Annotated in this window: 128 protein-coding genes, 3 other RNA genes, 4 pseudogenes and 3 riboswitches (2 of these 138 running past the window's edge); of the genes and pseudogenes, 112 read left to right on the forward strand and 23 right to left on the reverse strand. The window is 35.9% G+C overall.

From position 1 onward, the window contains the following. Positions 1 to 1,001, forward strand: partial view of a 30S ribosomal protein S1 gene (gene rpsA, locus KFD70_RS01495; RefSeq protein ID WP_336451764.1) — the 3' portion only. The gene continues 148 nt to the left of window position 1, outside the view; only the last 1,001 of its 1,149 coding nucleotides appear in the window; the start codon falls outside the window, past its left edge; it ends in the stop codon at positions 999 to 1,001. Between the two features lie 12 nt (positions 1,002 to 1,013). Continuing rightward, the gene (gene fni, locus KFD70_RS01500; protein WP_336451765.1) at positions 1,014 to 2,063 is read left to right on the forward strand and encodes a type 2 isopentenyl-diphosphate Delta-isomerase; all 1,050 of its coding nucleotides are present in this window, start codon (positions 1,014 to 1,016) and stop codon (positions 2,061 to 2,063) included. Positions 2,064 to 2,388: 325 nt separating this feature from the next. Here fni and KFD70_RS01505 read toward each other — a convergent pair whose 3' ends face one another. Next, entirely contained in the window at positions 2,389 to 2,523 is a 135-nt protein-coding gene (locus tag KFD70_RS01505; protein WP_003206535.1) for a YpzI family protein, read from the reverse strand. Between the two features lie 119 nt (positions 2,524 to 2,642). Between KFD70_RS01505 and KFD70_RS01510 the strand changes: the two are divergent. The 30 genes and pseudogenes from KFD70_RS01510 to KFD70_RS01655 all read left to right on the forward strand — a co-directional run bounded on the left by KFD70_RS01510 (position 2,643) and on the right by KFD70_RS01655 (position 28,318). Further along, a pseudogene (locus KFD70_RS01510) lies at positions 2,643 to 3,253 on the forward strand (YphA family membrane protein). Beyond that, positions 3,246 to 4,136, forward strand: a complete 891-nt coding sequence (locus KFD70_RS01515) for a YIEGIA family protein (RefSeq protein WP_336451766.1) — start codon at positions 3,246 to 3,248, stop codon at positions 4,134 to 4,136. Before KFD70_RS01510 ends, KFD70_RS01515 begins: the two are co-directional and overlap by 8 nt. Beyond that, a complete protein-coding gene (locus KFD70_RS01520; RefSeq protein ID WP_336451767.1) occupies positions 4,136 to 4,321 on the forward strand; it encodes a capping complex subunit for YIEGIA in 186 nt (61 codons plus the stop codon). Before KFD70_RS01515 ends, KFD70_RS01520 begins: the two co-directional genes overlap by 1 nt. Before the next feature lie 124 nt (positions 4,322 to 4,445). Then, positions 4,446 to 5,756, forward strand: a complete 1,311-nt coding sequence (der, locus tag KFD70_RS01525) for a ribosome biogenesis GTPase Der (protein WP_336451768.1) — start codon at positions 4,446 to 4,448, stop codon at positions 5,754 to 5,756. A gap of 18 nt (positions 5,757 to 5,774) precedes the next feature. Continuing rightward, entirely contained in the window at positions 5,775 to 6,797 is a 1,023-nt protein-coding gene (locus KFD70_RS01530) for an NAD(P)H-dependent glycerol-3-phosphate dehydrogenase (protein ID WP_336451769.1), read from the forward strand. A gap of 118 nt (positions 6,798 to 6,915) precedes the next feature. Continuing rightward, complete coding sequence (locus KFD70_RS01535) at positions 6,916 to 7,167, forward strand: stage VI sporulation protein F (RefSeq protein ID WP_336451770.1); 252 nt, start codon at positions 6,916 to 6,918, stop codon at positions 7,165 to 7,167. Positions 7,168 to 7,840: 673 nt separating this feature from the next. Beyond that, the gene (locus KFD70_RS01540) at positions 7,841 to 8,044 is read left to right on the forward strand and encodes a DUF2768 domain-containing protein (protein ID WP_026591204.1); all 204 of its coding nucleotides are present in this window, start codon (positions 7,841 to 7,843) and stop codon (positions 8,042 to 8,044) included. Positions 8,045 to 8,159: 115 nt separating this feature from the next. Continuing rightward, positions 8,160 to 8,870, forward strand: coding sequence for a hypothetical protein (locus KFD70_RS01545; protein WP_336451979.1), 711 nt, complete (start codon positions 8,160 to 8,162; stop codon positions 8,868 to 8,870). Between the two features lie 238 nt (positions 8,871 to 9,108). Further along, the gene (spoIVA, locus tag KFD70_RS01550; RefSeq protein ID WP_336451771.1) at positions 9,109 to 10,587 is read left to right on the forward strand and encodes a stage IV sporulation protein A; all 1,479 of its coding nucleotides are present in this window, start codon (positions 9,109 to 9,111) and stop codon (positions 10,585 to 10,587) included. A gap of 383 nt (positions 10,588 to 10,970) precedes the next feature. Continuing rightward, the gene (locus KFD70_RS01555) at positions 10,971 to 11,243 is read left to right on the forward strand and encodes an HU family DNA-binding protein (protein ID WP_001043860.1); all 273 of its coding nucleotides are present in this window, start codon (positions 10,971 to 10,973) and stop codon (positions 11,241 to 11,243) included. A gap of 124 nt (positions 11,244 to 11,367) precedes the next feature. Continuing rightward, positions 11,368 to 11,937, forward strand: a complete 570-nt coding sequence (gene folE, locus KFD70_RS01560) for a GTP cyclohydrolase I FolE (protein ID WP_336451772.1) — start codon at positions 11,368 to 11,370, stop codon at positions 11,935 to 11,937. Between the two features lie 253 nt (positions 11,938 to 12,190). Continuing rightward, a complete protein-coding gene (locus KFD70_RS01565) occupies positions 12,191 to 12,946 on the forward strand; it encodes a heptaprenyl diphosphate synthase component 1 (protein WP_336451773.1) in 756 nt (251 codons plus the stop codon). 30 nt (positions 12,947 to 12,976) lie between these two features. Further along, positions 12,977 to 13,690, forward strand: coding sequence for a demethylmenaquinone methyltransferase (locus KFD70_RS01570; protein WP_336451774.1), 714 nt, complete (start codon positions 12,977 to 12,979; stop codon positions 13,688 to 13,690). A gap of 31 nt (positions 13,691 to 13,721) precedes the next feature. Then, positions 13,722 to 14,684: a heptaprenyl diphosphate synthase component II gene (gene hepT / locus KFD70_RS01575; RefSeq protein ID WP_336451775.1), complete on the forward strand. Its 963-nt coding sequence runs from the start codon at positions 13,722 to 13,724 to the stop codon at positions 14,682 to 14,684. 125 nt (positions 14,685 to 14,809) lie between these two features. Next, a complete protein-coding gene (ndk, locus tag KFD70_RS01580) occupies positions 14,810 to 15,256 on the forward strand; it encodes a nucleoside-diphosphate kinase (RefSeq protein WP_174099628.1) in 447 nt (148 codons plus the stop codon). Between the two features lie 301 nt (positions 15,257 to 15,557). Next, positions 15,558 to 16,730 (forward strand): chorismate synthase, encoded by a 1,173-nt coding sequence (gene aroC, locus KFD70_RS01585; protein WP_336451776.1) that lies wholly within the window; start codon positions 15,558 to 15,560, stop codon positions 16,728 to 16,730. Continuing rightward, complete coding sequence (gene aroB / locus KFD70_RS01590; RefSeq protein WP_336451777.1) at positions 16,730 to 17,821, forward strand: 3-dehydroquinate synthase; 1,092 nt, start codon at positions 16,730 to 16,732, stop codon at positions 17,819 to 17,821. The genes aroC and aroB overlap by 1 nt, the downstream gene beginning before the upstream one ends. A gap of 86 nt (positions 17,822 to 17,907) precedes the next feature. Beyond that, the gene (locus KFD70_RS01595; RefSeq protein WP_336451980.1) at positions 17,908 to 18,072 is read left to right on the forward strand and encodes a chorismate mutase; all 165 of its coding nucleotides are present in this window, start codon (positions 17,908 to 17,910) and stop codon (positions 18,070 to 18,072) included. 121 nt (positions 18,073 to 18,193) lie between these two features. Then, a complete protein-coding gene (gene hisC, locus KFD70_RS01600; RefSeq protein ID WP_336451778.1) occupies positions 18,194 to 19,294 on the forward strand; it encodes a histidinol-phosphate transaminase in 1,101 nt (366 codons plus the stop codon). A 288-nt stretch (positions 19,295 to 19,582) separates the two neighbouring features. After that, entirely contained in the window at positions 19,583 to 20,845 is a 1,263-nt protein-coding gene (locus KFD70_RS01605) for a tetratricopeptide repeat protein (protein ID WP_336451779.1), read from the forward strand. Positions 20,846 to 20,921: 76 nt separating this feature from the next. Continuing rightward, positions 20,922 to 21,458, forward strand: coding sequence for a ReoY family proteolytic degradation factor (locus tag KFD70_RS01610; protein WP_003206504.1), 537 nt, complete (start codon positions 20,922 to 20,924; stop codon positions 21,456 to 21,458). 161 nt (positions 21,459 to 21,619) lie between these two features. Continuing rightward, positions 21,620 to 22,084 carry a YpiF family protein gene (locus KFD70_RS01615; RefSeq protein ID WP_336451780.1) on the forward strand — a complete coding sequence of 155 codons (465 nt, stop codon included), beginning with the start codon at positions 21,620 to 21,622 and terminating at the stop codon, positions 22,082 to 22,084. A 137-nt stretch (positions 22,085 to 22,221) separates the two neighbouring features. Then, positions 22,222 to 22,734, forward strand: a complete 513-nt coding sequence (locus KFD70_RS01620; protein ID WP_098339214.1) for a QcrA and Rieske domain-containing protein — start codon at positions 22,222 to 22,224, stop codon at positions 22,732 to 22,734. After that, positions 22,735 to 23,409, forward strand: coding sequence for a menaquinol-cytochrome c reductase cytochrome b subunit (gene qcrB, locus KFD70_RS01625; RefSeq protein WP_000932700.1), 675 nt, complete (start codon positions 22,735 to 22,737; stop codon positions 23,407 to 23,409). It abuts the gene before it with no gap. Between the two features lie 53 nt (positions 23,410 to 23,462). Beyond that, a complete protein-coding gene (qcrC, locus tag KFD70_RS01630) occupies positions 23,463 to 24,230 on the forward strand; it encodes a menaquinol-cytochrome c reductase cytochrome b/c subunit (protein ID WP_098339215.1) in 768 nt (255 codons plus the stop codon). A gap of 217 nt (positions 24,231 to 24,447) precedes the next feature. After that, positions 24,448 to 25,038 carry a lipoprotein heptaprenylglyceryl N-acetyltransferase LhaT gene (gene lhaT, locus KFD70_RS01635; RefSeq protein WP_336451781.1) on the forward strand — a complete coding sequence of 197 codons (591 nt, stop codon included), beginning with the start codon at positions 24,448 to 24,450 and terminating at the stop codon, positions 25,036 to 25,038. 118 nt (positions 25,039 to 25,156) lie between these two features. Further along, positions 25,157 to 25,843 (forward strand): lipoprotein intramolecular transacylase Lit, encoded by a 687-nt coding sequence (gene lit, locus KFD70_RS01640; protein ID WP_336451782.1) that lies wholly within the window; start codon positions 25,157 to 25,159, stop codon positions 25,841 to 25,843. A gap of 127 nt (positions 25,844 to 25,970) precedes the next feature. After that, positions 25,971 to 26,759, forward strand: a complete 789-nt coding sequence (gene ypjB, locus KFD70_RS01645; protein ID WP_336451783.1) for a sporulation protein YpjB — start codon at positions 25,971 to 25,973, stop codon at positions 26,757 to 26,759. A gap of 104 nt (positions 26,760 to 26,863) precedes the next feature. Beyond that, on the forward strand, positions 26,864 to 27,547 hold the full coding sequence (locus KFD70_RS01650; protein WP_336451784.1) for a zinc metallopeptidase: 684 nt from the start codon (positions 26,864 to 26,866) through the stop codon (positions 27,545 to 27,547). A 132-nt stretch (positions 27,548 to 27,679) separates the two neighbouring features. After that, positions 27,680 to 28,318: a uracil-DNA glycosylase gene (locus KFD70_RS01655; protein WP_420792340.1), complete on the forward strand. Its 639-nt coding sequence runs from the start codon at positions 27,680 to 27,682 to the stop codon at positions 28,316 to 28,318. Positions 28,319 to 28,534: 216 nt separating this feature from the next. Here the strand turns inward: KFD70_RS01655 and KFD70_RS01660 are convergent, their stop codons facing one another. Continuing rightward, positions 28,535 to 29,416 carry a YitT family protein gene (locus tag KFD70_RS01660; RefSeq protein ID WP_336451785.1) on the reverse strand — a complete coding sequence of 294 codons (882 nt, stop codon included), beginning with the start codon at positions 29,414 to 29,416 and terminating at the stop codon, positions 28,535 to 28,537. Between the two features lie 382 nt (positions 29,417 to 29,798). Here KFD70_RS01660 and KFD70_RS01665 point away from each other — a divergent pair, with 382 nt between their 5' ends. The 17 genes from KFD70_RS01665 to KFD70_RS01745 all read left to right on the forward strand — a co-directional run bounded on the left by KFD70_RS01665 (position 29,799) and on the right by KFD70_RS01745 (position 45,334). Next, the gene (locus KFD70_RS01665; RefSeq protein ID WP_336451982.1) at positions 29,799 to 30,140 is read left to right on the forward strand and encodes a nucleotide pyrophosphohydrolase; all 342 of its coding nucleotides are present in this window, start codon (positions 29,799 to 29,801) and stop codon (positions 30,138 to 30,140) included. Next, on the forward strand, positions 30,140 to 30,940 hold the full coding sequence (gene dapB, locus KFD70_RS01670) for a 4-hydroxy-tetrahydrodipicolinate reductase (RefSeq protein ID WP_336451786.1): 801 nt from the start codon (positions 30,140 to 30,142) through the stop codon (positions 30,938 to 30,940). The genes KFD70_RS01665 and dapB overlap by 1 nt, the downstream gene beginning before the upstream one ends. Positions 30,941 to 30,955: 15 nt before the next feature. Then, positions 30,956 to 31,351 (forward strand): methylglyoxal synthase, encoded by a 396-nt coding sequence (gene mgsA, locus KFD70_RS01675; RefSeq protein ID WP_017152496.1) that lies wholly within the window; start codon positions 30,956 to 30,958, stop codon positions 31,349 to 31,351. Positions 31,352 to 31,362: 11 nt separating this feature from the next. Beyond that, positions 31,363 to 32,067, forward strand: coding sequence for a bacillithiol biosynthesis deacetylase BshB1 (gene bshB1, locus KFD70_RS01680; protein WP_336451787.1), 705 nt, complete (start codon positions 31,363 to 31,365; stop codon positions 32,065 to 32,067). After that, a complete protein-coding gene (gene bshA, locus KFD70_RS01685; RefSeq protein WP_336451788.1) occupies positions 32,064 to 33,209 on the forward strand; it encodes an N-acetyl-alpha-D-glucosaminyl L-malate synthase BshA in 1,146 nt (381 codons plus the stop codon). Before bshB1 ends, bshA begins: the two co-directional genes overlap by 4 nt. Then, on the forward strand, positions 33,196 to 34,389 hold the full coding sequence (locus tag KFD70_RS01690) for a CCA tRNA nucleotidyltransferase (protein WP_336451789.1): 1,194 nt from the start codon (positions 33,196 to 33,198) through the stop codon (positions 34,387 to 34,389). Before bshA ends, KFD70_RS01690 begins: the two co-directional genes overlap by 14 nt. Continuing rightward, positions 34,374 to 35,354, forward strand: a complete 981-nt coding sequence (locus tag KFD70_RS01695) for a biotin--[acetyl-CoA-carboxylase] ligase (RefSeq protein WP_336451790.1) — start codon at positions 34,374 to 34,376, stop codon at positions 35,352 to 35,354. Before KFD70_RS01690 ends, KFD70_RS01695 begins: the two co-directional genes overlap by 16 nt. Before the next feature lie 381 nt (positions 35,355 to 35,735). Then, positions 35,736 to 36,572: a 3-methyl-2-oxobutanoate hydroxymethyltransferase gene (gene panB, locus KFD70_RS01700; RefSeq protein ID WP_336451791.1), complete on the forward strand. Its 837-nt coding sequence runs from the start codon at positions 35,736 to 35,738 to the stop codon at positions 36,570 to 36,572. Next, positions 36,572 to 37,420 carry a pantoate--beta-alanine ligase gene (gene panC, locus KFD70_RS01705; RefSeq protein WP_336451792.1) on the forward strand — a complete coding sequence of 283 codons (849 nt, stop codon included), beginning with the start codon at positions 36,572 to 36,574 and terminating at the stop codon, positions 37,418 to 37,420. Before panB ends, panC begins: the two co-directional genes overlap by 1 nt. Positions 37,421 to 37,433: 13 nt before the next feature. Continuing rightward, positions 37,434 to 37,817: an aspartate 1-decarboxylase gene (gene panD / locus KFD70_RS01710; protein WP_336451793.1), complete on the forward strand. Its 384-nt coding sequence runs from the start codon at positions 37,434 to 37,436 to the stop codon at positions 37,815 to 37,817. 492 nt (positions 37,818 to 38,309) lie between these two features. Next, positions 38,310 to 41,102: an ATP-dependent DNA helicase DinG gene (dinG, locus tag KFD70_RS01715; protein WP_336451794.1), complete on the forward strand. Its 2,793-nt coding sequence runs from the start codon at positions 38,310 to 38,312 to the stop codon at positions 41,100 to 41,102. A 349-nt stretch (positions 41,103 to 41,451) separates the two neighbouring features. Next, complete coding sequence (locus KFD70_RS01720; protein ID WP_000412180.1) at positions 41,452 to 41,622, forward strand: YpmA family protein; 171 nt, start codon at positions 41,452 to 41,454, stop codon at positions 41,620 to 41,622. Between the two features lie 7 nt (positions 41,623 to 41,629). Continuing rightward, positions 41,630 to 42,106 carry a cell wall elongation regulator TseB-like domain-containing protein gene (locus KFD70_RS01725; RefSeq protein ID WP_336451795.1) on the forward strand — a complete coding sequence of 159 codons (477 nt, stop codon included), beginning with the start codon at positions 41,630 to 41,632 and terminating at the stop codon, positions 42,104 to 42,106. Positions 42,107 to 42,124: 18 nt separating this feature from the next. Beyond that, positions 42,125 to 43,312, forward strand: coding sequence for an aspartate transaminase AspB (aspB, locus tag KFD70_RS01730; RefSeq protein WP_336451796.1), 1,188 nt, complete (start codon positions 42,125 to 42,127; stop codon positions 43,310 to 43,312). A gap of 129 nt (positions 43,313 to 43,441) precedes the next feature. Next, entirely contained in the window at positions 43,442 to 44,149 is a 708-nt protein-coding gene (gene dnaD, locus KFD70_RS01735) for a DNA replication protein DnaD (protein ID WP_336451797.1), read from the forward strand. A gap of 15 nt (positions 44,150 to 44,164) precedes the next feature. Then, on the forward strand, positions 44,165 to 44,812 hold the full coding sequence (nth, locus tag KFD70_RS01740) for an endonuclease III (RefSeq protein ID WP_336451798.1): 648 nt from the start codon (positions 44,165 to 44,167) through the stop codon (positions 44,810 to 44,812). Between the two features lie 3 nt (positions 44,813 to 44,815). Further along, the gene (locus tag KFD70_RS01745; protein WP_336451799.1) at positions 44,816 to 45,334 is read left to right on the forward strand and encodes a YpoC family protein; all 519 of its coding nucleotides are present in this window, start codon (positions 44,816 to 44,818) and stop codon (positions 45,332 to 45,334) included. A gap of 22 nt (positions 45,335 to 45,356) precedes the next feature. Here KFD70_RS01745 and KFD70_RS01750 read toward each other — a convergent pair whose 3' ends face one another. Together KFD70_RS01750 and recU are read right to left on the reverse strand one after the other, a co-directional pair. Beyond that, positions 45,357 to 48,035, reverse strand: a complete 2,679-nt coding sequence (locus KFD70_RS01750; RefSeq protein ID WP_336451800.1) for a PBP1A family penicillin-binding protein — start codon at positions 48,033 to 48,035, stop codon at positions 45,357 to 45,359. A 65-nt stretch (positions 48,036 to 48,100) separates the two neighbouring features. Further along, a complete protein-coding gene (gene recU, locus KFD70_RS01755) occupies positions 48,101 to 48,703 on the reverse strand; it encodes a Holliday junction resolvase RecU (RefSeq protein ID WP_336451801.1) in 603 nt (200 codons plus the stop codon). A gap of 103 nt (positions 48,704 to 48,806) precedes the next feature. On the opposite strand from recU, the gene KFD70_RS01760 reads away from it, so the two are divergent. From KFD70_RS01760 to KFD70_RS01770, 3 genes are all read left to right on the forward strand, one after another. Beyond that, the gene (locus tag KFD70_RS01760; RefSeq protein WP_336451802.1) at positions 48,807 to 49,832 is read left to right on the forward strand and encodes a DUF2515 domain-containing protein; all 1,026 of its coding nucleotides are present in this window, start codon (positions 48,807 to 48,809) and stop codon (positions 49,830 to 49,832) included. 419 nt (positions 49,833 to 50,251) lie between these two features. Beyond that, positions 50,252 to 50,494 (forward strand): hypothetical protein, encoded by a 243-nt coding sequence (locus KFD70_RS01765; protein WP_208016839.1) that lies wholly within the window; start codon positions 50,252 to 50,254, stop codon positions 50,492 to 50,494. Between the two features lie 33 nt (positions 50,495 to 50,527). Beyond that, a complete protein-coding gene (locus tag KFD70_RS01770; RefSeq protein WP_420792342.1) occupies positions 50,528 to 50,854 on the forward strand; it encodes a YppE family protein in 327 nt (108 codons plus the stop codon). A gap of 23 nt (positions 50,855 to 50,877) precedes the next feature. On the opposite strand, the gene KFD70_RS01775 is transcribed toward KFD70_RS01770, so the two are convergent. Then, entirely contained in the window at positions 50,878 to 51,069 is a 192-nt protein-coding gene (locus KFD70_RS01775) for a YppF family protein (RefSeq protein ID WP_207992742.1), read from the reverse strand. A gap of 176 nt (positions 51,070 to 51,245) precedes the next feature. Here KFD70_RS01775 and KFD70_RS01780 point away from each other — a divergent pair, with 176 nt between their 5' ends. The 10 genes from KFD70_RS01780 to KFD70_RS01825 all read left to right on the forward strand — a co-directional run bounded on the left by KFD70_RS01780 (position 51,246) and on the right by KFD70_RS01825 (position 59,997). After that, on the forward strand, positions 51,246 to 51,836 hold the full coding sequence (locus KFD70_RS01780; RefSeq protein WP_420792341.1) for a YppG family protein: 591 nt from the start codon (positions 51,246 to 51,248) through the stop codon (positions 51,834 to 51,836). A gap of 150 nt (positions 51,837 to 51,986) precedes the next feature. Beyond that, complete coding sequence (locus tag KFD70_RS01785; protein ID WP_336451804.1) at positions 51,987 to 52,490, forward strand: CotD family spore coat protein; 504 nt, start codon at positions 51,987 to 51,989, stop codon at positions 52,488 to 52,490. Between the two features lie 56 nt (positions 52,491 to 52,546). After that, entirely contained in the window at positions 52,547 to 53,101 is a 555-nt protein-coding gene (locus KFD70_RS01790) for an SLOG family protein (protein ID WP_336451805.1), read from the forward strand. Between the two features lie 97 nt (positions 53,102 to 53,198). Continuing rightward, a complete protein-coding gene (gene gpsB / locus KFD70_RS01795) occupies positions 53,199 to 53,534 on the forward strand; it encodes a cell division regulator GpsB (RefSeq protein WP_174099665.1) in 336 nt (111 codons plus the stop codon). A gap of 87 nt (positions 53,535 to 53,621) precedes the next feature. Then, an RNA gene (gene rnpB / locus KFD70_RS01800) (RNase P RNA component class B) lies at positions 53,622 to 54,012 on the forward strand. A 180-nt stretch (positions 54,013 to 54,192) separates the two neighbouring features. After that, positions 54,193 to 55,332, forward strand: a complete 1,140-nt coding sequence (locus KFD70_RS01805; protein WP_336451806.1) for a THUMP domain-containing class I SAM-dependent RNA methyltransferase — start codon at positions 54,193 to 54,195, stop codon at positions 55,330 to 55,332. Between the two features lie 62 nt (positions 55,333 to 55,394). Continuing rightward, entirely contained in the window at positions 55,395 to 55,580 is a 186-nt protein-coding gene (locus KFD70_RS01810; RefSeq protein WP_336451807.1) for a DUF3921 domain-containing protein, read from the forward strand. Positions 55,581 to 55,715: 135 nt separating this feature from the next. Next, on the forward strand, positions 55,716 to 57,653 hold the full coding sequence (locus KFD70_RS01815; RefSeq protein WP_336451808.1) for an ATP-dependent DNA helicase: 1,938 nt from the start codon (positions 55,716 to 55,718) through the stop codon (positions 57,651 to 57,653). A gap of 251 nt (positions 57,654 to 57,904) precedes the next feature. Further along, positions 57,905 to 59,422 (forward strand): carboxypeptidase M32, encoded by a 1,518-nt coding sequence (locus KFD70_RS01820; RefSeq protein WP_336451809.1) that lies wholly within the window; start codon positions 57,905 to 57,907, stop codon positions 59,420 to 59,422. A gap of 83 nt (positions 59,423 to 59,505) precedes the next feature. After that, positions 59,506 to 59,997, forward strand: a complete 492-nt coding sequence (locus KFD70_RS01825; protein WP_336451810.1) for a GNAT family N-acetyltransferase — start codon at positions 59,506 to 59,508, stop codon at positions 59,995 to 59,997. A 41-nt stretch (positions 59,998 to 60,038) separates the two neighbouring features. Here the strand turns inward: KFD70_RS01825 and KFD70_RS01830 are convergent, their stop codons facing one another. The 3 genes from KFD70_RS01830 to KFD70_RS01840 are packed head-to-tail and all read right to left on the reverse strand — an operon-like array spanning position 60,039 to position 62,334. Next, positions 60,039 to 61,688: a b(o/a)3-type cytochrome-c oxidase subunit 1 gene (locus KFD70_RS01830; RefSeq protein WP_336451811.1), complete on the reverse strand. Its 1,650-nt coding sequence runs from the start codon at positions 61,686 to 61,688 to the stop codon at positions 60,039 to 60,041. Continuing rightward, a complete protein-coding gene (locus KFD70_RS01835) occupies positions 61,685 to 62,158 on the reverse strand; it encodes a cytochrome c oxidase subunit II (RefSeq protein ID WP_336451812.1) in 474 nt (157 codons plus the stop codon). The genes KFD70_RS01830 and KFD70_RS01835 overlap by 4 nt, the downstream gene beginning before the upstream one ends. A 29-nt stretch (positions 62,159 to 62,187) precedes the next feature. Then, complete coding sequence (locus tag KFD70_RS01840) at positions 62,188 to 62,334, reverse strand: cytochrome c oxidase subunit 2A (protein ID WP_336451813.1); 147 nt, start codon at positions 62,332 to 62,334, stop codon at positions 62,188 to 62,190. A 298-nt stretch (positions 62,335 to 62,632) separates the two neighbouring features. Between KFD70_RS01840 and KFD70_RS01845 the strand changes: the two genes are divergently transcribed. The 3 genes from KFD70_RS01845 (at position 62,633) to pbuX (ending at position 65,631) form a co-directional block, all read left to right on the forward strand. Continuing rightward, on the forward strand, positions 62,633 to 63,379 hold the full coding sequence (locus KFD70_RS01845; RefSeq protein ID WP_336451814.1) for a type I methionyl aminopeptidase: 747 nt from the start codon (positions 62,633 to 62,635) through the stop codon (positions 63,377 to 63,379). A 126-nt stretch (positions 63,380 to 63,505) separates the two neighbouring features. After that, positions 63,506 to 63,607: riboswitch (purine riboswitch) on the forward strand. A 105-nt stretch (positions 63,608 to 63,712) separates the two neighbouring features. Further along, positions 63,713 to 64,306 (forward strand): xanthine phosphoribosyltransferase, encoded by a 594-nt coding sequence (locus KFD70_RS01850; RefSeq protein WP_336451815.1) that lies wholly within the window; start codon positions 63,713 to 63,715, stop codon positions 64,304 to 64,306. A gap of 2 nt (positions 64,307 to 64,308) precedes the next feature. Continuing rightward, on the forward strand, positions 64,309 to 65,631 hold the full coding sequence (gene pbuX / locus KFD70_RS01855) for a xanthine permease PbuX (protein WP_336451816.1): 1,323 nt from the start codon (positions 64,309 to 64,311) through the stop codon (positions 65,629 to 65,631). Positions 65,632 to 65,648: 17 nt separating this feature from the next. On the opposite strand, the gene KFD70_RS01860 is transcribed toward pbuX, so the two are convergent. Then, on the reverse strand, positions 65,649 to 66,812 hold the full coding sequence (locus KFD70_RS01860; protein ID WP_336451817.1) for a DUF418 domain-containing protein: 1,164 nt from the start codon (positions 66,810 to 66,812) through the stop codon (positions 65,649 to 65,651). A gap of 490 nt (positions 66,813 to 67,302) precedes the next feature. On the opposite strand from KFD70_RS01860, the gene KFD70_RS01865 reads away from it, so the two are divergent. Beyond that, the gene (locus KFD70_RS01865) at positions 67,303 to 70,959 is read left to right on the forward strand and encodes a dynamin family protein (RefSeq protein WP_336451818.1); all 3,657 of its coding nucleotides are present in this window, start codon (positions 67,303 to 67,305) and stop codon (positions 70,957 to 70,959) included. A 6-nt stretch (positions 70,960 to 70,965) separates the two neighbouring features. Here the strand turns inward: KFD70_RS01865 and KFD70_RS01870 are convergent, their stop codons facing one another. Beyond that, a complete protein-coding gene (locus tag KFD70_RS01870; RefSeq protein WP_000369734.1) occupies positions 70,966 to 71,220 on the reverse strand; it encodes a DUF3931 domain-containing protein in 255 nt (84 codons plus the stop codon). 71 nt (positions 71,221 to 71,291) lie between these two features. Between KFD70_RS01870 and KFD70_RS01875 the strand changes: the two genes are divergently transcribed. The 5 genes from KFD70_RS01875 to ssrS (KFD70_RS01895) all read left to right on the forward strand — a co-directional run bounded on the left by KFD70_RS01875 (position 71,292) and on the right by ssrS (KFD70_RS01895) (position 73,416). Continuing rightward, positions 71,292 to 71,747 carry a GNAT family N-acetyltransferase gene (locus KFD70_RS01875; protein ID WP_336451819.1) on the forward strand — a complete coding sequence of 152 codons (456 nt, stop codon included), beginning with the start codon at positions 71,292 to 71,294 and terminating at the stop codon, positions 71,745 to 71,747. Positions 71,748 to 71,804: 57 nt separating this feature from the next. Then, complete coding sequence (locus tag KFD70_RS01880) at positions 71,805 to 72,077, forward strand: DUF2533 family protein (RefSeq protein ID WP_336451820.1); 273 nt, start codon at positions 71,805 to 71,807, stop codon at positions 72,075 to 72,077. Positions 72,078 to 72,079: 2 nt separating this feature from the next. Then, entirely contained in the window at positions 72,080 to 72,913 is an 834-nt protein-coding gene (locus KFD70_RS01885) for a sulfurtransferase (protein ID WP_336451821.1), read from the forward strand. A gap of 115 nt (positions 72,914 to 73,028) precedes the next feature. Beyond that, a non-coding RNA gene (gene ssrS / locus KFD70_RS01890) (6S RNA) lies at positions 73,029 to 73,211 on the forward strand. 21 nt (positions 73,212 to 73,232) lie between these two features. Further along, positions 73,233 to 73,416: non-coding RNA, 6S RNA (ssrS, locus tag KFD70_RS01895), on the forward strand. Between the two features lie 417 nt (positions 73,417 to 73,833). On the opposite strand, the gene KFD70_RS01900 is transcribed toward ssrS (KFD70_RS01895), so the two are convergent. Further along, on the reverse strand, positions 73,834 to 74,283 hold the full coding sequence (locus tag KFD70_RS01900; RefSeq protein WP_336451822.1) for a hypothetical protein: 450 nt from the start codon (positions 74,281 to 74,283) through the stop codon (positions 73,834 to 73,836). A gap of 82 nt (positions 74,284 to 74,365) precedes the next feature. Here KFD70_RS01900 and KFD70_RS01905 point away from each other — a divergent pair, with 82 nt between their 5' ends. The 9 genes from KFD70_RS01905 to KFD70_RS01945 all read left to right on the forward strand — a co-directional run bounded on the left by KFD70_RS01905 (position 74,366) and on the right by KFD70_RS01945 (position 82,804). Further along, the gene (locus KFD70_RS01905) at positions 74,366 to 74,677 is read left to right on the forward strand and encodes a hypothetical protein (protein ID WP_336451823.1); all 312 of its coding nucleotides are present in this window, start codon (positions 74,366 to 74,368) and stop codon (positions 74,675 to 74,677) included. 3 nt (positions 74,678 to 74,680) lie between these two features. Then, positions 74,681 to 75,913 (forward strand): glutathionylspermidine synthase family protein, encoded by a 1,233-nt coding sequence (locus tag KFD70_RS01910; protein ID WP_336451824.1) that lies wholly within the window; start codon positions 74,681 to 74,683, stop codon positions 75,911 to 75,913. After that, positions 75,910 to 76,296 carry a DUF350 domain-containing protein gene (locus tag KFD70_RS01915; protein WP_336451825.1) on the forward strand — a complete coding sequence of 129 codons (387 nt, stop codon included), beginning with the start codon at positions 75,910 to 75,912 and terminating at the stop codon, positions 76,294 to 76,296. The genes KFD70_RS01910 and KFD70_RS01915 overlap by 4 nt, the downstream gene beginning before the upstream one ends. A 155-nt stretch (positions 76,297 to 76,451) precedes the next feature. Further along, positions 76,452 to 76,615: riboswitch (M-box (ykoK) riboswitch) on the forward strand. A gap of 380 nt (positions 76,616 to 76,995) precedes the next feature. After that, on the forward strand, positions 76,996 to 77,727 hold the full coding sequence (locus KFD70_RS01920; protein WP_336451826.1) for a P-type ATPase actuator domain-containing protein: 732 nt from the start codon (positions 76,996 to 76,998) through the stop codon (positions 77,725 to 77,727). A gap of 134 nt (positions 77,728 to 77,861) precedes the next feature. Then, positions 77,862 to 78,728: a 5'-3' exonuclease gene (locus KFD70_RS01925; RefSeq protein WP_336451827.1), complete on the forward strand. Its 867-nt coding sequence runs from the start codon at positions 77,862 to 77,864 to the stop codon at positions 78,726 to 78,728. A gap of 237 nt (positions 78,729 to 78,965) precedes the next feature. After that, entirely contained in the window at positions 78,966 to 79,109 is a 144-nt protein-coding gene (locus KFD70_RS01930) for an FbpB family small basic protein (RefSeq protein ID WP_174103054.1), read from the forward strand. A 51-nt stretch (positions 79,110 to 79,160) separates the two neighbouring features. Further along, positions 79,161 to 79,412, forward strand: a complete 252-nt coding sequence (locus KFD70_RS01935) for a hypothetical protein (protein WP_336451828.1) — start codon at positions 79,161 to 79,163, stop codon at positions 79,410 to 79,412. Between the two features lie 335 nt (positions 79,413 to 79,747). After that, positions 79,748 to 81,730, forward strand: a complete 1,983-nt coding sequence (locus KFD70_RS01940; protein ID WP_336451829.1) for an acetoacetate--CoA ligase — start codon at positions 79,748 to 79,750, stop codon at positions 81,728 to 81,730. 222 nt (positions 81,731 to 81,952) lie between these two features. After that, positions 81,953 to 82,804 carry a GNAT family N-acetyltransferase gene (locus KFD70_RS01945; protein ID WP_336451830.1) on the forward strand — a complete coding sequence of 284 codons (852 nt, stop codon included), beginning with the start codon at positions 81,953 to 81,955 and terminating at the stop codon, positions 82,802 to 82,804. A 53-nt stretch (positions 82,805 to 82,857) separates the two neighbouring features. Here the strand turns inward: KFD70_RS01945 and KFD70_RS01950 are convergent, their stop codons facing one another. Beyond that, positions 82,858 to 83,418 (reverse strand): isochorismatase family protein, encoded by a 561-nt coding sequence (locus KFD70_RS01950; RefSeq protein WP_336451831.1) that lies wholly within the window; start codon positions 83,416 to 83,418, stop codon positions 82,858 to 82,860. A 382-nt stretch (positions 83,419 to 83,800) separates the two neighbouring features. Between KFD70_RS01950 and KFD70_RS01955 the strand changes: the two genes are divergently transcribed. Further along, entirely contained in the window at positions 83,801 to 84,061 is a 261-nt protein-coding gene (locus KFD70_RS01955; protein WP_174103059.1) for a DUF6123 family protein, read from the forward strand. A 2-nt stretch (positions 84,062 to 84,063) separates the two neighbouring features. Here KFD70_RS01955 and KFD70_RS01960 read toward each other — a convergent pair. The 3 genes and pseudogenes from KFD70_RS01960 to KFD70_RS01970 form a co-directional block, all read right to left on the reverse strand. Continuing rightward, positions 84,064 to 84,947 (reverse strand): annotated as a pseudogene (locus KFD70_RS01960) (DMT family transporter). Between the two features lie 13 nt (positions 84,948 to 84,960). Next, positions 84,961 to 85,347 (reverse strand): reverse transcriptase-like protein, encoded by a 387-nt coding sequence (locus KFD70_RS01965; protein ID WP_336451832.1) that lies wholly within the window; start codon positions 85,345 to 85,347, stop codon positions 84,961 to 84,963. A 239-nt stretch (positions 85,348 to 85,586) separates the two neighbouring features. Then, positions 85,587 to 86,459 (reverse strand): aldose 1-epimerase family protein, encoded by an 873-nt coding sequence (locus KFD70_RS01970; protein WP_336451833.1) that lies wholly within the window; start codon positions 86,457 to 86,459, stop codon positions 85,587 to 85,589. A gap of 131 nt (positions 86,460 to 86,590) precedes the next feature. Then, positions 86,591 to 86,635: riboswitch (PreQ1 riboswitch) on the forward strand. A gap of 6 nt (positions 86,636 to 86,641) precedes the next feature. On the opposite strand from KFD70_RS01970, the gene KFD70_RS01975 reads away from it, so the two are divergent. The 3 genes from KFD70_RS01975 to KFD70_RS01985 all read left to right on the forward strand — a co-directional run bounded on the left by KFD70_RS01975 (position 86,642) and on the right by KFD70_RS01985 (position 88,469). Beyond that, positions 86,642 to 87,127, forward strand: coding sequence for a QueT transporter family protein (locus tag KFD70_RS01975; protein ID WP_336451834.1), 486 nt, complete (start codon positions 86,642 to 86,644; stop codon positions 87,125 to 87,127). Positions 87,128 to 87,620: 493 nt separating this feature from the next. Further along, positions 87,621 to 88,280 (forward strand): ribonuclease H family protein, encoded by a 660-nt coding sequence (locus tag KFD70_RS01980; protein ID WP_336451835.1) that lies wholly within the window; start codon positions 87,621 to 87,623, stop codon positions 88,278 to 88,280. A gap of 12 nt (positions 88,281 to 88,292) precedes the next feature. Further along, a complete protein-coding gene (locus KFD70_RS01985) occupies positions 88,293 to 88,469 on the forward strand; it encodes a zinc-finger domain-containing protein (protein WP_174103065.1) in 177 nt (58 codons plus the stop codon). Positions 88,470 to 88,499: 30 nt separating this feature from the next. Here the strand turns inward: KFD70_RS01985 and KFD70_RS01990 are convergent, their stop codons facing one another. Together KFD70_RS01990 and cspB are read right to left on the reverse strand one after the other, a co-directional pair. Then, positions 88,500 to 88,748, reverse strand: a complete 249-nt coding sequence (locus KFD70_RS01990; protein ID WP_003206638.1) for a DUF2564 family protein — start codon at positions 88,746 to 88,748, stop codon at positions 88,500 to 88,502. Between the two features lie 120 nt (positions 88,749 to 88,868). After that, positions 88,869 to 89,066 carry a cold shock-like protein CspB gene (cspB, locus tag KFD70_RS01995; RefSeq protein WP_003196492.1) on the reverse strand — a complete coding sequence of 66 codons (198 nt, stop codon included), beginning with the start codon at positions 89,064 to 89,066 and terminating at the stop codon, positions 88,869 to 88,871. Positions 89,067 to 89,362: 296 nt separating this feature from the next. On the opposite strand from cspB, the gene KFD70_RS02000 reads away from it, so the two are divergent. The 7 genes from KFD70_RS02000 to KFD70_RS02030 all read left to right on the forward strand — a co-directional run bounded on the left by KFD70_RS02000 (position 89,363) and on the right by KFD70_RS02030 (position 95,490). Then, positions 89,363 to 90,058: a YqcI/YcgG family protein gene (locus tag KFD70_RS02000; RefSeq protein WP_336451836.1), complete on the forward strand. Its 696-nt coding sequence runs from the start codon at positions 89,363 to 89,365 to the stop codon at positions 90,056 to 90,058. A gap of 143 nt (positions 90,059 to 90,201) precedes the next feature. Then, complete coding sequence (locus KFD70_RS02005) at positions 90,202 to 90,834, forward strand: LysE family transporter (RefSeq protein ID WP_336451837.1); 633 nt, start codon at positions 90,202 to 90,204, stop codon at positions 90,832 to 90,834. 19 nt (positions 90,835 to 90,853) lie between these two features. Continuing rightward, complete coding sequence (locus tag KFD70_RS02010; RefSeq protein WP_336451838.1) at positions 90,854 to 91,147, forward strand: cytoplasmic protein; 294 nt, start codon at positions 90,854 to 90,856, stop codon at positions 91,145 to 91,147. A gap of 88 nt (positions 91,148 to 91,235) precedes the next feature. Beyond that, positions 91,236 to 91,865, forward strand: coding sequence for a sterol desaturase family protein (locus KFD70_RS02015; protein WP_336451839.1), 630 nt, complete (start codon positions 91,236 to 91,238; stop codon positions 91,863 to 91,865). Positions 91,866 to 92,056: 191 nt separating this feature from the next. Further along, positions 92,057 to 92,395 (forward strand): DUF485 domain-containing protein, encoded by a 339-nt coding sequence (locus tag KFD70_RS02020; protein ID WP_336451840.1) that lies wholly within the window; start codon positions 92,057 to 92,059, stop codon positions 92,393 to 92,395. Positions 92,396 to 92,397: 2 nt separating this feature from the next. Then, positions 92,398 to 93,948 carry a solute symporter family protein gene (locus tag KFD70_RS02025; RefSeq protein WP_336451841.1) on the forward strand — a complete coding sequence of 517 codons (1,551 nt, stop codon included), beginning with the start codon at positions 92,398 to 92,400 and terminating at the stop codon, positions 93,946 to 93,948. A gap of 186 nt (positions 93,949 to 94,134) precedes the next feature. After that, positions 94,135 to 95,490 carry an aspartate aminotransferase family protein gene (locus KFD70_RS02030; RefSeq protein ID WP_336451842.1) on the forward strand — a complete coding sequence of 452 codons (1,356 nt, stop codon included), beginning with the start codon at positions 94,135 to 94,137 and terminating at the stop codon, positions 95,488 to 95,490. 173 nt (positions 95,491 to 95,663) lie between these two features. Here KFD70_RS02030 and KFD70_RS02035 read toward each other — a convergent pair whose 3' ends face one another. After that, positions 95,664 to 96,821, reverse strand: a complete 1,158-nt coding sequence (locus KFD70_RS02035) for a cation:proton antiporter (RefSeq protein ID WP_336451843.1) — start codon at positions 96,819 to 96,821, stop codon at positions 95,664 to 95,666. A gap of 293 nt (positions 96,822 to 97,114) precedes the next feature. Between KFD70_RS02035 and KFD70_RS02040 the strand changes: the two genes are divergently transcribed. After that, positions 97,115 to 97,948, forward strand: coding sequence for a MerR family transcriptional regulator (locus tag KFD70_RS02040; RefSeq protein WP_336451844.1), 834 nt, complete (start codon positions 97,115 to 97,117; stop codon positions 97,946 to 97,948). A 99-nt stretch (positions 97,949 to 98,047) separates the two neighbouring features. Then, positions 98,048 to 99,403, forward strand: a complete 1,356-nt coding sequence (locus tag KFD70_RS02045; protein WP_336451845.1) for an MATE family efflux transporter — start codon at positions 98,048 to 98,050, stop codon at positions 99,401 to 99,403. Between the two features lie 19 nt (positions 99,404 to 99,422). Here KFD70_RS02045 and KFD70_RS02050 read toward each other — a convergent pair whose 3' ends face one another. Further along, a complete protein-coding gene (locus tag KFD70_RS02050; protein WP_336451846.1) occupies positions 99,423 to 100,100 on the reverse strand; it encodes a DUF421 domain-containing protein in 678 nt (225 codons plus the stop codon). A 180-nt stretch (positions 100,101 to 100,280) separates the two neighbouring features. Here KFD70_RS02050 and KFD70_RS02055 point away from each other — a divergent pair, with 180 nt between their 5' ends. The 10 genes and pseudogenes from KFD70_RS02055 to KFD70_RS02100 all read left to right on the forward strand — a co-directional run. After that, complete coding sequence (locus KFD70_RS02055) at positions 100,281 to 100,862, forward strand: YdcF family protein (protein ID WP_336451847.1); 582 nt, start codon at positions 100,281 to 100,283, stop codon at positions 100,860 to 100,862. A gap of 264 nt (positions 100,863 to 101,126) precedes the next feature. Beyond that, complete coding sequence (locus KFD70_RS02060) at positions 101,127 to 101,444, forward strand: magnetosome magnetite crystal formation protein family (RefSeq protein ID WP_336451848.1); 318 nt, start codon at positions 101,127 to 101,129, stop codon at positions 101,442 to 101,444. A gap of 129 nt (positions 101,445 to 101,573) precedes the next feature. Further along, on the forward strand, positions 101,574 to 102,308 hold the full coding sequence (gene nfsA, locus KFD70_RS02065) for an oxygen-insensitive NADPH nitroreductase (protein WP_336451849.1): 735 nt from the start codon (positions 101,574 to 101,576) through the stop codon (positions 102,306 to 102,308). A 162-nt stretch (positions 102,309 to 102,470) separates the two neighbouring features. Beyond that, complete coding sequence (locus KFD70_RS02070; RefSeq protein WP_336451850.1) at positions 102,471 to 103,439, forward strand: ArsR/SmtB family transcription factor; 969 nt, start codon at positions 102,471 to 102,473, stop codon at positions 103,437 to 103,439. After that, positions 103,430 to 103,924 (forward strand): hypothetical protein, encoded by a 495-nt coding sequence (locus KFD70_RS02075; protein WP_336451851.1) that lies wholly within the window; start codon positions 103,430 to 103,432, stop codon positions 103,922 to 103,924. Before KFD70_RS02070 ends, KFD70_RS02075 begins: the two co-directional genes overlap by 10 nt. After that, on the forward strand, positions 103,876 to 104,238 hold the full coding sequence (locus KFD70_RS02080; RefSeq protein WP_336451983.1) for an ABC transporter permease: 363 nt from the start codon (positions 103,876 to 103,878) through the stop codon (positions 104,236 to 104,238). The genes KFD70_RS02075 and KFD70_RS02080 overlap by 49 nt, the downstream gene beginning before the upstream one ends. Positions 104,239 to 104,249: 11 nt before the next feature. Then, a complete protein-coding gene (locus tag KFD70_RS02085) occupies positions 104,250 to 105,233 on the forward strand; it encodes an ABC transporter ATP-binding protein (protein ID WP_336451852.1) in 984 nt (327 codons plus the stop codon). Continuing rightward, positions 105,230 to 106,033, forward strand: coding sequence for an ABC transporter permease (locus KFD70_RS02090; RefSeq protein WP_336451853.1), 804 nt, complete (start codon positions 105,230 to 105,232; stop codon positions 106,031 to 106,033). Before KFD70_RS02085 ends, KFD70_RS02090 begins: the two co-directional genes overlap by 4 nt. A gap of 17 nt (positions 106,034 to 106,050) precedes the next feature. Continuing rightward, the gene (locus KFD70_RS02095) at positions 106,051 to 106,464 is read left to right on the forward strand and encodes an NUDIX hydrolase (protein WP_336451854.1); all 414 of its coding nucleotides are present in this window, start codon (positions 106,051 to 106,053) and stop codon (positions 106,462 to 106,464) included. A gap of 60 nt (positions 106,465 to 106,524) precedes the next feature. After that, positions 106,525 to 106,938, forward strand: a pseudogene (locus KFD70_RS02100) (GNAT family N-acetyltransferase); the annotation flags it as partial. On the opposite strand, the pseudogene KFD70_RS02105 reads toward KFD70_RS02100, so the two are convergent. After that, a pseudogene (locus KFD70_RS02105) lies at positions 106,936 to 107,247 on the reverse strand (VOC family protein); the annotation flags it as partial. The pseudogenes KFD70_RS02100 and KFD70_RS02105 overlap by 3 nt on opposite strands. 134 nt (positions 107,248 to 107,381) lie before the next feature. Further along, a complete protein-coding gene (locus tag KFD70_RS02110; protein ID WP_336451855.1) occupies positions 107,382 to 107,984 on the reverse strand; it encodes an HD domain-containing protein in 603 nt (200 codons plus the stop codon). A 181-nt stretch (positions 107,985 to 108,165) separates the two neighbouring features. Here KFD70_RS02110 and KFD70_RS02115 point away from each other — a divergent pair, with 181 nt between their 5' ends. The 9 genes from KFD70_RS02115 to KFD70_RS02155 all read left to right on the forward strand — a co-directional run bounded on the left by KFD70_RS02115 (position 108,166) and on the right by KFD70_RS02155 (position 113,708). Then, positions 108,166 to 109,068 (forward strand): DNA-binding domain-containing protein, encoded by a 903-nt coding sequence (locus tag KFD70_RS02115; RefSeq protein ID WP_336451856.1) that lies wholly within the window; start codon positions 108,166 to 108,168, stop codon positions 109,066 to 109,068. A gap of 100 nt (positions 109,069 to 109,168) precedes the next feature. Then, entirely contained in the window at positions 109,169 to 109,582 is a 414-nt protein-coding gene (locus tag KFD70_RS02120; protein ID WP_336451857.1) for an NUDIX hydrolase, read from the forward strand. Positions 109,583 to 109,802: 220 nt separating this feature from the next. Beyond that, on the forward strand, positions 109,803 to 110,516 hold the full coding sequence (locus KFD70_RS02125; protein ID WP_336451858.1) for an alanyl-tRNA editing protein: 714 nt from the start codon (positions 109,803 to 109,805) through the stop codon (positions 110,514 to 110,516). 35 nt (positions 110,517 to 110,551) lie between these two features. Further along, entirely contained in the window at positions 110,552 to 111,382 is an 831-nt protein-coding gene (locus KFD70_RS02130) for a TrmB family transcriptional regulator (RefSeq protein WP_336451859.1), read from the forward strand. Continuing rightward, a complete protein-coding gene (locus KFD70_RS02135) occupies positions 111,382 to 112,107 on the forward strand; it encodes an AzlC family ABC transporter permease (protein ID WP_336451860.1) in 726 nt (241 codons plus the stop codon). Before KFD70_RS02130 ends, KFD70_RS02135 begins: the two co-directional genes overlap by 1 nt. Further along, a complete protein-coding gene (locus KFD70_RS02140) occupies positions 112,098 to 112,409 on the forward strand; it encodes an AzlD domain-containing protein (protein ID WP_336451861.1) in 312 nt (103 codons plus the stop codon). Before KFD70_RS02135 ends, KFD70_RS02140 begins: the two co-directional genes overlap by 10 nt. 62 nt (positions 112,410 to 112,471) lie before the next feature. Further along, positions 112,472 to 112,642 carry a DUF3951 domain-containing protein gene (locus KFD70_RS02145; protein WP_336451862.1) on the forward strand — a complete coding sequence of 57 codons (171 nt, stop codon included), beginning with the start codon at positions 112,472 to 112,474 and terminating at the stop codon, positions 112,640 to 112,642. 90 nt (positions 112,643 to 112,732) lie between these two features. Beyond that, the gene (locus KFD70_RS02150; protein WP_336451863.1) at positions 112,733 to 113,323 is read left to right on the forward strand and encodes a TetR/AcrR family transcriptional regulator; all 591 of its coding nucleotides are present in this window, start codon (positions 112,733 to 112,735) and stop codon (positions 113,321 to 113,323) included. Then, complete coding sequence (locus tag KFD70_RS02155) at positions 113,313 to 113,708, forward strand: hypothetical protein (protein ID WP_336451864.1); 396 nt, start codon at positions 113,313 to 113,315, stop codon at positions 113,706 to 113,708. Before KFD70_RS02150 ends, KFD70_RS02155 begins: the two co-directional genes overlap by 11 nt. A gap of 67 nt (positions 113,709 to 113,775) precedes the next feature. On the opposite strand, the gene KFD70_RS02160 is transcribed toward KFD70_RS02155, so the two are convergent. Beyond that, entirely contained in the window at positions 113,776 to 114,135 is a 360-nt protein-coding gene (locus tag KFD70_RS02160) for a hypothetical protein (RefSeq protein WP_336451865.1), read from the reverse strand. A 12-nt stretch (positions 114,136 to 114,147) separates the two neighbouring features. Further along, positions 114,148 to 114,483 carry the 3' portion of a dienelactone hydrolase family protein gene (locus KFD70_RS02165; RefSeq protein ID WP_336451866.1) on the reverse strand. Its footprint extends 267 nt past the window's final position, so only the last 336 of its 603 coding nucleotides appear in the window; the start codon falls outside the window, past its right edge — the gene reads right to left on this strand; it ends in the stop codon at positions 114,148 to 114,150.

Here is a 114,483-nt window from a genome sequence, read left to right on the forward strand (position 1 = left end):
TAGCTAACGTTCATATTGAAAAAGCCAGTGATGTTGTAGAATTAGACCAGACTCTTGAATTAAAAGTTATTAAATTAGAAGATGATGATCTTGTATTATCGAAACGTGCTGTTGATGCAGAAAAAGCATGGGTAGAATTGCAAGAGAAGTTCACTTCAGGTGAAGTGTTTGATGTTACTGTAAAAGATATTGTGAATGGTGGTTTAGTTGTAGACCTTGGTGTTCGCGGATTTATTCCAGCTTCACTTGTAGAAATGCACTATGTAGAAGACTTTACTGAGTATAAAGGAAAAACATTAGCGGTGAAAATCGTTGAATTAGATCGTGAAAAGAATCGTGTTATTCTTTCGCATAAAGCAGTTGTAGAACAAGAATTAGAATCGAAGAAAAAAGAAGCGATCTCTTCTTTAAAAGAAGGAGATGTTGTGGAAGGTACAGTTCAACGTTTAACTGACTTCGGAGCTTTTGTGAATGTTGGTGGCGTAGATGGTTTAGTACACATTTCTCAAATCTCTCATGATCGCGTTGAACAGCCGTCTGATGTGTTAACACAAGGGCAAAGTGTAAAAGTCAAAGTGTTATCGGTTGATGCTGATACGCAGCGCATTTCTTTATCGATTAAAGCTGCAGAGCCAGGACCTTGGGAAAATGTTGCTGCTGAAGTTAAAGCGGGTGATGTTCGAGAGGGTATAGTAAAACGTATTGTTACATTCGGTGCTTTCGTTGAAATTTTACCAGGTGTAGAAGGACTTGTGCACGTATCACAAATTGCAAATCGCCACGTGAAAAATCCAAATGAAGTATTAGAAATGGGACAAGAAGTGAAAGTGAAAGTACTTGAAGTACATGCAGCAGAAAAACGCATTTCTTTAAGTATAAAAGAAGCTGTTGAAGAAAATAATGAAACAGAAGATTACAGCCAATATGAGCCGACTTCTGAGTCTGCAACTTTCCAATTTAGTGATATTATTGGTGAACAACTGAAAAAATTAAAGAAATAAAGAGGGGTACAAGTGGTAAGGGCAAAACGGAAATTAGAACATATTGAATACGCTCTTTCCACCGGACAGTCTCGTATACATGGCTTTCATGACATTGCTTTTGTCCATCAAAGCTTGCCAAATTCAAGTTATGAAAGTATTACATTTGAAACGGAAATCGGCGAACTTTCATTAAGTTCGCCGATTTTTATCAATGCGATGACCGGTGGTGGTGGAGAGCACACATTACATATTAATGAACAGTTGGCACATGTAGCCAAGCATCATAACCTTGCGATGGCTGTTGGTTCTCAAATGGCTGCTTTAAAAGATGAGAGAGAAGCGTCCTCTTATCGAATCGTTCGAAAGGTAAACCCAAATGGCATCGTTTTTGCAAATTTGGGTAGTGAAGCGAGTGTTGATCAAGCAAAGCGAGCAGTTGATATGATCGAAGCAAATGCTTTGCAAATTCATTTGAATGTCATTCAAGAACTAACGATGCCAGAAGGTGACCGGGATTTTACAGGTGTATTAAAGCGGATTGAGCAAATTGTTATAAGTTCTCAAGTTCCTGTTATCGTGAAAGAAGTAGGATTTGGTATGAGTAAAGAAGCAGTACAGCAACTTACTAATGTTGGCGTTTCAGCTGTAGATATTGGTGGTTATGGTGGCACAAACTTTGCTGCAGTTGAAAATGAGCGAAGGCAGCGAATGCTTTCTTATTTTAACGATTGGGGCATTCAGACTACAGCCTCTATAATAGAAGCATCCTCTACAAACAATAACCTCTCTCTTATTGCATCTGGTGGTATACAAACGGCACTTGATGTAGCAAAAGCGATTGCACTTGGGGCACAGGCAACGGCCTTTGCTGGCTATTTTTTACGTATATTGATGAATGATGGTACCCAGAAATTAATCGAAGAAATAGAACTTTTACACACGGACTTGCAATTTATTATGACGGCTCTTGGAGCGAGTACGCTTTCTGAGCTTCAGCGAGTGCCGCTTATTGTGAAAGGTGATACGTACCATTGGCTATCACAGCGCGGGATTGATACTAAAAATTACAGTATGAGATAGGATTTAATAGGAGATGTAAGGGGGAAAATCAACCATTTGGTTGGTTTTTTCTTTTATATGTACGGGAAATTGATCTGTATAAATTATTTTATACTATCATTAATCTATAAATTTGGAAAAGCATTTGAGATAAAGTGAAATATAGAGGTTATTTATTTTAAAATCAAGTAGTTTAAAATGCAACGCATTAAAAAAATGAGAAGTTTTCTAATATTTTTAAGTAATAAAAAGATGGTTTTGGTGTTATACCGAAACCATCTTTTTTTGCGTTCATTGAGAATGTAATCTTACACTAGATTTTCGTAAAGTAAGAACTATTTTACTTTTAATGCTGATTTTGTTTACGTGCTTGCTCCGGTGTATCAAGCCCTGTTGCACCAGGATATTGCAATGATTGATCACGATCTGATTCAACGCGGCGTGATTGTTTTAATTTTTTTTCTTGGCGGTCTTTTCCCATTGTTGTTTGCACCCCCTCAATAGAAAGTGTTGCTGTTATAAGAAAAAACTATGCAAAAAGAAGAAAAGGATTAGTTTTCATAAAAAGTTCCCATAATGGAAATGATAGGAGGGCGAAATATGGAGGGAAGTTATTTTTATTTCGTAGCATGGATGGGTTGGATTGTTACAACATTTTTTTTGGGAAAAGATGAAATTCGTTGGAAAGTCAGTGCTGTTATATTGGTATTTATTATTTGTTCACAAATAACGGTATCTATTGCTTCGGTCACTGTATCAGTAAATGCTCTTATAGTTGGAGTTATTTCTTTTTTAGGGATTGCTCTATATTCTATATGGAAAAAAATATATGCTTTATTGTCAGCACTTATTATTGCTATGTTATACACAAGCTTTCATTTATTAGAGGTGTATGACCCGATTTGGATTGTCATTAATCGAACTTGGATGTTGAGTGGTGCTCTTGTATATGCATCAATTTTATTACATCGAGATCGTTTATTACGCCTATGTTCTTTATACGCGGGAGCATTACAAGGAGAAATATTAGTAACATTTATTTTTGGCAGGCTTCATTTTCCGTACGAATTTGGTAGTTTGACATTTCTTGATATCATTGCTGTTTCTACGCTATTGATTACGGTGATGTTTTACATCGTAAAAGCATCTTCGTATAGAGGGCAATTTAGGAAAAAACATGTAAAAGAAAGGCAAGGATAATACATGACTGAATATACATCAGCCATTTTATGTGGCGTCATTGCTGGAACAATAACGCGAATTTTGATGCTTCGTACAGATACGAGGCAGTATCCGACACGTTTGCATGGGAAAATCATTCATATTGCTATGGGGCTGATTGCAGCAGCTTTAGGGGCGATTGCTATTCCGTCTATTTTGAAGAAGGATTTTTCAGCAATTACTTTCTTAACATTGGCTGCATCTCAATTCCGAGATGTTCGAAATATGGAGAGGAATACACTGCAGCAATTAGATGGGTATGAGCTTGTACCACGCGGAAACACATATATTGAGGGGATAGCCCTTGTGTTTGAAAGTCGTAACTATTTAGCGATGCTAACAGCATTTGTGACGACATTTACATATATAGGGTTTCATTCATGGATTGCTGGTGTAGTGGCTGGTATAGTGGGATTTTTTATTGCGAAAACATTGATGTCTGGTAAAAGGTTACGTGATCTGGTAGATATTGAGCATGTTCCTCTCCGGTTTGAAGAGGCAGGATTATATATTGATAATATTTATATTATGAATATTGGATTGCCAGCAAGGCAAGAAGAAATTATGAAGTATGGAATGGGTTTTATTTTAAAGCCTAAATCTATTGACGCAAGAGTAACGATCTCGAACCTTGGACAACGACAAGCAATATTGCATGATGTTTCTGTTGCATTAGGCATATTTAGAGATTCTGGAACTCCGGCGTTAGTTCCGTTAGCTAAGCGTGATTTAGAAGATGGAAGAGTAGGGGTATTTGTACTCCCGCAAGATCAAGATGTAAAAAAAGCGATTGCTGTAATAGGAAATGTACCAACATTAGAAAGTGCAGTTCATATGTCATCAGAGGCTCCAAAAGGAAGGGGAGATTTGTGATGATGTTAGAAAGCTTTATTCTTGCTGTAATTACAACAACACCAGAAAAGTTTGGTGGTGGAGCACCTTTGTTTATATGTGAATCGAAAGAAGAAATGGAATTTGTAGCAAATAATTTAGAAGCGATTCTAGACGGCATTGCCCACCGCTTACAAGAGAATGTATATATTATTGTGAAACATTAGTAACGTGTGATATAATATGAGATGTTTTGATATGATGAGAAATATTCTGGAATGCAAATCCCTTCTTGCACAAAGAAGGGTTTTTTACATAATAAACAGAAGCAAGTTGAAAGGATGAAATGATATGCCGAAACCAGTAGTGGCAATAGTAGGGCGCCCGAACGTAGGAAAATCTACTATTTTCAATAGAATTGTTGGAGAGAGAGTTTCAATTGTAGAAGATATCCCCGGGGTAACACGAGATCGTATTTATAGCGCCGGTGAATGGTTAAACCATGAATTTAACATTATTGATACAGGCGGAATTGATATTGGAGACGAGCCATTTTTGACACAAATTCGTCAACAAGCAGAAGTTGCGATTGATGAAGCGGATGTTATCATTTTTATGACGAATGGCCGCGATGGTGTAACAGCTGCAGATGAAGAGGTTGCAAAAATTTTATATCGTTCTAAAAAGCCGGTTGTACTTGCAGTAAATAAAGTAGATAATCCTGAGATGCGTAATGATATTTATGATTTCTATGCATTAGGATTTGGTGAGCCATTCCCAATTTCAGGTACACACGGATTAGGTTTAGGTGATTTATTAGACGAAGCAGCAAAGCATTTTCCAAAAATTGAAGAGGAAGCATATGATGACGAGACAATTCGTTTCTCATTAATTGGCCGCCCAAACGTAGGGAAATCTTCACTAGTAAATGCATTGCTTGGTCAAGAACGTGTAATCGTAAGTAACGTAGCGGGAACAACACGTGATGCTGTCGATACACCATATAGTAAAGATGGTCAAGATTACGTTATTATTGATACAGCTGGTATGCGTAAAAAAGGAAAAGTATATGAGAGTACAGAAAAATATAGTGTACTTCGTGCACTAAGAGCGATTGAACGCTCTGACGTTGTCTTAGTTGTTTTAGACGGTGAAGAAGGAATTATTGAGCAAGATAAAAAGATTGCTGGTTATGCACATGACTCAGGACGAGCTGTTATTATCGTTGTGAATAAATGGGATGCAGTTAAAAAAGACGAAAAGACAATGAAAGCATTTGAAGAAAATATTCGTGCGCATTTCCAATTCTTGGATTATGCACCGATTGTATTCTTATCTGCAAAAACGAAGAAACGTACACAGACATTATTACCAGTTATTAATGAAGTAAATGAAAGTCATAGCATTCGCGTACAAACGAACGTATTAAATGACGTAATTATGGATGCGGTGGCAATGAATCCAACACCAACACATAACGGTAGTCGTCTGAAAATCTTCTATGCAACACAAGTTGCGGTGAAACCACCGACATTTGTTGTCTTTGTAAATGATCCAGAATTAATGCACTTTTCATATGAACGTTTCTTGAAGAATCGTTTACGTGAGTCATTTGGTTTTGTAGGAACGCCAATTCGAATTATTTCTAGAGCAAGAGACTAATGGAGAGGATGTGATTTTATGAAAAAAATCACAGTAGTAGGAGCAGGTAGCTGGGGAACAGCGTTAGCGATGGTATTAGCTGACAATGGTCATGATGTACGGATTTGGGGAAATCGTTCCGAGCTCATGAATGAAATCAATATGAAACATGAGAACAGTCGATACCTTCCAGGAATTACATTGCCAAGCACAATCGTAGCCTACTCTTCTTTAGAGGAAGCATTAGTAGATGTAAGTGCAGTACTTTTAGTTGTACCGACGAAAGCGTATCGAGAAGTATTGCAAGATATGAAGAAATTTGTTTCAGGACCGATGACTTGGATTCATGCAAGTAAAGGGATTGAACCAGGAACTTCGAAACGTATTTCGGAAATGATTGAAGAAGAAATTCCGGCGCATCTTATTCGAGATGTCGTTGTTTTATCAGGACCGAGCCATGCAGAAGAGGTAGGACTTCGTCAAGCTACAACGGTTACTGCTGCAGCGAAGCGTATGGAAGCGGCTGAAGAAGTACAAGACTTATTTATGAATAGTTATTTCAGGGTGTATACGAATCCAGATATCGTTGGAGTAGAACTTGGTGGAGCGCTAAAAAATATTATCGCATTAGCCGCCGGCATAACAGATGGCCTCGGATTAGGTGATAATGCAAAAGCAGCTCTTATGACACGTGGTTTAACGGAAATTGCGCGTTTAGGAAGAAAGATGGGCGGTAATCCGTTGACATTTGCTGGTTTAACAGGAATGGGCGACTTGATTGTAACTTGTACAAGTGTCCATAGCCGAAATTGGCGCGCGGGAAATATGCTTGGTAAAGGATATTCATTAGAAGAAGTATTAGATAGTATGGGTATGGTAGTTGAAGGTGTACGAACAACGAAAGCGGCATACGAAATGGCTGAGAAAATGGAAGTTGAAATGCCGATTACGTCAGCTTTATATGATGTGCTATTCAATGGAAATAATGTGAAAGATGCAGTAGGATCATTGATGGGGCGTGTTCGTAAACATGAAGTTGAAGCAATACCCGATTTATTATAACAAAAAGCTGTATGCGTGCAAAAAAGCACGTATACAGCTTTTTGGTTTTTCTAGGTCTTTTCACCATTTGATTCTTTTTGCATACGATGGAGTGTAAATTGAAGAGAGGGTGAAGGGAATGGATAACAACATTTTCAATAATATTGAGAAAGAAGCGAAAGTAAATAAAGACGATATTTTTAAATTAGCATCATCTGTACAAAACGCAAATTTACGTGATGAAAAAGTACTACGTCAATTAATTCATCAAGTTGCAACAATGGCGGGAAGAGAGGTGCCAAAAGAACAAGAAGATCAAATTGTAAAAGCAATTATTAATAATAATATGCCAGCGGACTTTAGCTCGTTAAGTAAGATGTTTAAAAAATAAAGTATGAGAAACAAAGGATTCGAGGATTGCATACGATAGCTATGAAAATGGAAATGGAGCTGTTTGTGGGCATATTTGGTCAACCGAAGCGAAGGGGATACATTCGCTTCGGTTTTATTTTTGTTTCAAAGTTTATCAGAAAGTAAGGGAGTGAGGAGATTTACGTCAATTAAAGCTTACTTTTGGTAGTTTTATTTACTTTGGAAAATCCCGGTTGGTGATGACAAATCATTAGTGGGAGAGAAAGAAAACACTTATTGATTAAAGTTTCGCTTTATCCCGCATTAACGGGCAGTAAGACCCCCACCTCAAGATTCAGAGAAAAACGAGGAAGATAGGTGTGGGATCAACGGCCTGTAAAAGCCCGATTGGTTCAACTAATAATTAGGGGGGATGAAGAAAACCCCACTGATTAAAGTTTCGCTTTATATAAAATAATTTTACTCTTTCAGTATATAATTTGTTTTAACAAAAGCAAAAGGTGACTCGTACTCATTTACTCTCTTTGCTTTCACATGACATGGGATAAAAAGAGGGTCTGGGCGCTTCTATGCATGGTCGGATGCTCTCTCCTACCCTAAAAAGAAGGGAGGTATATTATTTTTTTATTTGTTTAAAATTTTTAATTTGTTAAAATAATATAAAAATAGATTAATAATTAAGGAGTGTGCCTATGTCTGAAGGACTTATAAAAATGTGGTTTTCTTTAGGGGCTATGGGATTTATGTTTATTGCGGTAGTTTTTATTTTATTAAGTAGACATAAAATGAAGAATAAAATTTTGAAAGGGATTACAGCGAGTATTGCCTATACGCTTATGATTGTATCTGGGATTGTTATTTTCCTTGTAGTGTTTAGTGGACCGGTTGAACAATAAGAATGAATAATCAGTACTCTTTATTTTCATTTTCGGATAGATTGTGAGGAGATAGGTGGAGATGTGTAAACGAGTTGTAATGGATGGGATTGAGAAAATAAAGGATGGATTATCTGTGAAAAAACCATATATTATTTTAATATTTTGTTGTATAAGCCTTTTATCAGGATGTATGTATCCTAGAGAAAATATGAAACAAAATGCTGTCCCTTATGAAGATCAGTTGCAAGCTGTTCAAAAGGCAGTCAATACATACAAGGAACAAAATAGTGGCTTATTACCAATTAAAACACGTGATATGAATACACCAATTTATCAGAAATACCCCATTGATTTTCAAAAAATTGCACCACGTTATATACAAGAAGCACCTGGAAATGCATATGAAAGTGGTGGAGTGTATCAATATGTATTAGTAGATGTAGAAACAAATCCAACGGTAAAGTTACTTGACGTCAGAATGGCGGAACAAATACGAGATGTCAAGTTGAAGTTGCGAATGTATCGCGATGATCATCAATATCCTCCTTTTAAAAAGGTTATTGCAGATGGTGTTTATGAACTGGATTTTAAAAAAATGGGATATAAAGATGTGCCGCAAGTGACAAGTCCATATTCTGGAAGAGGGTTGCCGCTTGTAATCAATGAAAAAGGAGAGATTTTTGTTGATTATCGAATGGATTTATATGAAATGTTACAAAAAAATGGAGAAAAAATAAAAGAGGGAGAAGATATTCGGAATATGCTTTTAAAAGATACACCATTTGTGCCTGCGTACTCTTTACCGTATACAGTAAAAAACGGAGAACCAATTTTTTTTAAATGATAAGTCATGAACCTTTCTTTTAGCGAATAAGTTCTAGAAGAAAGGTTTTTTTCATGTAATACAACTTATGATGAAAACAAAAAGTTCTTTTTAAATAGTCATATGAATTTAGGACAAAATCATATGATATATTGTCCGCACTTCTAGAATATTTTATATGATAAGAAACATCAATGAAGGCTATTGTATGTGAATACAAACTTGTATTATTCCCAAAAATTTTGAGGGAGGGAATCACTTGGAAAAGGTCGATATTTTTAAAGATATTGCTGAGCGCACGGGCGGTGATATTTATTTAGGGGTTGTAGGAGCTGTTCGAACAGGAAAATCAACGTTTATTAAAAAATTTATGGAACTTGTTGTTATTCCGAATATCGAAAATGATTCAGATCGTCAAAGAGCACAAGATGAATTACCTCAAAGTGCCGCTGGACGTACGATTATGACAACAGAACCAAAATTTGTTCCAAACCAAGCGGTTTCCATTCAGGTTGATGACGGTCTTGAAGTAAATATTCGATTAGTAGATTGTGTAGGTTATACGGTTCCTGGAGCGAAAGGATACGAAGATGAGAATGGCCCAAGAATGATTAATACACCTTGGTATGAAGAGCCTATCCCGTTTCATGAGGCTGCTGAAATTGGAACTCGTAAAGTAATTCAAGAACATTCTACTATTGGGGTTGTCATTACAACTGATGGAACGATTGGAGAAATTCCAAGACGGGATTATATAGAAGCAGAAGAACGTGTTATCAATGAATTAAAAGAAGTAGGTAAACCATTTATCATGATTATTAATACTGTACAGCCTTATCATCCAGATACAGAACAGTTACGTCAAAGTTTATCAGAAGAGCATGATATTCCTGTATTGGCAATGAGTGTGGAGAGTTTAAGAGAAACAGATGTTTACAATGTACTTCGCGAAGCTTTATTTGAATTCCCTGTTTTGGAAGTGAATGTGAATCTACCAAGCTGGGTCATGGTATTAAATGAAGGACATTGGTTACGCCAAAGTTATCAAGAAGCTGTTCAAGAGACAGTTAAAGATATAAAACGACTTCGCGATGTAGACCGTGTTGTCTGGCAGTTTAGTCAATATGAGTTTATTGATCGGGCGAGTCTAGCTGGGATCGATATGGGGCAAGGTGTTGCAGAAATTGACTTATATGCACCGGATGAGTTGTACGATCAAATATTAAAAGAAGTTGTAGGCGTAGAAATTAGAGGGAAAGATCATTTGTTAAAGTTGATGCTTGATTTTTCTCATGCGAAAACGGAGTATGATCAAGTTTCAGATGCTTTAAGGATGGTCAAACAAACAGGGTATGGTGTGGCTGCACCTGCATTAGCTGATATGAGTCTAGATGAGCCGGAAATTATTCGCCATGGATCGCGATTTGGTGTGAAATTAAAGGCCGTTGCACCGTCGATTCATATGATTAAAGTCGATGTTGAATCTACTTTTGAGCCAATTATTGGTACTGAAAAGCAAAGTGAAGAGCTTGTCCGTTACTTAATGCAAGATTTTGAAGATGATCCGCTTTCTATATGGAACTCTGATATCTTTGGACGTTCGCTGAGTTCAATTGTTCGAGAAGGGATTCAAGCAAAATTGTCTTTAATGCCTGAAAATGCACGTTATAAATTAAAAGAAACGCTCGAAAGAATTATTAACGAAGGATCTGGCGGATTAATTGCCATTATTTTATAAACAAAAGCTCCCTGCTCGCAGGGAGCTTTTGTTTTTTATCTCGTATAAGATACCTACCGAAAAGGAGGATATATGGAGAGATAACGGTCTAGAAGTGCTAGGTTCGTGATAGAAGTTTCGCTTTATAGGGGAGTAGCTAGCAAATAAATAGCCATTATCTAACACTTTGTAGCATATTGTCAAGTTTCATCGTTTTTTCACATTTTCGTAGTAACAATTTCTTTAAAAATATTGAATTATACAGGAGAATCGTATAATATAGGCGTTGATAATGATTTATCTACATCTTTGTAGTATAGAATTTGTAAAAATTGCCTACAAATGAAAGTAAGACTCATTTTATGATCATTATACAGTCTTATCTTTGGGAGGAGGTGAATGGCATGAACAAGACAGATTTAATCAATGCTGTTGCAGAAGCAAGTTCCCTTTCTAAAAAGGACGCAACAAAAGCAGTTGACGCTGTTTTTGATTCTATCTTAGAAGCTTTAAAACAAGGTGATAAAGTACAATTGATCGGATTCGGTAACTTCGAAGTTCGTGAGCGTGCGGCTCGTAAAGGACGTAACCCACAAACTGGTGAGGAAATTGAAATCGCTGCAAGTAAAGTACCTGCATTCAAACCTGGTAAAGCGTTAAAAGATGCGGTTAAATAATCCTTACATATTAACAGGGAAGAAGAGTTTCCTTTTTTGGGGAACTCTTCTTTTTGCTTTTAAAATCATAAATATGCTAGAATGTGTTCGTATCACTTTTAGGTTTTTCGGGAGGGTTAAGCGGATGGTAAAAGTTAACTTAGAACAAATTGAACAGGCGGTGCGCCTCATTTTAGAAGCGATTGGGGACGATCCTAACCGTGAGGGTGTACTAGATACACCAAAACGTGTTGCGAAGATGTATGCAGAAGTATTTTCAGGTATGCACGAAGATCCGAAGGAACATTTGCATAAAGTGTTTGGAGAAGATCACGAAGAACTTGTATTAGTGAAAGATATTCCGTTTTATTCGATGTGTGAGCATCATCTCGTTCCTTTTTATGGAGTTGCTCATGTTGCATATATTCCACGTGGTGGAAAAGTAACGGGTTTAAGTAAATTAGCTCGTACTGTAGATACAATTGCACGTCGTCCACAACTTCAAGAGCGTATTACTTCAACAGTAGCTGATTCTATTATGGAAGTACTAGAGCCACATGGTGTGATGGTAGTTGTTGAAGCAGAGCATATGTGTATGACAATGCGCGGCGTGAAGAAACCTGGTGCAAAAACGGTAACTACAGCAGTGCGCGGTGTACTAGAAAATAACGCAGCGGCACGTAGTGAAATTTTGTCTTTTATTAAGGAGAAGTAAAGGAAAGCGGGAAACTGCTTTTCTTTTTTATTTATATCATTTTATGAATGGTTACATATCGTCTTTAAAAAGTTACATATATTTTTTGGGTTGTCCATGAACTTATGGATGAGTGATTTTTTGTTTTTTATGCATATTATATGAATAGAAATCTAAATTGTAGTTTGTTTTGATTCCCCAAGTTTTGGTTATAGAAAATAGAATGTATGTGTTATAATAGGTTTTATGAATTAGAAAACAAGGGTGATTTTTTGTGTGTGACATCTACGGAAGGTATGCGGATATAAGGGAGCAGTTGCTAGCAAAACTGCGCCATCCTTATTTTATAAACTATATTGAAGAACCATTTATTGATGAAGAAAAAGTAGTGCTTTTATATGCTGCTTTAAAAAGTACAAATTTACATAAAGAGCAAATTGATCATTATGTAGTAACGATTATGCTTGTGCAGATAGCTCTCGATACACATGAAAAGGTGTCAAACAAAGCAGATAAAGAAACGAGCGGATTTCATAAGCGGCGTCAACTTACAGTCCTTGCAGGTGACTATTATAGTGGGTTGTATTATTATTTACTTTCAATGAATTGTGATATTGTACTGATTCGTGCGCTGGCTGAAGGAATTAAAGAAATTAATGAACATAAAATTATGTTATATCAGAAGGCATATCAAACAGTTGATGAAGTTATTGAAAGCATGATGACGATTGAGTCCGCACTTTTGCAGAAAACATGTGATCATTTTCATGTATCATATTGGAAGCCGTTTATAGCGTATGTATTAGGGAGAGAGCGTCTTCAAAAAGAGTATCAATTGCATGCTGAAAGACAAAATGTACCTGTTTTTCAAGCGGTTCAAGCGACTCTATCAAATGATGATGACAGAAACGTGGAAACCGTCTGTAAAGAATGGTTGGAAGAAGTGGACAAACAAGAACGTACATTTCTACAAAAGCATAAAGAAATTGGGGATCTAGTTTCTACTTTAAAAGATAAATTGAAAACATAAGCAATTTTATATTGGAAGAAGGGTAAGAGCATGCAGCAATCAAAAGAAGAAAGAGTACATGATGTATTTGAGAAAATCTCTGATAAATACGATGTAATGAATTCGGTTATAAGTTTTCAAAGACATAAAGCATGGCGAAAAGAAACGATGCGAATTATGGATGTGCGGCCTGGAAGTAAGGCGTTAGATGTGTGTTGTGGAACTGCTGATTGGACAATTGCAATGGCGGATGCAGTTGGAACGACTGGAAAAGTATATGGATTAGACTTTAGTGAAAATATGCTATCTGTCGGAAAAGAAAAAGTAAAAGCTTTAGAATTAAAACATGTAGAACTTCTGCACGGGAATGCAATGGAACTGCCATTTGAAGATAATACATTTGATTATGTAACAATTGGTTTTGGATTGCGTAACGTTCCAGATTATATGCACGTATTAAAAGAAATGACACGTGTGGTTAAACCAGGTGGAAAAGTAATTTGTTTAGAAACATCTCAACCAACGATGGTTGGTTTTCGTCAGATGTATGTTTTATATTTTAAATATATCATGCCGTTATTTGGAAAGATGTTTGCCAAAAGTTATAAGGAATATTCATGGCTTCAAGAGTCTGCCAGCACATTCCCAGGGATGAAAGAATTAGCAAGTATGTTTGAGACCGCTGGGCTTGAGCGTGTACAAGTGAAACCATTTACTTTTGGAGTAGCAGCTATGCATTTAGGGTTTAAACCCGAATCAAAATAGAAAAAAGACGTTTTAGGTTAAGGTGAACAATATGAAGTTACAACTTATGTACTCTTTTTTACGATCGGATATTAATGTGATAGAAAAAGAATTAAAGAAGGTTGTTGCCTCAGAACAACAACTAATAGAAGATGCGGCATTGCAACTTATTGAAGCTGGTGGGAAACGAATTCGTCCTGTTTTTGTATTGCTTGCAGGGAAATTTGGGGACTATAAGTTAGATGCAATTAAGCATGTGGCAGTTGCGCTAGAACTTATTCATATGGCTTCTCTTGTTCATGATGACGTAATTGATGCAGCGCTATTGCGACGTAGTAGCCCAACGGTTAATGCGAAATGGGGAGACCGAATTGCGATGTATACAGGAGATTATTTGTTTGCGAAGTCTCTTGAATGTATTACCAATTTAGAAGTTCCAGAAGCACATCAAGCCTTGTCGTATACAATTTTGGAAGTTTGTAAAGGTGAAATTGAACAAATTAAGGATAAGTATAATTACAATCAAAATTTAAGAACGTATTTACGAAGAATAAAGAGGAAAACAGCACTATTAATTGCGGCAAGTTGTCAGTTAGGTGCTATTGCTTCGGGAGCGAATCGTGATACGGTGAATCGTTTGTTTTGGTATGGCTATTTTGTTGGTATGTCTTATCAAATCATTGATGATATTTTAGATTTTGTGTCAACAGAAGAAAAGCTTGGAAAGCCTGCAGGTGGAGATTTGTTACAGGGAAATGTTACACTGCCAGCGCTGTATGCTATGGAGGATCCGAAACTCCGAGAGAAAATTGTAGCAGTTCATGAAAATACAACGGCAAGTGAAATGAATGAAATTATTCATGGGATTAAAAATAGCCCAGCAATTGACCAAGCCTTTGCGTTTAGTGAACGTTATTTACATAAAGCATTAGAGGTAATAAAGCCATTGCCACGTGGGCAAGCAAAATATGCATTGCAAAATGTCGCAAAGTATATTGGAAAACGAAAATTTTAATGCATTTCTTTTACAAATAAAATAATCTCTCTATTTCAAAACTATTGCACAATTGTGATAAGGGTGTTAATATGTGTGTGGGGATATACAATTACATACATAATTCAGAAGTGGAGAGATTTTTTATGGAAAAAACATTTCTAATGGTAAAACCAGACGGTGTACAACGTGCCTTCATTGGGGAAATTGTAGCTCGCTTTGAGAAAAAGGGCTTTCAATTAGTTGGTGCGAAATTAATGCAAGTGACTCCAGAAATTGCAGGACAACATTACGCTGAGCACACAGAAAAACCTTTCTTTGGTGAATTAGTAGATTTCATTACATCTGGTCCTGTTTTTGCGATGGTATGGCAAGGTGAAGGTGTAGTAGATACTGCTCGTAATATGATGGGTAAAACAAGACCTCATGAAGCGGCACCAGGTACAATTCGTGGCGATTTTGGTGTAACAGTTGCGAAAAATATTATCCATGGTTCTGATTCTCTAGAAAGTGCAGAACGTGAGATTGGTATTTTCTTCAAAGAAGAAGAGTTAGTAGATTACTCAAAATTAATGAATCAATGGATTTACTAATTATTTTAAAATAATTTGTAAACGCTTTAATCACTGTGATAATAGTGAAAAGTGCAAGGGGATAATTACTTCCTCTTGCACTTTTTTAGTTTCAAATAGTTACGAAGGTAAGCTTGGTATGATATATTGATACATAAAGTAAAGTTTCTATTAATTAAGAAACTTTACTTTATGTATCAACAGAATGGCAAATGATGTTTAAACGAATAGTATGTGTTCTGCCCTGCTATTTTCGTTTTTAGTATGATGTTGTAGTATTGCTAGAGCAAATGAAATAAATACAAGAAAAGAGGAATAACCGATGAGATATATGACAGCTGGTGAGTCTCATGGTCCGCAACTTACAACGATTTTAGAAGGAATTCCGGCAGGTTTATCTCTAGTGGCGGATGATATAAATGAAGAGTTAGCGAGAAGACAAAAAGGATACGGCCGCGGAAGACGCATGCAAATTGAAAAAGATCAAGTGCAAATTGTCAGTGGTGTTAGACATGGACATACACTCGGGTCTCCAATTGCGCTCGTTGTAGAAAATCGAGATTTTACCCATTGGACAAAGATTATGGGAGTAGATCCGTTGACTGAACAAGAAGCAAAAGAGATGAAAAGACAAATTACAAGACCAAGACCTGGTCATGCTGATTTAAATGGTGCCATTAAATACGGGCACCGTGATATGAGAAATGTACTTGAACGCTCTTCGGCACGTGAAACAACAGTTCGAGTTGCAGCAGGTGCTGTTGCAAAAAAACTTTTAGCAGAGTTAGGTGTCAAGGTTGCAGGGCATGTAATTGAAATTGGTGGTGTGCAGGCAGAAAATCTTACATATGACTCAATAGAACGACTACAAGAAATTACAGAAGCGTCTCCTGTTCGTTGTTTAGATGAAGAAGCAGGAAAAAAAATGATGCAGGCAATTGATGATGCGAAAACAAGTGGAGATTCTATTGGTGGCATTGTAGAAGTGATTGTGGAAGGAATGCCAATTGGAGTAGGAAGCTATGTCCATTACGATCGAAAACTTGACGCGAAATTAGCAGCCGCAGTAATGAGCATTAACGCTTTTAAAGGTGTAGAAATTGGTATTGGATTTGAAGCAGCGCATAAACCAGGGAGTCAAGTGCATGATGAAATTCTTTGGGATAAGGAAGATGGATATACAAGAAGAACAAATCATGCGGGTGGATTAGAAGGCGGTATGACAACAGGAATGCCGGTTGTTGTTCGAGGCGTCATGAAACCAATTCCAACCCTGTATAAACCCCTTCAAAGCGTTGATATTGATACGAAAGAATCTTTTTCAGCGAGCATTGAACGTTCGGATAGTTGTGCTGTACCGGCAGCTAGCGTTGTGGCGGAAGCAGTCGTTGCGTGGGAGCTAGCGGTAGCTCTAGTAGAACAATTTGGAGCAGATCGTATAGATAGTATTCGTGAAAATATAAAGAAACATAATGAATATGCGAGGGGATTTTAATGGAAAAAATACATATTCAGACGCAGTCTAAAGAGTATGATGTATATATAGGAAAAGATGCGTTGTCACATTTGACAATGCTTGTTCGAAATATGAAGCCAGCTGTTTCTAATATAATGATTATGTCTGATGAATCTGTCGCATCATTTCATTTAGAAAAAGTTATGAATGCATTGCAAGTAGAAAAACATGTTTTTTCATTTGTTGTTCCAAGTGGAGAAAAAGAAAAATCATTTGAAAATTTTTATGCGGCTCATACTTCAGCGCTTGAAAATGGGATAGATCGACATTCTTTAGTTGTTGCACTTGGAGGAGGAATGATCGGTGATTTAGCTGGTTTTATTGCGGCGACATTTATGCGTGGTATTCGCTTCATTCAAGTTCCAACAACGTTACTAGCGCATGACAGTGCAGTTGGTGGAAAAGTTGCCATTAATCATCCATTAGGAAAAAATATGATTGGAGCGTTTCATCAGCCGGAAGCAGTGCTGTATCATACACCGTTTTTAAACTCGTTACCGGAAAAAGAATGGCGTTCAGGATTTGCGGAAGCAATTAAACATGCTTTGATTGGTGATGTGGAATTATATCATTGGTTAAAGCGTGAAGTGAAGACATTAGAAGATATAAGAGATGAAAAGTTAATTTATATTTTAAAGAGAGCGATTCCTGTAAAGGCGAATATTGTAGCTCAAGATGAAACGGAAAAAGGAGTGCGTGCTCATTTAAACTTTGGGCATACATTAGGGCATGCTCTTGAAAAAGAGATGGGATATGGCAACATCACACATGGCGATGGGGTTGCAATTGGTATGCTATTCGCTATATTTTTAAGTGAGCAAATTTATAAGGTGGACCTTGGCTATAAAGAAATGAAGCGTTGGTTTTCTCAGTATGGTTATCCAGATATGCCGATTCATTTAAATGTAGAACGTCTTATACAAGTGATGAAACAAGATAAAAAAGCGAACGCAGGAATAATTCATATGGTACTTATGCAGGAATATGGGGTAGTGAATGTCGTATCTATTTCAGATGAGACTGTTCATGTTGCATTAGAAGCATTTCAAAGAGATGGGGAATCTATTTAAATCACGCAATACGCGGCGCGATTACAGTCGAACATAATGAATCCTAAGAAATATTAATTGCAACAGAGTATTTAGTAAACGAAATCATAAATGAAAATGAAGTTTGCCCTACTGATATCGTGTCGGTTTTACTTTCTATGACGGCAGATCTGAATAATTGTTTTCCTGCAGCGGCATTAAGACGTTTAGAAGGATGTATATATGTACCGGTGATGTGCGTGAAAGAGATAGGAGTACCCAATGCTTTGTAGAAGTGTATTCGTGTAATGATGACGGTCATGACAAAAAATTACAACATGAAGTAAAGCATGTGTATGTAGAAAAGGCAACTATACTTCGGCCTGATCTAGTAAAATGACAGGGGGAATAAAAATGAGAGTAAAAGAGCAATTGTTAACTTTGAAAGCATATGTACCTGGCAAAAACATTGAAGAAGTAAAAAGAGAATATGGATTATCTAAAATTGTGAAATTAGCATCTAATGAAAACCCATTTGGTTGTTCAAAACGTGTAACGGAAGTTTTAGCTTCCTTAAGTACGCAATATGCTTTATATCCAGATGGAGCAGCTTTTGAACTTCGTGAAAAAGTAGCTGCGCATCTTCATGTGAAAGCAGAACAACTTTTGTTTGGTAGTGGATTAGATGAAGTCATTCAAATGATTAGTCGTGCTTTATTACATAAAGGTACAAATGTTGTAATGGCAAATCCAACATTTTCACAATACTACCACCATGCTGTGATTGAAGGAGCAGAGGTTCGTGAAGTGCCACTTAAGGATGGTATTCACGACTTGGATGCGATGCTTGAGAAAATTGATGAGAAAACACAAATTGTATGGATTTGTAATCCGAATAATCCAACAGGAACATATGTAGAAAAACAAAAATTACTTTCATTTTTAGAGGCAGTTCCGAAAAGGACGCTTGTCATTATGGATGAAGCATACTATGAATATGCAGGAGCAGAAGATTATCCGCAAACATTACCGCTTCTTGAAGAGTATGAAAACCTTATGGTGCTACGTACATTTTCAAAAGCATATGGTTTAGCTGCTTTTCGCCTTGGTTATGCTGTAGGGAATGAAAAACTTATACAGCAATTAGAAGTAGCGAGACTACCGTTTAATACGTCGACTATTGCGCAAGCTGTAGCGTCAGTTGCAATAGAAGATCAGGTGTTTTTACAAGAGTGTGTGAAGCGAAATGCCGAAGGATTAAATCAATATTATACGTTCTGTGAGAAATACGACGTTTTTTATTATCCATCACAAACAAATTTCATCTTCTTAGAGCTTGGAATTCCTGGTAACGAAGCATTTGAAAGATTAATGCGAAAAGGGTATATTGTTCGTTCAGGTGCTGCATTTGGCTTGCCTGAGGGTATTCGAATTACGGTTGGTTTAAAAGAAGAGAATGATGAGATTATTGAATTACTTACGGAACTTGTAAAGAAAGAAGAAACATATTCTTAAAAATGGTAGCGGCTCCTATTAGTAGGAGTCGTTTTCTTTTAGATTAAACATATTTGCACGATGAAGAAAGAAAGAAGTACAATAAAGATATATACATACAAATTGAAAATGGTGATGCAGTCGCTGTATCCTATCCGAATTTTTTTGAACAGTTAGAATCTCTGTGAAGCAAAAGAATCTTTTCAGTTTAGAAAGATTCTTTCTGCATCCTTTTAGTTGCTTACATGACGACTGTTGTTTATGATTAATGAACAGAAGAGAATATTATAAGAGTTAAAGGAGACATTTATGCAAAAGTTTGAACAGGCTGTTTCTTACATTGAAAACGGTGAAGCAGAAAAAGGATTAGAACAATTAAAAGAATTGGTAAAACAAGGGACGGACGAAGAGAAATATGATATTGCTCGTTACTATCATACGCTTGGATTTATTGATGAAGCGTTAGCGATTACAGAAGATTTACGGTTGTTATATCCCGAGGAAAGCGAGTTTACAATCTTTTTAGCAGAGTTATATATTGATTTAGATAAAGAAGATGAGGCAATCGAAGTACTCCATGATATTCCTGAAGATGACGAACTGTATGTTCAATCTCTACTACTTGTTGCGGATTTATTTCAAATGCAGGGCTTCGATGATGTCGCAGAACAAAAGTTATTAAAAGCAAAAGAAATGATGCCAGAAGAGCCTGTTATAACTTTTGGACTAGCAGAACTTTATAGTAGCAAAGGTGAAGAGCAAAAAGCAATTGCCTATTATCAGTCATTACTTTCTGAGCACAAGGTAATGGGAGGTGTTGTAATTGCCCTTCGCCTGGCGGAAACATTAAGTGCAATTGGAAACTGGGAAGAAGCAATTACATACTATGAAGAAGGATTAGAACAGCAGAAAGATATTCATTCTTTATTTGGCTATGCATTTACACTTTATCAAGGTGAAGAGTATCAAAGATCAATCGGGGCTTGGCAAGAATTAAAAGAATTAGACCCGGAATATGCATCCTTATATATGTATTTAGCTAAATGTTATGAAAAAGAAGGAATGCTTCAAGAAAGTTATGAAACACTTCATGAAGGAATTAAAATTGATGAGTTATCCGTGCCTCTTTATGTAGAACTTGCAAATATTGCGGCGAAGATAGGAAAATTAGCAGAAGCTGAAGAATTGCTTCAAAAAGCATTACAGCTTGATCCAGGACATTTAGGTGCGATATTAAAATATGCATATATCTTAAAAGAACAAGAAAAATATGAAGAGTTAATCGCTGTTGTAGAAAATGCAATGGACAGTGGAGAGCAAGATACGCAATTACTTTGGGATTTGGCATTTGCTAAAAAACAATTAGAAATGTATTCTGATGCATTAAAACACTATGAGAGTGCATATACTTCTTTTAAGAATCATCCAGATTTCTTGGAAGAGTACGGCTATTTCTTATTAGAAGAAGGGTTACGAAAAGAAGCGAAAGAAGTATTTACACGCTTATTACAACTGGATCCGACACAAATTCACATCGAAGAATTGCTATATAATTTAGAGGATTTTTCATAAGTTGGAAGGAAAGTGAATGCTGCTTCTTGAATTTAAAAAATAAGAAAAAAGAAAGACAGAGGAGGGACTAAGCGCTATGAATACCCCTGTTTCTGTAAACGAGAAGAAGGATTTCGTAAAATGGTTTTTAAACAATTATCAACTGAAACAGCGTGAATGTGTATGGATTTTAAATTATTTAATGAGTCATGACCAATTAATGCACAAGGTCCACTTCGTAGAACATGCAAAATATTGCCCTCGTGGCTTAGTGATGTCAGCAAATTGCGTGAAAGATACACCGTTTCACTTCTTTAAACAAAATGTTATGACGACGGATGCAGAAAAATCGTTTCATGACATTCGTTTAAATCGAGATGAGGATATTTATATTCAACTTAATTTTAAATCATCGTTTCAAAATGCAAATTATGTAGCGGTATTAGAAGAAAATCCATACTTACCAAAGCATATTGAAGTAAATGAAAAAGATCGTTTACTTGCAGAACGATTTTTAGAAGAGAGTGTATTTTCATTTCGAAGAGATCGACTTTTAAAACAAATCGATGAAGCGCTGGACAATCAGGATAAGGAAGCTTTTTGTAAGTTAACAGAGGAATTGAAAAGCTTGTAAGGAATGTTAATTTTATTTAATTTTGACAAACTTCTGACTATTTGAAGAAAAACTACCTAATATAGGTAGTTTTTCTTTTTTTACCTGTTTTAGTATGGTTTAATAGATATAAAGTGAAAGTTCTGTCATTTAAAATGGAATAAGAGGTAAAGGGGGGAATTATGGTGAAATGGGTTGTAAAAGATGCAGAGCAATTTGAACAAGCTAGAGAATATGTGGATACTGGTATTATACCCCTTCTTTCTATTTCAGTAACAAAAGAAATGAAAAGTATTGTTGCACAAGGGGAATTTATTGAAAATTTAAGCAGGGAGTTAGAAAGAGAATATAAAGGAAGGGTGTTTCTACTACCTCCGTTTACTTATTTAGTTGAACAACAAAAGGGGGAGCAAGAGCGTCTGCAAGATTGGACAAGTCACTTACAAGAGCAAGGATTGAAACATATTGCATATGTTACAAGTGATTTTTCATGGAAAGAGGCTGAAACTGCATTGTCAGGTCATTTGTTTTGGTTACCCGCTCTATCGCTAGAAGAATTTAGTGATCAAGCGAAAAGAGAAATAATTCATGCGCATGTAAAAAATATAATGGCTTTATTAACAGAAAAGTGGGAAAATAAAAAATAACCAGATAGTTCTTATGATTATGAGTAGTATGATATTGACCTGCGCATGTGGGTATTATATCATGATAGTGTCCTAGTTTTTATTTTTATACTGTTTTGTCACGGGGGGACAATTTCTGATAGAGGGGGGAAATTTTCGTGAGCGAGAAAGAACATCGTGTGTCAAGAAGACAATTTTTGAACTACACGCTTACAGGTGTAGGAGGTTTTATGGCAGCTGGAATTTTAATGCCGATGACGCGTTTTGCGCTTGATCCAGTTTTAAGGAAAGAAGCAGGGGGAGATATGGTTGCTGTTGCGCAAGTAAAAGAGATTTCAGCAGAACCAAAACGCTTCGACTTTAAAGTGAAACAAGTTGATGGTTGGTATAAGTCAGAAGAGCCAAAATCAGCGTGGGTGTATAAAAATGAAAGCGGCGACATAGTGGCATTATCTCCGGTGTGTAAACATTTAGGGTGTACGGTAAACTGGAATTCGGACAAGAGTCATCCAAATCAATTCTTTTGTCCTTGTCACGCGGGGCGTTATACGAAAGATGGTACGAATGTGAAGGGAACTCCACCGCTCGCACCGCTTGATTTGTATGAAGCAAAAGTAAAGGATGGAACGCTTTATCTAGGTAAAGCAAAGCCACAAGGGGGTGCGAAATAGATGCTAAATAAAATTTATGATTGGGTGGACGAAAGGTTGGATATTACACCAATATGGCGTGATATTGCAGACCATGAAGTACCAGAGCATGTAAACCCAGCGCATCATTTTTCAGCATTTGTCTATTGCTTTGGAGGGCTAACATTCTTCGTCACTGTGATTCAAATTTTATCAGGTATGTTTTTAACAATGTATTATGTGCCTGATATTAAAAATGCCTGGGAATCTGTTTATTATTTACAAAATGAAGTTGCATATGGGCAAATTGTTCGCGGCATGCACCATTGGGGTGCCAGCCTTGTAATTGTAATGATGTTTTTACATACACTTAGGGTTTTCTTCCAAGGTGCATATAAGAAACCTCGTGAATTAAACTGGATTGTCGGTGTTCTTATTTTCTTTGTTATGCTAGGTCTTGGTTTTACCGGATATTTATTACCATGGGATATGAAAGCGTTATTTGCAACAAAAGTAGGGATTCAAATTGCGGAGCAAACACCGCTTATCGGCCCTTATATTAAAACATTACTTGCTGGTCATTCCGAAATTGTTGGGGCTCAAACATTAACTCGCTTCTTTGCTATTCACGTCTTCTTCTTACCAGCAGCACTTCTAGGCTTAATGGCCTTCCACTTCATCATGATTCGCAAACAAGGTATTTCTGGTCCGCTATAAGAGATTGCTAATTTGAAAGAATAGGAGAAAAATTGAATTAAAGGAGGGAGATTATGCATCGCGGTAAAGGGATGAAGTTTGTGGGAGATTCACGGGTACCTGTTGCACGTAAACCGAATATCCCGAAAGATTATTCTGAATATCCAGGGAAAACAGAAGCGTTTTGGCCGAACTTCTTATTGAAAGAATGGATGGTTGGTGCGGTTTTTTTAATCGGTTATTTATGTTTAACGGTGGCGCACCCGTCACCACTTGAGAGAATGGCGGATCCTACAGATGCAGGATATATACCACTTCCAGACTGGTACTTCTTATTTTTATATCAATTGTTAAAATACTCATATGCATCAGGCCCGTTTACTGTAATTGGCGCGTTTATTATGCCAGGGATTGCATTTGGAGCATTGTTATTGGCTCCATTTCTCGATCGAGGTCCTGAAAGACGTCCATTGAAACGTCCAGTTGCAACTGGATTTATGCTTTTAGCAATTGCTTCTATCATCTTTTTAACATGGGAATCTGTGGCGCACCATGACTGGGAAGCTGCAAAAAAACAAGGTGCGATTGTTAAAACGGTTCAAGTTGATAAAAATGATGAAGGTTATAAGCTTGTGCAAAAAAATACGTGTTTAACATGTCACGGTGATAACTTGCAAGGTGGTGCAGCGGCACCAGCACTGCAAAACTTAACTTTAAAACCAGAGGAAATTGCAAAGATCGCGAAAGATGGAAAAGGTGCAATGCCTAAAGGGGTATTTAAAGGTACGGATGAAGAGCTGAAAAAACTTTCAGAGTTCATTGCGAAATATAATAAAAAATAAGAGAGAGCTGACTGCAATTTTGTAGTCAGCTTTTCTATTTGGAATAAGAAGTTTGGTATAATATATAAATACATTTTGATTTTTTAAGATATCAGTGGTCGCCCCCTTCCAGCCAAAAAGAAAGGGTTTATATCAGTTTTTCAATTTGTATTTATATAGAATGGGTATTTTGATGTAATGAAGAACTACTATATTTGAAAGGTGTTGTACATATAGATTGGTTTATTTGTATGCTTTATTAAGACAGCGTTCCGTTTTATTATTTTTGCTCATCATTAACATTTTAGGGACAATATATGGTTTCCTTTGGTATGGAGATCAACTGATGGAAACTTCAGTGATATTCTGGCCATTTGTTCCTGATAGTCCTATTGCAAGTTTCTTTTTTGTTTTTGTATTATTGGCCTTTTTGTGCAATAAAAATTGGGGGCTAATCGAAGCCTTAGCAATCGTTTCCTTAATGAAATATGGTATATGGGCTGTTGTTGTAAATGGTATTATGTTTATAGTTAAGGGAGACCTTGGGTTTATCAGTTATATGTTGGTATTTTCTCATTTTGCAATGGCTGTACAAGGTTTATTGTATGCCCCGTTTTACCGTATAAAAAAGTGGCATTATATTGTAGCAGTCATATGGACGTTACACAATGATGTTATTGATTATTTATTTTGGCAAATGCCAAGATATGGTATCATGCATTTGTTTATAGAACAAATCGGTTATTTTACATTTTGGCTAAGTGTCGCTGTACTAGCTATTACGTATTATTATTGTTTGAGTAAGAATCGAAAGCAGTTTTCGCTATAAAGTGAAACTTTAATCAGTGGTTTTTTCATCCTCCTACTGATTATCAGTCCTCATCAATTGGGAGTGTTACTGTCCTAAAGTAGCGGGATAAAATTAAATGAAGAATTGGGGAACCGAAATGAATGAAAAGAAGATTGGTGTAAGAGTATTGGATCGATTGATTACTGTTATTGTTTCATACTGTATAGCATTTTTTATTTTTGCGATTGCAACTACCATTGTCGTATACGGAAAATGGCTATACTATGCAGATATACATTTTTTAAATATACCAGATTTAGCGAATATGACAGAGTCAGAAATTAAGAAGAACTATGATGTACTAATTACATACCTTTCTCCTTTTTATCATGGACCATTACAGTTTCCTACATTAGATATGTCAACAAACGGAAGAATTCATTTTGTTGATGTGAAAAATATTTTAGTGAACATTCAATACGGAATGTATATGGCGCTTGGAATCGCTTTACTGAGCGGGGTGTATTTACTACGTAAACGAAAAGTGAAGTTTTTATTACATGGCGCAATTTTGACCATTATATTCCCGATTGCGCTTGTTTTACCTATTGTAATTGATTTTGAAAAAAGTTTTGTCCTATTTCATAAACTTCTTTTTAGCAATGATTATTGGCAGTTTGATAGTGAAAAAGATCCTGTTATTCTCATGTTACCGGAACAATTTTTTATGCATGCAGCATGTGCAATTTTGCTATTCATTTTATGTGGTAGTGCGGTTTGTTATTTTATGTATCGTTATTTACGAAGAAAGGGAAGAGTTTCGATAAAGAGAAATTTTAACTAGCGGAGATTCTTCATCACCACTAGTTATGAGTTTTCACCAATCGAGATAAAATATTTTTCAGCTTCGTTCTGTTCTATTCTTGTCCACCTTAACATATTTTGTACTAGTAGTTATAGGGGGGACCGGAATGAAGAGAGTCTTAATTGGAATGATAGCGTTTATGATCATATTGTTTCCAGTACGCATATATGCTGAAAAATGGAATGAGTTGACGGGGCTATTAGATGATTCCTTACAACTTGTAAAACAAGAAGAATATGAAAAAGCAACGCAAGTATTACAGTATTTCTCAGAGCAATTTGTATTACGAGAGAATGAAAAAGAGAATGAGCTAACACCTATACATTTTCGGGTAATTTCTTTAGCATATGACAAAGCGCAGCAATCACTTGGGGAAGAAAGTGTAGATCGGCAAATAAAAATAGATGATGTATTGGCATTACAACTCGTGGTAGATGCAAAGGTGTCTAAATATCAACCGCTTTGGGTAGAACGAGAGGGTCGTGTTATGGGGGCTTTTGCTAAAATCGAAAAGGCACTTCAAGTAGAAGATGATGAACGATTCCAACAATCGCTAAATACATTTTTACATGAATTTGATGTGATTTATCCAAGTTTAATGATTGCATTGCCAGAAAATCAATCACAGCGTGTAAATGCGCATTTATCGTATTTGGACGAATTTCGTAATGTCATGTTAAAAAATAAAAGCGGAAAAACGCAATTGGGGATTATAAAAGGAGATTTACAAAAAATATTTCAAACGGCAAAGAAAGATGAAGTGGATTCTTCTCTCATATGGTTTATGACAATTACAGGTGGGCTCATTTTATTCACATTAACATACGTCGGTTGGAGAAAATATAAGGGAGAAAAAGCAAAGCGTACTAGCGGAATACATTCTAAAAATCGATGAGTTTACTAATACAGGCAAGGATTGTAAGGTTTCTTTATTGACAATGTTTAAAGAAGAAAATAGAATGGATAGTACTACAATTAAGACTTCAATGGAGGTTCATGATGGCTTTTTATTTAATTTACTTCGCGATTATTATGATCATACCGTTGTATGCACAGTCAAAAGTCCGCAGTGCTTATAGTAAATATTCACAAGTGTATTCAACATCAGGTATGACAGGAGCGGAAGTAGCTCGGAAAATTTTAGATGAAAATGGATTATATAACATAGCTGTAGAAGAAACGCCAGGACATTTATCTGATCACTATGATCCAACAGCTAAAACGGTTCGCTTGTCAACTGATAACTATTATGGTCATTCAGTTGCTGGAACAGCTGTAGCAGCTCATGAAGTAGGGCATGCGATTCAAGATGCGAAAGATTATAAATTCATGCGTTTTCGTCATTCATTAGTTCCAGTGGCAAACTTTGGTTCAAATATGTCGTGGATTTTTATTCTAATTGGTATGTTTGCACAAATGTCTGGTTTATTGTTACTAGGAATTGTTTTAATGGCAGCAGGTGTCATTTTCCAACTTGTTACATTACCGGTTGAATTTGATGCTTCAAAACGCGCCATGCAGCAAATCGAAGCACTTGGAATTGTATCGACAGATGAATATGGGCAAGCTCGTAAAGTATTAAATGCAGCGGCATTAACATATGTGGCAGCTGCAGCTGTAGCGGTATTTGAATTACTTCGTCTAGTACTGCTGTATACAGGTATGCAACGTAGTGATGACTAAAGACTATCGATTTCGATAGTCTTTTTGTTTTGGGATCTATTTAGGGACTTTAAATGAGAAAAGAGAGCGTAATGAATTTTAGGGAGAAAGTTATAATAAGAAGTATAGGTAAAGTGACTATGAGTGAAGGTGATGAAAATGCAATATCCAGATTCATTAGTGGAGCAGGTGAAAGAGCGAAGTACTAACTATGCATTAGAAGGTTTTTTATGTGGGCAAGGTCCCAAAAAATCGAAACTGATGCTTGTTGGAGAAGCACCTGGAGAAACTGAAATTTATAATGGAATTCCGTTTAGCGGGAGAGCAGGGAAGCAGTTAATGGGATTTTTAGAGCGGATCGGTCTTACAAGAGAAGAAGTCTATATTACGAGCGCTGTTCGGAGTCGGCCTTATAAATGGAGAGAGAAAAGAGAGCGAAGCGGACAAGTTGTTCAGAAGAAATATAACCGAACACCAAATCAAGGAGAAATCCTTGTGCATGCTCCTTTGTTAGATTATGAATTGGAACGGATTCAGGCGCCGGTTATTGTGACTCTTGGAAATATCGCATTAAAACGTTTGGTAGGAAATGATAAGAAAATCACGGATGTTCACGGACAATTATTAAAGCAACCGGTGCGAAAATTGAAGAATAATCAAAGTACAGATTTTATATGGACTGAGAAAGTGTATAGTATTTTTCCAACATTTCATCCTGCCTCTATTTTTTATAATAGAAGCTTGTTGGATTTGATTTATGAGGATTTAGAAAAGTTGAGGAAGTACATATAAATGTAAGAAAGCTATCGGATTCGATAGCTTTCTTATATTTATCCCGCATTAACGGGCAGTAAGAACTCCACCTCAAAATTCAGCGAAAGCAAAGAAGTTAGGTGGGGGATCAACTGCCTGTAAAAGCCCGATTGGTGAGGGCTGATAATCAGTGGAGGATGAAGAAAACCCCCACTGATGGAAGTTTCACTTTATATGTTTGAAAAGGTTACAGGTTTAATCATGTAATGGTTTTTTATTCTCATCTAACGTAAATCCTTCGCCAACGACATCATGAACATCACTTACTGCAACAAATGCATGGGGATCTACAGAAGTAATAATATTTTTAAGTTTTACAATTTCATTTTTTGCTACAACACAATAAAGTACATTTCGTTCAATTTTTGTATAGGAACCAACTGCTTTTAAAAAGGTAGCTCCGCGCTCCATTTCGGATAAAATTTTGGCTGCGATTTCGTCATTCTTGTCAGAAATAATGGTTGCGCCTTTTGCTGCATATGCTCCCTCTTGCATGAAATCAATTACTTTTGCACCAATAAAGACAGCGACTAACGTATACATGCCTTCGCGATACGATAAGTATGTAAGAATTGAAACGACGATGACAACAGCATCAAACATAAACATTGTTTTTCCCATACTCCAGCCAATATACTTATGTGCTAGTCGTGCGATAATATCGACACCACCAGTTGTTCCTCCATACTTGAATATAATTCCGAGTCCAATCCCGATAAATGCTCCAGCGAACAACGCTGCTAATGTCATATCGTTTTGTAAGTTCAAATGTAGATTTAGTGATTCGTAACGCTGGAAAATCCATAGAAATAAGGAGACGCTAAACGTTCCAATTAATGTGTACAGGAAAGTTGTTCGCCCAAGCAATTTCCAACCGACGAAAAAGAGAGGGATGTTTAAGATTAAGTTTGTATAAGAGGGATCGAATGAAAATAGAAAATATAATAATAGCGTAATACCTGTAAATCCACCTTCTGCCAAGTGGTTTTCAATATTAATATTAACGATACCAAAAGAGAAGATAGCAGAACCAATCAAAATAAATATAATGTTTTGAATCCTTAAATTGGTTTTCATGTAGCAAGCCCCCTAATATGTAATTGTTACTTCGCTCCGCTGAAATAGTACATGACGAAGAAACAAAATCAGAACAGTAAGTCACTTGTATGGGTGTATTGATGAGAAGTAACTTTTTACAGGAAGAACGTTTGCAAAAGAAAATTTCACTTTACCCCGCTTAAACGGCTGATAGGAGATAAATCAAGAAGAAAGAACAGACCAGCCGTAAGAGCCCGATTGGTTAGGGCTAATCTTTTGCGAAAAACCACCGTAAAAGAAAGTTTCACTTTATTATAGTCTATCCAAAAAAACGTGGCAAATAGGGATGGAAGTGGAATAATATTTGTCAAATCGCGATGAATTGGCTAACATGAAAGAGGAAGGATTAGAGGTGAACAACATGGAACAAAAAACGATGAAAGATATGCAGAAAGAAGTAGATGCATATATTAGTCAATTTAAAGAAGGTTATTTTAGTCCACTTGCAATGATGGCTCGTTTGACAGAAGAGATGGGTGAACTTGCAAGAGAAGTGAATCACTATTATGGTGAGAAACCGAAGAAAATCACTGAAAAAGAACGAACAATTGAAGAAGAGCTTGGAGATGTATTATTTGTTATGATCTGTATGGCAAATAGCTTACATATTGATTTAGAAACAGCACATAACACTGTGATGAATAAATTTAATACACGTGATAAAGATCGCTGGACACGTATTGACGAGGGAGAGAAAGAATAATGGAAAATATTAAAGTAATTATTGCAGGGCCAAGAGGACGTATGGGGCAGGAGGCAGTCCTTCTTATGGAAAGAACACCACATTTTCAATTAGTAGCAGCAGTTGATTATAAGCACGGTGGTGAAAAAATTTCCAATCTTGCTGGAATGCCTGCATTAGATGCACCAATCTATGCGGATTTACATACTTGTTTAAATGAAGTAGAAGCAGATGTATTACTAGATTTAACAACGCCAGAAATAGGAAAAAAACACGTTACACTTGCTGTTAAACATGGTCTTCGTTCTGTTATCGGTACGACAGGGTTTACAGAAGAAGAACTTCAGCATTTAACAAACACTGCAAAAGAAAAACAAGTTGGTACCATTATTGCTCCAAACTTTGCAATCGGTGCAGTACTTATGATGAAGTTTTCTCAAATGGCAGCAAAATATTTCCAAGATGTTGAAGTGATTGAATTACATCACGATCAAAAATTAGATGCACCATCAGGTACAGCTGTCAAAACGGTAGATTTAATTCGTCAAAGCCGTGAACCAAAACAACAAGGTCATCCAAATGAAACGGAACAATTAAAAGGAGCACGTGGTGCGAATGTGGATGGTATTCATATTCATAGCGTGCGTTTACCAGGGCTTATTGCACATCAAGAAGTATTGTTCGGTGGAGATGGACAGATGCTAACAGTTCGTCATGACTCATTTAACCGAGCGTCATTTATGTCTGGAGTAAAATTATCTATTGAGACAGTAATGAACCTTGATCATCTTGTATACGGTTTAGAGAATATCATTGACTAAGGGGAGAGACAACGGATGAAAATTGCCTTAATTGCACATGACAAAAAGAAAGATGATATGGTTTCGTTTGCATACGCATATAAACCAATTTTTGAACAACATGAACTTTTCGCAACAGGAACAACAGGTCTTCGTATTATGGAAGCGACTGGTTTAGCAGTTACAAGATATCAATCTGGTCCTCTTGGCGGTGACCAAGAGATTGGTGCAATGATTGCCAAAAATGATTTAGACATGGTAATTTTTTTCCGGGATCCGCTAACGGCACAACCACATGAACCAGATGTAAATGCATTGCTTCGTTTATGTGATGTGTATGCGATTCCGCTTGCAACGAACATGGCAAGTGCAGAAATGTTAATGCATGCATTAAATCGGGGAGATTTAGACTACCGAAAGTTAAGAAAATGAGGGGAACAACTATGAGTGGATTACATATATTAGCGTTTGGTGCCCATGCCGATGATGTTGAAATCGGCATGGCAGGCACCATTGCCAAATATACGAAACAAGGATATAAAGTCGGCATCTGTGATTTAACAGAAGCTGATCTATCTTCAAATGGAACGGTAGAATTAAGAAAAGAAGAAGCGCAGGAAGCTGCTCGCATTATGGGAGTTAAAAAGCGAATTAATTTAGCGATGCCGGACCGTGGTTTGTATATGAAGGAAGAATATATTCGTGAGATCGTAAAGATTATTCGTACATATAAGCCGGCGCTAATTTTTGCACCCTATTATGAGGATCGTCACCCAGATCATGCAAATTGTGCAAAACTTGTAGAAGAAGCGATATTTTCAGCGGGTATTCGTAAATATATGCCGGAATTTCCGCCACACCGCACGCAATCTTTTTATTATTATATGATTAATGGTTTTCATAAACCGAATTTCTGTATAGATATTAGTGAACAGCTTTCTGAAAAAGTAGCAGCGTTAGAAGCGTATGAAAGTCAGTTTACAACTGGAAGTGATGGTGTGAAGACGCCATTAACAGAAGGATATGTTGAAACAGTAATCGCTCGTGAGAAAATGTTTGGAAAAGAAGTTGGGGTTATGTATGCTGAAGGATTTATGAGTAAGAAGCCAGTTTTATTACATGCTGATTTAATAGGGGGATGTAAATGAAATTGAAAATAGGTATTACATGTTATCCTTCTGTAGGTGGTTCTGGAGTTGTGGGAACGGAACTTGGAAAGCAATTAGCTGAACGAGGACATGAAATTCACTTCATTACCTCTGGAGTTCCATTCCGCTTAAATAAAGTATATCCAAACATTTATTTTCATGAAGTAACGGTAAATCAGTATTCTGTTTTTCAATATCCACCTTACGATTTAGCATTAGCAAGTAAAATGGCAGAGGTTGCACAGAGAGAAAACTTGGATATTTTACATGTGCACTATGCGATACCGCATGCAATTTGTGCATACTTAGCGAAGCAAATGATTGGAGACGATATTAAAATCGTTACGACGTTACATGGAACGGATATCACTGTACTTGGTTCAGATCCTTCACTAAATAATTTAATACGGTTTGGTATTGAGCAATCTGATGTTGTTACAGCTGTATCGCACTCATTAATTCGAGAAACGAATGAGCTTGTAAAACCAAATAAAGAAATTCAGACTGTATATAATTTTATTGATGAGCGTGTCTATTTTAAGAGAGATATGTCCCAACTAAAAAAAGAGTATGGCATACGTGAAGATGAAAAGGTATTAATTCATATTTCGAATTTTCGCAAGGTCAAGCGTGTACAAGATGTTGTCCAGTCATTTGCTAAAATTGTAAAAGAAGTGGGTGCGAAATTATTACTTGTTGGTGATGGACCAGAATTTTGTACAATTTTACAGTTGGTGAAAAGCTTACATATTGAAGAACATGTTTTGTTTTTAGGAAAACAAGATAATGTTGCAGAGCTTCTTGCCATGAGTGACTTAATGTTACTTTTATCAGAAAAAGAAAGTTTTGGTCTTGTTTTACTAGAAGCAATGGCTTGTGGTGTGCCATGCATTGGAACACGGGTTGGGGGCATTCCAGAAGTTATTAAACATGGTGAAACAGGATATATTTGCGAAGTTGGTGATACGCTAGGGATAGCAAAACAAGCGATACAACTGCTTAAGAATAAAGAGCTTCATCGAAATATGGCAGAGCAAGCGATGGAAGCAGTATATGAGCAATTTCGTTCAGAAAATATCGTTTCACAATATGAGGCGATTTATTATGACATACTAAGGGATGACAAAAATGAAACGATTTAAACAAGCAGGAGCAATTATTGAGACATTGAAACAACATGGGCATGAAGCATATTTTGTTGGAGGAAGTGTGCGTGATTTTATTATCAATAGACCAATTGGTGATATTGATATCGCAACATCAGCCCTTCCAGAAGAAGTGATGCATTTATTCCCAAGGCATGTCCCGGTTGGTCTTGAACACGGTACGGTTATTGTTGTCCAAGAAGGCGTTCCGTATGAAGTGACAACATTTCGAACAGAGGGTGATTATGAAGATTTTCGCAGACCAAGTAGTGTTCAGTTTGTTCGTTCATTAAAAGAAGATTTAAAGCGGCGAGACTTTACTATGAATGCGATTGCTATGAATGAAGTGGGAGACATTATTGATTTGTTTGCGGGGCAAGATGCAATTCGTAAACAAGAAATTGTAACAGTAGGAAATGCTGCACATCGATTTCAAGAAGATGCACTACGTATGATGCGTGGTATTCGCTTTGTTAGTACTTTAGGATTCTCTTTAGAGGAACAAACGAAGCGTGCGATTGAAAAGTATGGGCATTTACTGGAACATATAGCGATTGAAAGAATTACAGTTGAGTTTGAAAAGCTATTAACAGGTATATATTGTGTAAAGGGGCTTCAACAACTAGTAGAAACGAAACTATTTACGCACTTACCATATTTACAAATGTCAGAAGAAAGAATTTTAAAAGCCGCGCAATATAACTGGGGTTCTTTTGAAACTGATATCGAGGCATGGGCATTTTTCCTATATTGCATCGGTGAAGAACATCCATCTGTGTTTTTGCGTCAATGGAAATTTTCAAATAAAAAAATAAAAGATATTGTTGCTGTTATATTAGCAATCCGCTCTAGAAAAATAAATTTATGGGATGCAGTTTCTCTATACAAAACAGGTTTACGTACTGCATTAATGGCCGAAAGAGTATATCAAGCCATTATAGAAAAATATGATATGTCTTCTGTAAATCACGTACAGTCATTATTTGATTCACTATCCATTCATAATCGTCAAGAAATGAAAGTAAGCGGTAATGATTTATTAGGTTGGACAGAAAAAACACCAGGACCATGGGTAGCAGAAGTGTTGCAAAAGATTGAGGAAGAAATTTTACAAGAACGATTAGAAAATGAGAAAGCGAAAATAAGGGAGTGGCTACACGGATGCAATCTACTATAAGAAAGCAATTATTACAAGTTTTTTCTGAAGCAGATGGCGAATTTGTATCTGGTCAAACAATTAGCGACAAGCTCGGTTGTTCGAGAACTGCTGTTTGGAAACACATGGAAGATCTTCGGAGCGAAGGATATGAACTTGAAGCAGTACGCCGCTTAGGATACCGAATTGCAAGTAAGCCAGATAAAGTAACGGCAAATGAAATCCAATTAGGGTTACAAACAGAGTTTATAGGAAGAACCGTGTATTTTGAGGAATCTGTTGAATCTACGCAGCATATAGCAGCAAAGCTTGCATATGAAGGGGCGGCGGAAGGAACAATTGTAGTTGCAGAAGAACAAACAGCAGGTCGCGGTCGTTTAAGTAGGAAATGGTATTCACCGAAAGGAACTGGAATTTGGATGAGTATTATTTTACGTCCAGCTATTCCTGTTCACCATGCCCCTCAGCTTACATTATTAGCGGCTGTCAGTGTAGCGCAAGCAATTGAGAAATGTACAGGTGTGAATGTTGGGATTAAATGGCCCAATGATATTTTAATTGAAGGAAAAAAGGCTGTCGGCATTTTAACAGAGATGCAAGCTGACCCTGATAAAATTAATGCTGTGATTATAGGGATTGGAATTAATGCAAATCAGAAGCAAGAACATTTTGCTGAGGAGATACAGCAGATTGCAACATCTTTAGCAATTGAATCAGGAAAACCAATTGTTCGAGCGGAACTTATGCAACAGATCTTTTTACAAATGGAAAAGTTGTATCAAGAATATGTAGAGAATGGCTTTTCAGTTATTAAACTTCTATGGGAAAGTTATGCGATAAGCATTGGGAAAGAAATTACAGCTCGAACGATGAAAGACACGATTACAGGTATAGCAAAAGGAATTACAGCAGAGGGTGTACTTATGTTAGAAGACCATAAAGGTCAGATCCATCATATTCATTCTGCTGATATAGAAATTAAGTAAAGAGAAGTTCCTACTTGGGAGCTTCTTTTTATTTGTACAGTGGATGATGCTTGAAATAGAGTTATTAGTGTTATATTCGTTTTTATTTTTAAAATTTCACATACTGTAATAGGATAGAAAATTATTTTTTCAAAAAAATGTAGCAATTTCATTTCTTAGTTTGCTATAATTAGTTCGAATATGGGCAGTATCTGGATGAACTGCACCATTATTTTAAGCAATGAAGAAAAATAATTTGGATTCTGCCTTGATCCAATAACGGACTGGGACAGAGGGATGAATTTTGCCGACTAACACAACCCTTCTGCCCTTTTATGGCCAGAGGGGTTTTTTATATGATTTCGGCCATCTCCTCTCTCCTGAATAAAGGAGGAGTAATTTTTGAAAACGAAAACAGATTTTTTGAAAATGAAAGAGAAAGGTGAGCCGATTACGATGCTTACAGCGTATGATTATCCATCTGCTAAGTTAGCGGAAGAAGCTGAAGTCGATATGATTTTAGTTGGGGATTCTCTTGGAATGGTGGTCCTTGGATATGATTCCACAGTTCCTGTAACAGTAGAGGATATGATACATCATACGAAAGCAGTTCGCCGCGGTGCGAAAGAGACTTTTGTTGTAACAGATATGCCGTTTATGTCTTATCATGTATCACTGTCAGAGACGATGCATAATGCGCGCCGTATTGTACAAGAAAGTGGAGCACATGCAGTGAAAGTGGAAGGCGCAGGTGAAGTGGTATCAATTATTCACTATTTAACGAATGCAGGAATTCCTGTTGTGGCACATCTTGGTTTGACACCTCAATCTGTTGGGGTATTAGGTGGATATAAAGTGCAAGGGAAAGATGCTGAAAGTGCAAAGAAATTATTGGAAGATGCGAAGAAGTGTGAAGAAGCTGGAGCGATAGCAATTGTGTTAGAGTGTGTACCAATGCAGTTAGCAAAGATGGTATCAGATGAGCTAACAGTGCCTACAATTGGAATTGGTGCAGGAAAAGATGTGGATGGTCAAGTACTTGTCTATCATGATTTAATCTCGTATGGAGTAAGCAGAGTTCCAAAATTTGTGAAGCAATATACCTCGGTTCAAGAAGAAATTGTACGTGCGATCGCGCAATATGTTGCTGAAGTAAAAACAGGGCGATTTCCGGAAGAGCAACATTCATTCACAATGAAAGAGGAAGAGTATGTAGCATTATACGGGGGCAAACAGTGATGAAAATTATAACAACAGTACAAGACATGCAACAAATTGCGAGTGAAATCCGCGCAAGTGGGAAAGAAATTGGCTTTGTTCCAACAATGGGGTATTTACATGAAGGGCATGCAACTTTATTGCGACAAGCGAGAAAAGAAAATGAAGTTGTTATTTTAAGTGTATTTGTAAATCCATTACAGTTTGGACCAAATGAAGATTTAGATCGTTACCCAAGGGATATTGATAGAGATGAAAGAGTGGCAAAAGAGGCCGGTGTTGACTACTTATTTTATCCGAGTGTAGAAGAAATGTATCCGGCAGAACAGACAACAAAAGTTGAGGTTGTCAAGCGTACAGATGTATTATGCGGCAAACAACGACCCGTTCATTTTGCTGGTGTTGCCACTGTTTTGATGAAGTTATTCAATATTACAATGCCAACTCGTGCCTACTTTGGTATGAAAGATGCACAACAAGTTGCAGTTATTGAAGGATTTATAAATGACTTTAATATTCCGGTTACAATAGTGCCTGTTGACATTGTAAGAGAAGAGGATGGATTAGCACGAAGCTCTCGAAATGTGTATTTATCAGAAAGAGAACGCGCAGAGGCTCCTCATTTATATCGTAGCTTATGTATAGCGAAGGAACAAATTGAAGCTGGAGAGCGTAATCCGCAAATGATTACAAGTCTTGTGAAAAAATATATCGAGGAAAATACACAGGGCGTTGTTGATTATGCAGATTTATATGCGTATCCAACTTTAAAAGAAATTGAAACAATTGAGGGACGTATTATTCTTGCAATTGCAGTGAAATTTGATCATGCACGTTTAATTGACAATATTACATTAACGGTTAAATAAGGAGGAGTCATCTATGTTTCGCACAATGATGAGAGCAAAGTTACACCGCGCGACTGTAACAGAAGCAAATTTAAATTATGTAGGTAGTATTACAATTGATGAAGATTTAATGGACGCAGTGGAGATTGTAGAAAATGAAAAAGTACAAATTGTAAATAATAATAATGGAGCTCGCTTAGAGACGTATGTAATCAAAGGGGAACGTGGCAGTGGTGTTGTTTGTTTAAATGGTGCAGCTGCAAGGCTTGTACAACCTGGAGACAAAGTTATTATTATTTGTTACGGTCTCGTAGCGGGAGAAGAAGTATATAAACAAATACCAAAAATTGCGGTGTTAGATGATAACAATCAAATTATTGAAATGTTAGGTGCTGAAAAAGCCGGTACGCTTTTATAAAATGAAAGCTATCTCATATGAGATAGCTTTTCACTTTATCTTGCTATCACGAGCAGTAAGGCATCTTTCTCAAAATTTATAGAGGCGTGGCAAATAGATAATTGGGAATAATAGCACGTAAAACCCCGTAGAAGGAAGCTTGTCCAATCTGTAGAATGAATTAATAGGGGGTAAATATTATCGAGAAATTGTTAGGTAAATTAATCAACGAAAAATCTATAGGTAAATGACAGGGTTCTAGTGAATAAATTAACAGTGTAAATAAACTGATTGATAGTATAAACTACTAGATACATACGTTTTATCGTTTACAGGAACAAATTAAAGATTCCTTTGTAATTATATACTTGAATGAATAGAAAGGGGCCTTTTTTCCAACACCAGGCTCTTTTATTTTTTGTACATCTTTTCATTAAGATGATATAAAACGTGGTATAGTAACAATATATGAATTTTTGTTGTTTGAAAGGGTAAGAAATTGAGGTGTTACATATGAGTAAGCGTTATGTCGTTGTCGATCTAGAGACGACAGGGAACTCCTGGAAAGATGGGAAGGACAAAATTACACAAATTGCAGCTGTTGTAGTAGAAGACGGAGAGATATTGGAAATTTTTTCGTCTTTTGTTAACCCGAAGAGAGAGATTCCCCCATTTATTACAGAATTAACAGGGATTGATGAAGATCTCGTGAAACAAGCCCCGCTATTTTGCGATGTAGCGCCGATGGTAGCCGAACTATTACATGGTGCTTATTTTGTTGCACATAACGTTCACTTTGATTGGAATTTTTTGAAAGAAGAATTAAAACAGGCTGGATATGGAGAAGTAAACTGCCCAAAAATTGATACGGTTGAATTGGCACAAATTTTATTGCCGACAGCTGATAGCTATAAATTGCGTGATTTAGCAAAAAAACATGAATTGGAACATGATCAACCGCATCGTGCGGATAGCGATGCTCTTGTGACAGCAGAATTATTTTTACAATTTCTAAATCAATTAGAAAAACTACCACTTGTCACATTACAATCTTTATATGAGCTAAGCGATGTATTCCAAAGCGACATAGCGAATATCATTTCAGAAAATATTTTAAATAAAGTGATACTTGGTACAGCAGAGGAAAAGGAATATGAAGTATATCGAAATATTGCGCTTCGAAAGCGAAATTATTCATTAGCAATTGGTGATGATAGTACATCTAAATTTGATGCTTTTTTACATAAATCAATGGAGCAACTTGAGCTGAAGATGCCAACTTTTGAAAAAAGAGAAAGTCAGCAGCAAATGATGAAGGAAATATATACAGCGTTAAGAGATTCGCGTTTTTCATTAATTGAAGCAGGAACAGGTACAGGAAAGACGCTGGCTTATTTGCTTCCAAGTATTTATTTTGCAAAGAAAAAAGAAGAGACGGTTGTGATTAGTACGCAAACCGTACAGCTGCAACAACAAATGATTGAAAACGAAATTCCTTTATTGCAAAGTATATTGCCATTTCCATTCGAAGTTTCCCTCTTAAAAGGAAGAAAACACTACCTTTGCCTACATAAATTTGAATATGCATTGCAAGAAGAGGAGAAGAATTATGATGCTGCGCTTACGAAAGCAAAAATTTTAATATGGTTACTGCAAACGGAGACTGGTGATCGTGACGAGCTGAATATTCCAGAAGGCGGTAAGTTACTGTGGGATCGTATTTGTAGTGATACGTATAGCCCAGGTGCTATGCAAAGTAACTGGTTTAGTCGCTGCTTTTATCAACGAGCAAAAAATAAAGCGTTATTTGCAGATATTGTTATTACAAATCATGCGTTACTATTTCAAGATTTTATTAGTGAAGATCCACTTTTGGCATCTTGTGAATATGTTATTTTTGACGAGGCTCATCATATCGAAGAAACAGCAACTAGGACACTTGGAGAGCAATTTTCATGTATGTACTTCCAATTGATTTTATCGCGATTTGGTACGTTAGAAACGGATGATGTGCTATCAAAGGTGTATGAAATGATGAAAAAGTCTCATCATTCGTCACGCTCAACCTTTCGAATGGTGAGTCATAGGCTGAAGGAAATTAAATTTGATGCCGATGAATTATTTCAAATGTTACGTACATTTATATTCCAACAAACAAAGCAAGAACAAGGGGCAAATAATATGCCACTTATCTATCGATATAAGGCGGACCAAGAGAATGGGAAGCTATGGAGAAGTATAGCCGAGTTAACAAATCGCTTTGTATACGAATTGAGAAAAATACTTACTGCGTTAGAGCAACAGGGTGACTTATTACAAAGTAAAATCGAATGGGAGATGCATGTTGTTACAGGTGAATTTTTGCATCTAATTGAATTATTACGCAAAATGGTCGACTCATTGCAGTTATTTATATTAGAAAAAACAGCATATGTGACATGGATGGAAACAGAAACGAAAGGTACAATCCACTCCACTGTGCTATATGCACAACCTGTCCATATAGGAGAAAGATTTGCGGATGAGTTTTTAGCAAAAAAGCGAAGCGTTATTTTTACTTCGGCGACGCTAACTGTCAATCATACATTTGATTATATGCAGGAACAACTTGGATTACATGACTTTGCACCAGACACATTAACAGTTCCATCGCCGTTTCATTATGAGGAACAAGTAAAGCTAATGGTTCCGACAGATGTTCCTCTTATTAAGCAAGTAAGTGAGGATGTGTATATAAGAGAAATATCACATCATATTAAGAGGATTGCGAAAGCAACAAATGGGCGAATGCTCGTTTTATTTACATCCTATGAGATGTTAAAGGAAACGTATACAAACTTAAAACAAGCGGATGAATTAGAAGGTTTTGTATTACTAACACAAAGTGTTCATAATCGTAGTCGAAGTCGTTTAGTTCGGAAATTTCAAGAGTTTGATAAAGCGATTTTGTTAGGAACAAGTAGTTTCTGGGAAGGGATTGATATTCCTGGCGAGGCACTAAGCTGTCTAGTTATTGTTCGGTTACCATTTACACCGCCTCATCAACCGATGATGGAAGCCAAAAGTGAATGGTTGAAAAAGAACGGAGAAGATGTATTTACGAAGCTAGCACTTCCGCAAGCAATTCTTCGTTTTAAGCAAGGTTTTGGTCGATTAATTCGTACAATGACGGATACTGGAACAGTATTTGTGTTAGATCGTCGTTTAACCAATTCTTTTTATGGAAAAAGATTTATGCAATCTATTCCCAATGTCCCTCTTTATGAAGGAACGTTGGCAGAACTATTGAATCACTTAGAAGAATAAAGTGAAACTTTAATCACTAGGGATTTCTTCATTCCTCGCGTTTATTACTTTTCAGATAGATTTGAGGTAGGTGAAATTACGGCCTGTTAGTACCAGGGAAAAGTGAGTAAGAAAAAATATGCCTGAAGTAGGACATACTTCAGGCATGAAATGTGGGTAGGAGGAAATTTGTTTTTTTCTTACTTCTTGTATACAAATGTTTCAGTTTTGGGTTTGAAACCTTTTTTTGCTGAACATGTCCTGCTATAATAGATGGGTGATGAAGCAGGGGTTGTAAAGAATGTACTCTTATTGTAACCGCATTGCGTTCTTCTATAATTAGAAATTTTTGTGTAACGGAGGAGTTTTCATGGAGAAGAAAATCGAAGTGCTATCAACGACGCGTATTAAATATTCGTCTGATTTATATAAAATTGTTGATAGTTTGAATCGCACTTTAAAAGAACAGGACCTCATGTTCGGGTTGGCATTAGACGAAAACGAAAAAGAAACAGCAGTATTTACGATATATAGAACGTAGTGATACAATGAAAAAGTGGATCTTTGCCATCATTATCGTTATCGTTGCCATTGGATTGTATGGGGTGCATGTTTATAATGCGACAATGGAAAAGAAAATTCCGAAAGAGTCAAAAGTTGTAGAAATTGCAAAAGAAAAAGCAAAGCTTACAAAGGTAAAAAACGTTGAATATTATAACGGAAAATCTTCATATGCAGTCGTACAGGGTGTAGATGAAAAAGGGGAAAAAATCATTGTTTGGGTACCTGAAAAAAAAGGAGATGTTTTAGTAAAGAAACAGAGCGAAGGTATTTCTGAAAAAGATGCTTTGCAAACTGTTGCTAAAGAGCAAAAACCAAAACAATTCCTGAAAGTAAAATTAGGCGCTGAAAACAATGTACCATTATGGGAAGTTACATATATTGATGATGAAAATCGTTATACTTACTACTATCTTGCATTTCAAGATGGTAAGTTTTTGAAGCGATATAGCATTGAAAAATAGATGTAGGGGGAACCACAAATGAAATTAGCAAAGCGAGTAGCTGCCTTAACACCGTCCTCAACTTTAGAAATTACAGCAAAGGCACAAGCATTGAAAGCTGAAGGACATGATGTGATTGGATTAGGAGCAGGGGAACCTGACTTTAATACACCAGAGCATATTATGGATGCCGCACATAAAGCAATGTTAGAAGGACATACGAAATATACACCGACTGGTGGATTAGCAACATTAAAAAAAGAAATTGCGCAGAAATTTACTCGTGATCAAGGATTAGCGTATGATGGGGCTGAAATTATTGTATGTAATGGTGCGAAGCATGCACTTTATACATTGTTCCAAGTGCTACTTGACGAAGGAGATGAAGTTATCATCCCAACTCCTTATTGGGTAAGTTATCCTGAACAAGTAAAACTTGCTGGTGGTAAGCCGGTTTATGTAGAAGGGCTAGAAGACAATCAGTACAAAATTAAGCCAGAGCAGCTACGCGGAGCAATTACAGAGAAAACAAAAGCTGTTATTATTAATTCACCGAGCAATCCAACAGGAATGATTTACAGCAAAGAAGAATTACAGCAGCTTGGAGAAGTATGTTTAGAGCACGACATTTTAATTGTTTCTGATGAAATTTATGAGAAATTGGTTTATGGTGGCGTGGAATATACTTCAATTGCCCAGCTTTCTAATGCATTAAAAGAACAAACACTTATTATTAATGGTGTGTCTAAATCGCATTCTATGACAGGATGGCGTATCGGCTATGCAGCAGGAAATAAGCAGCTTATTAAAGCGATGACGAATTTAGCAAGTCATAGTACGTCAAACCCTACTTCGATTGCTCAATATGGCGCAATTGCTGCGTATGCTGGATCGCAAGAGCCTGTAGAAATGATGCGTCAAGCATTTGAAGAACGATTAAACATTATTTATGATAAATTAATTCAAATTCCTGGTTTCACTTGTATTAAACCACAAGGTGCATTTTATTTATTCCCGAACGTAAAAGAGGCTGTAGCATTAGCTGGATATGAAACAGTTGATGAGTGGGCAAAAGCGTTGCTAGAAGAAGAGAAAGTAGCTCTTGTTCCAGGAACGGGATTCGGCGCACCAAACAATGTTCGCTTATCCTATGCAACATCTCTTGAACAGTTAGAGAAAGCGTTAGAACGAATTAATACGTTTATGAAAAGTAAAGTACAGGCTTAAATTTTTTCCTGTATAGATTACTTTGAATAAATGAAGATGACCTCCCTATCTATAGGGAGGTTTTTTGACGAATTGTGGTAAAAGGAAATCACAGTAGGTGTGTTATACTAGAAAGCGAGGTGTATGGTCATGAAGAAAAAAATGATGTTACAATGGTTTGAACAAGGCAGCATCGCGATTCCAAAATTGCTTATGATGCATTATAAAAAATTAGGTTTAAATGAGATGGAATTTATGGTTGTACTCCATGTGCATACCTTCTTAGAGTCGGGTAATTCTTTTCCAACCCCTTCAGAGATTGCAGAACGAATGACAATAACGGAAATGAAATGTATGGAAATCATTCAAGTGTTAATTCAAAAAGGTTTTTTAGCATTAGAAGGTAGTCAAAAATCTGAAGCGATGATGTGTGAAAGTTATTCATTACAGCCACTTTGGGAAAAAATCTTGTATTTTTTAATGAATGAAACAATAGAGGAAGAAAAAGAAGAACAAAAACAACTTCAAGTAAACTTATATACAATCTTTGAACGGGAATTTGGTAGACCATTATCGCCTTTTGAATGTGAGACATTAGCGATGTGGCAAGATCAGGATCAACATCATCCAAATTTAATTCAAGCAGCTCTTCGAGAATCAGTAATGAGTGGAAAACTTAATTTTCGATATATTGATCGGATTCTCTTTGAGTGGAAAAAGAATGGAATTAAGACGGTTGATCAAGCGCAAGATCAAGGACGTAAATTTAGAGCAAATCAACAACGCCCGCAGCAAGTAACAAAACAAGAGACAAAATATACAGGGAAAGTGCCCTTTTATAATTGGCTTGAGCAGTAATATAGGAGGAAAAGTATGTTAAACAAGACACAAATTCGTTATTGCCTAGATACAATGGCAGACATGTATCCAGAAGCACATTGTGAATTAAATCATGATAATCCATTTGAACTTGTAATTGCAGTTGCGTTATCTGCACAATGTACAGATGTCCTTGTAAATAAAGTAACGAAAAGTTTATTTCAAAAATATAAGACACCCGAAGATTATTTAAATGTGTCTTTAGAAGAATTACAACAAGATATTCGTTCAATTGGGTTATACCGAAACAAAGCGAAAAATATTCAAAAATTATGCCGGATGTTACTTGAGGATTATAATGGGGAAGTACCACAAGATCGTGATGAACTAACAAAACTACCAGGAGTCGGTAGAAAAACTGCAAATGTAGTTGTTTCTGTAGCATTTGGTATCCCAGCTATCGCTGTGGATACACATGTAGAACGAGTAAGTAAGCGCTTGGCTATTTGCCGTTGGAAAGATTCAGTCCTAGAAGTAGAAAAAACGTTAATGAGGAAAGTACCGGAAGAGGAGTGGGGAGTTACACATCACCGTATGATTTTCTTCGGACGTTATCATTGTAAAGCGCAGCGGCCGCAATGTGAAGAATGTCGGTTACTAGAAGTGTGCCGTGAAGGGAAGAAGAGAATGAAGGGGAAGTAAAAAATGGAACAAGTTGTACAAATACCGGATGAGTTTCAATGCTCTCCTTTTTTTGGACGTAATATAAGTAAAGTGACATATGATACAGATCTATCTTTTGAAAAATTGCTAGAAAGTATTTATTTTTTATTTGATATAGAAAAGCGTTATGAACCATGGAGCAAAATCGAAAAAACGATTCCAGCAGTCTTGAATGTATGGAAAGTGAAGAAAGAGGATATTTCTATACTTTTTCGGAATCGAAAGCGAAAAGAAGCAAGAGAACCAATGATTCGCTTTGCAGCTCATTTATTATCGATTTTATATTGGTTAAATGGACAACCTGTGCCAGGGTTAAAGAATATGAAGGATAAGGTTGATGAGCTACAGATCAAACCAATTAACTTTATAGAACGTTACTCATTTATTACAGAGCAACCCAATCATTATCATTCCTATATTCAATTGGAACAGTTGTATGTAGAAATAGAAAAGCTGTATGCAAAAAAAATAATCCAAAAAAAGAAGTCACCATCTCTTTAGAGAAAGGTGACTTCTTTTTTTATTAGTGTGTTGGATTGCCCTCTGGTATTGGATTAACCTCTCCGCCATCATTTGTTGGTTCGTCCGGTTTGTCTGGTTTATCCGGTTTATCTGGTTTATCTGGTTTATCTGGTTTATCTGGTTTGTTAGCTTCTTCAGCCTTCTTAGCTTCTTCAGCTTTCTTAGCTTCTTCAGCTTTCTTAGCCTCTTCAGCTTTCTTAGCTTCTTCAGCCTTCTTAGCTTCTTCAGCTTTCTTAGCTTCTTCAGCCTTCTTAGCTTCTTCAGCCTTCTTAGCTTCTTCAGCCTTCTTAGCTTCTTCAGCCTTCTTAGCTTCTTCAGCCTTCTTAGCTTCTTCAGCCTTCTTAGCTTCTTCCTCAGCTTTCTTCTTAGCTTCTTCGCTCTCACCAGGAACAGTGAAAGATACCCCAGCTGCATCGCTTGTGCCGGTTCCTTTTTTTGCTACTACTGAGAAGCTGTAAGTTACACCTGGTTTTACGCCACTTAGTGAAGCGCTTGTACCGCTTACGGATAGGCCGCCGCTAGAGCCGTCGTTAGCTTTATAGCTTGCAGAATAAGACGTAGCATCTGAAGGGCCAGACCAGCTTAGCGTAATAGTGTTAGACGCTGCATCATAAGAAGGTGTTACACCAGTTGGTGGATCAACTTTGATTTGTTTAACAGCATCCTTTTTCGCACCCTTCACATAGAGTTCTTCATTTAAACGTTCTACAGAAGAAGGTTGCTCAAAACGAGATTTATCTGTAGCAAATTTACTCATCATTTCTTTGAAAATATGTTGTGCAATTCGAACTGATGATGATTTATCTGCAATGTAATTTTCTTCAGAGTCTTTTTCATATCCTGTCCATACTGACATTGTATATTGTGGTGAATAACCAGCAAACCAACTGTCCCTATTGGCGCTTTCTGGAATATTATATTTTTTTAATACACTTGCATCATAGTTCTGCGTTCCTGTTTTACCAGCAACATCTATTCCTGATACATAAGCAGTTGGACCTGTACCACCAGCACCTGGTTTTACAACATCACGAAGAACGTCAGTAATCATATATGCTGTGTAGTCTTTCATTACTCGTTTTTCTTTTGGTTTAAAGATTTTCTCTTTACCATCAGGAAAAACAACTTTTGTCACAAAATGTGGTTTGTTATAAACGCCATTATTTCCAAAAGCAGCATATGCACCAGCAACTTGTAAAGGAGTAGCATCATTACTACCAATCGCGTTAGATTCTACTGCTTTTCCTTCACGGAATGTCATTCCAAGTCCTTCAGCAAATTCTTGTGATTTATCTAAACCGACTGCTTGTGCTGTTTTTAAAGCAGGAATGTTAAGTGATTTTTTCAATGCTTCACGTAAAGAAACATCACCTTTATAGCTGTTTGTTGCATTTCGAATTTTTTTACCATTAGAATACGTATATTCTGAGTCATTTAATTGATGATAGGTTGACCATTGCATATATTCAATAGCAGGGCCGTAGTCAAAGATTGGTTTCATAGTCGAACCTACTTGTCGTTGCATATCAACAACCATATTATGCCCTTTAAATGTTGTTTTGCTTTCTTTACGCCCAGCACCAATTGCACGAACCTCGCCAGAATGGGTATCCATGAATACGAAAGCGCCTTGGAAGCGATCGTTTGGATAATCAATAATATCTCCATCTAGTAATTGTTCTGCATAGTCCTGTGCTTTTGGATCAAGATTAGTATAAATTTGTAAACCATCAGATCCGATATTTACATCCGGCATTTCTTTTTCAATTTCTTTTACAACTGCATCTAAGTAGGCTGGATAAGGCATTTCAGTGACTTCTTTAGATGGAAGAAGTCCTTCAGTTACAGGGATTTTTATCGCTTCATCCATTTCTTGTTTTGAAATAAAGCCATGTCGATTCATTAACGTTAATACAATGTTACGACGGTTTGTTGCTCGGTCAATATTTTCTTTTTTTGTTGGGTCATAAATGTTTGGACCTTGAGGTAATCCAGCAAGCATCGCTGCTTCGTGTAATTTTAAATCTTTTAAGTCTTTCCCGTAATAGTTTTGTGCTGCTGTTGCGACCCCATAAGAACGATTACCGAGGTTGATTTTGTTCAAGTACATTTCTAAAATTTCATGCTTGGAATATTGTTGCTCTAATTTATAAGCTAAATACCATTCCTGTACTTTACGTTTTGATGTTTTTTCCATTGTTAGAAAATAGTTTTTAATGACCTGTTGGGTAATTGTACTACCACCTTGAGAACCAAAACCACCAGTGACATTTTCAAGAATTGCTTTTCCAGTACGTTTAAAGTCGATTCCATTATGTTGATAGAATCGAGCATCTTCTGTCGCTAGGAATGCACTTTCAACCACTTTTGGAACTTGATCGTAAGTGATATTTGTTCGCTTTTCGGCACCATATTCATAAAAGAAGTTCTTGTCTTTATCATAAAATTTAGTTGATAGTGGATTGACAAGTTTTGCTTTATCTAGCTTTGGAGCATCTTTTACCATTACAAAAAAAGCGGAAACTCCAGCTATAAGACCAACAATGCCAAGAAGGAGACAACCAATTAAAAATTTCTTAAAAAAGGAGCCTTTTTTCTTTGGTTTCTCCGTTTGTTTTTTTTCTTGTTGTTGATGTTGTGCATGTTTTCGTTCTGTACGAGAACGATAATTTTCTGACATTATACTTTCTCCTACCTTTCATTTTCTCCCCAAAAGTCGAAAAAAGAGCCTTATTGTTGACTCTATCACGAAAAATAAGCCATGTCTAGTACACGAATATAATCAATTCGGGGGTGATAACCGCATGATAACAAGTATCCGTGCTCTTCGATTTCTTGTTTTTTAATCGATTTGCGTCCACCAGCATCTTGACGATTCCAAAATGAAATGACATGTTTTGCATCGAGTAAATAAAATTCATCATAAAGCGTAAATTTAATAATAACAAATGCAATTCCATTATGAGCTATTACTTGTTCCATATGCTTAATTTGATGAAGATGGAAATTTTGCAGCGGAAAACTTGTTTTATTTTTTGTTTCTTTCGCTTCGAAGTCAATGTATTTTCCTTTGTATACACCGTTGTAGTCTGTTGTAGAAGGCTGCTTAAAATAAGCTTCTCTCACAACTGCAGCACTTCGAGCAGGGTAATCCACTTTTACAATTTGAAGAGGGGTGGGTTTTTTATGTACGCATGCGATATTATGGGTTAAATAATATTGATTTGTTTCATTTAGCTCCTCTTCAAGAGACATACCTCTATTACCATAAGTATGTTTTTTAAATTGTGTTTTTTGAGGTTGTAATGCTTGATTATACCTTTTTCCGTTTGGATAACGAATGGTCATAGTTTGTCCACTCCAACTTACCTAGAATTACTTACAAAGGTGATTATATCAAAAAAAGCAAAAAAGATGCGATTTTTTTCAAGAGAGATGTGGTGATTCAAGTATGCTTATGCAGAATGAGTATGAGAAAATAAATAGAGAGCGCAGAGGGGGGGGATGTACAAAAGAAGAGAAGCGCTTAATAGCGCATATTAAACAACAAACAGCTCTAGCGAACATAGATAATATTTCACGTACATATACGTATCAAGAATATTACTTGAGAAATAAAGAAATCAGGTGGTCATTTTTGGCGAGTATGGTTTCGAGAAATTCTGGGTGGAATATGACAGATTTAGCAGGGAAATATTATCAAAATGTTTTATCTGAAAGAATAAGACAGCAACTCTTTCTTACGTATGAAAGTGCAAATTGGCTTATTTTTTCAGATGCATATCCACAATTGTTGTTATACGAATACAGTAAAAAAACGGCTAGACCTCTTTTTCATTTATTACAGTTTTTTAACGTATCTATTTTTATGGAGAAGGAATGGAAAGATTTTTGGAATAAAAGAGATCGCACACGTCTTATTACAGCACTTATTATTAATGAACAAAATAAGATTCAAAAACCGATTATTGAACACCCATATTTTCAAAAACATGTATTTCAAACCTTACTGTTTAAATTTCAAGAATTCTTTCACTTTAATGCTGTAATTTTCCCGACAACAAAAGGTAACCTATATGGTTTTTCGGTTTATCAATTTGAAAAGCTACAAAAACGTATAGAACTCGGGAAAAATTTAGCATGGTTATTATTTCATCCTGACTATGAAGCGTTATTTTATGATTTTTCTTTGCGAACATTCCCTACAGGATCAAGAGTGGATTACGAGCAGTATTTTACAATTCCAAAAGAGAAAGATACACCGCGGTTAAGAGAGGCTTTTTCAATTGTGCTACATCAAAATAGCTTGGAGAAAGATTGGTTTCATCAAAAAATGGATATTGAGGCGTTGTTTTTGTTTCAGGAACCAAAGGAAGAAGTTGAGATTACGGAATGGTTTCTACAAAAACAACATCAAGTACATATTTTGTCTACATTGAATCGCTTTTTTCAAAGGAGTAATGACTTCATGATATAATAAGAAAAGTCCCGCTCTTTTATAGGGAGGCGGGACTAATTGATTACATGAAAAATTAAGGGAGCTAGGTGGAAGATAAACTGCCCATAAAAGTTTGATTGGTGAGGTCTAATAATCAGCTGAGGATGAAGTCCTCAACTGATTAAAGTTTCACTTTATGTAGCAGGAAAGTTCGGGCCATCTAGCTTCGGATTCCCGGTTTCAGGTTTAGTTTGTTGTTTGTTTTGTTTTTTCTTCTTCTCATTTTTATTTTTAGCCATGGTAAACACCTCCCTTTTGTATTGTTACCATTTCTATAAAACTCATACAAACCGATTTCTTTGCCGAATATCAACTAGTTTTGTCAGTCGTGCAGGAGTGATAAGTGAATCGTCGAAATAACATGACAAAGGAAAAGCAAAGAAGGAGGCGTTTTATAAATGGCGATGGTTCAGAAGGAAAACGTAATGAAAAAAATGGATCAAATGTTAAGTGCTCTTGATTTGCTGGAAATGAATGTTTCACTTAGAGTTAATCATTCTTTAAAAGACAAACGTGAAGATATATGTAATAGAGGAGAAGTAACAGAAATGCACATTCAACACATGGAGGATAAATTATTGCATCATGAAGAAAAAGGAAGTTGGCTCCAAACGTTTCAAAACGTCATTGTGAGCGCATAAGAGGGTGGAAATAAATTGGGTTATGGAACATTAATGCAGTCTTCAATAAAATTAATACAGTACAATGATGAAACAATTATAAAAAAAAGAGAAGAAAAAGAATTTGATTTTTATCAAGATATGAAACCTTTTGTTGATATGGTTGATCAGGAGTTAGATGTGTGGAAAGAATTAGCTTATCAATGGATAAAACATGAGAAACCTAAGTATATACATGTACAACAAATTGACCAAGTATATGAAAATTTACAAAATAATGCACTGCAATGTTTTGTAAATAAGGGAAAAGGTAAGCGGTTTTATGAAACACATCAGGCGATTTTATATACGTTGCAAAATATAGTAGAACAATGTAAGTGACAAGAGGGGAAACCCTCTTGTTTTTATGATTCTACAGTTGTATGTGTGGGTTTCGCCCCATTTATTTCTAGTTCACGTATTAATACTCGATATTCTGAGATGCAGATTTTCCCTTCTAAATAGTGATGTCTAGCAAAATCAAGCAATTCATTCATATCCTTTGTAGAGTACCCCTTTTTTTGAGCGAAAGCTTGTTTTAAATCCCCTAATATCATGTTGATTCCTCCCCCATGAGAATCTTCTTCTCTACTATGGTAACATGAAAAGGCTTACTTTCTTATTTTTTTAAAAATTTAAACTTCCGACAAAAACAGACATTTATAAGGTTACACATTTTATTTTATAGGTACATATTCTATATGTAGAAACTTAGTTAGAGGAGGGAGAATACATGTTTCAACAACCAAATGGATATACACAGCCAAATGGATATACACAGCCAAATGGATATACACAGCCAAATGGATATACACAGTCAAATGGATATACACAGTCAAATGGATATACACAGCCAAATGGATATACACAGTCAAATGGATATACACAGCCAAATGGATACACACAACCAAATGCTTATCAATATAATGAGGATACATATTTACGTTATAATATGTATCCATTCGCTCCTTATTACGGAGATCAAATGAATTATTATCAGCCATTTGAAGTATCCTTTATGAATCAGCAACCACAGTCTTATATGAATCAACAATCTTATGTACCGCAGCAACCACAACCCCTTATGAATCAGCCGTCAATGTTTTACCCACCCAAGCAGCCTTTTCAACCATATCCAACGATGAACAAACAAAAACAACAACAACAGCCAAGTCAATTTTCTAGTTTCGTATCTCAATTTAAGACGGCAGATGGCAACTATGATGTGAATAAAATGATGAATACAGCTGGCCAAATGATGAATGCAATGAATCAGGTAACTGGGATTGTAAAACAAGTGGGAGGCTTTTTTGCTAAAGGATGATAGTTGTGTGTCCAAGTTATCGTATGTGAACAGCTATTGTATAGACAAATTTCCATTAAATAAATGGGTATATATAACAAGCGGCTTTTATTCCTTTTTCATATTGTAAAGTGTAGTCAGATTTTTTTTATGAGAGAGGAGAGAAAAACTATGCATCATTGTCATCCTTGTTTTGGAAGGCATAAGCCTACAGGACCTATTTGTACAACGCCTCCTGTCGTTCATCCAACAAAGCAGTGTGTAACACACACTTTTTCTACAACGGTGGTACCGCATATTCATCCAACTCATACAACACACGTTCATCATCAACAAGTTAAAAATCAACATTTCTTCCCGCAAACAAATTCAAATGTGAATGTTGTAGACCCCGTTGCTCCAGGATTCGGCGGAGTTGGTGGATTCGGTGGACCTGGCGGAGTTGGTGGATTCGGCGGACCTGGCGGAGTTGGTGGATTCGGTGGACCTGGCGGGTTCGGAGGAGGTTGCGGGCCATGTGGTCACGGGCATCAAGTATCTCCGTTCGGACCAGGACCAAATGCAGGACCACAAGTATCCCCATTCGGACCAGGACCAAATGCCGGACCAAATGTATCTCCATTCGGACCAGGACCAAATGCCGGACCAAATGTCGGTGGAATGTTTAAAAAGTAAATGTTATGTTAGAACTAGCAAAATGCTAGTTCTTTTCTTTTTATTGGAGTGTTGATATGAAAGTTGTTGCAGTAACAGGATATAAACCATTTGAACTTGGAATTTTTAAAAATGATCATCCAGGTGTTGTATGTATAAAAAAAGCAGTGCGCCGTAAATTACTCGCTTTTATAGAGGAAGGATTAGAATGGGTCATAATAAGTGGGCAGTTAGGAGTAGAGTTATGGGCAGCTGAAGTTGTCTTTGACTTGCAGCTAGAATATCCTAATTTAAAGCTTGCTGTGTTCACACCGTTTTTAGAACAAGAGGAAAATTGGAAAGAAGGAAATCAAGAACTATATGAATTTATTCTAGACCAAGCAGACCATGTTGATAGTATTACAAAAAGAAAATATGAAAGTCCGGAGCAGTTTCGATTAAAAAATCAATTTTTTATTGAAAAAAGTGATGCGCTTTTGGCAGTATATGATGAAGAAAAACCAGGGAGTCCTAAATATATGGTAGAAGTAGCAAAGAAAAAAGGGGAAATAGAAAATTATCACAGTTATTTCATTCTTTTTTCTGATTTACAAGATATAATAGAAGAGGAACAGTGGAATAATGCAGAGTAATATGTAATATAGATCACGTATATATGATTGACAAAAGGCATTGTTTCTGAAAAAATTTAGTTAATGAAAGTTTTGGTAAAAATTTGAGGTGAAGAAAATGATTTCGGACAAAATTAAATTAACAGCGAAAGACATTTTGGAAAAAGAATTTAAGACAGGTATGAGAGGTTATCAACAAGAGGAAGTAGATAAGTTCCTTGATATGATTATTAAGGATTATGAAGCATTTCATAAGGAACTTGAGCAATTACAACAACAAAATGCTCGTTTGAAACGTGAATTAGAAGAACAGAAATTAGTGAAAGCACAAGTTCCGCAGCAACCAGCTCCAACACCAGTTGCACAACCTGTATACAACAATACGAATACGGATATTTTAAAACGTTTATCTAATCTAGAAAAAGCTGTATTTGGAAGTAAGTTATACGAGTAATCTAAGGATAGAAAAAGATTGAAGCATTTTACATATAAAAAAGCATTGCAAAATCTTTTTGTTTCCACTATACTAATGTTTGTCATAACGTTTGGGTAATCGCTGCAACGCCAACGTTGTAGAGGAAAGTCCATGCTCGCACAACCTGAGATGGTTGTAGTGTTCGTGCCTAGCCAATTCATAAGCTAGGGTATTCTGGCTGTAAAGCTGGATTAACGGCAGGGAAAAAACCTAAGTCCTTCTGGATATGGTTTGACTACCTTTAAAGTGCCACAGTGACGAAGTCCTTGAAGAAATGATAGGAGTGGAACGAGGTAAACCCCACGAGCGAGAAACCCAAATAATGGTAGGGGAATCTTTTCCAAGGAAATGAACGATGGAAAAGGACGGGCATTTTGCCCTGTAGATAGATGATTGCCACCGGAGTACGAGGCGTGGGCCGTTTGCAGTACAAAGGAACAGAACATGGCTTACAGAACGTTATGAACCAATTATGTAATGACTCAGCTCTCCTTTGTAAGAGGAGGGCTTTTTATTTGTATGAAGTGATAACTTGTGAGTTAAAATGATTAATAAGAGAATTCTTCGTAATATTTCATAATTAATAGATAGAAAAACTATTAATTATTGTTTGATTATACATAAGAGGTGAATGCAAATGGGAAAAGTTACTTTAATTGCAACAGCAGCAATGGGAATCGAAGCTTTAGTTGCAAGAGAAGTTCGCGATCTTGGTTATGAGTGCCAAGTAGAAAACGGAAAAGTAACGTTTGAAGCGGATGCAAAGGCAATTTGTCGTACGAATTTATGGTTACGTACTGCGGATCGTGTAAAAATTAAAGTTGGTGAATTTAAGGCAACGACATTTGATGAGTTATTTGAAAAGACAAAGGCGCTAAATTGGGGAGACTATATTCCTGAAAATGGTGAGTTTCCTGTTATCGGAAAATCAATAAAATCAACATTATTTAGTGTGCCAGATTGTCAACGTATTGTAAAAAAGGCTGTTGTTGAAAAATTAAAATCAACGTATAAGCGTACAACTTGGTTTGAAGAAAACGGTCCTTTATTCCGCATTGAGATTGCAATGTTAAAGGATATTGCAACATTAACAATTGATGCGAGTGGCGTTGGGCTTCATAAACGTGGATACCGTGTGGATCAAGGGGAAGCACCTTTGAAAGAAACACTAGCTGCATCGTTAATTAAACTTACAAATTGGAAGCCAGATCGTCCGTTTGTTGATCCGTTTTGTGGTTCGGGAACAATTCCAATTGAAGCGGCACTAATTGGGCAGAATATTGCTCCTGGTTTTAACCGTGAGTTTGCATCTGATGAATGGGGCTGGATTGGTAAAGAAAATTGGCGTGAAGCTCGTCAGGAAGTAGAAGATTTAGCAAATTATGATCAGCCACTACAAATTATCGGATCAGATATTGATCACCGCATGATAAGAGTTGCGCAAGATAATGCGGATGAAGTTGGACTAGGGGATTTAATTTCATTTAAACAAATGCAAGTAAAAGATTTTACAACAAAAGAGGAATATGGTTATGTTGTAACGAATCCTCCATACGGAGAACGTTTAAGTGAAAAAGCGCTTGTTGAAAAATTATATAAAGAAATGGGCGAAGTATTCCGTCCATTAGATACATGGTCTCTTTATTTATTAACAAGCTATGAAGCATTTGAAAAATGTTACGGAAAAGAAGCATCGAAAAAGCGTAAACTATTTAACGGCTTTATTCGTACGGATTATTATCAGTACTTTGGGAAGCGTCCACCTCGCAATTCATAGTATAAAACCTCTTTCCTGCGCATATACTGGCTATTATGTAATGTGCAAAAGGAGGAATCAATATGGATGGTTTTCAATTGTCAATGATTCAAAAGGCCATTCATCGTACGTATGATGAGCTAGGAAGAGAAATCGATCTTCAAGGTGCAGCAGCAGATGAAATTCAAAAGGCACAAGAAGAGTATTTATCTGCATTATCGTATGAAACGTTAATTGATAAGCGTTATTTAAAGTCATTAATAGAGTAAAAAAAGTTTTCCTTTGCATAAAGGAAAACTTTTTTCACGCATTTCTATGTATTACAACAGGGGAAAGCAACTGCTATTTAGAAATAGCAGTTGCTATATCTTTTTATAGAAAAACTTTTTGGTTGGAGGCTGAGGATGTTTACTGAGAAGAGATTACCATTTGAAGTAGGGAAACAAGATAATTTTTATGATAAGTTGAATGAGTGGATTGGAGATGTATTTTACGATATCCTCCCGGAAAAAGGCTTTGAAGAACGTGATGAGCAAATTTTTATGGCATTCCAATTAGAACGCGCGTTTCAAGAGAAGAAAGTAATGTTCGCAGAGGCAGGCGTAGGAACGGGTAAAACGATCGTGTATCTTTTATATGCAATTTGCTATGCACGTTATACAGGGAAACCAGCTATTATTGCTTGTGCAGATGAAACATTAATCGAACAGCTTGTGAAAGAAGAAGGGGACATTGCGAAATTATCGGAAGCATTAGGATTATCTGTTGATGTACGTCTAGCAAAATCGATGGATAATTATTTATGTTTACGTAAACTAGAAGATGTGATGAGTGGACGAGCTCCAGAAGTCATTGAAGATGTATATTATGAATTGCCTCAGTTTGTATTTGATCATGGAACGATGCAAAACTTTACGCATTATGGTGATCGAAAAGAGTTTCCATTGTTAAATGATGAGGAATGGTCAAAGGTATCTTGGGATTATTTCCAAGACTGTTTCACATGTGATTCTCGTCATCGTTGTGGTCAAACACTTTCTCGTGAACATTACCGTAAAGCAGCAGATTTAATTATTTGCTCTCAAGACTTTTATATGGATCATATTTGGACATATGATGCTCGTAAGCGTGAAGGACAAATGCCACTTTTACCAGAAAGCAGTTGTGTTGTCTTTGATGAAGGGCATCTTGTTGAGTATGCAGCGCAAAAAGCACTAACGTATCGTTTAAAGCAAACGATGATGGAACAATTATTAACAAGATTATTACAAAATGATATTCGTGAAGAGTTTGCTCATTTAGTTGAAGAAACAATTTGGCAAACAGAGCGATTCTTTGATGTCTTGCAAGAGAATAAAAAAGAAATTGCTGGTTCAGATCGTCTAGAAATAACTGTGACAGAAAAAGTAACTGCTGAGGCGAAACGACTGTATGCGAAAATTGCAGAAGTTGGTGATGCATTAGTATTTGAAAGTGAAATGTATACAGTAAACACATACGATTTAAATATCGTTGACGAGCATTTAGATGTACTAGAGCATTCACTTCGTCTTTTCATGCATGAAAAAAATGTAATTACATGGGGAGAAGAAGGAGATGGTGCATTCACGTTAGTGATTATGCCGCGTGCAGTAGAAGAAGTACTACAGGAGAAAGTATTCTCGAAAAAAATCCCGTATATTTTCTCTTCTGCTACACTATCTGAAAATGATTCATTTGCCTTTACAGCAAATAGTTTAGGTGTAAAAGATTATTTATCATTCTCAGTAGCTTCTCCATTTGATTATGAAGAGCAAATGAAAGTGTATTTACCATCGTATAACCAGGAAAATGAATGGGAACGAAAATGCCAGTATACGCTTGAGAACATTCAAAAAACAAATGGGCGTACGCTTGTATTATTCCGTACTACACAAGAGCTTGCAGCATTTAAAGAATACGTGAATAAAGAGCAGATGTCCGTTCCGTTTTTATATGAAGGAGATCAAGAGATTAGCCAGCTTGTTTCACGTTTCCAAAATGAAGAAGAGACTGTACTTTGTGCTGTTCATTTATGGGAAGGTTTGGATATACCAGGTTCTTCATTATCACATGTAATCATTTGGTCACTTCCATTCCCTCCAAATGATCCTGTGTTTGAAGCGAAACGTAAGCACGTAAATGACCCGTTTTGGGATGTAGATGTACCATATATGATTTTACGTCTTCGTCAAGGAATTGGACGTTTAATTCGTACGAGTGAAGATAAAGGTGCTATTTCGTTATTCTTATCAGAGAATGAAAATGAAAAGGTTATTGAGGCTGTAAAGAAAGTACTTCCAGTAGAAGGTAAGGGATTGTAAAAGCTTAGCGTTTGCTAAGCTTTTTCTTTTTATCCCGCATTAACGGGCAGTAAGATCCCCATCTCAAGATTCGGAGAGAAACGAGGAAGATAGGTAAGGGATCAACTGCCCGTAAAAGCCCGATTGGTGAGAGCTAATAATCAGTGGGGGATGAAGAACCCCCCAATGATTAAAGTTTCACTTTATATGGAAAAGGACTTTATATCTTTATGTCGAAATATAGGTGAGGTAGAAAAAGGAGGCAATAAAATATGACAATCGCTACACATGAAGTAGAAAAAGAGTTTTTAGCACACGTGAAAAAGATAAATAATTATGGGGAAGCATTAAGCCTAATATTTTGGGATTTACGCACTGGAGCACCAAAACAAGGTGTGGATCAACGCTCTGAAGTAATAGGAATGCTTTCATCAGAGGTATTTTCATTATCAACTTCTGATGAGATGGGAAGATATTTAAAAGAATTAGAACAGTTAATTGTAGATAATAAAATTTCTGAAACAACGAAGAAAATTGTAGAAGAGTGCCGCAAAGAGTATGATCGAAATAAAAAAATTCCACAGGCCGAGTATGAAGAGTTTGTTAAATTACAAGCAAAATCAGAAAGTGTTTGGGGAGAAGCACGTGAAAAATCTGATTTTGAAATGTTTAGGCCATACTTAGAAAAAATTGTTGAATATAAGAAGAAATTTATTACATATTGGGGTTATGAAACGTATAAGTATAATACGCTTTTAGATCTGTATGAACCGGGTATTACAGTAGAAGTATTAGACCATGTGTTTGGACAACTACGTGAGCGTATTGTTCCGCTTGTAAAAGAAATTTCAGAGTCCAATAAAGGCTTAAAAACAAATGCCTTATTTGAACATTTTTCAAAAGAACAGCAAAAGAATTTTACTTTAGAGTTATTAAAACAATTAAATTATAACTTCGAGGCCGGGCGTCTAGACGAAACAATACACCCCTTCGAAATTACATTGAATAGAGGGGATGTTCGTATCACGACTCGTTATGACGAAAAGGATTTCCGTATGGCAGTATTCGGTACAATTCACGAATGTGGTCATGCTGTATATGAACAAAATATCTCACAAGAATTAGAAGGAACGCCACTTTGCAGTGGTACATCAATGGGGATTCATGAATCGCAATCACTATTCTTTGAAAACTTTATTGGACGTAATAAATCGTTCTGGAAGAAAAATTATGGGCTATTAAAACAATTTAGTGATGGGCAATTCGAAAATGTATCTGTAGACGAGTTCTATGATGCAATTAATGAATCAAAGCCTTCCTTTATACGTATTGAGGCAGATGAACTTACATATCCACTTCACGTTATGGTTCGTTATGAATTAGAAAAAGAATTATTTGATGGAACATTAGAAGTAAAAGACTTGCCAGCAGCGTGGAATGATAAGATGGAAAGTTATTTAGGTATCCGCCCAGAAACGGATGCACAAGGTGTGCTGCAAGATGTACATTGGTCAGATGGATCGTTTGGATATTTCCCATCGTATGCACTTGGTTATATGTATGCAGCGCAATTTAAACATAAGATGTTAGAAGAAATTCCTAACTTCGATGTATTGCTAGAAGACGGGAATGTGACGCCAATTCGTGAATGGTTGACAAAAAATATTCACCAATATGGCAAAACGAAAAAACCGTTAGAAATTTTAAAAGATGTAACAGGTGAAGGATTAAATGCAAATTATTTAGCTGATTATTTAGAGGCGAAATATAAAGAGATTTATGAATTGTAAACAGCAAAGGAGCTGCATATATGCAGCTCCTTTTTATGAATGAAAGTTTACCGTATATGTGCCTTAGATAAGGAGGAGTAAGGGTGAATTATGCTTTTGAAGTGATGACACAAGAGCAAGCAGAAGAAATTGCATATAATTGGCATTATGAGGGTCAGTACTCTTTTTATGATATGGAAGCGGATAAAGAAGATTTAGTGGAGTTTTTAGATCCTACAATACGCGCAGAAACGACTTTTGCTGTTAGTGAGAATAATCAGCTTATTGGATTTTTTAGTTTTACTAAAGTAGATATTCATACAGTGGATATTGGGCTTGGAATGAAACCAAAACTGACTGGAAATCGCTTAGGATTAGCATTTATAAAGGCAGGTCTAGCTTTTTGTGAAAAGAAGTATCAGCCGAAGTATATAACGTTATCAGTGGCAATATTTAATGAAAGAGCGATTAAAGTTTATAAGAAGGCAGGGTTTGAATCGGTGGGAACTTTTATTCAGGAGACAAATGGAAGTCACTTTGAATTTTTAAAAATGATGTATTCGATTTATGCCTACAGGTGCATGATGAATAAGTGATATTTGAAATAAAGCAGAGGAGATCTCCCTCTGCTTTTCAGTTACCATAACTTAAATCCTTTTGAACCAGGCGGAGCATTTTGAATCATATCAATAAACGGAATAGTATAAGCGAATAAAATAAGCAAAGCTGTAATACCAATCCAGAGTTTCCAATTATCGAAAACCATCGGTGTACGTTCAGATGCATCGGCTACTTTGCCGATTGGGAACTCAGTTTGTCCTTTTGGTGCGAAGAAGACTAGATCTACATAAATGATGATCGCAATTACAATGCCAACGAATAAAATGGATCCTCCGACTGCTTGAGCAATTTGGTATGGAATCCATTCGAGTGCTTGTTGTGAATTTCCGTAGGTAGAAAAAGCTGAGCGACGAGGTGCTCCGAGTAATCCAGCAAAGTGCATACCAGTAGACATGAAGAACATGCCTATCGCCCATACGCAAGTTTGAATCATAGCTAGTCGATTCATTTCTTTTGTCATAACGCGTCCTGTTAGATGTGGAATTAACCAGTAGGCGATTCCGAAAAATGTTAATACAACAGAGGTAGCCAATGTTAAATGAAAATGTCCCGTTACCCATACGGTATTATGAACAACTTGATTTAGTTGGTTGCTTGCATTAACAAGTCCGCCAGCACCAGCTGGTATGAACATAAGCATACCGACAAATGGGGCGAAAAATCTAGCATTTCCCCATGGAAGCATGCGAAGCCACCCAAATAGTCCAGTAGCTCCCTTTGATCGTCCAAATTGTTCAAAGGTTGCAAATAAGGAGAAGGCAGTCATTAAAGAAGGAATAACAACCAGAAATGTTAAGACAACTTGCAAGTATTTCCATTCAGGATCAATGCCTGGTTCTGTTAATTGGTGATGAAATCCTACAGGCATAGAAAATAGTAAAAATAAGATGAATGATAAACGGGCTAGTGAGTCACTGAAAATTTTACCGCCAATAATTTTCGGTATAATGACATACCAAGCCATATAGGCAGGAAGGAGCCAAAAATAAACGAGTGGATGGCCGAAGTACCAAAACAATGTTCGACTGACAAGGACATCGATTTTATCAACAAAGCCTAAGCTCCACGGGATAAATTGAATAAGTGCTGCAGCTGCAACGCCAAGTGTTGCAACAAGCCACAGTGCCATTGTTACAACAGCCATAAAGCTCAGCAACGGACCTATTTTTCCTTTGTTATGTTTTTTCCATGTACGATATTGAGCAAACATTGCAAATCCGCTGAACCAACTTCCAACAATAACAAGGGTAAGTCCAATGTAAAATCCAGGATGCGCTTTTAATGGAGCATAGAACGTATAGAGTACAGTTGCTTTATTAAGTAGGATGAAAATTGCAGTAATTGTCGTTCCAATTGTCATAAGCCAAAAACCAATCCAGCCTGTTTTTCGCACACCTTTTGAGAGGGTGCCAGTTGTTTTACTCATGCAAGCAAATAAAAAACCAATAATAAAGAACGTCGTTAATACAAGTCCGAGTAAAACACCATGTGTTGTTAACACTTGATAGTAGCCAATGCCAGCTGGTAAATTGAATTTCCCTGAACGAACGAGGACTTGTAGTAATCCGCATAATCCACCTAAAAATAGAGCAATAAATGCGATGTGAATATGAGCTATTGCTAATTTTGCATCTCGTTTACTTATTTTATCTTGCAGTGCAATCATTTTTCGGACACCTCAACTTTCGCGCTCATCATATGATGGCCAGTACCACAATATTCATTACAGACAATTAGATATTCTCCAGCTTTTTGGAAAACCTGTGAAGCTGTGCTTACATATCCTGGTTCAACCATCATATTAACGTTTGTACCTGCGATTTCAAATCCATGTACAACATCTTTTGTCGCAACGACAAAATCAACTTTTGCCCCCTTTGGTACTTTAATTGTATTTGGTGTGAAAGAGAAAGCTTGTGAGACAATCGTCACCTGATAATGATTTTTTCCAACTTGTTTAACGCCAGGTTGATCAAATGGTGCGGTTGCCTGAACCTTTTCTGGGTCAATTATAGTTAAACAACTTGGCGGTTTGTTTCCCATATAAAAAGCGCTAATTCCTAAAATAGCTAAAAATACGAACAGTGAGCCGACACCGAAAATGAGCCAAATTTTTTCGTATTTATGTAAGTGCATATCCCCATCTCCCTTTTCAAAACTATATATTATAGCCGATTAACAAAAATCTGATAGACGCTAAACCACATGAAAATAATGAAAAAACCAACAAAAAAAACAGAGATTAAAGTTCCTTTTAACGAGTTTTTTTCATTACTTTCGTTTTCTGGCTGATGTAATTTATGTTCGCCCATAATAACCCTCCTTGGATAAATGAAATCTTACATTTTTATAATACAAAAAATTTAGATAATTTAACTGCGTTCGAATATGCTTTCAAAAAGTGTTCATTAATACAATAAAAACTATGTCTATAATGAGAACTTGAAAAGTCACGACTTCTTACAAGTTTTGGTATGTGAATTTGTGAAGAAAATGTGAAATGATAACTCTTTTGAAATTCCTGGGAAGATGTGTATGATTGAATTTGGATAACTTATATCGAGGGGAGTGTAAAGCCCGTGGATAGAGGGATAAAGGAGGAGAGATTTAATGATAACGATAAAAACGAAAAAAGAAATAGATTTGATGCGTGAATCTGGGAAGTTGCTAGCTTCGTGTCATCGAGAAATTGCAAAGATGATAAAGGCGGGTATTACTACACTAGAAATTGATACATTTGTTGAAATGTATTTAGAAAAATATGGTGCATCGCCTAAGCAAAAAGGATATAACGATTATCCATATGCAATATGTGCGTCTGTGAACGATGAAATGTGTCATGGTTTTCCAACTAATCAACCGTTACATGCAGGAGATATTGTTACGATTGATATGGTAGTGAACTTAAATGGTGCGCTTGCTGATTCTGCGTGGACTTATAAAGTAGGAGATATTTCTAATGAGGCAGAAAAGTTACTACTAGTAACAGAAAATACTTTATATAAAGGGATTGAGCAAGCGATAGTTGGAAATCGTGTAGGAGATATTGGATATGCGATTGAAAGCTACGTAACCTCAGAAGGATTTTCTGTGGCAAGGGATTTTACAGGGCATGGAATTGGGAAGGAAATTCATGAGGAACCTGCAATTTTTCATTTTGGAAAGCCAGGTCAAGGACCGGAACTACAAGAAGGAATGGTTATAACGATTGAGCCCATTGTAAATGTAGGGATGCGATATTCAAAAGTAGATGTGAACGGATGGACTGCAAGAACAATGGATGGAAAGCTGTCAGCACAATACGAACATACGATAGCAATCACAAAGGATGGACCAGTCATTTTAACGACTCTTTAGCAGGAGAATATAAAATGTAAGAGTTTTCAAAACTCGAACGAAAAAGATATTTTTATAAAATTTGTACGTGTTTTTTATTAGAAATGCTTTTCAAAATAAAAAAAGTGCGTTATAATCCATCTATAAAATAAATAGGTTAGCTACACTCATATAATCGCGGGGATATGGCCTGCAAGTTTCTACCGAAGTACCGTAAATGCTTTGACTATGAGTGAGGACGAATATATTGCTGGTTTAGCATTCTTTTTTGCGAAGCTCCAAAAGCGCGTCTCTCACTTGTAACGAGTGGTGGCGGCTTTTGGAGTTTTTTATTGCATAAGAGGAGGAACAAACATGAAAGTATTACAAGAAAAGATTTTAAATGAAGGAACGGTTTTATCTGGTGATGTATTAAAGGTAGATGCATTTTTAAATCATCAAATTGATCCAGTACTTATGCAAGAAATCGGAAAAGAGTTTGCACAGCGTTTTAAAGAAGAGAACATTACAAAAATCGTTACGATTGAATCTTCAGGAATTGCGCCAGCAGTTATGGCAGCTTTAGAGCTTGGTGTAAAAGTAATCTTTGCAAGAAAGCGTAAATCGTTAACGTTACAAGATAATATGTATGTGGCGAAAGTATACTCATTTACAAAACAAGAAACGAATGAAATTTCATTATCTAGAAATCATATCCATGAAAATGATCGTGTCTTAATCATTGATGACTTTTTAGCAAATGGTCAGGCTGCTTTAGGCTTAATGAGTTTAGTAGAGCAAGCTGGAGCAAGTATTGCAGGAATTGGTATTGTCATTGAAAAAGCATTTCAAGATGGAGGAAAGAAGCTACGTGAGAGCGGTGTTCGTGTAGAATCACTTGCAGAAATTGCATCACTTGATAACGGTACGGTTACATTTGTTGAGCATGAGACTGCGGAGGTGAAATAGCCATGAAGCAGCACCCATTTAAAATCGCATCCCTTGGCATGCAGCATATGCTTGCGATGTATGCAGGAGCAATCATTGTTCCGCTTATCGTTGGCGGGGGACTTGGCTTAAATCAACGAGAATTAACATACTTAGTATCTATCGATTTATTAATGTGTGGTGTCGCAACGATTTTACAAGCTTTATCGAATCGCTTTTTTGGAATTGGCCTTCCTGTTGTACTCGGTTGTACATTTACAGCAGTTGGACCGATGATCGCAATCGGTAAACAGTACGGTGTTTCTTCCATATATGGAGCAATTATTGCAGCCGGATTGTTCGTTGTTATTTTTGCAAAACTATTTGGGAAGCTCGTGAAACTATTCCCGCCTGTTGTAACGGGTTCTGTTGTTACAGTTATTGGGGTTACATTAGTTCCGGCAGCGATTAATGATATGGCTGGGGGCGTAGGTAGTAAAGATTTTGGTAGTATTGAGAACTTAGCATTAGCATTCGGTGTATTACTATTTATTATCATTATGTATCGTTTCTTTGATGGTTTTATCCGTTCTATTTCTATTTTACTCGGTCTCTTATTTGGTACGATTGTGGCAGCATTTATGGGGAAAGTAAGTTTACAAGCGGTTGGAGAAGCAGATTGGTTTCATGGAATTCAGCCGTTTTACTTCGGTACACCAACATTTGAATTAACACCGATAATTACGATGATTCTTGTTGCTTGCGTTGGGATTGTAGAAGCAACTGGTGTGTATTTTGCTTTATCGGATATTTGTAATAAAAAGATTGGTGAAAAAGAGCTAACAAAAGGTTACCGTGCTGAAGGGTTAGCGATGATTTTAGGTGGTATTTTTAATGCCTTTCCGTATACGACGTATTCTCAAAACGTCGGTCTTGTTCAATTAACAGGTGTACGAAATCGCGTTATCATTTATACTTGCGGTGGTATGTTAATCGTACTTGGTTTTATTCCGAAAATTGCCGCTATCACAACGATTATTCCAAAACCGGTGCTTGGTGGTGCTATGCTAGCGATGTTTGGTATGGTTATGGCATATGGTATTAAGATGTTAAGCAGTGTAGACTTTGCAAAACAAGAAAATTTACTAATTGTAGCATGCTCCGTTGGTATTGGACTTGGCGTAACAGTCGTTCCAACGTTATTTTCTCAGCTTCCAGAAAGTATCCGTATTTTAACAGATAACGGAATCGTGCTTGGAAGTGCGTCAGCTGTACTTTTAAATATTGTATTTAATATGGTTCCAGAGCGTAAAGTGAAAGAAAAAGAAGAGCAAGTTCCAGTACAAAGTGCTGTAAGGCAAGCGTAAGGAAAAGGAAGGTCTCGTCATGAGACCTTCCTTTTCTTTTTGATTGGCATCAATTTTCCATATGTACCAAGGCGCCAAATGTATTCAAGTGGGCCATACTGATAATGAGAGAGCCACCAGCGGCTAATAAAGATTTGTAGTGTATAAAAACTAATACAAAATAGCGGGCCTATCCATAATGGAACCGGTAAATAATTTTTGAAAAATAGACCGAACACAATCAATGTAATTACTGTGTGTGAAATGTAGTTTGTTAGTGCCATTCGTCCTACATATTGAAAGGGCTGTAATAATTTTTGCCATTGTTCCTTTTGTAATAAACGCATAAGTGTGAAAATGTAAAAGATAAATAAAGTTTTTCCACTAAACATTGTAAAACCACTCATGTAGATTGGTTCATACGGCTGTTTTGTTACAAAGTAACGAATCATAAAGAACCACATTGGAAGTGTTAGGATAAACATAATGATTTGCCACTTTTTTAGTTTGGAATCTAATTCTTTTGCTCGGCGGAAAATGTCTTTTTTACCAGCGTATAAGCCGAGTAAGAATAAACCAACTGTTTCTGGAAGCATCGAAATGTTTAACCCAATGGATTCAGAATAAAAGGCATGCAAGCGATCTTGTACTTGTATGCTCCAATTTTCTAATGGCATAATGGGTAGAGAAGAAGCTAGTTCTTCTATTGGTACAAAAGCGATCATGATGCTAACTAATAACATAAACAGTTGGAAAAGACTTAATAGAATCAATGAACATACTAAAATGGTATGTGGTTGTCTTTTGTAAAATAATAATAAGAAAAACCCCGCAATTGCATAGCTATGTAAAATATCACCATCCCATAAAAGGGCGTAATGCAAGAAGCCGAATAATAATAAAATGAGAAGTCGACGAATGAATAATGTTTTTGGATGATCTGTTTTCGCTTCAGCACGCTGCATAAAAATGAAAAAGCCTAATCCAAACAAAAATGAAAAAATAGTATAAAATTTTGTTTGAATAAACATGTCATAAAATAGGCGGATATAGCTGTCTATTCCTTCATAACTTCCTGTAATGTCACGAGAATCAACACCAGCAATAACGGGCCAGTTAACGAGAAAAATACCGAATACAGCAATTCCCCTAATAATATCAATAGAATGAATCCTCTCGCCTTGTGAAATGTTTTGCGTCATCGTTTACCTCCTTTAAGTCAATCTCTTTTATTATACAATAATGGAAGGAAGAGGAGATAAGGATATTTCCAATTTTTGAAACTGTTAAGATGTTTGTTATGAGATATAATAAGAGTGCACAGCAAGTTTTTCACTCCTTTAAAACAGGTAGTAGAGAAGTTCCTTATTTTCAAGGAGCTTCTTTTTTAGAAATTAATATTGATAATGATTCTCTTTAATGATAAAATGTACCCAAAAGTGATAATCATTATCAAAAAGGTTGGTGTGCTAAATATGGTATATGCATTAGTGGCAGGAACAGTTGCTGTGTATGCTGTCGTTACAAAATATGTGTTAAATGAAGTCGAAGCAACAAAATGAACAAACTTACATAGAATCCCTTTCATCTGTAAAAAGAATGAAAGGGATTTTTTTATTTTTAATGAGAATATCCTGAAAATTTAGTATGATAATAGGGTATATACATCTTGGAATAGAGGGGAACAAGGGGATGACAAACATAGTACAGACAAACAGTATGAAAAAACTTGTTTGTTTTTATGAAGAATGGCAGAAACATGGTGACGCGGAGAATAGCTTGAAATTGTTTGAAGTGATTCAAAAATATAAGGAAGAACAGCTTATGATTGCCTTTTGCGGTCATTTTTCTGCTGGAAAATCGACAATGATGAACCACTTATATAAAGCGCAGCTATTGCCAACAAGTCCGATTCCGACAAGTGCAAACGTTGTTAAAATTGAAAAGGGAGCGGACCGTGTTGTTGTAACGGTGAAATCTGGAGAACATTACGAATATGACGGTGCATACTCAGCGGAAGAGTTGAAGCAGCTTTGTAAAAATGGTGATGAAGTAATAGGTGTTCACATTTATCGAAATGATGCACCGATTCCTGATGGTGTTATGCTTGTTGATACACCTGGAATTGATTCAACAGATGATGCGCATCAATTAGCGACAGAATCAACACTCCATCTTGCAGATGTTATTTTTTACATGATGGACTATAACCATGTCCAATCGGAAGTGAATTTGCAATTCGTGAAAGAATTGAAGCAGCGTAATAAGACGGTTTATCTTGTTATCAATCAAATTGATAAACATAAGGAAAGAGAGTTATCATTTGAGGATTACAAGAAAAGCGTGAGCCAATCCTTCTCTAACTGGGATATTGAAGTAGACGGCATTTTTTATACTTCTTTACGAATGATGAATCATCCATATAATGAAATTCAAAGGTTAGAGAATTTACTTTCTTCTATTATGGAAGAGCGTGAGAAATATGTGGAAAATGGTATGGAAAGAGAAACAGAATACTTATTACAAGAGCATTTTTCATTCGTTCTTTCAGAAAATGAAAAACAATTAATGCCCTATCAAAAAGAATTAGCATCATCTTTATCACTTGAAGATGTAATGGAAAAGAAAGAAGAGCTTATTGAAAATAAACGACGCGTGGCTAGTAAAGAATCGGACGTGAAAAATGAATTTATAAAAGGATTGCAAGCGATATTAGATAACGCTTACTTAATGCCATTTGAAATGCGGGAGTTAGCAAATCAATATTTAGAAACAAAATTAACAAAATTTAAAGTTGGTTTGCTATTTGCAAAAGGGAAAACAGAACAAGAAAAACAAAGGCGTTTAGATGCATTTTATTCGGCGCTAGGGAAGACTGTTGAAACGCAGCTTGATTTTCATGTGAAAGAGTTTATTGTGGCTTTCTTAAAAGATGAAGAGATGTTTACAGAAAAAGTTGGGAAAGACATATATGCACTGCAAATTTCTTTTGGTCCTGAATTATTAGCAGAAACTATTAAGCAAGGTGCAGGGTTTACAGGAGATTATTTGCTTCTTTATACAGCTGATGTTGCGAATGAGCTAAAGAAAAGATACTTTATGAAAGCGCAGCAAATCTTCGAAAAAAGTACGAGCGTTTTACAGAAAAAAATGGAGAAAGAGATTGTTTATATTGAACAGGAAATTGAACAGTATACTCTGTTACAGACTGCAAAGGAAACAAAATTACAATACATTAAGGCGTATGATGAATACGAAAATTATTTACAAAGTATTTGGAGCGAACATGTACCAGTGCCAGATGGATTGCAAGTAGAACAAGTATTGCAAGGTAAGAAGCTGGTTGTAAATGAGAAATTCACATTACAAGAACAAGAGATACAAAGCGACAGCATTTCTTACAATGAAGAAAATATAAAAACAACGGCAACATTAAATATCCAGCGTATATTAGAACAAGTAAAAGATGCGGAAATGGTACTAGAACCTCTGCAGGCACTTAAACATTTGCATCAAGAAGTTGTAGGGAAAAGAAAGCGTGTTGAAACGAAACAATTTACAGTAGCTTTATTTGGAGCTTTTAGTGCCGGGAAATCATCATTTGCAAATGCGCTACTTGGTGCGAATGTACTTCCAGTATCACCTAATCCAACCACGGCGACAATTAATCAAATTTTACCGATTACAGAAGATAAACCTCATGGTACAGTAATTGTTCAGTTTAAATCGCAGCAAGCGCTATTAGAAGATATGAAAGCAGTTTATAAAATGTTTCATTATGAAATTGAGACATTTGAAGAAGCGTTATCACAAATAGATACGATCCTAAAATATCCATCACCTAGCGGAAAACAAAAAACAACGTTTAGTTTTTTACGTGCGGTACAGAGAGGATATCCAGTGGTTTCTAATCATTTGGGAGAACAAGTACAAGTTACGTTAGAAGAGTTCTCGGATTATGTAGCGAACGAAGAAAAATCGTGTTTTGTTGAATATATGGAACTGTACTACGATTGTGCTTTAACGAGACAAGGCGTTGCGCTTGTTGATACACCAGGAGCAGATTCTATTAATGCTCGGCATACGGACGTTGCATTCCAATATATTAAAAATGCTGATGCGATTTTATTTGTAACGTACTACAACCATGTCTTTTCAAGAGCGGATCGTGAATTTTTAATTCAGCTTGGTCGCGTGAAAGATACATTTGCGCTTGATAAAATGTTTTTCTTAATTAATGCAGCAGACTTAGCACAGTCTGAGGAGGAACTTGAAATGGTAAAAGGATATATTGCAGATCAGCTTCTGCAATACGGTATCCGAAATCCACGTTTATTTGCAATTTCGAGTTTATGTGCGCTTGAAGAGAAACAAGGAAAGAGTATAGCAAAAGAAAAGTACGGGATTTTGAAAAATTCGGGAATTACAAAGTTTGAAGAGTCATTTACATCCTTTATGATGCGCGATTTAATGCTTGTATCTGTTCATTCGTTATATCGTGCACTACAAAGCGCAGATCAGCTTCTTACAAATATGATACAAGGAGCGAAGCAAGGGAATGATGAAAAAGAAAAGCAAATAAAAAAATATGAAGCAGAACGTGAGCAGCTACTTCATATTATTTCATCGTATAGTGTACTTGCAGAAGAACAGGCAATGCAAAATGAAGTGAAAGAACTGTTATATTATGTAGAGCAGCGTCTCTTTTTACGTTATAACGATGTGTTTACTGAATTTATTAATCCTGCCTCCCTTCGAACGGATGGGAATGTGAAAATGAAGCTACAAGAATGTCTTATGGAACTTGTCTCCTTCATTCAGCATGATTTATTACAAGAAATGCGTGCAACGTCACTACGTCTTGAAAAATGGATGGATGAAGCGATGCAGCGAGCAAAGGATGAAATTGCAGTAAAATGTAAGTTGGAAAATGAATCTGTTTCTCTAAATGGGACAGCTGATTATGAATACCAGGTTATTACACATAAAGAGCCATTTCCTTCCATAGAAGGAAAACATTTTAAAAAGGCATTATCTCATTTCAAAAATGAGAAAAGCTTCTTTGAAAAAAATGATAAAGCAGCGATGCAAGAAGATACGAAAGAGTCGCTTGAACCTGTCGTATCTCAATATGTAGCAGATGAAGAAAAGTTATTTATTCATCATTATAAAAAAGAATGGGAAGTAAAATGGGACTTATTCCGAACAGTGATGCAGCAAGATGTTGGGCAGTATTACGAAAGTATATTATTTGCTTTAGCAGAGACGATTGATGTGTCGCTATATGAACAAAGTAAGGAACAATTACGGAAACAGTTAACAGCAATCGAAAAGGAAATTCAGATTTGATAAGCTCTATGAAAAAAAGATTCGTTCAATTTTCTTTTGCAGTACAGCATCCAGTGATTTTACGAATCCTGCAAATTCATCTGTAGAAATCATATGGGTAAGAACTAAGCGTCTACCATCCGGTGTTTCACCGCATAAGACGAACGAAGAAAATTCATATGTTTTTCCATCTACAACTAATTTTGGGTGGGAATATGTTCCGTTTTTCTTTTTCTTTCCATCAATCGAGATGACGTTGCACTTTTTCTCATTGTTGTCCATGGTGAATCCCTCCTTTGTATTACTTATGGTAGACAAGGAGGGTTTAGAACAAGAGAGAAAGGGGAATTTTTATGGGAATTGTAATAGAACGTATTTCTAAAGAGGTAGCACCTAAATCATTATTATTGCTCGCTGATCCAAGTGAGGAGCAGATTCATTCATATTTGAACCGCGGTCTTATCTATGTTGCAAAAGAGGAAGAAAAGATTGTAGGAATATATGTATTGCTTGAAACAAGACCACAAACAATGGAAATTATGAATATTGCTATTTTAGAAGAGCTACAAGGAAAAGGGATTGGCAAGCAGTTGGTACAACATGCAATTCAAATCGCGAAGAAATCTCATATGCATACACTTGAAATAGGGACAGGAAATTCTAGTGTTTCACAGCTTGCTTTGTATCAAAAATGTGGTTTTCGTATTTTTTCTATTGATTTTGATTACTTTTCAAAGCATTATGAAGAAGAGATTATTGAAAATGGAATTGTATGTCGTGATATGATTCGACTTACAATGGAACTCTAGTTGTTTTTTATGCAGCTACTTGGCAAGAAATTATAAATTATTTAGGGGGAAGAGAAGATGGAAGTGCATAAAGCAATTACAGCACATTCTCGTAAACAAAATGAAATTGTAACAACATTTTTACAACTAGAAGCACAGCGTGAAGCGGCAATTGAAGCGGCAGTAGCACTTGCGTCGAATGGAAAACATTTTTCAGTAGATGCAATTAACATGGTAACGAAGCAAATTAATGATCTTGCTAAACGAGGTGTTGCACCGCAACGTAAAATTGTAACAGAAGATATGATTATGGAGTATGTAGGTCGCCTGCAAGAGAAAGAAGGTCGTTAAGTATGATTGTTACAGTCGGATGGTTACGTGATCACATAGAAGATGAGCATGTCCGCATCGTCGATTGTCGTTTTGACTTAGCTAATCCAAATTGGGGAAGAGAAGAGTATGAGAAAGAACATATTCCTCATGCATTATATTTTGATTTGAATCTTGATTTATCAAGTCCTGTTACCGAGCATGGTGGCCGTCATCCACTTCCAGCTATTCAGGATTTTGCTGAAAAGCTTTCTCAAGCTGGTATTGATGAACATACGAAGGTTGTTGCATACGACAGTCAAGCTGGTGCGATGGCTTCGCGTTTATGGTGGCTATTAACATATGTAGGTCATCAAAAAGTATATGTATTAAATGGTGGTTTCCCAGCATGGAGAGAATCCGATTTATCTACAACGGCAGCAGTGCCAACTATTGAACGGAAAACATTCATTCCGAATATACAAGACAGCATGCTTGTAACAATGGAAGATGTGAAAGAAAAAATCCGTATAAATGCAGATATTACGCTAATCGACTCTAGAGAGCCGAAGCGTTATGCTGGTGCTGAAGAATCTGTCGATCCGAAAGCTGGTCACATTCCGACAGCAGAAAACTATTTTTGGAAAGATGGCATCACGGCGGAAGGTCAGTTTAAAAATCAAGATGAGCAAGAGGAGCGGTTCCACCACCTTAATAAAGAGAAAGAAACAATCGTCTATTGCGGATCGGGTGTAACAGCATGTCCGAATATACTAGCGTTACAAACAGCTGGTTTTCGTAACGTGAAGTTATATGCTGGGAGCTGGAGTGATTGGATTTCTTATCCAGAAAACCAAATTGTAAAAGAAGTACAGTAACCTCTTGCATGCAAAAATATTTTGTATTAAAATAAGGTCACAAGCAAGAAATTACTTCAAAACATTACATTTTACACATTGCATGCAATGTGATAAGATAACGACAAGTAAATAAAACATCCTGCGGTGTACGTAACTTATTTATGTCTAAAACCGATGTTAGTTATACGGAAGCTCAACATTTAGCAACCATCATCAAGCCTTCCTTGTGGAGGAAGATGTACGGTAGCTGTGAGGGCATCCACCTGCGAGTAGCGGGTTTTTGGACATTTACGAGGGACGGCACGTGCGGGGGTCTTATTTCAACTAACATTATATAAAATTCCTACGGTGTACGTAGCTTATGTATGTCTTAAACCAATGAGTATAATACGGAAGTTCAATATCTAAATGTAAACAGCCTGCCATCTTTTTAAGAAGGAAGCTGAAAGCATTTATGAGGACATCCACCTGTGAGAGCAGGTTTATGGACATCTAGAGAGAACGGCATGTGTGGGGCTATATAAAAACCTTACGTTTTATACGTAAGGTTTTTTATTGTAGGGAACTTTTTTCGGTATGCTAGAAAGTGATTGGAATTTCATTGTGCAAAAAGCATAAAAATATTAGAAATCAAATGAAACTCCACATGATGGGAGTTTCATTTAATTGTTATCCCGCTATTTTAGGACAGTAAGACTCCCAACTCAAAATTGAGCGGAAGCAATGTCCAGCTCTAGCGGCTAGAATCTCCGGTCGTTTCGCCCCCCTCGGACGAGGCAAAAAGCGCCTCTCTGTCTAGAGTTCCAACGTCCTGCAATTCTGAGCGAGCCACTTCCGCTTTTCTAAAAAGTTAGGTGGGAGATTAATTGTACGGAAAAGCCCGATTCGTGAGGGCTAATAATCAGTGGGGGGATGAAGCTACTGATTAAAGTTTCACTTTATCTGTGTTCACCTGTAAAATTCCCATAATAAACATAGCATTTTCGATCTTCATCAAGCTCTCTGGAATCTAAGGTGAATTCCATAAATATTCCGTCTTTTTGAACGTACAAAATATCTGAATGGAGATACGTTAAGATCTCGTCATGGTTCCATACATCTTTACTTTCTATTAAAATCGAATTTGCTCCTTGTAATTCTCTAATCTCAAAACCTATATGGGAATATGTAGGTTCTGAAGGGTCATCGAAGAACGTTTCCTTTTGCACATATAATACTGCTGTTCTATCGGGATCCATCGCGGTCGCTGTTACGACATATGTATCCCCTTCTTTAATAAAGTACTCACAAGTCATCCTTGCGACAGCTTCAGACACAGAAATATCGGCATAGTTCCATAGGGCAGGATATTGTTTCGCTTCATCATTGAGTCGATATTCTAACCGCAATTGTAATCCCTCTTTCTTTTTCTTCTACTTTATCATGAATTCTTTTATAATAAAAATATAATATACAAAGGGGCGTTGGAAAGTGACAAAAACCAAATGGTTAGTAACAGGTGTACTTACATCTTTAGTGGCCGGTGCTTTATCTGGCTGTACAGAAGATCTTCCTCCAAAACCAAAAGATAAGAGTTGTGCAGATTGGGATTGGGATGATGAGCTGGGTGTTTGGCGATGCGATGACAGCCATTCAAGTTATCATGGTAGTTATTATTACGGTGGTAGATATTATCAAAATAAATCAACCTTCAAAAATTCTTCTGAATTTAAGTCCCATCAAGCTTCATCTAATTTTAAAGGGGGAATTGGAAGCGGTTCAAAGGGCGGATTTGGAGGTTAGATTATGTCGTGTTACATAAAGAAACGAAATCAATTTTATTCAAGGTTTCCCCAATTTTGGTCTGATTTATACGGGAGTGAGTACAGCCTTTTTCATGTTTTTGAGATATCAGAACAAACTATTCAAGCTTTGCAGTTAGCAACAGAACGAATGGGAAAAGTATTTTTTAAGACTGCTAGGCTGCTTCGGACTTTGTCTGACGCCCAACTTCTTGAACTTGGCTTTCCATCTTCAAGTCTGCCTTTTATCAGAATGAAATCTTTATTTCCTGAATCTGTTATTTCACGTTTTGATTTTGTGATGACAGATAGTGGTATCAAAATGCTTGAGTTTAATAGTGATACACCGACTTTTATCATGGAATGTTTTCAAATCAATGGAGAGGTCTGCAAAGAATTAGAGTATCATGACCCAAACGAGAATCAGGAACGCCTTCTCTCTTCTGGCATCACAAAAGCTGTGATGGAAGCATCTAAAGGGATAGAAAGACCAAACGTTGTCTTTACAGCCCATCATGAACATATAGAAGATTGGAATACGACTCGGTATTTGAGTCAGCTATGTCAGGTTAGTAACAAAGTGGTGTCAATGTCAGAACTTAGAATTACTGAAGGGGCTTTACTGGACGAAGATGGTGTGCCAATTGATGTTTTGTATCGCCAGACATATCCTATTGAACATTTAGTAGAGGACAGGGATCCAAAAAACGGAGATTTTGTAGGGATTGAGTTACTACAACTTGTAAAGGAAGGGAAACTCTTTATTATAAATCCAATGTCATCTTTTCTACTGCAGCCGAAATCGGTTCAATGTCTCATTTGGGGATTAGTGGAGGCAGGTGCTTTTTATACAAATGAGGAACAACAATGGATTAAAGAATACATGCTCCCTACTTACTTAGAACCAGATCTGTTTTTAGGAAAAAATTCTTTTGTTCAAAAACCTTCGTTCGGTAGAGAAGGCGACACAGTTACAATTCGTGATAAAGATATCAAAATTATTGATCAAAATTCATATCAAACATATAAAAGAGAGCTTCCTGTATTTCAAAAGTATACAAAGCTTCCAGTTGTTTCTCTTGAGACTGAAAAAGGGAATGAGGAGTTATCGTATGTATTTGGATCATTTTTAATTGCTGGAAAACCAAGTAGTATTGGTATACGTGCAGGTGCAAGAATTACGGGGAATGAATCTTATTATTTACCTGTAGGAATTAAAAAGGAGGATTATAAATGATAAATTTCTTACTTTATTTAGGGGTTTCAATCGGTCTTTTATGTATCGGTCTTTTTCTTATGGAAGTAACAACAAAAGTGAAGGAATTTTCGTTAATGGCGAAAGGGAATAAAGCAGCAAGCTACACACTTGGAGGAAGACTTCTTGGTCTTGCTATTGTTTTGTATTCAACTGCTGCTCATTCTGTTTCATTAATGGATATGGTTTTATGGGGAGCGATTGGAGTATTAGCGCAAATTATTGTGTTTTATTTAGCTGAATGGTGCACGCCGCGCTTTAATATCAACCAAAGTATTGAAGAAGATAACCAGGGTGTTGGACTTTTCCTTATGTTTTTATCAATTTCTATTGGCGTCGTAATTGCTGGGTGCTTAACATATTGAAAAACCTTACGTTTTATACGTAAGGTTTTTATTTTTCATTCGTTAATCCATCTGAGACGTAATCAATAAGTTTATCCATTACTTTAGGGGAAAGTTTGAATTCAAACTGTTGACATCTATTTTAAATAGGAGTAACATTTTCTTTATAATAAAAAATAAGTCTCTGTTAGGTGAGGCTCCTGTATAGAGAAATGCTACTGCCCAAAAATGTCGAGAGACGCCAATGGGTCAACAGGAATGATCGAATTAAGGTTTTTCTTAACGTAGCTGGTAATGTACCTATGCTATACAGTGCTAAAACTCGGCGAGGGAGAGGTTCGCAGATTTCTATGTTGATTAGGAATCGCTTATTTATGTATGTAAAGACCTTTACTCGCTTATGAGTAGAGGTCTTTTTGTTAACAAGCTATGGTAATTTTCATAGTATAAGTATGGACTAAAAAATGAAAGAGGAGGTGAGGAGCATGTCAAATTCTGACTCGGTTCCGTTACCCATATACTTCGAAACAAAAATATATGATGTAGGCAGGAAACGACTTGTTCCTCCCCCTATATTTATCATAAGATAACGTTCATCTTTATTGTTGTAAGTTGAACGCGGAACACTTTAACAGGGTGTATAAATACATGAATTGTTAAAGTGAGATAAATTGAGAAACAAAGCGTTTCTTCCTATGTTGTAAAGGAGGAGACGATAATATGTTATATGTAAATAAACTTGTGGGTAACATGTCTCATAAACAAAGTAAAAGAATGATGAAAGAACAATCTATGTTAAAACAAAATAAAGATTTGTTAATTGAAATTGCAACAAGAGATGTGAAGTCTGTATTTGCTTATTTTAAAACAACAAGAGAGGGTCTTTCTATTAAAGAAGCACAGAAACGCATTCATGTATACGGGAAAAATGAATTATCTTCAAAACGAGCAATTCTTTCTGATGTAATGATGAAATTAGGCGGAATGATCCCTAGATTTGCAAAGCAACGTGTTCATCATGAAAACCAGTGTGAGATTGTAACGGTTACGGTTTCTAGAGTAGAAGGGTGTACCACTACGGGGATAAATAGTGAATCAAAAATAATGAAGCTTCCCGTTGAGGAGCTAGTTCCAGGGGATATGGTTTTTCTTTCAGCAGGTGATACAGTTCCAGCTGATGTACGGATTATTTATGCAGAAGATTTGTTAGTAAATGAATCGGTGTTAACAGGGAAAGAAACAAATGTAGAGAAATTTGAAAGCTGTTATCATCTTGAACGCAAACGTTTTATTCCATTAAAACGAATGAAAGACTACAATCCACTTCAACTTGAAAATGTATGTTTTAAAGGTACACATGTTGTAAACGGAACTGCGAAGGCTGTGGTCGTTTCAACAGGCAAAAATACGTATTCGGGATTGCTTCATACATGCTGTAACCAAACATCTTGAGCTGTTAATGGTGCTAAATATATGAAAACATTGTATAATAGATAAAGTTGAATAGAAACGTAGAATGGTAATCTATTTATATAACCTTACGTGATAACGTGAGGTTATTATTTTTTGTTAGTAGGAGAGGAATTATGAAAAAAGTATTGTTAGTTGATGGTATGGCACTCTTATTTCGTGCTTTTTACGCAACAAGTGTTTATGGACAATTTATGAAGAGACAAGATGGTACCCCAACAAACGGGATTCATGGTTATATGAAACATTTATTAACAGCAGCGCAAGTGGTTGAACCGACGCATATTGTAACATGCTGGGATATGGGAAGTACGACATTCCGAACGGAATCGTTCTCAAACTATAAAGCAAATCGTGCAGCGCCACCAGAAGAATTGATTCCACAATTTGATCTCGTACAAGAGATGACTTCAAAGTTATCGATTCCTGTAATTGGTATGAAAGGCTATGAAGCAGATGACTGTATTGGTACGTTAGCAAAAGAATACGCTAGTGAGGCGGAAGTATATATTTTAACAGGCGATACAGATTTATTGCAGCTTGTTGATACGAACGTTACCGTAATGCTTCTTCGCAAGGGAATAGGAAACTATGAATATTATACACCAGAGAAGATTATGGAAGAAAAAGGCGTAGAGCCTTGGCAAATCGTTCATGCCAAAGCGTTTATGGGAGACACGAGTGATAACTATCCAGGTGTAAAAGGAATTGGTGAGAAGACAGCATATAAACTCATTCAAGAACATGGTACAGTAGCGGCGGTATTAGAAAATATAGCGTCATTGACGAAAGCACAGCGTACAAAAATTGAAAGTGATTTAGAGAACTTAAATATATCATTACAATTAGCAAAAATTCATTGCGAAGTCCCAATTTCCTGTTCGTTAGAGGAAGGTTTGCATACTATTGATGAAGAGAAAGTACGTTTTGTTTGCGGGGAAATGAATTGGGGACGACCTGAAATATTTATAAATATGTTATAAAAAAGAAGTGCTTCATACGATAGATAACGTCTAATCAAGTATATGTTGATCAGGCGTTATTTTTTTTGTGCAATTTCTTTCAATTCATAAAGTTGTCAGAAAAAATACTTAGTTTTCATCTGAAATTCAAATAGATTTCACACGAATCTTTTATTATAAGACTGCGCAGATAATTACTTATCTTTTATATAAATAATCCTTTAATAAGTTATTTGTAATCGTGAAGGAGGAGAAAATATGCGAAAAAAAATAAGAAAATCCTTTAAACAATTATTGATAGAGAATAAACAATTATTATTGAACGATAAAGAGAATATAAGGGAAATAGAAGAAAAAATTGAAAAGAGGCATGTCTCGTATCGTGTGTCTTCTAGTAATTAAATAAGATAACATTTCAAAACAGGCTTCTAAGTATAGAAAGAAGGAGAAAATTTGGGTGAATTAATAGGAGAGATGGCAGTACAGTTCATTCTTTGTGTGCCAACAAAAAAGAAAAGAATAATAAGTAAAAAGTTCAAGTTACTAAGACAACAGAAATGGTTTCAAGAGAGATATGGTTCTGTCGTTATGTTTCAATCAAGGGTAAGAGAGTTTGTTTTAGGTTATGATATCGAGAGAATGTTGAAAAATGATTTAGATATTATGGTATTTCAGAAAGAGCTAAATAACATATTAAAGCAATAATACTTTATAAGTTTGTATAACAAATTCAGGAGGGGGTTCTTGAAGTAGCGCAAAGAAATGTTTTGTTTGTGTAAGCAAAATAATGCTGCTTTCGAAGTAATATGTGATGCAGGGTGTAAAGTAAGAGTTACAGGGAAACTTCTGGTTATACGTAATATTTATAGTGAAACAAAAGGTTCTTCATTTTATAGGAGAACCTTTTTCTATTTCTGTGTTAGCAGGAATTTTTATGAAATAATTGGTTTCAGCTTTTTGAAAAAAGGTTTTTCAAGAGCGCATGCTGTATATAGTTATTATTTACTTCATAAAAAATTGTAAGTTAAGGAGGAATAATAATGAAAGCGATTACTAATAATAGTGTGCCGCTATGGGAACCATCGCAGCAACAAATAGAAAACTCAGGTATTAGTCTTTTTATGAAGTGGCTTAACCAAGAGAAGGGTTTATCTTTTTCAAGTCAAAAAGAATTATGGAAATGGTCTGTTGAAGAACTTGAATCATTTTGGGAAGGTATTTGGAATTATTGCCAAGTCAAATCTAACACACCATATAATCAAGTTTTGGAATCAAGAAAGATGCCCGGGGCAAAATGGTTCACAGGTGCTACTTTAAATTATGCGGAACATGTTTTTCGAAATGTAAGAAAAAATAAACCAGCAGTAATTTTTCAATCAGAAACCAATCCGAGAACAGAAATAAGCTGGAAAGAACTTCAGCAAAAGACAGCGATGGTGGCAAATTCACTAAAAGAATTAGGGGTTAAAGCAGGGGATCGTATTGTTGCTTATATGCCAAATATTCCTGAAACTGTAATTGCTTTTTTAGCGTGTGCTAGCATAGGAGCCATTTGGTCAAGCTGTTCTCCTGATTTCGGGAAAAATACTGTTATTGATCGATTTAAACAAATTGAACCGACAATTTTATTTGCAATTGACGGGTATTCTTATAATGGTAAAATTCAGAATAGAGAAACGAATGTTTCGGAAATTCAATCGAGTCTACCTACCTTAAAGCAGACGGTTTTAATCCCTTATGTAGGCAGTAATGATTCTGAATTAAATAATCGTACAATGTATTGGAACGATCTATTGCGAGGAGATTGTGATCTTGTTTTTGAAAAGGTCCCATTTGATCATCCTCTATGGATTTTATTTTCTTCCGGAACAACAGGATTGCCAAAACCGATTGTACAAAGTCAAGGTGGAATACTATTAGAACAGCTTAAGACATTATTAGTTGAACAAGGTGTAAATCAAGATGATGTGTTCTTTTGGTTTACAACAACAGGCTGGATGATGTGGAACCTTCTAGTGGGAGGGCTGTTAACTGGAGGCACAATTGTTTTATATGATGGTAGCCCGTCTTATCCTAGTATACATATATTATGGGATTTTGCAGAAGAAGTTGGTGTTACTTTCTTTGGTACAAGCGCTGGTTTTCTAAGTGCATGTATGAAATTCGAGATTAAGCCAAAAGAAAGACACCGTTTTTCTAAGTTAAAGGCTATTTGTTCCACTGGTTCTCCCCTATCAGTAGAGGGATTCTTATGGGTATATGAGAATGTGAAAAGAGATGTGTGGCTTGTTTCAACTAGTGGAGGGACTGATGTATGTACGGCATTTGTTGGTGGCTCTCCTATATTGCCTGTTTACGCAGGAGAAATACAAGCGCGCTCTTTAGGAGCACACGTACAATCATTTAATGATGAGGGCAATTCAGTTATTAATGAAGTTGGAGAATTGGTTATAACGGCACCGATGCCATCTATGCCTGTTTATTTCTGGGGAGATCACAATAATAAACGTTATTTTGAAAGTTATTTTGAGATGTATCCAGGGATTTGGCGACATGGTGATTGGATCAAATTTGATGATAAAGGGAGCTGTGTTATTTTCGGGCGGTCAGACTCTACAATCAATCGGCTAGGGGTACGCCTAGGGACGAGTGAAATCTATCGTATAGTTGAGTCGTTGGATGCCATTATGGAGAGTTTAGTAGTGGATTTAGAGCTCCTTGGACGTAAATCATTTATGCCGCTTTTTGTCGTATTAAAACCTGGAGTAAATATAAGTAATAATCTAAAAGAAGAGATAAAAGCTGAAATAAAACAAAAGGTTTCGCCTCGTTTTGTCCCTGACGAAATTTACGTAGTAGATCAAATTCCGAAGACATTGAGTGGAAAGAAATTAGAAGTTCCAATTCGAAAAATTTTATTAGGGTTTCCAGAAGAAAAGGTAGTTAATAAAGGTTCCATGGCCAACTCCGAATCATTAAGCTTTTTTATAGAGTTAGCAAAAATTATTAATAAGCAAGAATAATAGAGTTCTTCACTATTTATTAAACAAGCGATACACTTTGGTGTTATATGTAGATGAGCGATGGTGATAACGAAGACTGCAGAAATAACGTTATTAGAATATCGTAGGAGATGCAAAGTCGATTAACTCTTATCTTTGTAAAAATAAGTGCTTTTCTAGTTCGAATATTAAAGGGAGTTGTATGGAGACATTTATTTATGGAATATAGAAGGAGGATAGGTAGTGATTGTAATAGATAGAATTGAGGAAAAAGATATCCCACAGCTTATAAATTTATCTGAATTAGTTGGATGGGATTATAGTTTAGAAGAAATCAAAACAATTTTTCAATCAGGAATCGTATATGGTGGAAAGAATGAGAGGAGGGAGATTATTGCCAGTGCAGCTATCATCCTATATGGAGAGAAATTAGCATCTCTTGGCATGGTCATTGTACATCCTCAGTATAAAGGGAAAGGGATTGGCAGAAAAATTACAGAGGCTTGTATAAGAAGTGTTTCAGAAAAGACATCAATTATGCTTATTGCTACAGAAGAAGGAAGACCTTTATATGAGAGATTAGGTTTTCAAGTAGTTAGGCATATTTCAAAGTATATATGTAATCAGTATGTAACTCCTAAAGATTACGATAGAAATGAGCAACACATTTTTATGGATTATGATAAGGGAGATAGTAATGGAATTGTGAAGTTAGATGAAACAGCTTTCGGGGTAAATAGAAGTAATTTTATACAGAGAAGAATTGAACAATCTGAACAGTGCATAGTTGTAAAAGATAAAGAAAATTATATTGTGGGATATGGAATGAGCATACAAACTCCAGAAAATAGAATGATAGGACCGATTGTTGCGCCGAATAATCATATCGCAACTACAATTGTTAATCTTTTGGCAAAAGATTATAAAGGAAAACTTAGAATTGATGTACCAGAAGGAAAAGAATTTTTTATGACTGTACTCGAGAAAGCTGGATTTCAAAAGGTAAATCAACCACCAATTATGTTGAAAAACAGTAATCAATTTTTGAAACGAAATGGTGAATTATATGGAATTGCTGCGCAGATATTTGGATGAAAAAAGATTCCTTTTAAAAAAGGAATCTTTTTTCATTTATGAATACCATTTTTCTACTCCCGATATTGATTATGAATTGGGGAAAACAAATCTTCCTCGACATCTCTAACAATAGAAAAATGATCGACATTATAATGACCATGTAGTGTTTTATTGTGATGTTCAATAATTTGCTGAGCTGATAAAATTGTAGAATCATTTGTGGAATGACCGTTTTTGATTAAGGTGACATCAAATCCCTGTACTGTTGCTGTTCTAACGGCAGTATCAATACAATGCTCGGTTTTACAACCACCTATAACAAGATGACCAATTTCTTTCTCTCTTAAAATCGTATGTAAAGAGGTGTTATAAAATGAATTGGTTGCTTGTTTGTCTATGATTTGTACCGCATGAGGGATTTTGATTTCCTCATGTACTTGAAATCCTTTCCCCATACCGGAAGCAACATCAGTATCTCTGACGAAAATAATAAGGGCATTGGATTGAATCGCTTTTTGAATGGCTATATTTATATTCGTTAATAATTGATCTTTATGAAATACTGCAGATTCTTGCTCGTTACCGTCAATAAGTTCTTGTTGAGCATCAATAATTAAAAGGGCTTGTTTCATTACATTTCTCCTTTTTATCTCGTTATTTGTGGGGAGTAATCTCGTTCTCTTAATATCCAGAATATATCAAGAGGGAGGTTTGGAATGAAGAAATTTCCTGCTGATTAAAGTTACACTTTATTTATTTCTTGAAACTGTAGACGATTCCTTTTTATATAAGGAGATTATTTCATTTTTTTATTGACCTTTACATGATGTAACACCTTGCAATATAACTAAGGGGGAAGAGAAAGAAGGTGAAAATTAACGAATTATCTAATGTTATTTTTATCTATTAGGAAATTAAAAACTCTAAGAGAGATTGTCAAAGAAAATTCATTCTCATAAAGCCTAAAAACATGTATGATAGAAGGTGGAGAATTTTTTGGTAGGTGGGAACAGTATGCAAACGGTACAAGATTATCTTTCATTCTTACACACAAAAGGATTTAAATTATCAGAGGATGCACAAGGGTTTATTATGTTTGGCCAAGGATATACAGGTGCATCTGATGTTCTTGTAAATGCAGCGATTGAGGCAACAATTAAACATCAATTGCAATTTGATGGCAGTTATTTTATCGCTTTATTAGAGCGATTGAAGGAAGAGAAAATTACTGATAAAAAAAGCGCAAAGGCTTTTATGCAGACGTTACAAGCGTAACATCATGCAGCCTGCGCTTCTTTTTTTGTTTTTGAAGGAAGTTCAACAAAAATCATACCTAAGAAAATACAAAGATAACCAAGCATTGCGGAAATAGAAAGCTGTTCGTTTGCGACAAGAACACCTGTTAATGCAGCAAAGACAGGTTCCATTGCGAAAATAATAGCAACTCTTGTTGGAGATGTATGCTTTTGCGCAGCTGTTTGAATAAAAAAGGCGATTGATGTTGCGAATACGGATGTTGCAAGTAGAGCAAATAAAAAAGCCGAATTCGTCCATAAAGAGATTGAAAATAATTTCTCCCAATCCTCAAATAAAAAAGCACAGAAGGAAGAGAAAATTCCAACAGATAATACTTGGGTTGTGCTTAATAATAAAGGTGATATCTTTTTAGAGAAGACTCCGTTAATGAGAATATGTGCTGCAAAGGCAATTGCACAGCCGAGAACGAGTATATCACCAATATTCAATTGAAAAGAATCACCAGCGGTTAGTAAATATAAGCCAGCTGTTGCAGCGGTAATGCCAAGTATTTTAAAAAGATAAATGAAAGAATGGGAACCATAACAATACTGAGTCCAGTTAAAAATCCTGCTTTAGAAGAAGTGGTATAAAGTAATCCAAATGTTTGTAATACATAACCGATAAATAAGAAAAATCCGACAATTAAACCCGCAATACTACTATGTTGAATTTCTTGTTTTGAAGTTTTTTTCGAGAACATAAATTGAATAAATAATAAAATGATTCCAGCAAATAAAAAACGAACACCATTGAAAGTAAATGGTCCAACAAATGACATTGCATTTTGAACGACAACAAACGTGGCCTCAAAAATAAAGGAGACAAATAATAAAGCGAGAGGAGCAATCCATCCTTTTTTCACACTAAAACCCCCATTAATTTTGTAAAATGGCTTTTCTTGCTAATTCATCAGCAACTTTGTTTTGACTACTTGGAATCCACTTTATAAAGAAAAGATCAAATCTTTTGATGTATGCTAGTGCCTCTTCTAAAAGTGGTGCATATGTTTTATTTTTTGCATATTCTTTTTCTACAGCACGTTCAACAAGCTGTGAATCTGTACGAAAAGATACAATGCTATAATTATGTTCTGTGCAATATTTTAATGCAGCGAGTAATGCATGATATTCAGCTTCGTGGTTGGACATGATTCCAAGTGGTAGTGATAATTGCACAGGTGGCTGCACACCTTTAATAAAAACCCCAGCACCAGAAGGGCCTGGATTTCCCTTTGATGCACCATCAATATATACTTCAATCAAAATTGAAAACCTCCATTATTATATAGCGTTAGCTGATAGTAATCCCTCACCTAATTTTAAAGGTGAGGGATAGAATATGAAACATGCACTTTACTCCGCATTAACGTACAGTAAGCCCCCACCTCAAAATTCAGCAAAAACAAAGAAGTTAGGTGGGGAGGGGTTGCACGTAAAAGCCCAATTCGTGAAGGCTAATAATCAGTGGGGATGAAGAAACCCCCACTGATTAAAGTTTCACTTTATCCAATTGTAATGCTGTAGCGGCATGTAAATGTTTCATTCGCTTGTAAGGATTGTACGCCTTTTTTCTCTTTGAAATCTTTTGCTGGTTCTACTTCATCAGCAATTCCATACCAAGGTTCGATACATAAGAAAGGAGCTTCATTACCTGGTGTCCAAACACCAACGAATGGGAAACCTTCAAATGCTACTTTTACAAACTTATTATGTTTATGAGAACGAATAGAAATTTCATTTGTATTCATATTTTCAAAAATAAGGGCATCATTTTTGAATAAATCATATGTAAGTGGTAATTCTGCCTTATTTTCAACAATTAGTTGTTTTTCTTTTGAAAGAAAAGGTCCTTTTAAAACACTTGTTTCTAAATGTTCAGGGCCATTAAATGATAAATGGTAGTCTGTAAATGAGTCACCTTCTACTAAAGGACAATTGAATCCTGGATGTGCTCCGATAGAAAAGAACATTTCTTTTGAAGTAGGATTGATCACTTCATAAGTAACGTGTATGTTTTGCTCGTCTAGTTCATAAGATACAAGTAGCTCAAACTCGTACGGATATTTTTGTAAAGTTTCTTGATTGCTAGTTACAGCATATGTAAGCTTTGTTTCGTTTTGTTCTTTTACTGAGAATATGAGATCGCGAGCAAAGCCATGTTGTGTCAATGAATAAGGTTTACCATCTATATAATATGTATTGTCCACTAATCTACCGACAATTGGGAATAAAATTGGTGCGCGACGCCCCCAATATTTAGGATCTCCTTGCCATAAATATTCTGTGTTGTCCTCTTTTAAGCGAACGCTTTGTAACTCTGCACCTTTTTCAGAGATGGAAACGATCACTTTTTCATTTTGAATTGTTGCTGTCATGAAGTGAAACCTCCTAAATCTTTCATATTCTCTATTATACGTTGTCTATAAGAAAAAAGGTAGTGAATGAAAAGAATCTATTGACGAATGACTGGCTATTGCGTACAATATAAAATTGTTGTTTAAAAACGGATCACGTGGTTCGAAACCATCCCACGTAAAAAAACTAAGGAGATTTTGTCATGAATATAAAAACATTAGTTGGTAATGGTATTTTAGCAGCGTTATATATTGCTGTTTCTGCACTTATTCAGCCATTTGGCTTTACGAATGTCCAATTTCGTATTTCGGAGATGTTTAATCATCTTGTTGTATTTAATAAGAAATCAATTTATGGAATTGTCTTAGGCGTATTTTTAACAAATCTCTTTTTCTCACCTATGATTGCGTATGATTTAGTATTTGGAGTGGGACAATCCGTTCTTGCACTTCTTGCTACGATTATTTCTATGCGCTTTATTAAAGGTGTTTGGGCTCGGATGATTTTTAATACAGTTATCTTTACAGTTACGATGTTTATGATAGCGATTGAACTTCATCTTGCATTTGATTTGCCATTTTTATTTACATGGCTTACATGTGCAGCTGGTGAATTTGTTGTAATGGCAATTGGCATGCCTGTTATGTATTGGATTAATAAGCGAGTGCAATTTGAAAAAGTGATGTAAAGAACAAATAAAGAGGCTGAACCAAATCGAAATGATTGGGCAGCCTCTTTATTTGTATATAAATAAGTACTCTTAATTTATTAAAAAGGTGAAAATAAAGACTACCTCTCATGAATCAATCACTAAGAAGTAGTGATTGATTCATTTGTCATATTAATAAACCGAAGTTCAGTATCGACTTCAAAATAGAAAGAATCTCCTTCAAATGGATCTTCCATAAAATTCCTGTATTGTTAAAATAAATGAATATTCTTGCTGTCGATTGAGATTGATTAAAGTTTCACTTTATAAGTGAACATCCTATTGGAAAATTTTGGGGAATATATAGATGGAGACTGAGACTGTTCTGCTGAAATTTAGGATAGTAATCTAATTTTCGTTTAGTCCAAGAGGCTACTCACAATATGAACTGATTCATTCGCATACAATACAGCGACTCTTGGTAAAATATAATAAAATAAAAATACGAATTCTTATATAAGGGGAAATTAACATGAAATATAAAATATATTGGCTGTATAAAACAAAGACGAGTCTTCAAACTGAATTAACAACAGATTATATGAACATAGAGGAAGCGCTTCAATTTGCAACTGATTTTAAAAAAACTGGTAGAGCAAAGGAATTATTATTTTATGATGAAATGGGAGCGGAATGGACGCTAAAAGAGATGAAAAAGCTCGGTAAACAAATAGAAGAGGAGCCACAAGATATTCGTATCTACTTTGATGGGGGATATGATTTAGAGACGAAAGAGGCTGGAGTTGGTATTTGTATTTACTATAAAAAAGGTCAGAAAATATACCGAGTTCGCCGAAATGCTTACATAGATGGCATATATGATAATAATGAAGCGGAATATGCAGCGCTATTATACGGAATGAATGTACTAGAGGAATTAGGAATTAAATACGAATCGGTTACATTACATGGTGATTCTCAAGTCGTACTTCAGCAACTAGCTGGAGAATGGCCGTGCTATGACGAACATTTGAATCATTACTTAGATCAGATTGAACAAAAAGCAAAGCAAATGAAATTAAAGCTTGTCTGTGAACCAGTAGCAAGAAAACAAAATAAAGAAGCTCATCAATTGGCCACACAAGCATTGGAAGGAACAGTAATTGACAGCCATAAAGAAATAACGGAATAGAGAGGTGCAGTGGTGAATAAAAAGCAGCTCATTACAGAGGTAAATGATTTATTAGAAACATATTGTGAAGGATGTTTCTTGCAGGAACATTATAGAAAAACTCATAGCAAATATTATGCTCATTCTTTTTGTATTCGGCAGTGTACTGTGGGAGAGAAATTAAAAGAATATGGAGAGCGATTATCGTAAAAAAACATCCAGAGATAACTCTGGATGTTTTTAATGCTTAGCTTCCTTCAATTGGTGTTCACATAGACTTAATTTTTTTTCTTCGTTCATTAAAAAAGGCTCATCTAAATCTGTTGCAACAGATTTCATTGTTTCAAGTTGAGAGCGTGCAGATTCGACTGCGGTTGTCGCATGCTGTAATGATTCAGGATCCATTGTAATTGTTGCAGAACCTACCATTTTTTGTGCTGTTTCTACGCGGAATTTTACTTCTTCAAAATCATTTACATGTGAACCCATTATCGATTCCTCCTTTATATTCTGTCACATTTCACATAGTTTTCACCCTGCAAAAAGGAAATATACAAAGGAATAATAAAGGAGGTTACCAAGTAAGGTAACCTCCTGTTATATGTTGGATTAAAGTTTTACTACGTTAGCAGCTTGAGGTCCGCGGTTTCCTTCAACGATATCGAAAGATACTTCTTGACCTTCTTCTAAAGCTTTGTAGCCTTCGCCTTGAATAGCTGTGAAATGTACGAATACATCGTCAGCACCTTCAATTTCAATAAATCCAAAACCTTTTTCGTTGTTAAACCATTTTACTTTTCCTTGCATGTTACAATTCCTCCTAAAAAACGATTACTTTTTCATTTAGTGAATCTCGTTTGAAATGTTTGCAGGTTCATAAAACTGAAAATGCTATATTCTCGAATATTCTGCTAAATGATATTTTTAATATACACGAAATGGTAGATTTTAGTCAAGTAAGCGGTTTTAAATTTTTGTATTTTTAAATAATTTTTTACACAAGTTTTTTATGGTATAGGACAAGCTCTTTTTTTAATATGTTTAAGTGAATGCTGTACATAATGAGGTGAGAGAATGAATCTTATTTATTAGATAATGAAGGGATGAGAAATAGGATAGATATACCAAGATGGGTTCCGCAAGAATTTGAAAATTTTTCTAATGTTGTATTGGACCCAACTTTTCCTTGTTATTTTGGTTTAACAGCTTTAAAGAAAAATGAACTTCGCTACTCATTCTTGTCTCATGATGATCGGAGTCATCTACCGCAGACAATGCTTTCTTTTTTACAGTTGATGAATGAACGGCCCGTTGTAAGAAGAGGATTTTTTCTTTTTGTTGAGCCAGAACGTGAAGAATGCTCACTTGAACATTACCGAGCGTATTTTTGGAGAATTCTACAATATTTACATGAAGAAGATAATCAATTATGGCCAAAGCAGATTCCAGAAAATCCAGATCATTATTTATGGGAATTTTCATTTGGCGGAGAGCCAATGTTTGCGTTTGGGAACGCTCCAGCTTATAAACAAAGAAAAACGAGACATTTGGGGAACTCACTTATTATTGGATTTCAGCCACGAATTATTTTTGATGGACTAGAAGGAGATCGGCCTAAAGGTTCGTACTCAAGACAAATGGTTAGAGAACGGGTTGAAAAGTGGGGCCAATTTCCAAAACACCCGAATATTAGTCATTACGGAGATCCGGATCACCGTGAGTGGAAGCAATATTTTATTGGAGATGACATTGAACCAATCGAAGGGAAATGTCCATTTCATCATAAAATAAAGAAATGAAGGCCGCCGTAAAGGAGTGGATTTTTTACATATTTTGGATCAAAAAGGGCATTTTATATATGTATATTTTTCGTAAAAGCTAGTCTGTTTTTCACAATACTCTCATTAGTTAATAGTAAAAAAGATATAGAAAGGATATAGCGATGTTTGGGGCAATTATACAGCAATTTATACTAGGAATTTCATTGGCTGCACCAGTAGGCCCGATTAATATTGAAATGTTAAAAAGAGGGATTGAACGTGGCTTTTGGCATGCTTGGCTTGTTGGGATAGGAGGAATGAGTGCAGATATTTTATTTATGCTTTTGATTTACTTTGGATTATCTTCTGTATTTATGTATACATATGTACAAGCGTTTATGTATTGCATAGGTTTTTTCTTATTGTTTTATTTAGGATTTCAAAGTGTAAAACAAGGAATTTTACATTCAAATATGGAATATAAACAAGAAGAGGTAGGTGGACTTCGCCAATCCTTTATGGCAGGATTTTTAATTGCGATATCTAATCCGTTAAACCTTGTTTTTTGGTTTGGTGTATATGGAAGTACGCTTAGTTCATTGCTTACAAAGGTAACGAAGCAGGAGGCTTTTTTATATAGCCTTTGCATTATTGGAGGCATTATTTTGTGGAATTTAAATATTGCCTTTTCTGTTCATTTTGGACGAACATTACTTAAGCCAAAGGCACTTGGCTATATTACAGCGGGAGCAGGCTTTATTTTAGTTGGGTATTCGATTCATTTTGCGTATAAAGCATTACAGTTGTTCATATAAGAACGAAGGGGAGATTTTTATGTATCGAACCACAGTTAATGGAAAAGAAATTATCATTACATTAGCACCAAAAATTCGAAAAGAAATAACGGATAGGGACCCTTTATATGAAGCTGTTCTTCAAACTGTTGAAAGGTTACTTCAAACAAAGCAGCCAACATTTGCTGTAAATCATGAAATATTGGGACTTATTATTGGAGAGGTACAGAGAGGAGAAGTAACTGTCTTTGCAGTTGAACACATCATACCGAGACAAAATATATTTGGTTCGCAAAATTTTTTCTCTACAATAGAACGGCGAGCAAATTTGTAATGAAAAGAGCATAACATAGCATAGATAAAGTAAAAACAGTCGTAACGATATGTTACGGCTGTTTTTTCGAAGAAAGGGGATAGGTTGAATGAAAAGAGTGTTGAAAGAGTTCTTTTTGCAACATGATATTCTCATTATGTTTGGAGTACTAATTCTTTTTATCATTATTTTGCAAATGCAATTATTTACAGGAATAGCGGCTATATCATGCCTTGCGGGTATCATTTTTTATACAATTAATGAATATGTGACACATCGATTTTTGTTTCATATGAAACCTCCTAAAAATCCATTTTTACTGAAAATGTTAAAGAGATTACATTATGATCATCATGTGTATCCTGATGATTTAAAACTATTATTTTTACCAGTTTGGTATAGCATGCCGGGATTTGCGATTTATTTGTTCATTTTGTATGGAGTGACAAATCATATAACGATTACACTCTCATTTGGAATAGGGATGATTGTAATGCTGCTTGTTTATGAATGGAAACATTATATAGCGCATAGACCAATTCGTCCGTTGACTCGTTTTGGTAGATGGCTAAAAAAACAACATATTTTGCATCATTATAAAAATGAAAATTATTGGTTTGGTGTGTCGAATCCAGTGTATGATTTTTTATTTGGTACATATAAAAATGGGAAAGATGTTGAATTAAGTAAGACGGCACGTGATCTAGAGAAAGAGCAAAATCAGGAAGTAGTACGATAAACGTTTCCTTTATTCTGCAAAAATATATTAAAAAATTGGGAAAATATGACGAAAAATGTCTAGCGAAAAATCTTTGCAGAGAAGGAGAGATTGTCTAAAATTAAGTATAAGTTTCTGAATATTTATAAAATTTAGTTTTTTGTTATGCGAAGGGATTGGATGTAAAGAATGAGAGAGAGGGGAGAGGACGAGTGAAAAGAGATAGTTCAGCACGTAAGTTGCAAAGCGAGGTAAATTATACAGAAGTCGTTCAGTCAGCGGAATTTCAATCATTGCTAGAAAAGAAGCGGAAGTTTATTGTCCCAATGAGTATTTTCTTTTTAAGTTTTTTTATTGCATTGCCGATTTTGACTTCTTATTCGAAGGTGCTAAATACATCAGTATTTGGTGATGTGACATGGGCTTGGATTTTTGCTTTTGCACAATTTGTTATGACATGGGCGTTATGTATGATCTATAGCAAAAAAGCGGAATCATTCGATAAGATTTCACAAAAAATTCTTCAAGATATGCAGAAAGGGAGGGGATAAACTTGAACGTAACAGCATTTGCACTTTTTTTAATTATCGTTCTCGGTACGCTCGTCATTACATACTTTGCATCGAAAAAGACGAAAAATGCGAGTGAGTTTTATACAGCAGGAGGAGGCTTGACTGGGTGGCAAAATGGTCTAGCCATTGCGGGGGATTATATGTCAGCTGCTTCTTTTCTAGGAATTGCAGGAGCAATTGCGTTAACTGGATTTGATGGTTTCTTTTATAGCATAGGCTTTCTTGTTGCTTATTTAGTTGTATTATACCTTGTTGCCGAGCCACTTAGAAACTTAGGGAAGTATACATTAGCTGATATGATTGCAGCTCGTTTTGATGCGAAAAAGGTACGCGGAGTTGCTGCTTTAAATACGATGACAATTTCAATTTTCTATATGATTGCACAACTTGTGGGAGCAGGAGCACTGATTAAATTATTATTAGGAATTGAATATACGACATCTGTTTTAATCGTTGGAACGTTAATGACGGTGTATGTGATTTTTGGGGGGATGACAGCGACAAGTTGGGTACAAATTGTAAAAGCTGTCTTGCTAATGGCTGGGACATTTATTATTTCAGTAATTGTATTTGCAAAATTTAATTTTAGCGTGACAGAAATGTTTGCGCAAATGAAAGCGGCAACACCTCTAAAGGAAGCATTCTTAAATCCAGGTGTGAAATACAAGGATGGATTGGATACACTTTCTTTAAATTTAGGTCTCGTTCTAGGGACGGCAGGTTTACCTCATATTCTCGTTCGCTTCTTTACTGTTCGTGATGCAAAAACAGCACGTCAGTCTGTTGTATATGCAACATGGTTAATTGGCGCGTTTTATATTATGACGATTTTCCTAGGTTTTGGTGCAGCTGCTTTTGTAGGGAATGCGGCAATTATCCAGGCAAACCCAGCTGGTAATATGGCAGCACCTTTATTAGCAAAAGCTCTTGGTGGAGATTTCTTGTTTGCTTTCGTTTCTGCAATTGCATTTGCTACGATTTTAGCAGTTGTGGCAGGGCTTGTTTTAACAGCAGCTTCAGCATTTGCACATGATTTTTATAATGAGATTATTCGTAAAGGTAAATCAACAGAAAAAGAACAAGTATCAATGGCGCGTTATGCTTCAATTGGGGTAGCCGTATTATCTATTATTTTAGCGCTATTTGCTCAAACATTAAACGTTGCATTCCTCGTTTCGTTAGCGTTTGCCGTTGCCGCGAGTGCGAACTTGCCAGTTATTTTGTTTACGATTTATTGGAAGCGTTTTAATACAACAGGAGCAATCTGCGGAATGGTTGTTGGTTTAGTTTCAGCTATCGTATTAGTTGCACTAAGCCCGAATGTTTGGAGTCCTGAAGCTGGGAAAGCAATCTTTGTTGGAGAAGCTTTATTCCCTTATACAACACCTGGGATTATTTCTATTCCACTTGGGTTTTTAGCGGCGTACTTAGGGACAATCTTCTCAAGTAAGAAAGAAGATGCAGCGAAATTTGATGAAATTCTTGTTAAATCTAACACAGGTCATGGAGTTAGTGATGTGTCTGCACATTAAGAAGAGAAAGAGCTTTCCAGTTTTTTGGAGAGCTCTTTTATTTTGGGTTTTTGCTTAAAAATATTACGTTGTAGTTGGTAGGATTTGTTTCGTTCATGTGGAATGAAAATAAATAGAGAAAACTTTATCTCATCATGGCACCAGTGCAGCTTGAAGAAATATAAGTTGTTTTGGAAGGTGGAATGTATGATGAAAACAAAACAAACAGATGCGCTACTTGCAAAGGATGAAAAGTATGTGTGGCATGGCATGCGTCCCTTTAGCCCAACTAGCACAATGGTTGGGGCAAAAGCCGAAGGGTGTTGGGTGGAAGATATAGAAGGTAAACGATATTTAGATGGTATGAGTGGGCTTTGGTGTGTGAATAGTGGGTACGGAAGAAAAGAGCTTGCTGAAGCAGCGTATGAGCAATTGCAAACATTATCATATTTTCCAATGTCACAATCACATAAGCCGGCAATTCAGCTTGCTGAAAAGTTAAATGAATGGCTTGAAGGCGAATATGTCATTTTCTTCTCAAATAGTGGATCAGAAGCAAATGAAACAGCATTTAAAATTGCTCGTCAATATTATGCATATAGGGGTGAACCACACCGGTATAAATTTATATCACGTTATCGTGGTTATCATGGAAATACAATGGCAGCGATGGCGGCGACAGGGCAGGCACAGCGGAGGTATCAATATGAGCCATTTGCTTCAGGTTTCTTACATGTGACGCCACCAGATTGTTACCGAATGCCAGAGATTGCATCACAAAATATTTATGAAGTAGAATGTGTGAAAGAAATTGATCGTGTTATGAAGTGGGAATTAAGTGAAACGATAGCTGGATTAATTATGGAGCCAATTATTACAGGCGGAGGTATTTTGATGCCACCGCAAGATTATATGAAAGCCGTTCATCAGGCATGTCAAAAACATGGCGCATTACTAATTAGTGATGAAGTCATCTGTGGTTTTGGGCGCACAGGAAAAGCGTTTGGTTTTATGAATTATGATGTAAAACCTGATATCGTTACAATGGCAAAAGGAATTACAAGTGCATATTTACCATTATCGGCAACAGCAGTGAAAAAAGAAATTTATGAAGCATTTAAAGGAACGGGAGAATATGAATTTTTCCGGCATATTAACACCTTTGGCGGGAATCCAGCTGCTTGTGCGTTAGCGCTTAAAAACTTAGAAATTATGGAAAATGAAAATTTAATTGAGCGTTCTGCACAAATGGGATCTCTTTTATTAGAACAGTTAAAAGAAGAAATTGGAGATCATCCATTTGTTGGAGATATTAGAGGGAAAGGTTTGCTTGTTGGTATTGAAATGGTAAGAGATAAAAAAACAAAGGATCCAATTGATAATGCTATAATTTCACGTGTTGTGAACACTTGTAAAGAAAAGGGACTCATCATTGGGCGTAATGGAATGACAACAGCAGGCTATAACAATGTTTTAACTTTAGCACCGCCTCTTATTATTTCAAGTGAAGAAATCGCTTTTGTTGTCGGGACATTGAAGACAGCGATGGAACGCATTGGATAAAGGAATAGAAAAGCGAGCCGAAGAGGATAGGGGCTCGCTTTTTCGTGTATTGTTTTGCTAATGAACACCGTATTCGCTATTCTTATTTCCTGTATAAATAAAAAACGAGATGATTGCCTTTTGAAGAGAATCATCTCGTTTTTACATTATGAAACTAGTACGCTACATAGATACTATGCACTTTGTTTTAATTGCTTATCTTTTACACCAAACGAATATTTTAACATTGGCGGTGTAATCATTGTTGTTAAAATAACGACAATTACAATTGCTGTAAAGTAATCTTGTGCTAGTAGTCCAGAAGTAAGCCCCTGCCCTGCAATGATAAGAGCGACTTCACCGCGGGAAACCATGCCAGATCCGATAATTGTAGAAGATTGGAAATCAAATCCTGTTATACGGGCTCCGAATCCGCAACCAATTAGCTTTGTTAACACAGCGATGATTGTTAATGCTAAGATAAACCATACTTTATCTCCAATACCTGCAAATGTAATGTTCATACCGATACTTACAAAGAAGATTGGAACGAACATTGCATAAGCAATTGGTTCTACTTTCTTTTCTACTTCATGTTTATAATTTGTTTGAGAAATCGCAATACCTGCTGCAAATGCACCGATAATTCCAGCGATTCCTAGTATTTCACCAAAGTATGCGAAAGCGAAACAAATGATAAGAGCTGCACTAATGATAGATTCTGAGACACGCAGTGGTGATAACCAGCGCATAATCATTGGAACGCCTTTCCAACCAATTAAGATAATAGATGCGAAGAAGACAACCTTTTTCAAGATAATGATAGTTAAGTTTACATCAGCTGATCCTAGGAAACTCATTGCAAAAGCGAGTAAAATAACAACGAGAATATCATCAAAAACAGCTGCACCCAGCATTGTTGTACTTTCTTTTGTTTTCATTTTTCCTAAGTCACGAAGTGTTTGTACGGAGATACTAACACTTGTTGCACATAATAGTAATCCTAAAAAGACAGCATTTGCTTGTTCCATTCCAATGACAAGTCCTGCAACGTAACCACCTGCAAATGGAAGAACGATACCACCAATAGCAACTGCCAATGAAGAATTACGATTTGCGTTTAGTTCTTTTAAGTCTGTTTCTAGACCGGCCATGAACATCAGGAGAATAACTCCTACTTCACTTAACTGTGTAAGTAAATCTGAATTGTTTACCCATCCTAATACTGCAGGACCGATTACAATACCGACGATTAACTTTCCGAGTACAGAAGGTTGACCTAGTCTAACGCTAATGTCACCAGCAATTTTCGTACTTAATAAAATTAACGCAATTTGAAAGAAAAATTCCATCTCATCTCCCCTTTTCATTATTGTTTTTATTATACGATTTCTCGGAGTTTGCTTAATGTAAAACACTATGTAACACACATCAAACAAGAGGTCTTTATACAGGTTCTTTTGAACTTGTAATTTGAACCTGTAATAAATATATAATAACTTTCAAGAAAAATCAACGTTAAATTGGCAAATTTTCATTGAGAATGATTCATTTTGAATAAGAAATATATGTCTATATAATGAAGAATAGGAAAATAAATTTATTTGAAGGAATAAATCTATTTGAAAGAAATGGAGAAGGAAATATGTTATTCAATCAACGGTTTACAATTGGGGAAATGGCAAAAATGCATAATATTGCGGAATCAACGTTACGTTATTATGATGAAAAAGGTATTTTTCATCCATCCATTGTTGATCCACAAACAAATTATCGGTACTATACGATCGATCAATTTTCACTTTTAGATACCATTAAATTTTTACGTCAGTTAAATATTTCTTTGAAAGAAATCAAGACGTATATTGATGAGAGAAATCCATCCTATGCTTTAAATTTGCTAGAAAAACAACAAGAAATGATGCTGAAGAAACAAAGGGAAATTGAATATGCATTGGCAAAAATGAATCATAAAATTGAAATGATGAAAGAAGCTACTGCTTCAAAAGCGAATCATGTGACATTTAAGAAATTACCAAAGAGAAAAATTACAGCGTTAGCTATCGCACCGAATATAACAGATGATATGTTTGAGTACTATATCCACTCACTTCAAAAAAATATGAAGCAAATAGATGATAGTTTATTTTCAGGAGATTTAGGTGTGACAGTGTCAAAAGAAGGGTTGCTTCAAAATGAATTTCAATCATACAATAGTGTTTTTATTCTTCTTGATTATATGCCGTTTCAAATTACTACTTCAGAGGAATTTAAAGAAGGGATGTTCGCTTGCTCTTATCACCATGGACCATATGAAGAAACGGATGGAACTTACAAGAATCTGTTAATGGATATTAAGGAGAAAGGATATGAAGTGTCTGGAGATGCAATTGAGCTCGCTTTAATTGACTGGTCTGTGACGGAGAATCCAGAAGAGCAAGTTACGGAGATACAAATTCCAGTAATAAAAAAGAAATAAAAGGTTGTATAACAAAAATGCATGTTAAATTCTCACTTGACCTTCAAGTAACTTGAAGGTTTAAAATGTGAACAGAGAATTGTAAAGGAGCATTTTGTTATGGAAACAACTGAGAAGTTAAGAGAAAGACCAATAAAAAGTTTATTTATATCTTATTTAATACCATCGGTTCTTGGAATGGTATTAATGTCGGTGAATATTGTAATCGATGCCGTTATGATTAGCAGGGGCGTCGGAGCGAATGGCTTAGCTGGAGTAAACGTTGCTGTCCCAGCCTTTTCCATTTTTTTCTCTATATCATTGTGGATTGGAATGGGCGGGGCTACACTATACTCTATTGCATTAGGTGAAAATAAAATAGAGCGAGCAAGATCAATCTTTACACAATCTATGATAGTAGCTGTTGTAATTGTTGGTTTATTAATGGCTATTTGTTTATGGACAATAGAAGATTTAGCTTATTTATTTGGAGCGAATGAAGTAATCTTGCCGTATGCCTTAGACTATCTAACTGTATTATTAACATTTGGAATGATATACGTATTAGAAAATATTTTAAGTACATTTATACGAAACGATGGAAATCCAAATTTAGCGATGGCGGGGCTTGTTGTAACAGCGTTATTAAATATTGTCTTTGATTATATCTTTATTTTTATGTTTGGTTGGGGCGTAACAGGGGCGGCAGCAGCGACTATTTTGTCAGCAGCAATTGGTTTTCTTGTATTACTAAGTCATTTCTTTAGAAAAAGTAGTATTTTAAAATGGACGAAATTTCATTTTGAATGGAATACAGTTAAACAAATTATGGTGATTGGTTTTCCAAGTTTCACCGCAGAAATAACAGTAGCAATTGTAACAATTGGATTTAATATAGCCTTTATTCAATATGCGGGAGAATTAGGTATTGCCTCATATGCAATGGTCAATAGTATTCACTCGATGACACTATTGTTGTTCTTTGGCGTTGGAGCAGCATTACAACCAATTGCAAGTTTTCATTACGGGGCAAATTTACCTGAACGGTTGAAAGAAGGATTACACTTTGCGGTAAAAATAGCTGTTACACTTGGATGTGTGGCGATTGTGATTGGATTATTCTTTGGGAAATACATTATTGGTCTATTTGATGTCCAATCAACAGAATTACTTACACTAACTGTAACGGGGATTAGTCTTTTCTTTATTCAATATGTATTTTTAGGTTATAACATTGTATATGGAGAATATTTTCAGTCAGTGAGACAAACAAGAAAGTCCATCTTTATTATTTTGAGCCGTGGTTTATTACTCATTATTCCACTCCTATGGATTATGCCAAAGTTGTTTGGTGTAAATGGAATTTGGCTTGTAATGCCAGTCGCAGAGTTACTAACAGCGATTATCGTATTTGGAATGAATCGTGTTTCTCATCCTGTATCAGTACGGAATATAGAAAGAGAGCATGTAGTATGATAGAAATCCCCTTAATAAATTAAGGGGATTTCTTATTTTTTAAACTAACTGTAAAAGAGCCATCTGTTTCTTGAACAGAAGCAAATGCAACGTTTTGGATGTCTTCAAATCCTTTTTTTAGTAATTCATTACGGAGCCATTTCTCATTTTTATGGATTAATTTTAAATTATCATATTGGATATGCGCATCAACAATAAGGGCGATTGGTAGACCGGCATATGTAACATCTATATCCATATCTTTAGGAGTAAGAGGAACAAGTTCTCTTTTAGGTAAAATGCTAATTGCGCCATTTGCTTCTAAAATCGCATATTCGATTTCGTTTACGTTAGGATATCCCGCTACTCTAAGGTTAGAAAGTAACTCAGCTATTGGATATCTACTTTGTTTTAAGTTCTCGAATAGGATATTTCCATGTTTAATTAGAATTGTAGGTTGACCAAGGATAAAACGATTGAGTTTATTTAGTAAACTAAGCTTCGTAATGAAAAGGTGAAGACATGTAATAACAACCATACCAACAATACCTTCCCATATCCCATCGACTGGTATAGCTTGAAATGCTAAGTAGGATAAAAAAATAATGGCACCAAAATCATGTGGTGTAAGCTGTGCCAATGCTGATTTTCCTAATAGTTTAATCGCTATAATAAACAATAAAAAAAAGAATGTTACATTACATAAAAAAGCAATCAATGTCTGCACCTCTTATACAAAATTCGTGCTGTAGATAGTGTACACTTTACTCAATATTCCCATATCAATTATAAATATTACCTTTTGAGGATAAATAAGGGTGAATTGGAGAGTTGGGATGTACAAATAAACAAGTGGATATTATGATGGGAATATAGAGAAAAATAGGAGTATGTGTAGATGTTAAAGAAGAAAAAAATTATTAAGTATAGCTTGATTTTAATTATGATCGTAATAGGTTATATGGGTATTTTACAATATAACATTTATAAGCATGGACATATGAAAGTGCCAGGTGATGCAGACTACATGATACTTTTAGGTGCGAAGGTGAAAGGAACGGAGCCTTCCTATTCTTTACAATATCGCATCGATAAAGCTGCGGAATATTTGAAGATACATGAACAAACGATCGTCATTGTATCTGGTGGTAAAGGGAAAGGTGAAGATATTTCGGAAGCATTGGCTATGAAACAAGGATTAATGAAGAAAAATATTGCAGAACAAAGAATTATTATGGAAGATCGTTCTACAAATACAGATGAAAATATTGAATTCTCAAAGGAACTTATTCCAGCAAGTAAGAAAAAAGGGATGATTGTTACAAATGACTTTCATATGTTTCGGGCCAAAAAAATTGCTGAAAAACAAGGCCTGAAGGTAGAGGGGCTTTCTGCGAAAACACCGAAACCGATTATTATTCAATCAAATGTGAGGGAATATTTTGCGATTACACAGTATTGGTTAATGAATCGTATATAGTGATAAAGTGAAAATTTAATCAGTGGGGAAGTTTTTCATCCTTCACTGATTATTAGTCTTCACCAATCGGGCTTTTACGGGCAGTTGATCCCTGTCTAACTTCTTTGTTTTCGCTGAATTTTGAGATAGGGATCTTACTGCCCCTTAATGCGGGATAAATCTTACAAAACTGTAATTTGAGTGAAAGGTAAAGCGATAGTTTCTAAAGTAGTTGCATGACATAATAAAGGTAACAAAAACAATGAAACTTTAGAGGTGAATCGTATGAAAGGCAATAATATTTTATCTTCAATTTGTTACTTTAGCATTTTCTTTGCACCGTTTCTATTTCCGATTATCGTCTACTTTATTGCGGAAGATGATGTGAAATATCATGCAAAAAAAGCATTGTGGACACACGTTCTCCCATTTGCAATTTTGTTTAGCGGACTGGCACTCTCAGGTGTGTTTGGTTTAAGCTTTGGAGAGTCTACGAGTGTTGAAATTGGAATTGTTGTAACATATGTCGTCTTTGCAATTGTAGGAATTTACTATTTCTTATGGAATATTATGAAAGGTATTAAAGTATTGAGAACAGCTTAATATGTACAAAAGGATCAATCGTAAAGATTGGTCCTTTTGTATGATTATTACCCGATGAGCATATCCTTTGTATGTAGCAAAAGATTGTGTTACTTATTAAGTATTCAGATTATAAAGGGTGGGGAAAGTATGAATGAAACGATACATACCATGGAACGACACACATCAGTCCGCAAATATAAAAATGAACCAATACCAAAAAATATAATCGAAAGAATGGTACAGGCAGCTCAGCATGCAGCATCATCGCATTTTGTCCAAGCGTATTCGGTTATATATGTAACAGATGAATCACTAAAAGCGCAATTGGCAGAGTTATCAGGTAATCGTCATGTGAAAGATTGTGCGGCATTCTTTGTTTGCTGCGCAGATTTGAAGCGTTTAGAAATAGCATGTGAGAAACATGAAAAAGAAATTAAACATGATAGCGCAGAGGACTTTATTGTAGCTACAGTAGATGCATCCTTATTTGCACAAAACTTAGCGCTTGCTGCAGAATCACTAGGATACGGTATTTGTTACATTGGAGGAATTCGTAATAATCCAAAAGAGGTGAGCGATTTGCTTCATCTGCCAGATAAGGTGTACCCGGTGTTTGGAATGACAGTTGGGGTACCTGATGAAAGCCATGCAGTGAAACCGCGTTTACCAGTCGCAGCAATTTTACATGAAAACGCATATGACGAAAATAAATATGATGAATTACTAGAAGAATATGATCGAATAACGAATGAATATTATAAGGGAAGATCTACAAATCAAAAGGATGTAACATGGACAGGATCAATGAGCGCCTTCATGTCAAAAGAGAAACGAATGCATATGAAGGAGTTTTTGAATAAAAAAGGGTTTAATAAACGATAAAGATTGGAAAGCAAATTTGTGAGGAGCAGATTTGCTTTTTTTATGAAAATATTTCAAATTTTCCATTGACGTTTACATGGTAAGTTGTTAATATACTGAATAATTTTGCAAAATTATAAAATTGATTCGATGGAAAACGAATCAAAGAGAGGAGAAGTTATATTGCAAGTTACATCATGGTTTCAGCGACATGTCAAAGTTGTATATTCACCATTTCGCGAAATGTTAATAAGCTTACACGTGTTATGTAATCCTGCTCACCATGTGAAACGATTAAAGTGGGCGGAAAATGTATTGAATCAGATGGAGAAAGAAGAAAAAGAAGTATTATATGAGACTAATGAAAAAAGTGATGATTGGTTTCGTTTTATAGATTGGTGCTCTGAGTTTCAGCAAGAAGCTTATGTAGAAGAAGGAATTGAAAAATTACGGGCGACAAATATCAAGAGATTTCAGAGAATGTTTTCGGATTTAGAAAAAGATATGGTTTGTGATTTTTTACTTACGTATCATCAGCGTTATTTTGCACGTGAGCTGTTCCGCATTGAACCATGGTTAGAGCAATCTGTATATGATGTGAAAGAAATAATTAAACAAAATCCATTGTCTCTTTCTAAAAATTTGCATCCGAGATTTTTAATTGATGAAAAGGAAATAACATTTTTAAAAGCTCGTACGTGGCAATATCGTTATGAGGATTTATCAGCAATCACATTGTATCCATCTACTTTTGTTGCACCTCATTTATTAATAGATAATCTGATTTCTACTCATATAAAAGTTTACTATGAGGTGGAGGTTGCATCCTCATTTGTAGATGAAGTGCCAAAGGATCTTATACGCATTTTACAAGCGATATCAGATGAAACGAGATTAAAAATGCTTAGGGATTTATCCTTTCAAACTTTTTGCACGCAGCAATTAACAGAGCGATATAACCTTACAAAATCGACGGTTTCAAACCATTTAAAAATGTTAGAATCTACAGGTCTTATACAAAAAGAACGAAAAGGTTATTACGTATTTTATAAAACAAATCGAGACCGATTAGAACAAATTCGTGTTGATTTAGATCAATTTATGGATTTTCCAATTGTTCAAAAAACAGAGGAGGGGAGAACATGTGGCTAACGTTTAAGGCTACATTTCGTCGTGATTTTTATACGATGCGTAGAGCATACCCATGGTCCTTTTTTCTAGGACATATTTTAACTGGTGTATATATCGTATTGTTTGCTTATTTAACGTATCATTTTATGTTTCAAGGAAAGTTGGATGCGAATTTCACGAAATTAGGGAAGACGGATGATTATCTTTCTTATGTTATATTAGGAGCTATTTTTTATTCTTTTGCTGTTTCTTTATTAATGATTGTGAGCCGGACGTTGATTACGGAACTTCGGGAAGGGACACTTGATGTTTTATTATTAACGCCATCATCTCGGCAAGGGTATTTTTTGGGAGCAGCAGCACAAGGCGTATTACGAGTGGGACTAGAATTTCTTGCGATTTTTACTTTTGGTTTATTTTTTGGATTGCAGTTTCGAGAAGTGGATATGACCTCAATATTGCTTTTATTTGTTATTTTCTTTTTGCTATATTTGCCCAAGCTTTAGTTCTTGGCGCTTTTATGCTCTATTTTCGGGATACATATTTAACGCAAAATACATTGTTTATTTTTATGAGCCTTGTAAGTGGAGTGTTCTTTCCAGTAGGTTATCTGCCTTCATTTTTACAGCCTATGAGTTTATTTATGCCACTTTCACATGGTTTATCAGCATTTCGATTGTGCGTGATTGAGGGAGGGAATGTAGCTTCCATACAAATGGAACTGATGTGGTTATCAGGATTAGGAGTGGCTTATTTTATTGCAGGTGTATGGACGATGAAACGAATGGAGAAGTATGTGATTGAAAAAAATTTTGCATAGGGGGATTTCGTATGATACAAGCAAAGCAACTTGTAAAGCGGTATGAGTTGAAAGAGAAAGTAGGCTTTTTTCGTAAAAAGAAAAGAGTAGTTGAAGCGGTAAATGGATTGGATTTAACAATTCAAAAAGGTGAAATTGTAGGACTATTAGGTGTGAATGGTGCTGGGAAGACAACAACGATAAAAATGCTAGCGACGCTTCTAGAACCAACTTCAGGTACGATTGAAATTGATGGGATGGATAGCACGAAGCAAGATTTATTTATAAAGAAAAAGTTTAATATGATAGCAGGTGGAGAACGCATGTTATATTGGCGTTTAACAGGATATGAAAATTTGCAGTACTTTGGAAGTTTGTATGGATTAAAAGGATTTGAATTAGAGGAGCGTATTCAGTTTCTTCTGCAGCAAGTAGAACTACAAGAAGCAGCTCATACACCTGTAGAACGATATTCAAAAGGGATGAAACAACGCCTGCAAATTGCAAGAGGCCTTATTAATGACCCGGACTATTTATTTCTTGACGAACCAACATTAGGGCTAGATGCACCTGTAGCGAAAAAATTGAGAGAAATGGTCTATCGTTTGGCAAAGGAACAAAATAAAGGAATTTTATTAACAAGCCATTATCTCGAAGAAGTAGAGGAGCTTTGTAATCGTCTTTATATTATTGAAAAGGGGAGATTATTGTATGAAGGGACGCCAGAAAATATTATTCAATCGATTGTCCGTGAATATCGGTTGGAAATTGTAATTCCAGGTGTGCAAGATGAAATAATAGAAAGATTTGAGCATTCGTTAGGACTGAAGGAAATTCAATTTGAAAGAGAACATAGGGGTGAATATATACGATATGAACTTAAAGCATCCTTCGATATGACAACAATAGTATTATCACTATTAACAAAATATCAAATTCGTATCTTACAGCTAGAGACGCATAAAGCTAGATTGGAAGACGCAATATTACAACTTGCAAGTGAGGTGAGTGCATGAATATGTTTTTGGCAGAATGGAAAAAGAGTCATCGTAATCATTTCCACAGTAAGATGGTTTATTTTTCGTTATTTATTTGGCCAGTGCTACTCTTTGCAACGGCATATTTTTCTGTAAAACCATTTGATACATCAAGTGGTAATCCGCTTGCGAAATGGATGGATCCGAAGCAAATTAGCTTTTTTCTCATTACTGGTTATATCGGATATGTTTTTTTTTGGAGCCTCGTGCAATCCGCATGGCAAATGTCATGGGAACGCCAAAATGGAACACTTGAACTCATCTTTTTAACACCAGCATCACGTGTATGGATGATGTACTGTAGGGCCGGAGCTAATTTAATAGAAGGAGTTTGGATGTTCACATTTTTTTCTATCCTAATCGCATTGTTTCTAAATGATAGACCTATGCCGCCGGTTGAAAATATTGTATTTGCCTTTCTCATTTTATGCATTTCAGCTGTTGTGTGGGGTGGGTGCTTAAATACTATTTTCTTATTTTCACGGGATGCTAGTATCCTATTTACTATATTAGAAGAACCGATGCAATTTTTTGCTGGTGTACGTATTCCAATTATTGTATTACCACTATGGGGTAAAGTATTAGCAGCACTGTTTCCATTAACGTATGTACTTCAAATTTTCCGCTCATTATTAATGGAAGGCAAAAGTATTATAAATGTACTTCCAGAGTTAGGGTTGTTAGCTAGTATATTAATTATTTTAATTGGGGTATCATATGTGCTTGTTCGAAAAGCAGAGAAACATGCGAAACGAACAGGAAATATGGTTTTATTTTAAGGGATGGGGGAAGAGAAATGGGAATATTTCAAGGGGCAGCGGCATTATGTAAAAATGATGATGGGAAATTGTTAATGGTATTGCAAGGGCGCCCAGATGTGGAAGAAGCAGAACGAAAATGGTCTGTTCCATCTGGTGGAAAATGGTCTGAGGAAACGTTTGAGGAGTGTTGTATACGAGAGGTTAAAGAGGAAACGGGATATGATGTATGTATCATCAAAAGTGTGTACGAAAAGAAGGGCAATAGTAATGGATATGATGTTCATATTGTGTATTATGTGGTAGAGGTAATTGGAGGAAATAAAGAAATTTGTGATCCGGATGGATTGATTTATGAAGTGGGTTGGAAAAGCAGTGAAGAAATAGAAGGTATTATCCTTTCTTTTCCAGAAGATAGAAAGTTATTGCAGAGATTCATAGAGTATATGTAGCTCTCATAAATAGGAAGGGAAAGAAAAAAGATGATATACGAATTGCAGAAAGATCAGTTTATGAATTGTAACCATCTTGTAGACAAGGAAAGGCATATTGAAGTGCAAGCGATTATTGAAGGGAATAATTCGGGCCGCATATTTGTTGACAATGTAAGCGAACCGCGGTCTGGTTTAGTTTGGCTTGGGAATTTAGACGGTTTTGTATTTATTGGTGATGCTAATAATACAATGTTTAACCTTGAAATAAAAAAAGATTTAAGGGAACAAATTGCACAAGAAGCAAACCGCTTGGACTTGAAGTGGTTTGAAGGATTTGGTCATCAAGTAGGGTGGGATTGTGCAATTAGAGAAATATTGTGTGAACAATCATACGAGGAATCCAACCAAAAAGTATACACATTATATGAAGATGCGTACAAAATATATAATGAACCAACGATTAATGAGACATATACAGTATTAAAAGTAACGAAGGAAAGGTTCGGTGGTAGTTCGATTCCCAAATGGAACTGGTTCAATGTTTCGGTCTTTCAGCCACTGAATAGATGTATGAAGAAACTCGAAGTCCACTTGAAATGCGATATGGCGAAGAGAAGGATGATACGGAGTTTTATATTCTTCTCCTTCCCAAAGTCCGAGCCAACTTTGCTCTTCTACAATCCAAAAGAAGGCAGTATCCTCATATCTTTTAAATAATTTTAAACCTAATGATTCATAGAATGGTATGGATGTTTCTAAATTGCGAACGGGTAGATGCGCTTCGTATAATCCTTTAATCATAAATAATCCTCCTCATAATTTGAATGTGATTCTTATTTATAATTTTAATCTTTATGTGGTTAAATGAAATCGATAAAAGGGATGGGGAGGACTCATATTAAAGTATGAAAAAACAGCTCATTAATAATGAGCTGTTACTGTTTACATGCCTCGACATCAATACCAGCGGCGATTAGTTTCTTTTCGCCTTCTTGTTCAATTATTTTTTGTAATTTGGATAGGAATGAATCAAAGTCTGTATGTTTAGCAACTTGGAATGTCATTTTATGTTCAATTGGAAGCCACGTATCAATGTCCGCTTCATTATGCTGAATTTTAACTTCTAATTTATCAAGAGCGTTTGCTACTTTTGCCTCGTATGTTTCTTTTGCTTCAAACTCCATCCATAAATTATATAGTTCATCCCCAAGAGAACCTTCTAATGTATGCTTAATATTCAAAATGGCTTTCTGTTCATTTTCTTGTTTTTGCAGCTGTAATTGTTCGCTGTTCATTGTGTCAAAAGCAGGGATGTCTCCAGCCTCCGCTTCCACAAGGTCATGGATAATAACCATTTTTAATAACTTTTCCGTGTTTACTTCTTTATCTAAATAAGGCTGAACTAAAACAGCCATAAGCGACATACGCCAAGTGTGTTCGGCAACACTTTCCTGACGCCCGTTTGAAAGCCAGCTATGTCTCATTTCATATTTTAGCTTTTCTGCTAGTGCAATGACTTTTAAAATATTATGTTCCATCTAGATCCCCCTCATATTACTATATAATAATCTTAATATAAAAATAGAATGTGTCAATTTTACGTGCATTTGACTAACAATTCAGAAATATTATAAAATATTTTTATAATATTTTTTTATTTTTATAAAAGAAAAAAGAAGGCGTGGAAATTGCAAAAATGCTGAGTGGGAGTGAATAGAAATGTACCAACAGACGGCAATTCATGTACTAGATCTTTTGAAAAATATTACAAATGGAACAAGCAATGTTCAAAAGGTAGAAGAAGAATGCAGAAAAATAGAGAAAGAACTCCATGTAACATATGAAGAATCAATGGATTTATATAGTAAAATGACGGCTTTCCAAAGAGATATTGAAAAGATGGGTGGTTTATTTGCATACGAACACTCTCAAATAATGTGGTTGAAATCTGAATTAGAATTTTTATATGCTACGTACCAATTTTGTCAGCATTATAATTTAAATATTTCAGATACTTCAAAGGCAATTAGTAAGGAGAATCTGCAATTATTCCCGAAAACAGAAAGTCAATTGCAAAATACGTATTATAAATTAAAAAATCAAGAAATTCCATTTGAAGATATAAAAAAAGGGAAGCCAGGGCGTAAGAAAAAACAAGAGTCGGTACAGTATGTAGAGAAGAGGGATGAAGTAAAGGGCGTAGTGGCTCAAAAAGAAAAGATAGAAACAAATTTAGTTACAATATTATCAGGGATTGTCGATAATTTTGAAACAATTGGTGTAGAGGGAGAGAAACAAGAACTATATCAATTTATGAAAGGAATTTATACACTTTCAAGTATGGCAGCTGGACATATAAAAGAAGATAGTATGCAAGAGATACAAAAGGAGATTCAAAATCTTCGTAATGAAAATGAAAGGTTAAGACGTGAAAAAGAAGAACTCATTTCAAGCCTAAATGAAATGACAAATCAAATGAATCATTTTATAGAAAGCACAGATATTGATCAAATTCGAACATTACCGTCTTTTGTAAATATATGTAAACAATATTTGGGAAAAAGTAAAGTGTATCATAACAAAGTGAATACGAGAGAGCAAATGATGTCTATGAAACAATGAGAGCTACTTTCTATTAGTTTTTATAAAGCTGATAGAAAGTAGCTCTATTATTTTTTGTGTTAAAATTAAGAAAACTTATTAATTAAGAGGAGAATTTCATATGAACCAACAATTATATCCACGTGTCGGTGTCGGGGCATTTATTTTAAACGAGCAGGGTGAATTACTGCTTGTGCAGCGAAAGAAGGGACCGGAGCAAGGGCACTGGAGTCTCCCTGGTGGAAAAATAGAATGGATGGAAACAGCGGAAGATACCGTTATTAGGGAAATTGAAGAAGAGGTAGGACTAGAGATCGAACTTACGTCGCTATTATGTGTGACGAATCACATTTTACCTGATGAAGGAGCGCATTGGGTATGTCCGACGTATATTGCAAAAGTAACGAATGGGATAGCAGAAAACTTGGAACAACATGCCATTAGTGAAATTGGTTGGTTTTCGTTAGAGAGTCTTCCAGAACCATTAACCTTAACATTAAAAAATGCTTTGAAAGAATATGAGAAACTGAAATAAGTATATAGAAATATAATGTATCGAAGCTCTTAGTAGAAAGGAAGAGATTCTCTACTGAGAGCTAGTTGCTGTTATTAACAGAGGAATAAATGTAGTCAGGCTATCTTGCTATAAAGATAGTCTGTTTGGTGTTAATTAAAAAATTCAGAATTTTATTGACGAATCATTTTTTTCTTTTTATATTAGTAGGTATAACAATAACTACTAAAGGAGTGGGAACATGACAGAAGCATTATTTTTACAAGATGCATATAAAAAAAGCTGTCAAACAGAGGTAACAAAAGTTGATGGAGATAGAGTATTTGTAAGGGAAACGATATTTTATCCAACTGGTGGAGGACAGGAATGTGATACAGGTGTATTTACACAAGGTGGGCATACTTTTGAGGTTATAAAAGTAAAGAAAGAGCAAGGTGAAATTGTTCACTATGTGAAAGATGGAGCCTATCTTAAGGTTGGACCAGTACAGTTAGAAATTGATTGGGAGCGCCGTCATAACTTAATGCGCCACCATTCTTTACTACACCTTATTGGAGCAGTGGTATATGAAAAGTACGGTGCATTATGTACAGGAAATCAAATTTCCCCTGATAAAGCGCGTATTGATTTTAACGAATTACAAGAGTTAACGAGCGAACAAGTTGCTGATATTGAAGCAGAGACGAATCAATTGATTCAGCAAAATAAAGAAATTTCGACTAGATTTATCAGCCGCGAAGAAGCAGAAAACCACGCAGGAATGATTAAAACAGCAATCAATCTTCTACCAACTTCCATCCAAGAAATTCGCATTGTAACTATTCAAGATATTGATGAGCAAGCATGTGGGGGAACGCATGTAAAATATACAAATGAAATTGGCACTCTTGTTATAGATAAAGTAAAGAGTAAAGGAAAGCAAAACCGTCGTTTTGAAGTACGTGCTGTCATGTAAATACAAATAGAGGTAAATTGAAATGAGGGATTACAGTGGATGAAGTCATGAAAGAATTGCAAAAGTTAGGATTTTCGCAATATGAATGCAAAGCATACATCGGTTTATTAAAGCATTATCCGGCAACGGGATATGAAATTAGTAAGCAAACAGGAGTACCGCGTTCTATGATTTATGAAGTACTCGGTAAATTAATGGATAAAGGTGCAGCTCATTTAGTACCTTCAGAACCAGTTAAATATGTCCCTGTATCGGCAACTGAATTAATGAACCGCATGAGAAAGGATTTTGAAAAATCATTTGATTTTCTTGATCAAAAATTAAATTGTTTGGAGCAAGAGCGCCAAGTAGATGTAATCTCTCATATTCGTACGGATGAACAAATTTTAAAGGAAATAAGTAACATGATTGAGCGTGCAGAAGAAGAGTTATGGATTTCTGTATGGGAACAGCAGGTAACTGAGCTAGAGTCTCTTATTCACAAAATAGAACAGGCTGGTGTACATGTTTTTTCAATACTTTTTGGGGCACCTCAAATGAAAATTGGCACAACTTTTCATCATAATTATATGACCCCGGATGTTGTGAAAGAGCGGATGGGTGGACAGTTAACAGTTGTTGCACGAGATGGGAAAGAGGTACTTATTGCTAATTTTTCAGAACATAGTACATCATGGGCTGTTACAACATATGATCCAGCATTAGTGCTTGTCGCCACAGAATATATTCGTCATGATATCATGGTTGAAGAAATTACAAAGGAATTTGGTCCTGATAAATTAGATGCATTATGGCGTGGTAATGCAGATTTAGTTCACGTTGTAACGGGGAAACGCTTGATGCAAGAAACGAAGGGGGAAGAGTGATGGCCAGGGCTGAAGCACAGATGACGATGCATGGGAATGAAACATTTCAGCAAGGAGTGAAAGACTGTTTACCAACTGTACTAGGGTATTTAAGTATTGGTATCGCAGCTGGTGTAATTGAAAAAACAGCGGGATTTTCATTAGCAGAAATAGCATTAATGTCTACTTTGATTTATGCTGGTTCCTCACAATTCATACTCGCTGGTATGTTTGCAGCTGGAGCACCTACTTCTGCAATTATTTTCACTGTATTTTTTGTGAATTTACGTCATCTGTTAATGAGTGCTGCGCTCGCACCGTATTTAATGAAAGTCCCTTTCTTGAAAAATATGATCATTGGCTCGCAAATTACAGATGAAACATTTGGTCTTGCGGTTCAGCAAGCTTCAAAAAAGAAGTATTTAAGTGAGAGCTGGATGCTTGGTTTAAATGTGACAGCATACTTAAACTGGATCATTGCGAATGTCATAGGTGGTATTTTTGGTGAGTGGATACCAAATCCTCATACGTATGGTATGGATTATGCATTACCAGCTATGTTTATTGGATTATTTGTGCTGCAATTAATGAGTAGTCATCCAAAATTAGCAATTCATCTTAGTGTTGCGATTGCAGCAATGGTAATTGTATATAGCATACATTTCTTCGTTCCAGCAAGCGTTGCAGTAATAATTGCAACACTTACAGCAGCAACAATCGGGGTGGTGATTGAAAAATGGAAGTAAGATTAGATGTGTTATTACTCTTAATTGGAGCGGGGGTAGTTACTTTAATTCCTCGTTTATTACCGCTCATTGTATTTAGTAAAATACAAATTCCAGATTGGGGACTAAAATGGTTAAGTTATATACCAATTGCAATACTTGCAGCGCTTCTTGCTGAAGTGCTTTTTATGAATAAAGCTATGCAATGGGATTATTTACTTGCTGCAATTCCAACATTTTTTGTAGCTATCTATACAAGGAGTTTATTAGGAACCGTGTTAACTGGGGTGATTGTGATTATTTTGTTACGTTTGTTCATATAACAAGGATTTCGCTCATATTATATCGAAAAGTGTAATATCTTGATTTTAAAAGGGGTGGTGTTATGCTCATTTTAACAATAGGTGTTGTTCTGTTTACGTTATTTATCTTCTTTATTATTGGTCTACTTACCTTTACAATGCTTGTTAATAAAGCAACTCCGCAAATATATTACACACCTTGTGATTCCATGACAATGCAATCCCATAAAAAAACGAGAGGAAAGAGAAGTTGATTTTAGGCTTTTCTTCCTCTTTTTATTTGTTTGATTTTTCTGTATAATTAAGTTAGTTATCTAACTAACTTAATTATAGGAGGGGATAAAATGGCAAAGCCGAATGTTGTAAATAAGCAACAATTGCTACGATCAGCAAAAGAGATGATTGCTGAACAAGGTATGGAAAAGCTAACGTTAAAAGCAGTTGCAGAAAGAGCCCATGTTACACAAGGGACTGTATATTATCATTTTAAAACGAAGGAGCAACTATTACTTGAAGTAACGGAGTCATTTTGCAAGTCATCGTGGTCACAGGTTGAAACGGGTTTTTCGATAGAAAAAGTGTTACATTCCGCTAAAAGTAGATGCAAACAAGATTCTATGTACCATCATTTGTTTTTTCAATTAGTAGCCAGTGGATTGCAAAACGAAACGATAAAAGAAAGACTTGGTGAATTGCTAAATTATGAAAATCAAGAATTACAAAAGGGACTAGCGCAAATATGGGGAGAAACATCACTGATTGAAGGAATTTCAAATGAAACTTGGAGTGTTATGTGTAATGCATTAATTGATGGATTGGCATTGCAAGTATTATTGAATCCAGCGTTTAATATGGAAGAAACGTATGATGGATTGGAGATGTTTATAGAAAAGGCAGTTTCTTTGCAGGAAGGGAAAGAAAATAGTGAAGAATAAATTGTGGATGACTATTTTGTTTTCTGTAGGTATTTGGTTTGCGGCGTCAATATTTTTTTATGTATTTGGAGCGGCTGTTTTAGTAGAAATATCCGCACCTTCATTTATGAATAGGCTCCTTTTTCTAGAAATCGGTACAGCATTATCTTTATACATCGTAATGTGGTTGTATCAAAAAATAGATTCATCGCGATATGCCCTCATAAAATTAGGGATTTTCGGCACCGGAATCGGACTGTTTTTAGATACTTTCCTTCTCTATTATTCTTCTAGCATTTTTTCAGCACTTTCATCACAGCAAATTTTATCTTTCACAATTTGGATGGTTATTGCGTATGCACTATATCTATTTATTCCTATTTGGATGGAACATAGTAATTTTTAAGTAAAACACATGGACTGTTCTGTAAACAAGGAGCTGATTCCAAAAGTTCAGCTCCTGTAACACAAACTTACATTTTAGAAATTCCTTGTAATAGTATACCAAAGAGTAGACTAATACAAGAGAAAGCGCCGACGGATACAGAGATGATTCGGTTATTTTTCCATTCTTTTATGAAAACCATAAATCCTAAAATACAAAGAAAATACCAGATAGGTAGAAAAATAAAATCGCTTATATAGTCAGGAAGTAATGCGTAGAAGCTAGTCAAAACTAAGATCCAATGTCCAAGAAATAAAGTTATAACGATAAGAGAATGTCGATAAGGACGGTTTAAATATTTTTGATTTTTAAGAGTGATAAAAATCAAAGCCAATGTTATGAGAGTGATTAGAAAAACGAAAGTAAGTAATAGTAGTGTAAATGACATACAAAAACTCCTTTAATACATTTGTTTTGTTATAGTTTTTGGAAGAAAGGAATTTATCATTTCATATGCTTGTTTTGCAGATTCTTCGTTATATTTTACAGTATAAGGATCTAGAAATCCATGATCTCCTGGAAGCTGTTTTATATGTAGAAATGGGTTGTTTTGTTCTTGCAATGTTGTAATAAGAGAAGAAACTGAACAGTTCCATTCTATTTCTGGAAAAATTAAAAGAGTAGGACATGTAGGAGTAATATAAGAATAGTCTCGTATTCGAGAGCCGTAGCAGCCAATAATAAAATGAACTTTTGGATGGTTACTGCATAGCCAAGAGATGGTTGCTCCAACACT

The organism is Bacillus pfraonensis (assembly GCF_050768835.1).
Taxonomy (GTDB): Bacteria; Bacillota; Bacilli; order Bacillales; family Bacillaceae_G; genus Bacillus_A; species Bacillus_A pfraonensis.

Bases quoted from the DNA above. Each gene is read 5' to 3' on its own strand.
- KFD70_RS01505 (WP_003206535.1), bottom strand. From the start codon at position 2,523: ATGGGAAAAGACCGCCAAGAAAAAAAATTAAAACAATCACGCCGCGTT.
- KFD70_RS01515 (WP_336451766.1), top strand. From the start codon at position 3,246: ATGACTGAATATACATCAGCCATTTTATGTGGCGTCATTGCTGGAACA.
- KFD70_RS01520 (WP_336451767.1), top strand. From the start codon at position 4,136: ATGATGTTAGAAAGCTTTATTCTTGCTGTAATTACAACAACACCAGAA.
- der (WP_336451768.1), top strand. From the start codon at position 4,446: ATGCCGAAACCAGTAGTGGCAATAGTAGGGCGCCCGAACGTAGGAAAA.
- KFD70_RS01530 (WP_336451769.1), top strand. From the start codon at position 5,775: ATGAAAAAAATCACAGTAGTAGGAGCAGGTAGCTGGGGAACAGCGTTA.
- KFD70_RS01535 (WP_336451770.1), top strand. From the start codon at position 6,916: ATGGATAACAACATTTTCAATAATATTGAGAAAGAAGCGAAAGTAAAT.
- KFD70_RS01540 (WP_026591204.1), top strand. From the start codon at position 7,841: ATGTCTGAAGGACTTATAAAAATGTGGTTTTCTTTAGGGGCTATGGGA.
- KFD70_RS01555 (WP_001043860.1), top strand. From the start codon at position 10,971: ATGAACAAGACAGATTTAATCAATGCTGTTGCAGAAGCAAGTTCCCTT.
- folE (WP_336451772.1), top strand. From the start codon at position 11,368: ATGGTAAAAGTTAACTTAGAACAAATTGAACAGGCGGTGCGCCTCATT.
- KFD70_RS01570 (WP_336451774.1), top strand. From the start codon at position 12,977: ATGCAGCAATCAAAAGAAGAAAGAGTACATGATGTATTTGAGAAAATC.
- hepT (WP_336451775.1), top strand. From the start codon at position 13,722: ATGAAGTTACAACTTATGTACTCTTTTTTACGATCGGATATTAATGTG.
- ndk (WP_174099628.1), top strand. From the start codon at position 14,810: ATGGAAAAAACATTTCTAATGGTAAAACCAGACGGTGTACAACGTGCC.
- aroC (WP_336451776.1), top strand. From the start codon at position 15,558: ATGAGATATATGACAGCTGGTGAGTCTCATGGTCCGCAACTTACAACG.
- aroB (WP_336451777.1), top strand. From the start codon at position 16,730: ATGGAAAAAATACATATTCAGACGCAGTCTAAAGAGTATGATGTATAT.
- hisC (WP_336451778.1), top strand. From the start codon at position 18,194: ATGAGAGTAAAAGAGCAATTGTTAACTTTGAAAGCATATGTACCTGGC.
- KFD70_RS01605 (WP_336451779.1), top strand. From the start codon at position 19,583: ATGCAAAAGTTTGAACAGGCTGTTTCTTACATTGAAAACGGTGAAGCA.
- KFD70_RS01610 (WP_003206504.1), top strand. From the start codon at position 20,922: ATGAATACCCCTGTTTCTGTAAACGAGAAGAAGGATTTCGTAAAATGG.
- KFD70_RS01615 (WP_336451780.1), top strand. From the start codon at position 21,620: ATGGTGAAATGGGTTGTAAAAGATGCAGAGCAATTTGAACAAGCTAGA.
- qcrB (WP_000932700.1), top strand. From the start codon at position 22,735: ATGCTAAATAAAATTTATGATTGGGTGGACGAAAGGTTGGATATTACA.
- qcrC (WP_098339215.1), top strand. From the start codon at position 23,463: ATGCATCGCGGTAAAGGGATGAAGTTTGTGGGAGATTCACGGGTACCT.
- lit (WP_336451782.1), top strand. From the start codon at position 25,157: ATGAATGAAAAGAAGATTGGTGTAAGAGTATTGGATCGATTGATTACT.
- ypjB (WP_336451783.1), top strand. From the start codon at position 25,971: ATGAAGAGAGTCTTAATTGGAATGATAGCGTTTATGATCATATTGTTT.
- KFD70_RS01650 (WP_336451784.1), top strand. From the start codon at position 26,864: ATGGCTTTTTATTTAATTTACTTCGCGATTATTATGATCATACCGTTG.
- KFD70_RS01655 (WP_420792340.1), top strand. From the start codon at position 27,680: ATGAAAATGCAATATCCAGATTCATTAGTGGAGCAGGTGAAAGAGCGA.
- KFD70_RS01660 (WP_336451785.1), bottom strand. From the start codon at position 29,416: ATGAAAACCAATTTAAGGATTCAAAACATTATATTTATTTTGATTGGT.
- KFD70_RS01665 (WP_336451982.1), top strand. From the start codon at position 29,799: ATGGAACAAAAAACGATGAAAGATATGCAGAAAGAAGTAGATGCATAT.
- dapB (WP_336451786.1), top strand. From the start codon at position 30,140: ATGGAAAATATTAAAGTAATTATTGCAGGGCCAAGAGGACGTATGGGG.
- mgsA (WP_017152496.1), top strand. From the start codon at position 30,956: ATGAAAATTGCCTTAATTGCACATGACAAAAAGAAAGATGATATGGTT.
- bshB1 (WP_336451787.1), top strand. From the start codon at position 31,363: ATGAGTGGATTACATATATTAGCGTTTGGTGCCCATGCCGATGATGTT.
- bshA (WP_336451788.1), top strand. From the start codon at position 32,064: ATGAAATTGAAAATAGGTATTACATGTTATCCTTCTGTAGGTGGTTCT.
- KFD70_RS01690 (WP_336451789.1), top strand. From the start codon at position 33,196: ATGAAACGATTTAAACAAGCAGGAGCAATTATTGAGACATTGAAACAA.
- KFD70_RS01695 (WP_336451790.1), top strand. From the start codon at position 34,374: ATGCAATCTACTATAAGAAAGCAATTATTACAAGTTTTTTCTGAAGCA.
- panC (WP_336451792.1), top strand. From the start codon at position 36,572: ATGAAAATTATAACAACAGTACAAGACATGCAACAAATTGCGAGTGAA.
- panD (WP_336451793.1), top strand. From the start codon at position 37,434: ATGTTTCGCACAATGATGAGAGCAAAGTTACACCGCGCGACTGTAACA.
- dinG (WP_336451794.1), top strand. From the start codon at position 38,310: ATGAGTAAGCGTTATGTCGTTGTCGATCTAGAGACGACAGGGAACTCC.
- KFD70_RS01720 (WP_000412180.1), top strand. From the start codon at position 41,452: ATGGAGAAGAAAATCGAAGTGCTATCAACGACGCGTATTAAATATTCG.
- KFD70_RS01725 (WP_336451795.1), top strand. From the start codon at position 41,630: ATGAAAAAGTGGATCTTTGCCATCATTATCGTTATCGTTGCCATTGGA.
- aspB (WP_336451796.1), top strand. From the start codon at position 42,125: ATGAAATTAGCAAAGCGAGTAGCTGCCTTAACACCGTCCTCAACTTTA.
- dnaD (WP_336451797.1), top strand. From the start codon at position 43,442: ATGAAGAAAAAAATGATGTTACAATGGTTTGAACAAGGCAGCATCGCG.
- nth (WP_336451798.1), top strand. From the start codon at position 44,165: ATGTTAAACAAGACACAAATTCGTTATTGCCTAGATACAATGGCAGAC.
- KFD70_RS01745 (WP_336451799.1), top strand. From the start codon at position 44,816: ATGGAACAAGTTGTACAAATACCGGATGAGTTTCAATGCTCTCCTTTT.
- KFD70_RS01750 (WP_336451800.1), bottom strand. From the start codon at position 48,035: ATGTCAGAAAATTATCGTTCTCGTACAGAACGAAAACATGCACAACAT.
- recU (WP_336451801.1), bottom strand. From the start codon at position 48,703: ATGACCATTCGTTATCCAAACGGAAAAAGGTATAATCAAGCATTACAA.
- KFD70_RS01760 (WP_336451802.1), top strand. From the start codon at position 48,807: ATGCTTATGCAGAATGAGTATGAGAAAATAAATAGAGAGCGCAGAGGG.
- KFD70_RS01765 (WP_208016839.1), top strand. From the start codon at position 50,252: ATGGCGATGGTTCAGAAGGAAAACGTAATGAAAAAAATGGATCAAATG.
- KFD70_RS01770 (WP_420792342.1), top strand. From the start codon at position 50,528: ATGCAGTCTTCAATAAAATTAATACAGTACAATGATGAAACAATTATA.
- KFD70_RS01775 (WP_207992742.1), bottom strand. From the start codon at position 51,069: ATGATATTAGGGGATTTAAAACAAGCTTTCGCTCAAAAAAAGGGGTAC.
- KFD70_RS01780 (WP_420792341.1), top strand. From the start codon at position 51,246: ATGTTTCAACAACCAAATGGATATACACAGCCAAATGGATATACACAG.
- KFD70_RS01785 (WP_336451804.1), top strand. From the start codon at position 51,987: ATGCATCATTGTCATCCTTGTTTTGGAAGGCATAAGCCTACAGGACCT.
- KFD70_RS01790 (WP_336451805.1), top strand. From the start codon at position 52,547: ATGAAAGTTGTTGCAGTAACAGGATATAAACCATTTGAACTTGGAATT.
- gpsB (WP_174099665.1), top strand. From the start codon at position 53,199: ATGATTTCGGACAAAATTAAATTAACAGCGAAAGACATTTTGGAAAAA.
- KFD70_RS01805 (WP_336451806.1), top strand. From the start codon at position 54,193: ATGGGAAAAGTTACTTTAATTGCAACAGCAGCAATGGGAATCGAAGCT.
- KFD70_RS01810 (WP_336451807.1), top strand. From the start codon at position 55,395: ATGGATGGTTTTCAATTGTCAATGATTCAAAAGGCCATTCATCGTACG.
- KFD70_RS01815 (WP_336451808.1), top strand. From the start codon at position 55,716: ATGTTTACTGAGAAGAGATTACCATTTGAAGTAGGGAAACAAGATAAT.
- KFD70_RS01820 (WP_336451809.1), top strand. From the start codon at position 57,905: ATGACAATCGCTACACATGAAGTAGAAAAAGAGTTTTTAGCACACGTG.
- KFD70_RS01830 (WP_336451811.1), bottom strand. From the start codon at position 61,688: ATGATTGCACTGCAAGATAAAATAAGTAAACGAGATGCAAAATTAGCA.
- KFD70_RS01835 (WP_336451812.1), bottom strand. From the start codon at position 62,158: ATGCACTTACATAAATACGAAAAAATTTGGCTCATTTTCGGTGTCGGC.
- KFD70_RS01840 (WP_336451813.1), bottom strand. From the start codon at position 62,334: ATGGGCGAACATAAATTACATCAGCCAGAAAACGAAAGTAATGAAAAA.
- KFD70_RS01845 (WP_336451814.1), top strand. From the start codon at position 62,633: ATGATAACGATAAAAACGAAAAAAGAAATAGATTTGATGCGTGAATCT.
- KFD70_RS01850 (WP_336451815.1), top strand. From the start codon at position 63,713: ATGAAAGTATTACAAGAAAAGATTTTAAATGAAGGAACGGTTTTATCT.
- pbuX (WP_336451816.1), top strand. From the start codon at position 64,309: ATGAAGCAGCACCCATTTAAAATCGCATCCCTTGGCATGCAGCATATG.
- KFD70_RS01860 (WP_336451817.1), bottom strand. From the start codon at position 66,812: ATGACGCAAAACATTTCACAAGGCGAGAGGATTCATTCTATTGATATT.
- KFD70_RS01865 (WP_336451818.1), top strand. From the start codon at position 67,303: ATGACAAACATAGTACAGACAAACAGTATGAAAAAACTTGTTTGTTTT.
- KFD70_RS01870 (WP_000369734.1), bottom strand. From the start codon at position 71,220: ATGGACAACAATGAGAAAAAGTGCAACGTCATCTCGATTGATGGAAAG.
- KFD70_RS01875 (WP_336451819.1), top strand. From the start codon at position 71,292: ATGGGAATTGTAATAGAACGTATTTCTAAAGAGGTAGCACCTAAATCA.
- KFD70_RS01880 (WP_336451820.1), top strand. From the start codon at position 71,805: ATGGAAGTGCATAAAGCAATTACAGCACATTCTCGTAAACAAAATGAA.
- KFD70_RS01885 (WP_336451821.1), top strand. From the start codon at position 72,080: ATGATTGTTACAGTCGGATGGTTACGTGATCACATAGAAGATGAGCAT.
- KFD70_RS01910 (WP_336451824.1), top strand. From the start codon at position 74,681: ATGTCGTGTTACATAAAGAAACGAAATCAATTTTATTCAAGGTTTCCC.
- KFD70_RS01915 (WP_336451825.1), top strand. From the start codon at position 75,910: ATGATAAATTTCTTACTTTATTTAGGGGTTTCAATCGGTCTTTTATGT.
- KFD70_RS01920 (WP_336451826.1), top strand. From the start codon at position 76,996: ATGTTATATGTAAATAAACTTGTGGGTAACATGTCTCATAAACAAAGT.
- KFD70_RS01925 (WP_336451827.1), top strand. From the start codon at position 77,862: ATGAAAAAAGTATTGTTAGTTGATGGTATGGCACTCTTATTTCGTGCT.
- KFD70_RS01930 (WP_174103054.1), top strand. From the start codon at position 78,966: ATGCGAAAAAAAATAAGAAAATCCTTTAAACAATTATTGATAGAGAAT.
- KFD70_RS01940 (WP_336451829.1), top strand. From the start codon at position 79,748: ATGAAAGCGATTACTAATAATAGTGTGCCGCTATGGGAACCATCGCAG.
- KFD70_RS01950 (WP_336451831.1), bottom strand. From the start codon at position 83,418: ATGAAACAAGCCCTTTTAATTATTGATGCTCAACAAGAACTTATTGAC.
- KFD70_RS01955 (WP_174103059.1), top strand. From the start codon at position 83,801: ATGCAAACGGTACAAGATTATCTTTCATTCTTACACACAAAAGGATTT.
- KFD70_RS01970 (WP_336451833.1), bottom strand. From the start codon at position 86,459: ATGACAGCAACAATTCAAAATGAAAAAGTGATCGTTTCCATCTCTGAA.
- KFD70_RS01975 (WP_336451834.1), top strand. From the start codon at position 86,642: ATGAATATAAAAACATTAGTTGGTAATGGTATTTTAGCAGCGTTATAT.
- KFD70_RS01980 (WP_336451835.1), top strand. From the start codon at position 87,621: ATGAAATATAAAATATATTGGCTGTATAAAACAAAGACGAGTCTTCAA.
- KFD70_RS01990 (WP_003206638.1), bottom strand. From the start codon at position 88,748: ATGGGTTCACATGTAAATGATTTTGAAGAAGTAAAATTCCGCGTAGAA.
- cspB (WP_003196492.1), bottom strand. From the start codon at position 89,066: ATGCAAGGAAAAGTAAAATGGTTTAACAACGAAAAAGGTTTTGGATTT.
- KFD70_RS02000 (WP_336451836.1), top strand. From the start codon at position 89,363: ATGAGAAATAGGATAGATATACCAAGATGGGTTCCGCAAGAATTTGAA.
- KFD70_RS02005 (WP_336451837.1), top strand. From the start codon at position 90,202: ATGTTTGGGGCAATTATACAGCAATTTATACTAGGAATTTCATTGGCT.
- KFD70_RS02010 (WP_336451838.1), top strand. From the start codon at position 90,854: ATGTATCGAACCACAGTTAATGGAAAAGAAATTATCATTACATTAGCA.
- KFD70_RS02015 (WP_336451839.1), top strand. From the start codon at position 91,236: ATGAAAAGAGTGTTGAAAGAGTTCTTTTTGCAACATGATATTCTCATT.
- KFD70_RS02030 (WP_336451842.1), top strand. From the start codon at position 94,135: ATGATGAAAACAAAACAAACAGATGCGCTACTTGCAAAGGATGAAAAG.
- KFD70_RS02035 (WP_336451843.1), bottom strand. From the start codon at position 96,821: ATGGAATTTTTCTTTCAAATTGCGTTAATTTTATTAAGTACGAAAATT.
- KFD70_RS02040 (WP_336451844.1), top strand. From the start codon at position 97,115: ATGTTATTCAATCAACGGTTTACAATTGGGGAAATGGCAAAAATGCAT.
- KFD70_RS02045 (WP_336451845.1), top strand. From the start codon at position 98,048: ATGGAAACAACTGAGAAGTTAAGAGAAAGACCAATAAAAAGTTTATTT.
- KFD70_RS02055 (WP_336451847.1), top strand. From the start codon at position 100,281: ATGTTAAAGAAGAAAAAAATTATTAAGTATAGCTTGATTTTAATTATG.
- KFD70_RS02060 (WP_336451848.1), top strand. From the start codon at position 101,127: ATGAAAGGCAATAATATTTTATCTTCAATTTGTTACTTTAGCATTTTC.
- nfsA (WP_336451849.1), top strand. From the start codon at position 101,574: ATGAATGAAACGATACATACCATGGAACGACACACATCAGTCCGCAAA.
- KFD70_RS02075 (WP_336451851.1), top strand. From the start codon at position 103,430: ATGTGGCTAACGTTTAAGGCTACATTTCGTCGTGATTTTTATACGATG.
- KFD70_RS02085 (WP_336451852.1), top strand. From the start codon at position 104,250: ATGATACAAGCAAAGCAACTTGTAAAGCGGTATGAGTTGAAAGAGAAA.
- KFD70_RS02090 (WP_336451853.1), top strand. From the start codon at position 105,230: ATGAATATGTTTTTGGCAGAATGGAAAAAGAGTCATCGTAATCATTTC.
- KFD70_RS02095 (WP_336451854.1), top strand. From the start codon at position 106,051: ATGGGAATATTTCAAGGGGCAGCGGCATTATGTAAAAATGATGATGGG.
- KFD70_RS02110 (WP_336451855.1), bottom strand. From the start codon at position 107,984: ATGGAACATAATATTTTAAAAGTCATTGCACTAGCAGAAAAGCTAAAA.
- KFD70_RS02115 (WP_336451856.1), top strand. From the start codon at position 108,166: ATGTACCAACAGACGGCAATTCATGTACTAGATCTTTTGAAAAATATT.
- KFD70_RS02120 (WP_336451857.1), top strand. From the start codon at position 109,169: ATGAACCAACAATTATATCCACGTGTCGGTGTCGGGGCATTTATTTTA.
- KFD70_RS02125 (WP_336451858.1), top strand. From the start codon at position 109,803: ATGACAGAAGCATTATTTTTACAAGATGCATATAAAAAAAGCTGTCAA.
- KFD70_RS02135 (WP_336451860.1), top strand. From the start codon at position 111,382: ATGGCCAGGGCTGAAGCACAGATGACGATGCATGGGAATGAAACATTT.
- KFD70_RS02140 (WP_336451861.1), top strand. From the start codon at position 112,098: ATGGAAGTAAGATTAGATGTGTTATTACTCTTAATTGGAGCGGGGGTA.
- KFD70_RS02145 (WP_336451862.1), top strand. From the start codon at position 112,472: ATGCTCATTTTAACAATAGGTGTTGTTCTGTTTACGTTATTTATCTTC.
- KFD70_RS02150 (WP_336451863.1), top strand. From the start codon at position 112,733: ATGGCAAAGCCGAATGTTGTAAATAAGCAACAATTGCTACGATCAGCA.
- KFD70_RS02160 (WP_336451865.1), bottom strand. From the start codon at position 114,135: ATGTCATTTACACTACTATTACTTACTTTCGTTTTTCTAATCACTCTC.